General features: G+C 67.2%; 99 protein-coding genes, 2 pseudogenes and 3 riboswitches (1 of these 104 cut by a window edge). Of the genes and pseudogenes, 48 read left to right on the top strand and 53 right to left on the bottom strand.

What is annotated here, in order from left to right; translation table 11 throughout:
* From DBZ45_RS23360 to DBZ45_RS02285, 3 genes are all read right to left on the bottom strand, one after another.
* On the bottom strand, positions 1 to 1,204 hold the 5' portion of the coding sequence (locus tag DBZ45_RS23360; RefSeq protein ID WP_111902363.1) for a hypothetical protein. The gene continues 680 nt to the left of window position 1, outside the view; 1,204 of the gene's 1,884 nt are visible here — the first part of the coding sequence; it begins with the start codon at positions 1,202 to 1,204; the stop codon falls past the left edge of the window.
* 537 nt (positions 1,205 to 1,741) lie between these two features.
* Entirely contained in the window at positions 1,742 to 2,005 is a 264-nt protein-coding gene (locus DBZ45_RS02290) for a DUF4235 domain-containing protein (RefSeq protein WP_102973435.1), read from the bottom strand.
* Positions 2,006 to 2,041: 36 nt separating this feature from the next.
* Positions 2,042 to 2,593, bottom strand: coding sequence for a heme-degrading domain-containing protein (locus DBZ45_RS02285; protein ID WP_111902362.1), 552 nt, complete (start codon positions 2,591 to 2,593; stop codon positions 2,042 to 2,044).
* A gap of 119 nt (positions 2,594 to 2,712) precedes the next feature.
* Positions 2,713 to 2,856, top strand: a riboswitch (TPP riboswitch).
* 72 nt (positions 2,857 to 2,928) lie between these two features.
* On the opposite strand from DBZ45_RS02285, the gene DBZ45_RS02280 reads away from it, so the two are divergent.
* From DBZ45_RS02280 to DBZ45_RS02270, 3 genes are read left to right on the top strand one after another with little or no spacing between them, the layout of a single operon-like run.
* Complete coding sequence (locus DBZ45_RS02280) at positions 2,929 to 3,549, top strand: ECF transporter S component (RefSeq protein WP_111902361.1); 621 nt, start codon at positions 2,929 to 2,931, stop codon at positions 3,547 to 3,549.
* Complete coding sequence (locus DBZ45_RS02275) at positions 3,549 to 5,156, top strand: ABC transporter ATP-binding protein (protein ID WP_111902360.1); 1,608 nt, start codon at positions 3,549 to 3,551, stop codon at positions 5,154 to 5,156. The genes DBZ45_RS02280 and DBZ45_RS02275 overlap by 1 nt, the downstream gene beginning before the upstream one ends.
* Positions 5,153 to 5,956 (top strand): energy-coupling factor transporter transmembrane component T family protein, encoded by an 804-nt coding sequence (locus DBZ45_RS02270; protein WP_111902359.1) that lies wholly within the window; start codon positions 5,153 to 5,155, stop codon positions 5,954 to 5,956. Before DBZ45_RS02275 ends, DBZ45_RS02270 begins: the two co-directional genes overlap by 4 nt.
* Here DBZ45_RS02270 and DBZ45_RS02265 read toward each other — a convergent pair.
* The gene (locus DBZ45_RS02265) at positions 5,953 to 6,447 is read right to left on the bottom strand and encodes a GNAT family N-acetyltransferase (protein WP_111902358.1); all 495 of its coding nucleotides are present in this window, start codon (positions 6,445 to 6,447) and stop codon (positions 5,953 to 5,955) included. The genes DBZ45_RS02270 and DBZ45_RS02265 overlap by 4 nt on opposite strands.
* 29 nt (positions 6,448 to 6,476) lie before the next feature.
* Positions 6,477 to 7,448, bottom strand: a complete 972-nt coding sequence (locus tag DBZ45_RS02260; RefSeq protein ID WP_111902357.1) for a hypothetical protein — start codon at positions 7,446 to 7,448, stop codon at positions 6,477 to 6,479.
* A 238-nt stretch (positions 7,449 to 7,686) separates the two neighbouring features.
* On the opposite strand from DBZ45_RS02260, the gene DBZ45_RS02255 reads away from it, so the two are divergent.
* The 3 genes from DBZ45_RS02255 to DBZ45_RS02245 all read left to right on the top strand — a co-directional run bounded on the left by DBZ45_RS02255 (position 7,687) and on the right by DBZ45_RS02245 (position 11,362).
* Positions 7,687 to 9,210 (top strand): UDP-N-acetylglucosamine 1-carboxyvinyltransferase, encoded by a 1,524-nt coding sequence (locus DBZ45_RS02255; RefSeq protein WP_111902356.1) that lies wholly within the window; start codon positions 7,687 to 7,689, stop codon positions 9,208 to 9,210.
* A gap of 128 nt (positions 9,211 to 9,338) precedes the next feature.
* Complete coding sequence (locus DBZ45_RS02250; RefSeq protein ID WP_111902355.1) at positions 9,339 to 10,574, top strand: glutamate--cysteine ligase 2; 1,236 nt, start codon at positions 9,339 to 9,341, stop codon at positions 10,572 to 10,574.
* A gap of 134 nt (positions 10,575 to 10,708) precedes the next feature.
* Positions 10,709 to 11,362 carry an aspartate/glutamate racemase family protein gene (locus DBZ45_RS02245; RefSeq protein ID WP_111902354.1) on the top strand — a complete coding sequence of 218 codons (654 nt, stop codon included), beginning with the start codon at positions 10,709 to 10,711 and terminating at the stop codon, positions 11,360 to 11,362.
* A 2-nt stretch (positions 11,363 to 11,364) separates the two neighbouring features.
* Here DBZ45_RS02245 and DBZ45_RS02240 read toward each other — a convergent pair whose 3' ends face one another.
* From DBZ45_RS02240 to DBZ45_RS02220, 5 genes are all read right to left on the bottom strand, one after another.
* On the bottom strand, positions 11,365 to 13,923 hold the full coding sequence (locus DBZ45_RS02240; protein WP_111902353.1) for an AMP-binding protein: 2,559 nt from the start codon (positions 13,921 to 13,923) through the stop codon (positions 11,365 to 11,367).
* Positions 13,924 to 14,105: 182 nt separating this feature from the next.
* Positions 14,106 to 14,489 carry a YegP family protein gene (locus DBZ45_RS02235; RefSeq protein WP_111902352.1) on the bottom strand — a complete coding sequence of 128 codons (384 nt, stop codon included), beginning with the start codon at positions 14,487 to 14,489 and terminating at the stop codon, positions 14,106 to 14,108.
* Between the two features lie 323 nt (positions 14,490 to 14,812).
* Positions 14,813 to 16,021: an O-succinylhomoserine sulfhydrylase gene (locus DBZ45_RS02230; RefSeq protein ID WP_111902351.1), complete on the bottom strand. Its 1,209-nt coding sequence runs from the start codon at positions 16,019 to 16,021 to the stop codon at positions 14,813 to 14,815.
* A gap of 1 nt (position 16,022) precedes the next feature.
* Complete coding sequence (locus DBZ45_RS02225) at positions 16,023 to 16,442, bottom strand: rhodanese-like domain-containing protein (RefSeq protein ID WP_111902350.1); 420 nt, start codon at positions 16,440 to 16,442, stop codon at positions 16,023 to 16,025.
* A complete protein-coding gene (locus DBZ45_RS02220) occupies positions 16,439 to 16,747 on the bottom strand; it encodes a DUF1737 domain-containing protein (RefSeq protein ID WP_190242969.1) in 309 nt (102 codons plus the stop codon). Before DBZ45_RS02220 ends, DBZ45_RS02225 begins: the two co-directional genes overlap by 4 nt.
* 13 nt (positions 16,748 to 16,760) lie before the next feature.
* A riboswitch (SAM riboswitch) is annotated at positions 16,761 to 16,875 on the bottom strand.
* 197 nt (positions 16,876 to 17,072) lie between these two features.
* Here DBZ45_RS02220 and DBZ45_RS02215 point away from each other — a divergent pair.
* The 3 genes from DBZ45_RS02215 to DBZ45_RS02205 all read left to right on the top strand — a co-directional run bounded on the left by DBZ45_RS02215 (position 17,073) and on the right by DBZ45_RS02205 (position 21,140).
* Positions 17,073 to 18,368, top strand: coding sequence for an NtaA/DmoA family FMN-dependent monooxygenase (locus DBZ45_RS02215; protein ID WP_111902349.1), 1,296 nt, complete (start codon positions 17,073 to 17,075; stop codon positions 18,366 to 18,368).
* A gap of 70 nt (positions 18,369 to 18,438) precedes the next feature.
* Positions 18,439 to 20,094, top strand: coding sequence for an aromatic amino acid ammonia-lyase (locus DBZ45_RS02210; protein WP_111902348.1), 1,656 nt, complete (start codon positions 18,439 to 18,441; stop codon positions 20,092 to 20,094).
* The gene (locus DBZ45_RS02205) at positions 20,091 to 21,140 is read left to right on the top strand and encodes a PLP-dependent cysteine synthase family protein (protein ID WP_111902347.1); all 1,050 of its coding nucleotides are present in this window, start codon (positions 20,091 to 20,093) and stop codon (positions 21,138 to 21,140) included. Before DBZ45_RS02210 ends, DBZ45_RS02205 begins: the two co-directional genes overlap by 4 nt.
* Position 21,141: 1 nt before the next feature.
* Here the strand turns inward: DBZ45_RS02205 and DBZ45_RS02200 are convergent, their stop codons facing one another.
* Both DBZ45_RS02200 and DBZ45_RS02195 read right to left on the bottom strand, forming a co-directional pair.
* Positions 21,142 to 22,239 (bottom strand): EAL domain-containing protein, encoded by a 1,098-nt coding sequence (locus DBZ45_RS02200; protein ID WP_111902346.1) that lies wholly within the window; start codon positions 22,237 to 22,239, stop codon positions 21,142 to 21,144.
* Positions 22,240 to 22,405: 166 nt separating this feature from the next.
* Positions 22,406 to 23,338, bottom strand: coding sequence for an aminodeoxychorismate lyase (locus DBZ45_RS02195; protein WP_111902345.1), 933 nt, complete (start codon positions 23,336 to 23,338; stop codon positions 22,406 to 22,408).
* Positions 23,339 to 23,434: 96 nt separating this feature from the next.
* Here DBZ45_RS02195 and cls point away from each other — a divergent pair, with 96 nt between their 5' ends.
* Positions 23,435 to 24,907, top strand: a complete 1,473-nt coding sequence (cls, locus tag DBZ45_RS02190; RefSeq protein ID WP_111902344.1) for a cardiolipin synthase — start codon at positions 23,435 to 23,437, stop codon at positions 24,905 to 24,907.
* 18 nt (positions 24,908 to 24,925) lie between these two features.
* On the opposite strand, the gene pabB is transcribed toward cls, so the two are convergent.
* The 5 genes and pseudogenes from pabB to DBZ45_RS02165 form a co-directional block, all read right to left on the bottom strand.
* Positions 24,926 to 26,995: an aminodeoxychorismate synthase component I gene (gene pabB / locus DBZ45_RS02185; protein WP_111902343.1), complete on the bottom strand. Its 2,070-nt coding sequence runs from the start codon at positions 26,993 to 26,995 to the stop codon at positions 24,926 to 24,928.
* Between the two features lie 116 nt (positions 26,996 to 27,111).
* A pseudogene (locus DBZ45_RS02180) lies at positions 27,112 to 27,636 on the bottom strand (low molecular weight protein-tyrosine-phosphatase); the annotation flags it as partial.
* Between the two features lie 116 nt (positions 27,637 to 27,752).
* Positions 27,753 to 28,376: a LysE family transporter gene (locus tag DBZ45_RS02175; RefSeq protein WP_111902342.1), complete on the bottom strand. Its 624-nt coding sequence runs from the start codon at positions 28,374 to 28,376 to the stop codon at positions 27,753 to 27,755.
* Between the two features lie 63 nt (positions 28,377 to 28,439).
* Complete coding sequence (locus DBZ45_RS02170; RefSeq protein WP_111902341.1) at positions 28,440 to 29,252, bottom strand: methyltransferase domain-containing protein; 813 nt, start codon at positions 29,250 to 29,252, stop codon at positions 28,440 to 28,442.
* Positions 29,253 to 29,304: 52 nt separating this feature from the next.
* A complete protein-coding gene (locus tag DBZ45_RS02165) occupies positions 29,305 to 29,823 on the bottom strand; it encodes a MarR family winged helix-turn-helix transcriptional regulator (protein WP_111902396.1) in 519 nt (172 codons plus the stop codon).
* A 154-nt stretch (positions 29,824 to 29,977) separates the two neighbouring features.
* Here DBZ45_RS02165 and DBZ45_RS02160 point away from each other — a divergent pair, with 154 nt between their 5' ends.
* A complete protein-coding gene (locus DBZ45_RS02160; protein WP_111902340.1) occupies positions 29,978 to 32,158 on the top strand; it encodes an MMPL family transporter in 2,181 nt (726 codons plus the stop codon).
* A gap of 27 nt (positions 32,159 to 32,185) precedes the next feature.
* On the opposite strand, the gene DBZ45_RS02155 is transcribed toward DBZ45_RS02160, so the two are convergent.
* Complete coding sequence (locus DBZ45_RS02155) at positions 32,186 to 33,124, bottom strand: NAD-dependent epimerase/dehydratase family protein (RefSeq protein WP_111902339.1); 939 nt, start codon at positions 33,122 to 33,124, stop codon at positions 32,186 to 32,188.
* A 151-nt stretch (positions 33,125 to 33,275) separates the two neighbouring features.
* On the opposite strand from DBZ45_RS02155, the gene DBZ45_RS02150 reads away from it, so the two are divergent.
* The 7 genes from DBZ45_RS02150 to DBZ45_RS02120 all read left to right on the top strand — a co-directional run bounded on the left by DBZ45_RS02150 (position 33,276) and on the right by DBZ45_RS02120 (position 41,680).
* Entirely contained in the window at positions 33,276 to 33,995 is a 720-nt protein-coding gene (locus tag DBZ45_RS02150) for a TetR/AcrR family transcriptional regulator (RefSeq protein ID WP_111902338.1), read from the top strand.
* A 137-nt stretch (positions 33,996 to 34,132) separates the two neighbouring features.
* Positions 34,133 to 34,519 (top strand): hypothetical protein, encoded by a 387-nt coding sequence (locus DBZ45_RS02145; protein ID WP_111902337.1) that lies wholly within the window; start codon positions 34,133 to 34,135, stop codon positions 34,517 to 34,519.
* Positions 34,520 to 34,756: 237 nt separating this feature from the next.
* On the top strand, positions 34,757 to 36,628 hold the full coding sequence (gene dnaK / locus DBZ45_RS02140) for a molecular chaperone DnaK (RefSeq protein ID WP_111902336.1): 1,872 nt from the start codon (positions 34,757 to 34,759) through the stop codon (positions 36,626 to 36,628).
* 2 nt (positions 36,629 to 36,630) lie between these two features.
* Positions 36,631 to 37,308, top strand: a complete 678-nt coding sequence (locus DBZ45_RS02135; RefSeq protein ID WP_111902335.1) for a nucleotide exchange factor GrpE — start codon at positions 36,631 to 36,633, stop codon at positions 37,306 to 37,308.
* A 95-nt stretch (positions 37,309 to 37,403) separates the two neighbouring features.
* On the top strand, positions 37,404 to 38,381 hold the full coding sequence (locus DBZ45_RS02130) for a DnaJ C-terminal domain-containing protein (protein ID WP_190242967.1): 978 nt from the start codon (positions 37,404 to 37,406) through the stop codon (positions 38,379 to 38,381).
* A 15-nt stretch (positions 38,382 to 38,396) separates the two neighbouring features.
* Positions 38,397 to 38,819, top strand: coding sequence for a heat shock protein transcriptional repressor HspR (locus DBZ45_RS02125; protein WP_111902394.1), 423 nt, complete (start codon positions 38,397 to 38,399; stop codon positions 38,817 to 38,819).
* 140 nt (positions 38,820 to 38,959) lie between these two features.
* The gene (locus tag DBZ45_RS02120; RefSeq protein WP_111902334.1) at positions 38,960 to 41,680 is read left to right on the top strand and encodes a PEP/pyruvate-binding domain-containing protein; all 2,721 of its coding nucleotides are present in this window, start codon (positions 38,960 to 38,962) and stop codon (positions 41,678 to 41,680) included.
* Positions 41,681 to 41,738: 58 nt separating this feature from the next.
* On the opposite strand, the gene DBZ45_RS02115 is transcribed toward DBZ45_RS02120, so the two are convergent.
* The 5 genes from DBZ45_RS02115 to DBZ45_RS02095 all read right to left on the bottom strand — a co-directional run bounded on the left by DBZ45_RS02115 (position 41,739) and on the right by DBZ45_RS02095 (position 46,413).
* Positions 41,739 to 42,698 (bottom strand): D-2-hydroxyacid dehydrogenase family protein, encoded by a 960-nt coding sequence (locus tag DBZ45_RS02115; protein ID WP_111902333.1) that lies wholly within the window; start codon positions 42,696 to 42,698, stop codon positions 41,739 to 41,741.
* 93 nt (positions 42,699 to 42,791) lie between these two features.
* Complete coding sequence (locus DBZ45_RS02110; protein WP_111902332.1) at positions 42,792 to 43,184, bottom strand: universal stress protein; 393 nt, start codon at positions 43,182 to 43,184, stop codon at positions 42,792 to 42,794.
* A complete protein-coding gene (locus DBZ45_RS02105) occupies positions 43,181 to 44,902 on the bottom strand; it encodes a tripartite tricarboxylate transporter permease (RefSeq protein ID WP_111902331.1) in 1,722 nt (573 codons plus the stop codon). Before DBZ45_RS02105 ends, DBZ45_RS02110 begins: the two co-directional genes overlap by 4 nt.
* A complete protein-coding gene (locus DBZ45_RS02100; protein ID WP_111902330.1) occupies positions 44,903 to 45,406 on the bottom strand; it encodes a tripartite tricarboxylate transporter TctB family protein in 504 nt (167 codons plus the stop codon).
* On the bottom strand, positions 45,403 to 46,413 hold the full coding sequence (locus DBZ45_RS02095; RefSeq protein WP_111902329.1) for a Bug family tripartite tricarboxylate transporter substrate binding protein: 1,011 nt from the start codon (positions 46,411 to 46,413) through the stop codon (positions 45,403 to 45,405). The genes DBZ45_RS02100 and DBZ45_RS02095 overlap by 4 nt, the downstream gene beginning before the upstream one ends.
* A gap of 280 nt (positions 46,414 to 46,693) precedes the next feature.
* On the opposite strand from DBZ45_RS02095, the gene DBZ45_RS02090 reads away from it, so the two are divergent.
* Positions 46,694 to 48,268 carry a sensor histidine kinase gene (locus DBZ45_RS02090; protein ID WP_111902328.1) on the top strand — a complete coding sequence of 525 codons (1,575 nt, stop codon included), beginning with the start codon at positions 46,694 to 46,696 and terminating at the stop codon, positions 48,266 to 48,268.
* Positions 48,269 to 48,280: 12 nt separating this feature from the next.
* Positions 48,281 to 48,949, top strand: a complete 669-nt coding sequence (locus DBZ45_RS02085) for a response regulator (RefSeq protein ID WP_111902327.1) — start codon at positions 48,281 to 48,283, stop codon at positions 48,947 to 48,949.
* A 30-nt stretch (positions 48,950 to 48,979) separates the two neighbouring features.
* Here the strand turns inward: DBZ45_RS02085 and DBZ45_RS02080 are convergent, their stop codons facing one another.
* Positions 48,980 to 49,561 carry an adenylate kinase gene (locus tag DBZ45_RS02080; RefSeq protein WP_111902326.1) on the bottom strand — a complete coding sequence of 194 codons (582 nt, stop codon included), beginning with the start codon at positions 49,559 to 49,561 and terminating at the stop codon, positions 48,980 to 48,982.
* Between the two features lie 192 nt (positions 49,562 to 49,753).
* On the opposite strand from DBZ45_RS02080, the gene DBZ45_RS02075 reads away from it, so the two are divergent.
* Entirely contained in the window at positions 49,754 to 50,308 is a 555-nt protein-coding gene (locus DBZ45_RS02075; RefSeq protein WP_111902325.1) for a cysteine hydrolase family protein, read from the top strand.
* Between the two features lie 44 nt (positions 50,309 to 50,352).
* Here DBZ45_RS02075 and DBZ45_RS02070 read toward each other — a convergent pair whose 3' ends face one another.
* The 3 genes from DBZ45_RS02070 to DBZ45_RS02060 all read right to left on the bottom strand — a co-directional run bounded on the left by DBZ45_RS02070 (position 50,353) and on the right by DBZ45_RS02060 (position 53,075).
* Entirely contained in the window at positions 50,353 to 51,666 is a 1,314-nt protein-coding gene (locus DBZ45_RS02070; protein ID WP_223256879.1) for an RNA polymerase sigma factor, read from the bottom strand.
* On the bottom strand, positions 51,639 to 52,067 hold the full coding sequence (locus DBZ45_RS02065) for a YciI family protein (RefSeq protein WP_111902324.1): 429 nt from the start codon (positions 52,065 to 52,067) through the stop codon (positions 51,639 to 51,641). The genes DBZ45_RS02070 and DBZ45_RS02065 overlap by 28 nt, the downstream gene beginning before the upstream one ends.
* 156 nt (positions 52,068 to 52,223) lie before the next feature.
* A complete protein-coding gene (locus DBZ45_RS02060; protein WP_111902323.1) occupies positions 52,224 to 53,075 on the bottom strand; it encodes a Rieske 2Fe-2S domain-containing protein in 852 nt (283 codons plus the stop codon).
* Between the two features lie 107 nt (positions 53,076 to 53,182).
* On the opposite strand from DBZ45_RS02060, the gene DBZ45_RS02055 reads away from it, so the two are divergent.
* The gene (locus DBZ45_RS02055; RefSeq protein WP_223256878.1) at positions 53,183 to 54,415 is read left to right on the top strand and encodes a benzoate/H(+) symporter BenE family transporter; all 1,233 of its coding nucleotides are present in this window, start codon (positions 53,183 to 53,185) and stop codon (positions 54,413 to 54,415) included.
* On the opposite strand, the gene DBZ45_RS02050 is transcribed toward DBZ45_RS02055, so the two are convergent.
* A complete protein-coding gene (locus tag DBZ45_RS02050; RefSeq protein WP_111902322.1) occupies positions 54,412 to 55,269 on the bottom strand; it encodes a prephenate dehydratase in 858 nt (285 codons plus the stop codon). The two genes, DBZ45_RS02055 and DBZ45_RS02050, sit on opposite strands and share 4 nt — an antisense overlap.
* 68 nt (positions 55,270 to 55,337) lie before the next feature.
* The gene (locus DBZ45_RS02045; RefSeq protein ID WP_111902321.1) at positions 55,338 to 55,700 is read right to left on the bottom strand and encodes a cupin domain-containing protein; all 363 of its coding nucleotides are present in this window, start codon (positions 55,698 to 55,700) and stop codon (positions 55,338 to 55,340) included.
* A gap of 176 nt (positions 55,701 to 55,876) precedes the next feature.
* Between DBZ45_RS02045 and DBZ45_RS02040 the strand changes: the two genes are divergently transcribed.
* Positions 55,877 to 56,419 (top strand): flavodoxin domain-containing protein, encoded by a 543-nt coding sequence (locus tag DBZ45_RS02040; RefSeq protein WP_111902320.1) that lies wholly within the window; start codon positions 55,877 to 55,879, stop codon positions 56,417 to 56,419.
* A 26-nt stretch (positions 56,420 to 56,445) separates the two neighbouring features.
* Here DBZ45_RS02040 and DBZ45_RS02035 read toward each other — a convergent pair whose 3' ends face one another.
* On the bottom strand, positions 56,446 to 56,661 hold the full coding sequence (locus tag DBZ45_RS02035) for a sigma factor-like helix-turn-helix DNA-binding protein (RefSeq protein WP_190242966.1): 216 nt from the start codon (positions 56,659 to 56,661) through the stop codon (positions 56,446 to 56,448).
* Positions 56,662 to 56,735: 74 nt separating this feature from the next.
* Positions 56,736 to 57,479, bottom strand: coding sequence for a FadR/GntR family transcriptional regulator (locus DBZ45_RS02030; RefSeq protein ID WP_111902318.1), 744 nt, complete (start codon positions 57,477 to 57,479; stop codon positions 56,736 to 56,738).
* Positions 57,480 to 57,690: 211 nt separating this feature from the next.
* Here DBZ45_RS02030 and DBZ45_RS02025 point away from each other — a divergent pair, with 211 nt between their 5' ends.
* The 7 genes from DBZ45_RS02025 (at position 57,691) to DBZ45_RS01995 (ending at position 66,691) form a co-directional block, all read left to right on the top strand.
* Positions 57,691 to 59,055, top strand: a complete 1,365-nt coding sequence (locus DBZ45_RS02025; protein WP_111902317.1) for an MFS transporter — start codon at positions 57,691 to 57,693, stop codon at positions 59,053 to 59,055.
* 149 nt (positions 59,056 to 59,204) lie between these two features.
* Positions 59,205 to 60,968: a dihydroxyacetone kinase family protein gene (locus DBZ45_RS02020; RefSeq protein WP_111902316.1), complete on the top strand. Its 1,764-nt coding sequence runs from the start codon at positions 59,205 to 59,207 to the stop codon at positions 60,966 to 60,968.
* Positions 60,965 to 61,435, top strand: coding sequence for a ribose-5-phosphate isomerase (locus tag DBZ45_RS02015; RefSeq protein ID WP_111902315.1), 471 nt, complete (start codon positions 60,965 to 60,967; stop codon positions 61,433 to 61,435). The genes DBZ45_RS02020 and DBZ45_RS02015 overlap by 4 nt, the downstream gene beginning before the upstream one ends.
* Positions 61,419 to 62,261 carry a triose-phosphate isomerase family protein gene (locus tag DBZ45_RS02010; protein ID WP_111902314.1) on the top strand — a complete coding sequence of 281 codons (843 nt, stop codon included), beginning with the start codon at positions 61,419 to 61,421 and terminating at the stop codon, positions 62,259 to 62,261. Before DBZ45_RS02015 ends, DBZ45_RS02010 begins: the two co-directional genes overlap by 17 nt.
* Positions 62,258 to 63,073 (top strand): sugar phosphate isomerase/epimerase family protein, encoded by an 816-nt coding sequence (locus DBZ45_RS02005; protein WP_111902313.1) that lies wholly within the window; start codon positions 62,258 to 62,260, stop codon positions 63,071 to 63,073. Before DBZ45_RS02010 ends, DBZ45_RS02005 begins: the two co-directional genes overlap by 4 nt.
* A gap of 1 nt (position 63,074) precedes the next feature.
* Positions 63,075 to 63,935 carry a phosphogluconate dehydrogenase C-terminal domain-containing protein gene (locus tag DBZ45_RS02000; RefSeq protein ID WP_111902312.1) on the top strand — a complete coding sequence of 287 codons (861 nt, stop codon included), beginning with the start codon at positions 63,075 to 63,077 and terminating at the stop codon, positions 63,933 to 63,935.
* Positions 63,936 to 64,303: 368 nt separating this feature from the next.
* The gene (locus DBZ45_RS01995; protein ID WP_111902311.1) at positions 64,304 to 66,691 is read left to right on the top strand and encodes a SulP family inorganic anion transporter; all 2,388 of its coding nucleotides are present in this window, start codon (positions 64,304 to 64,306) and stop codon (positions 66,689 to 66,691) included.
* A 134-nt stretch (positions 66,692 to 66,825) separates the two neighbouring features.
* Here DBZ45_RS01995 and DBZ45_RS01990 read toward each other — a convergent pair whose 3' ends face one another.
* From DBZ45_RS01990 to DBZ45_RS01975, 4 genes are all read right to left on the bottom strand, one after another.
* Positions 66,826 to 68,205, bottom strand: coding sequence for an MFS transporter (locus DBZ45_RS01990; RefSeq protein ID WP_111902310.1), 1,380 nt, complete (start codon positions 68,203 to 68,205; stop codon positions 66,826 to 66,828).
* Between the two features lie 61 nt (positions 68,206 to 68,266).
* A complete protein-coding gene (locus DBZ45_RS01985; RefSeq protein WP_111902309.1) occupies positions 68,267 to 69,742 on the bottom strand; it encodes an NAD-dependent succinate-semialdehyde dehydrogenase in 1,476 nt (491 codons plus the stop codon).
* Between the two features lie 48 nt (positions 69,743 to 69,790).
* A complete protein-coding gene (locus DBZ45_RS01980; RefSeq protein ID WP_111902308.1) occupies positions 69,791 to 71,041 on the bottom strand; it encodes an iron-containing alcohol dehydrogenase in 1,251 nt (416 codons plus the stop codon).
* A gap of 157 nt (positions 71,042 to 71,198) precedes the next feature.
* Positions 71,199 to 73,157, bottom strand: coding sequence for a helix-turn-helix domain-containing protein (locus DBZ45_RS01975; protein ID WP_190242965.1), 1,959 nt, complete (start codon positions 73,155 to 73,157; stop codon positions 71,199 to 71,201).
* A 220-nt stretch (positions 73,158 to 73,377) separates the two neighbouring features.
* Between DBZ45_RS01975 and DBZ45_RS01970 the strand changes: the two genes are divergently transcribed.
* Positions 73,378 to 73,770: a hypothetical protein gene (locus DBZ45_RS01970; RefSeq protein ID WP_111902306.1), complete on the top strand. Its 393-nt coding sequence runs from the start codon at positions 73,378 to 73,380 to the stop codon at positions 73,768 to 73,770.
* A 12-nt stretch (positions 73,771 to 73,782) separates the two neighbouring features.
* On the opposite strand, the gene DBZ45_RS01965 is transcribed toward DBZ45_RS01970, so the two are convergent.
* A complete protein-coding gene (locus tag DBZ45_RS01965) occupies positions 73,783 to 77,220 on the bottom strand; it encodes a DEAD/DEAH box helicase (protein WP_111902305.1) in 3,438 nt (1,145 codons plus the stop codon).
* A 187-nt stretch (positions 77,221 to 77,407) separates the two neighbouring features.
* Here DBZ45_RS01965 and DBZ45_RS01960 point away from each other — a divergent pair, with 187 nt between their 5' ends.
* The 7 genes from DBZ45_RS01960 (at position 77,408) to DBZ45_RS01930 (ending at position 86,388) form a co-directional block, all read left to right on the top strand.
* Positions 77,408 to 78,298, top strand: coding sequence for a DMP19 family protein (locus DBZ45_RS01960; RefSeq protein ID WP_111902304.1), 891 nt, complete (start codon positions 77,408 to 77,410; stop codon positions 78,296 to 78,298).
* Positions 78,299 to 78,499: 201 nt separating this feature from the next.
* The gene (locus DBZ45_RS01955) at positions 78,500 to 80,224 is read left to right on the top strand and encodes an Ig-like domain-containing protein (RefSeq protein WP_111902303.1); all 1,725 of its coding nucleotides are present in this window, start codon (positions 78,500 to 78,502) and stop codon (positions 80,222 to 80,224) included.
* Positions 80,225 to 80,437: 213 nt separating this feature from the next.
* Positions 80,438 to 81,460 carry a LacI family DNA-binding transcriptional regulator gene (locus DBZ45_RS01950; protein ID WP_190242964.1) on the top strand — a complete coding sequence of 341 codons (1,023 nt, stop codon included), beginning with the start codon at positions 80,438 to 80,440 and terminating at the stop codon, positions 81,458 to 81,460.
* Between the two features lie 137 nt (positions 81,461 to 81,597).
* The gene (locus DBZ45_RS01945; RefSeq protein ID WP_111902301.1) at positions 81,598 to 82,893 is read left to right on the top strand and encodes a sugar ABC transporter substrate-binding protein; all 1,296 of its coding nucleotides are present in this window, start codon (positions 81,598 to 81,600) and stop codon (positions 82,891 to 82,893) included.
* An 84-nt stretch (positions 82,894 to 82,977) separates the two neighbouring features.
* The gene (locus DBZ45_RS01940; protein WP_111902300.1) at positions 82,978 to 83,937 is read left to right on the top strand and encodes a carbohydrate ABC transporter permease; all 960 of its coding nucleotides are present in this window, start codon (positions 82,978 to 82,980) and stop codon (positions 83,935 to 83,937) included.
* A gap of 1 nt (position 83,938) precedes the next feature.
* On the top strand, positions 83,939 to 84,817 hold the full coding sequence (locus tag DBZ45_RS01935; RefSeq protein WP_111902299.1) for a carbohydrate ABC transporter permease: 879 nt from the start codon (positions 83,939 to 83,941) through the stop codon (positions 84,815 to 84,817).
* Between the two features lie 32 nt (positions 84,818 to 84,849).
* On the top strand, positions 84,850 to 86,388 hold the full coding sequence (locus DBZ45_RS01930; RefSeq protein ID WP_111902298.1) for a glycoside hydrolase family 32 protein: 1,539 nt from the start codon (positions 84,850 to 84,852) through the stop codon (positions 86,386 to 86,388).
* Positions 86,389 to 86,469: 81 nt separating this feature from the next.
* Here DBZ45_RS01930 and DBZ45_RS01925 read toward each other — a convergent pair whose 3' ends face one another.
* Together DBZ45_RS01925 and DBZ45_RS01920 are read right to left on the bottom strand one after the other, a co-directional pair.
* Positions 86,470 to 86,826, bottom strand: a complete 357-nt coding sequence (locus DBZ45_RS01925; RefSeq protein WP_223256877.1) for a DUF5655 domain-containing protein — start codon at positions 86,824 to 86,826, stop codon at positions 86,470 to 86,472.
* A gap of 109 nt (positions 86,827 to 86,935) precedes the next feature.
* A complete protein-coding gene (locus tag DBZ45_RS01920) occupies positions 86,936 to 87,457 on the bottom strand; it encodes a COG4315 family predicted lipoprotein (protein WP_111902297.1) in 522 nt (173 codons plus the stop codon).
* A gap of 191 nt (positions 87,458 to 87,648) precedes the next feature.
* Between DBZ45_RS01920 and DBZ45_RS01915 the strand changes: the two genes are divergently transcribed.
* Together DBZ45_RS01915 and DBZ45_RS01910 are read left to right on the top strand one after the other, a co-directional pair.
* Positions 87,649 to 88,149: a sigma-70 family RNA polymerase sigma factor gene (locus tag DBZ45_RS01915; protein ID WP_111902296.1), complete on the top strand. Its 501-nt coding sequence runs from the start codon at positions 87,649 to 87,651 to the stop codon at positions 88,147 to 88,149.
* Positions 88,146 to 88,829 carry an anti-sigma factor gene (locus tag DBZ45_RS01910; RefSeq protein WP_111902295.1) on the top strand — a complete coding sequence of 228 codons (684 nt, stop codon included), beginning with the start codon at positions 88,146 to 88,148 and terminating at the stop codon, positions 88,827 to 88,829. Before DBZ45_RS01915 ends, DBZ45_RS01910 begins: the two co-directional genes overlap by 4 nt.
* A 46-nt stretch (positions 88,830 to 88,875) precedes the next feature.
* Here DBZ45_RS01910 and DBZ45_RS01905 read toward each other — a convergent pair whose 3' ends face one another.
* Both DBZ45_RS01905 and trmB read right to left on the bottom strand, forming a co-directional pair.
* Positions 88,876 to 89,682, bottom strand: a complete 807-nt coding sequence (locus DBZ45_RS01905) for a DUF1206 domain-containing protein (protein WP_223256881.1) — start codon at positions 89,680 to 89,682, stop codon at positions 88,876 to 88,878.
* Between the two features lie 105 nt (positions 89,683 to 89,787).
* Positions 89,788 to 90,720 carry a tRNA (guanosine(46)-N7)-methyltransferase TrmB gene (gene trmB / locus DBZ45_RS01900; protein ID WP_111902293.1) on the bottom strand — a complete coding sequence of 311 codons (933 nt, stop codon included), beginning with the start codon at positions 90,718 to 90,720 and terminating at the stop codon, positions 89,788 to 89,790.
* A gap of 184 nt (positions 90,721 to 90,904) precedes the next feature.
* On the opposite strand from trmB, the gene DBZ45_RS01895 reads away from it, so the two are divergent.
* Positions 90,905 to 92,152 carry an FAD-dependent oxidoreductase gene (locus tag DBZ45_RS01895; RefSeq protein ID WP_190242963.1) on the top strand — a complete coding sequence of 416 codons (1,248 nt, stop codon included), beginning with the start codon at positions 90,905 to 90,907 and terminating at the stop codon, positions 92,150 to 92,152.
* 182 nt (positions 92,153 to 92,334) lie between these two features.
* On the opposite strand, the gene DBZ45_RS01890 is transcribed toward DBZ45_RS01895, so the two are convergent.
* Together DBZ45_RS01890 and DBZ45_RS01885 are read right to left on the bottom strand one after the other, a co-directional pair.
* Positions 92,335 to 93,624, bottom strand: coding sequence for an MFS transporter (locus tag DBZ45_RS01890; RefSeq protein ID WP_111902291.1), 1,290 nt, complete (start codon positions 93,622 to 93,624; stop codon positions 92,335 to 92,337).
* A gap of 25 nt (positions 93,625 to 93,649) precedes the next feature.
* Positions 93,650 to 94,948, bottom strand: coding sequence for a M20 metallopeptidase family protein (locus DBZ45_RS01885; protein WP_111902290.1), 1,299 nt, complete (start codon positions 94,946 to 94,948; stop codon positions 93,650 to 93,652).
* Between the two features lie 100 nt (positions 94,949 to 95,048).
* Between DBZ45_RS01885 and DBZ45_RS01880 the strand changes: the two are divergent.
* Together DBZ45_RS01880 and DBZ45_RS01875 are read left to right on the top strand one after the other, a co-directional pair.
* Positions 95,049 to 96,121: pseudogene (locus DBZ45_RS01880) on the top strand (Lrp/AsnC family transcriptional regulator).
* A gap of 2 nt (positions 96,122 to 96,123) precedes the next feature.
* On the top strand, positions 96,124 to 97,521 hold the full coding sequence (locus DBZ45_RS01875; protein WP_111902289.1) for an MFS transporter: 1,398 nt from the start codon (positions 96,124 to 96,126) through the stop codon (positions 97,519 to 97,521).
* Positions 97,522 to 97,610: 89 nt separating this feature from the next.
* On the opposite strand, the gene DBZ45_RS01870 is transcribed toward DBZ45_RS01875, so the two are convergent.
* The 5 genes from DBZ45_RS01870 to cycA form a co-directional block, all read right to left on the bottom strand.
* The gene (locus tag DBZ45_RS01870) at positions 97,611 to 98,315 is read right to left on the bottom strand and encodes an SAM-dependent methyltransferase (RefSeq protein WP_111902288.1); all 705 of its coding nucleotides are present in this window, start codon (positions 98,313 to 98,315) and stop codon (positions 97,611 to 97,613) included.
* Between the two features lie 42 nt (positions 98,316 to 98,357).
* The gene (locus DBZ45_RS01865; protein WP_111902287.1) at positions 98,358 to 98,687 is read right to left on the bottom strand and encodes a Rieske (2Fe-2S) protein; all 330 of its coding nucleotides are present in this window, start codon (positions 98,685 to 98,687) and stop codon (positions 98,358 to 98,360) included.
* Positions 98,684 to 101,194 (bottom strand): nitrite reductase large subunit NirB, encoded by a 2,511-nt coding sequence (gene nirB, locus DBZ45_RS01860; RefSeq protein ID WP_111902286.1) that lies wholly within the window; start codon positions 101,192 to 101,194, stop codon positions 98,684 to 98,686. The genes DBZ45_RS01865 and nirB overlap by 4 nt, the downstream gene beginning before the upstream one ends.
* Entirely contained in the window at positions 101,194 to 101,541 is a 348-nt protein-coding gene (locus DBZ45_RS01855) for a molybdopterin oxidoreductase (protein ID WP_111902391.1), read from the bottom strand. Before DBZ45_RS01855 ends, nirB begins: the two co-directional genes overlap by 1 nt.
* Positions 101,542 to 101,742: 201 nt before the next feature.
* On the bottom strand, positions 101,743 to 103,233 hold the full coding sequence (gene cycA, locus DBZ45_RS01850; RefSeq protein WP_111902285.1) for a D-serine/D-alanine/glycine transporter: 1,491 nt from the start codon (positions 103,231 to 103,233) through the stop codon (positions 101,743 to 101,745).
* Between the two features lie 666 nt (positions 103,234 to 103,899).
* On the opposite strand from cycA, the gene DBZ45_RS01845 reads away from it, so the two are divergent.
* Positions 103,900 to 105,753: a DEAD/DEAH box helicase gene (locus DBZ45_RS01845; RefSeq protein WP_111902284.1), complete on the top strand. Its 1,854-nt coding sequence runs from the start codon at positions 103,900 to 103,902 to the stop codon at positions 105,751 to 105,753.
* Between the two features lie 81 nt (positions 105,754 to 105,834).
* Here the strand turns inward: DBZ45_RS01845 and DBZ45_RS01840 are convergent, their stop codons facing one another.
* The 5 genes from DBZ45_RS01840 to DBZ45_RS01820 form a co-directional block, all read right to left on the bottom strand.
* Entirely contained in the window at positions 105,835 to 106,485 is a 651-nt protein-coding gene (locus tag DBZ45_RS01840) for an MBL fold metallo-hydrolase (protein WP_111902283.1), read from the bottom strand.
* A gap of 27 nt (positions 106,486 to 106,512) precedes the next feature.
* Positions 106,513 to 106,896: a DMT family transporter gene (locus tag DBZ45_RS01835; protein ID WP_111902282.1), complete on the bottom strand. Its 384-nt coding sequence runs from the start codon at positions 106,894 to 106,896 to the stop codon at positions 106,513 to 106,515.
* Positions 106,896 to 107,219: a DMT family transporter gene (locus DBZ45_RS01830; protein ID WP_111902281.1), complete on the bottom strand. Its 324-nt coding sequence runs from the start codon at positions 107,217 to 107,219 to the stop codon at positions 106,896 to 106,898. The genes DBZ45_RS01835 and DBZ45_RS01830 overlap by 1 nt, the downstream gene beginning before the upstream one ends.
* Positions 107,220 to 107,228: 9 nt before the next feature.
* A riboswitch (guanidine-III (ykkC-III) riboswitch) is annotated at positions 107,229 to 107,295 on the bottom strand.
* Positions 107,296 to 107,365: 70 nt separating this feature from the next.
* On the bottom strand, positions 107,366 to 107,896 hold the full coding sequence (locus DBZ45_RS01825) for a ferritin (protein WP_111902280.1): 531 nt from the start codon (positions 107,894 to 107,896) through the stop codon (positions 107,366 to 107,368).
* 44 nt (positions 107,897 to 107,940) lie between these two features.
* Positions 107,941 to 108,573 carry a HutD/Ves family protein gene (locus DBZ45_RS01820; RefSeq protein ID WP_111902279.1) on the bottom strand — a complete coding sequence of 211 codons (633 nt, stop codon included), beginning with the start codon at positions 108,571 to 108,573 and terminating at the stop codon, positions 107,941 to 107,943.
* 106 nt (positions 108,574 to 108,679) lie between these two features.
* Between DBZ45_RS01820 and DBZ45_RS01815 the strand changes: the two genes are divergently transcribed.
* The 3 genes from DBZ45_RS01815 to DBZ45_RS01805 are packed head-to-tail and all read left to right on the top strand — an operon-like array spanning position 108,680 to position 110,923.
* Positions 108,680 to 109,276, top strand: a complete 597-nt coding sequence (locus tag DBZ45_RS01815) for a phosphoribosylanthranilate isomerase (protein ID WP_111902278.1) — start codon at positions 108,680 to 108,682, stop codon at positions 109,274 to 109,276.
* Positions 109,277 to 109,300: 24 nt separating this feature from the next.
* Positions 109,301 to 110,470 carry an MFS transporter gene (locus tag DBZ45_RS01810; protein WP_111902277.1) on the top strand — a complete coding sequence of 390 codons (1,170 nt, stop codon included), beginning with the start codon at positions 109,301 to 109,303 and terminating at the stop codon, positions 110,468 to 110,470.
* A gap of 51 nt (positions 110,471 to 110,521) precedes the next feature.
* On the top strand, positions 110,522 to 110,923 hold the full coding sequence (locus tag DBZ45_RS01805) for a YccF domain-containing protein (RefSeq protein ID WP_111902276.1): 402 nt from the start codon (positions 110,522 to 110,524) through the stop codon (positions 110,921 to 110,923).
* A gap of 24 nt (positions 110,924 to 110,947) precedes the next feature.
* Here the strand turns inward: DBZ45_RS01805 and DBZ45_RS01800 are convergent, their stop codons facing one another.
* Entirely contained in the window at positions 110,948 to 111,817 is an 870-nt protein-coding gene (locus DBZ45_RS01800) for a DUF4031 domain-containing protein (RefSeq protein ID WP_111902275.1), read from the bottom strand.
* Between the two features lie 267 nt (positions 111,818 to 112,084).
* On the opposite strand from DBZ45_RS01800, the gene DBZ45_RS01795 reads away from it, so the two are divergent.
* A partial coding sequence (locus tag DBZ45_RS01795; protein WP_223256876.1) for a hypothetical protein occupies positions 112,085 to 113,602 on the top strand: 1,518 nt, incomplete at its 3' end.

The following is a 113,602-nucleotide window of genomic DNA, read 5'->3' as shown; positions in this document are numbered from 1 at the left end:
CGGGAGTGACCGGGTCCAGCCCAATCGGGGTCGCTGCGCCGCCCGAGATGGTGACGGGCAGGGTGGCGCTGCCGCCTGCTGCCGTTTTCACGGTGACGGTTGCCGGTGGGGCTTTCACTGGCCATGATTTCTCGGCGCCGGTTCCGGTGGTCGATGCTTCCATGGTTCCGAGACCGGTGACGGTGAGCGGGTAGCCAACTGTGGAGGTGGCACCCACGGTCAGGTTGGTGCCGTCGTAGATGGCTTTGGTGATCATGACGCCGCTGGGTTTGGTGACGTTGATCTGGCTGCTGCTGGCGGGTTTGTCGCCAATGTTGGTGACCTTGACCGACGTCGGTGCGGTGCCGGTGACCTGGACCCGGGCGTAGTACCGTCCGGTGTCGGGGTCGCTGAGCATGGGGGTGGTTTTGAAGGCGCCGGCCTGTCCATCGATTTGGAGTTGGGCACCGTTGCCGCTGCTGGCGAACACGTCGATCATGTTGCCGTTCAGGACGGCGCTGTCAGTGTTGACGCCCTGGTTGGTGGAGATCTTGCCCTGCACGGTGAACTGGTCCGTTTCCAGCGCCAGGCCACCGCCGTTGACCGAGAACTTGTTGTAGCCCGTGGGGCTTCCGGTGACGGTGTGGTCCTGGCCCGGGTCTCCGAGGTACCCGTTGGGCGCTGCCGGGGCGGTGGCCGGATCCCATTTCAGGAACGGGCCGATGTTGCTCTTCAGCGCTGTGGTGAAGTTGCCTGCTGCGGGTGAGACGTCCTCGACGAGCTTGCCGTCACCGGCGCCGTCGGTGTCGATGGTGATGGTGCCGTAGGGGTGCTGGAAGGTCAGGGTGGCGTTGGCCGGACCACCCTTGACGACGATACGCTGCCGGCCGAACACCACCTGGTCGCCTTCGGTGACCGTGTTGGCGAACGCCGCCTCCAGGCCAAGGACCAGGACGGCGCGGCCGCCGTTGGGAAAGGTCAGCTCGGAGCCGGCCAGCATGTAGAACGCCTCTTCCGGGAAGTTTCCCGGGAACGAAATGGGCGCAGTCTCGTCCGGGATGTCCCCGGGCAGGAAACCGCAAAGCGGGTTCTCCGCGTCCAGGCACAGCTCGAGGCGCGTCTTGTTGCTGTCCTCGTACCAGGACGGGAAGCCGTACTCGGTGTTGACGGGTCCGACGGCGGTCAGCTTGGTCGGGTTCGTCTGGGTTACCTGGGTTGCCGCCAAGGACGCTCCTGCCCCAGTCGCCGCAAGCAGGACGGCAGTTGCGGCAGCAATGCCGCGGCGGCGGGACGCAGGGCTGGGGCCGCGATGCAGGGAGGTCAGGCGTTGGGCTGACAGGAAATGTGGTGTGGGTACCATTTTTGTCTCCTCGTAAGACGCTGATGGCATCCACTAAAAATCGTGGGGGTTGGAAAAACGTTCGGTTTCCAGGTTGGAAAAACCTTGGCATTCAAGGCTTCTTCCCGTGCCGTGGGGGGACCCGCGCTGCTCTTGCAGAGACCGTGCTCACGGCCTTCCAGGGGCACGCGGTGGGCCGCCGGGGCAGGACGCGAACGGACCCGGCACCGCGGGCTGCGGTGCCGGGTCCGGCTGTTGTGAGCCCGGCCGAGGTCATCAGCACTGCCAGGTCCACAACGGAAACAGTATGGCCTGCCGTGCTTGGAGAAACCCGGTCTCGGCCCGGAATGGGCTGCGGGCAAACCACCCCCGTGTGGGGGGCCGCAACGGGTCGGTCGCGACAGACGCGACGAACGGGGAGGCCTAGACGATGTCCTGGGTCTTGGCGAAGCGGGTGATGGCCCGCTGGGTGCCCCGGTTGGCCAGCACCTGGATGACCGCGCTCACGGAGGCGGAGACGAGGGCGAACGTGAGGGCGGTGCGCAGCGTGGTGGGTACGTCGTCCTTGTCACCCTTGGGGGGCTTCCGGCCCGTGATTTTTTCCCAGATGGTGTCGACGGCCTTGGTGCCGGCGAACCCTGCCAGCAGGCTGATGCCCGTGCCAAGCAGTTTGATGAAGAAACTCATTGCGGAACTCCTCGCGTGATGAACACTGGTCTTTCCTTAGCCTAGCCGCATGGACCGGTGGATCTCCCGCAACGCCTGTACCACGAGGTCGTGGTCCGCCTTCTGCGGCAGCCCGGATACGGTGACCACAGCCACCGCCCCCACATCCCGCACATAGACGGGGAAGGCTCCGCCGTGGGCAGCGTAGGTCGACTGGTCAAACCAGGCGTTGTCCTCGATCCGTCCGCCGCCGGCCCTGCCGCGCAGGCCCACCAGCAGCGACGGTTCCTCGTAGCGCACCGCAGTCCGCTGCTTGGCCCGCACCCAGCCTTCGTTGTCCGGGGTGGCACCCTCGAGTGCCACATGGAAGAGCACCTGCTCCCCCTTGGTGATGTCGATGGCGATGGGCAGGTTGTCCTCCTTGCCCCGTTCCACGAGTTCCAGGCCCAGTGCCAGTGCATCGTCCTTGCTGAATCTTGGGAACTGCAGTTCAGCGACCTCCCCTTCGATCTGCCCAATCAGGGCTTCCAAGGCTCCCGTCGGCTGTTCCGCGGAGGAATCGGGGTCAAAGGCGGGCAGGGCAGCGCTGCCGGAGTCCTGTTGCGTCATGGCCCCAATCTACTCCGGACCGCTGTCGCGACGCCGCATGAAAACTCCCGCATTGTGACAGCGGTCCCCGGTTTCCGGGCCGGGCGAGGTGTAAACTGGATCAGCCCACAAGGGCAGATTTATCACGACAGGGGAGCGCCGCCGTCGGGATGCAAAGGCAACTGCCAGCGCAACCGCGGAAGGGCGCTGAGAGTGCGGACAGCCGCAGACCCTCGAACCTGATCCGGCTAGTACCGGCGCAAGGGAGTCGAGTTCTCAGAGTGCCCGGCAGCGCGAGGCCCAGCCACCCGCAGCCGGGGGAACGCTTTCCCCTCCTGTTCCTCAGGAGGACCATCATGACAACTGCAGCAATCAAGAAGACCAGCCACAGCTGGCGCGTGGCGGACATCGTCGTGGCGGCGCTCATCGCCGTTGCCGGCGGCGTCATCTTCTGGGCCTGGTCCCAGGGCGCGAACCTCATCTCCACCCCAGTCAACGCCGTCTACCCTCCGCTGACCGGCCTTTACGCCGGCGGCTGGATGATTCCGGCGGTCCTGGGGATGCTCATCATCCGCAAGCCCGGCGCGGCCCTGTTCTGCGAGGGTGTGGCTGCCACCGGCGAGCTGCTCATGGGCTCGCAGTACGGCACCACGGTGCTCATTTCCGGAGTTCTCCAAGGCCTGGGGGCGGAACTTGTGTTCGCCGCCTTCGCATACAAGAAGTTCAACCTGCCCACCTCACTGCTTGCGGGGGCCGGCGCCGGACTGTTCTGCGGGCTCAACGACTCCTTCGCCCCCTGGGGCTGGAACATCGCCTACGCCGCCGGCGACAAGCTCGCATACATCGTGTTCTGCGCCATTTCCGGTGCGGTCATCGCCGGCGCCCTGTCCTGGATCGCCGCCCGAGGCCTGGCCAGGACCGGCGTGCTGAGTTCCTTCGCGTCCCGCAAGGCAGCCACGGAGCCCGTCTTCTCCTAATGCCCGGACAAGACGACGCCGGCGTTCGCCCCGCCGCGGTCACCGCCCGCGGCTGGGGCTGGCGCCACGCCGGCCGCACCAAACCGGCCGTCCATGCCCTCGACCTGGACATCCGCCCCGGTGAGCGGGTCATGTTGCTGGGCCCTTCCGGAGCCGGCAAGTCCACGCTGCTTCACGCCCTGGCCGGCGTGCTGGGGGACAATGACGCGGACGACGCCGGGACTCCCGACCGGGACGACGCCGACGAGAGCGGAGAGCTGTTCATCGACGGCGCGCCGCCCCGTTCCCGGCGCGGCCGCGCCGGGCTCATGCAGCAGGACCCGGAAACGCAGGTGGTGCTCTCGCGCCTCGGCGACGACGTCGCCTTCGGCGCCGAGAATCTGTCGGTGCCCCGCGAGGAGATCTGGCGCCGCGTGCATGAGGCGCTGGACGACGTCGGACTCTCGCACCTTCCCCTGACCCACCCGACGTCGGCCCTGTCCGGCGGCCAGAAGCAGCGCCTGGCGCTCGCCGGCATCCTGGCGATGCGGCCGGGACTCATCCTGCTGGATGAGCCCACCGCGAACCTCGACCCGGACGGCGTCCTCGAAGTCCGGGATGCCGTGGGCCGCTGCCTCGACAAGACCGGGGCCACCCTGGTGGTGGTGGAGCACCGGGTAGCTGCCTGGAAAGACCTGGTGGACCGCATCGTGGTCCTGCAGCCGGGGTCCGCCTCGGATGGCGCGGTGCTGATCGACGGGACCCCGGACGAGGTTCTCGAGCAGGCGCGCGGGATGCTCATTGCCGCCGGCGTCTGGGTCCCCGGCTACGTTCCCGAGACCCGACGCCGATCGGCCACCGGCGCTCCGCCGTCCTCCGGACATAGCACCGGCCAGCTGCTGCTGGCGGCCGAAAAGCTTTCCGTGTCGCGGGAACGTCCACGCCGACGCGGCTTCCGCCCCGTACCCCCTGAGCCCGTTCTGCGTGACGTCACAGCGCAGGTCCGGGCGGGCGAGGCGCTGACCGTCACAGGTCCCAACGGTGCCGGTAAGTCGACCTTTGCGCTGACCCTGGCCGGGCTATTGCCGCCGGTGGACGGCAGGGTCTCCGCGACGGTTGAACTGAGCGGCGGGGCCGGTATTGACCCCTACAAGTGGAGGGCCGAGCAGCTGATCGCCCGGATCGGCACGGTGTTCCAGGAACCCGAACACCAGTTCGTCACCGGCCGCGTCCTGGACGAGCTGCAGTTCGGCCCCCGCCATCTGGGCCACGGGGAAGAGCGCGTCGACGAGTTGCTGGAGCGGCTGCGCCTCACGCATCTCGTGGACGCCAACCCGTACACCCTCTCCGGCGGGGAGAAACGCAGACTGTCCGTGGCCACCGTCCTGGCGGCACACCCGCAGGTACTGGTGCTGGACGAGCCCACCTTCGGCCAGGATGCCAACACCTGGGCGGAGCTTGCCTCATTCCTTTCGGAGCTGCTCGATGCCGGCACAGCCGTGGTGTCCGTGACCCACGACGAGGAGTTCACCCAGGTGCTCGGCGGCACTGAGCTGCGGCTGGGGTCCGGGCTGGGCAACAACGCGCCAGGTCCTGCCGAACCGACGCCAGAGCAGGCTGCAACATGAGGGACGCACTGACACTTGCCGGAAACCGGGCGGTACTGACGCGCGCCAATCCGCTGGCCAAATTCGCAGCAGTCTTCCTGATCACCCTGGTTTTGGCGCTGTCCATCGACTGGATGTCGGCGTCGGTGGCTCTCGCGTGCGAGCTGCTGGTCTTCCCGCTGGCAGGGCTGACGTTTTCGCTGCTGTGGCAGCGCGGCTGGCCGCTGATCCTTGCGGCCGCCGTGGGCGGCTGGAGCACCTCCATCCTGTCGCCGGACAGCGGGAGGATACTGCTCGACGTCGGCATCTGGTCCGTGAGTGAAGGTTCCCTTCAGCTGGGGCTGGGTTTTCTGCTGCGGGGGCTGGCCATTGCCCTGCCTGCGGTGCTGCTGATGAGCTGCACCGATCCCACCGACCTCGCGGACGCCCTGGCGCAAAAGGCGCGGCTGCCGCACCGCTTTGTGCTGGGTACCCTGGCGGCCTTGCGGCTGGTCGGACTGATGGCCGAGGAATGGCAGACCATCGGCATGGCCCGGCGCGCCCGCGGCGTCGGATCGCGCGGCAACCCGTGGCAACGGATGCGGGCCACCCTGGGGCAGAGCTTCGGCCTCCTGGTCCAGGCCATCCGCCGCGCCACCCGGCTTGCCGTGACGATGGAGGCCCGTGGGTTCGGCGGGGCCAGCCGGACCTGGGCCCGCGTGTCCACCTTCAGCGTGCTGGACGTCTGGGTGGTGCTCGGCGGAGTGCTGATCGCTGCCGGTGCCGTGGCTGCGGCGCTGTGGGCCGGCACCTGGAACATGGTGTGGCTGGAGGGCACCTAACCCGCCGGGCGCGCCATCCGGACCTCGGCCAGCCCCTCCCAGTCTTTGATCGTGTCCCTGGCGCCGGTGAAGACAAAGCCGTGCCGCTGGTAGAAGGCCTGGGCGCGCGGGTTGTCCTCGGCGACCCACAGCGCAGCCGCCTCGCTCCCGATTGCAGCCTCGAGCAGGGCCCGGCCGAGCCCCCTGCCATGGTGGGACGCGAGGACATAGATGCCCCAGAGCTCGGTCTGCTCCCGCAGCCCCTCCGCGGGCGGAAGGGAACCGGCAAACCCCACCAGTTTCCCGGCGTCGTCCGCTACGAACTGCCGGCCCACATGCGGGCCAGCCAATAGCTGCCGCCACATGGCCAGCCGCTCTTCCACGCCTTGCCTGGCCATGAAGCCGGGTGACAGCAGGTGGGTGTACGTTTCGCGCCAGCATTCCAAGTGGAGCCGGGCCAGGGCCTCGGCGTCCTCGGGGGCGGCCGGGCGGACGCTGCAGGTGTGATCCATGGGCAGAGTCTAAATGTTCGCGGCGTGCGTCAAGTGCAGGAGTGGTTGTAGTCGAAGCCGCCGGCCACGAACTGGGTGAGGACTACTTGGCCGCCCGCCGTAAGGGGCGGTGCGGAACACATGCCCCTGGCGTCGGCGGCAGTGCGGGCCCCGGCCAGCCAGCTTGGCAGGGAGTAGAGGCTGCTGGCAGAACCGACCTCGCCCACGATCTGTCCCCACTGCCGCGCCGCGGAGTAGATGCCCACCCTGGCCCCGATGCTGTGGAAAAAATCGGTCATGCCCTCGAGGTCCGCCCGATTGGCGTTCCTGTCGCCTGACCAGCTGTTGCCGGTCTCGACATCCAGCCACCAGAGGTATGTCTCTGGGACGGAGATGGTCCGAAGGTAGGCGTCGTCGAAGGCCTTTGCGTACCCGTACATGTAAGCGCAGGCCGCGTCCTCCTTGCCCTGGCAGGTGCCGTAGGGGTTGGCCACGGCCTTGCCGCCGTACTCGTTGCTTACCGGCCACCAGGAGCCCCGCAGCCCGGGATTCGCAGTGTTCACATAGAGCGCAAGGCGGGGCTGGCCGGTCCCGCCAACTGCGTCGTCCCCCCAGTCAAGCTGCTGGTGGAGGCAGGGGTTGGTGGTGTTGGCGCGCCCGTTGTTGACTCCGACAATCGCGAACGCAGGGTCGTCGGGCAGCTCGCCGCTGCACTGCGGCCAGGAGACATCGTTGCCCAAGGGGACCCTGCCGGACTCTGGCGGCTCTGTGGGCTGACGGGCCGCCGGCCCGGGGGATTGCGGGGACGCGGGCGGCTGCGCCTGCGCGGCGCTGCTGGAAGTGGCTGAAGCCCGGGGCGAGGCCTGGGTGACGGTTGATTCGGGTGCCGGCGACGCGCCGTCGTCGAGCCTCGGTCCCGGGATGAAGCCTATGGCTGTAGCCACCACGAAGGACAGCAGCGCTGAAGCCGGACGCCCGGAGGGGCGGAGCCTGCCGAGCGCGGCGGACCTGAAAATGGACACGGCGGCCTCCCATCCCCTTATGGCCGCAACACGTACCGCTAGCTTGCTCCCGGATGCAGGGCCCGGTCAAGGCCGGACACCGTCCTTGGCCGGGGCTACGGAGGCCGTCACAGGTAGTGTCCCACTGCCGCAGACAGTTATTGAATGCTTATGCGCGTAACGGGTACACCGCGGGCTTGGGTGCCCTGTCGCAGCCCCACGAGGCGACGAAATAACTCATATCTGATATATTTTTCGCATGACACAACAGACTGTTGAACATGTTGGTCTTCTGCTCCGCGACGCCCGCGGTCAGAAGGGGTGGACCCAGGGCCAGTTGGCCGCGGAACTCGGCACCAGCCAAAGCGCCGTGGCCCGCATGGAACAAGGCAAGCAAAACATGAGCCTGAAAATGATCCAGCGCCTGGAGGCCATCTTCGGCCGCAGCTTTGTCCAGCTCGGCAAATCGCAGATGACCCACCTCCGCGTCGAGGGCGGCAGGACGCTGTCGGGGTCCGTCGACGTCAACACCAGCAAGAACGCCGGGGTCGCTCTTCTGTGTGCCAGCCTCATCAACCGCGGCACCACGACGCTGCGCCGGCTGGCCCGCATCGAGGAAGTCAACCGAATCGTCGAGGTTCTTAGCAGCATCGGCGTCGAATGCACCTGGCTCAACGACAACGACCTCCGCCTCCGCCGGCCCGCGAATCTCGACCTGGCCTCCATGGACGCCGAGGCTGCGCGCCGGACCCGCAGCGTCATCATGCTGCTGGGTCCGCTGCTTGATGTGACCGATGAATACCGGCTGCCCTACGCCGGCGGCTGCGATCTGGGTATCCGGACCGTTGAGCCGCACATGCAGGCACTGCGGCAGTTCGGTCTGTCCGTTGAGGCCAGCTCGGGCTTCTACAGCGTGCAGGCACCTCCCACGGACCAACTTGACAGGTCCTTCGTGCTGACCGAGCGCGGCGACACCGTTACGGAGAACGCCATCATGGCCGCCGCCCACCGCTGCGGCACCACGGTCATCCGCAACGCCAGCCCCAACTACATGGTCCAGGACCTCTGCTTCTACCTGCAGCGGCTGGGCGTGGAGATCGAGGGCGTCGGAACCACCACGCTGAAGATCACCGGCAAAACGACCATCGACGTCGACATCGAGTACTTCCCCTCGGAAGACCCCATCGAGGCGATGAGCCTCATCACCGCCGGCATTGTCACCAACTCAGAGGTGACCATCCGCCGGGTGCCCATCGAATTCATGGAGATCGAGCTGGCCACCCTGGAGCAGATGGGCCAGCGGCTGGAGGTCTCCGGCGAGTACATGGCCCGCAACGGGCGCACCCGGCTGGTGGACGTGACCACGAAGCCCTCCGAGCTGCGCGCGCCGGAGGACAAGATCCACCCGATGCCGTTCCCCGGGCTGAACATCGACAACCTGCCGTTCTTCGCGGTGATCGCGGGCAACGCCGAGGGCCAGACCATGATCCACGACTGGGTCTACGAGAACCGTGCGATCTACCTGACGGAGCTGAACAAGCTGGGTGCCCGGGTCCAGCTGCTGGACCCACACCGCATCTATGTCAACGGCCCCACGCGCTGGCGTGCCGCTGAGGTTGGCTGCCCGCCCGCGCTGCGTCCCGCCGCCTGCCTCCTCCTGGCGATGCTGGCGGCCCGCGGAGTTTCCGAGCTGCGCAACATCTACGTCATTGAGCGCGGCTACGAGGACCTCGCGGAGCGGCTCAACACCATCGGCGCCAAGATCGAGTACTTCCAGGACTGACGTTCTCCCGAAACCGCTGCGCGAACTGGCAGATAACGACCCCTCCGAGCGATTTTGAGGGCGTTACCTGCCAGTTCGCGCTTCGTCATGTCGGGGACGTTTCCGCTGGTCTGGCGCACAATGTAGGCATGCGGACTTTTGGCGTTGAGGAAGAGCTCCTGATCGTTGATCCGGACAGCGGCGAGCCGCTGGCGCTCGCCGATGCCTTGCTGGCGCGACGCAAACTCGCTGCCGACGACGCCCCGGGCAGGCCCCGGTTGCTGAAGAAAAAGACCGAACCCAAGTGCGACGACGACGAGATGGGCCTGAGCGCAGAACTCAAGCTCGAACAGATCGAGACGCAGACCCGTCCGTGCCTGGACCATGCGGAACTGCTGCGCCAGATCCGCGCCGGCAGGGCACTGGCGGACGAAGCCGCGCAAGGCCACGGTGCCCGGATTGCCGCCCTGGCCACCTCGCCGCTGGCCCTCTCCAGCCACACCACGCCGGATCCGCGCTACGCCAGGATGCTCGAACGGTTCGGCCTGACCGCCCAGGAGCAGCTCACCTGCGGCTTCCATGTGCACACCTACATCGAATCCCCGGACGAAGGCGTGGCCGTGCTGGACAGGATCCGGGACAAGCTGGCCGTCCTGATCGCGCTCAGTGCCAACTCCCCGTTCTGGAACGGCGTTGCAACCGGATTCGAGAGCTACCGGACGCAGGCGTGGAACCGCTGGCCGTCGTCGGGCCCGTCCGCCATCTACGGCAACCTGTCCACTTACCGCCGCGTGGTGGGCCGGCTGCTGGATACCGGAGTGGTGCTGGACGAGGGGATGATCTACTTCGACGCACGTCTCTCCCGGAACCATCCCACCGTGGAGGTGCGGGTGGCGGACGTCTGCCTCCGCGCCGAGGATGCGGCGCTGATCGCCGTCCTGGTCCGTGCGCTCGTGGAATCGGCATGCCGGGAATGGCGTGAGGGTGTGGAGCCGGCACCCGTGCCAACGGTGCTGCTGCGGATGGCCGCCTGGCAGGCCAGCAACTTTGGGCTGCGCGGCGAGCTCCTGGATTTCGGCAGCTTCCGGCCCGTGCCTGCCCGGGACGTGGTGAACTCGCTGGTCGATTTCCTGGAGCCCGTGCTGACCGAGAACGGCGAAATTGAACTGGCCCGGCACGGCGTCGAGGCCATCTTCGCACGCGGCACCGGCGCTGCTGAACAGCGCGGCATCCGCCAGGTGGTGCTGGCCAAGGCAGAGCCCGACGACGGTGGGCTGGGCGCCGTCGTCGCGCACGCCGTGCGCGCCACCCACAAGGGAACCGAGGAGTACGTCGGCCCGGATGCCGCGGACGCCCCGGAACTCCTGCGCGTCCGGCAGCTCTGACTCCGCGCAGTGACCGCGCGCAGTCCTCGCTCGTTGGGCCGGGATGTTTCCGATGGTCATTTTCCGGTAAACCACGTGAAACGTCGGCTGGCTAGTGTGGCATGACAAGCACCGCGCGGCGGAAGGAACAGACCATGCGCGTAGGAATCATCAGGGCCTTAACCACCACAGACCGGCGACTGCTCAACTCGCACGGAAAGCTGCTCCGCGACACCTTCGGCTTCGATGTCACCACCCGGTGCATTCCGGACCAGCCCTCGGGAGTCCATGACGCTGACTCGCTTCAGCGTGCGGTGCCCAAGGTTGTGGAGCTCGCCCTGGATATGGCGCCGGACGTCGACGCACTGGTCATCAGCTGCGCCGCCGATCCCGGTTTGCCGGAGGTGCGCGCCCTGCTGGACATTCCCGTGATCGGTGCCGGCTCCGCGGCGGCTGCCGCAGCCCTCGCCCTCGGCGGCCGGGTGGGAGTGCTTGGCCTCAAGCACTCAGTGCCCGGCCCCATTTCCGACGCCCTTGGCGACCGCATGCTCCTGATCGACGGCCCCGACAGTGTGGAGACGCCGGACGGCTTCCTCCTGCCAACAGGCATCTTCGACGCGCTTGCGGCGGCTCAGATGCTGGTGGATGCCGGCGCGGCTGTCATTCTCGAGGCCAGCACCGGGCTGACGAGCATCGGCATGACGGACGTCCTGCGGCGCAGGCTGGGGATTCCCGTCATTGACCCCGTCACGGCTGCCGGCTCCGTACTCATCTCCGCCGTGGCAGCCCGCGAGCTTCAGGCCGTTTGAGCTTACGGCTGCTTGAGCCTTCCGCGGAACGGCCGCCAGCCACTCCGGCTCAACAGGCCCATGACCCGAGTGCATAGCGCCCAGTAGGACACGCCGGCCGCCAGGGACGCCGCCACGGCAAGGACCGGGCTGGTTGCGGCCAGCAGCGGGTAGACCAGCCAGTGCACCAGGTACGCGTAGAGGGAGGCGCTGGCCAGGAGCACTGTCAGGCGCTGCAGCCCCCTGGGCACGGGAAGGGTGGGCAGCCAGGTGAGCAGCAGGATTCCGGCAACAAGAGTCAGCTCACGGTTCGTATCCCCGAAGAAGCACCCGGGCACCGTGAGGATCGCGAGGACTGACACCGCGCACCGCTGAACCACCGTCCGGGTCCGGGCAACGGCCCAACCCAGGACGAACAGCCACAGGGTCGGCGACGGGTGGGGTACACCCGGATCCACGATGTCGTAGCGCGCGAGCAGCGCGAGGCCCGTAAGGGCAAGCGGAAAGAGCAGCGGGAACCGCCGCTCCGCCCGTTCCGCCCAGGGTATGGCCAGCAGGGCCGTCATGCCCAGGAGGATGTAGACCAGCACCTCGATGAACCAGAAGTGCCACTCCGTGGTCACAGCTTCCGGCCCGACGATGGAGTTCAGGAGCAGGACATTGGCCAGCGTATACCGGTCGGTGATCAGGTAGGCCACTCCGATGAACGCCATGCTGGGCAGCGCCACCCTGGCGACGCTGGTGAGCTGCCGCCTGAACCGGGGACGCCGTTCCCCGCTGAGCTGGAACCGGGCAAAGTTGTAGCCGGCCACCGCCATGAGCACATGGGCCATGCCCGGCCATTTCATCAGCCCCACGTGGGTACCGACGATGAGCACAATCGCCACCGCCCTCAGCACGATGCTGGTCTCGACCGGGGCAAAGAACCGCCGCATCGTTCCGCCAGTTTTCCGGTCCGTGCGCTGTTCCAGGTCGCGGACCGGCGTCACATGCCAGTTCGGCGGGAGGTGCCCCAGCAGCTGCTCCAGGCGTACGGAAGTGGCCACGTATGACAGCGAGTCGCCGCCGAGCGAAACGAACGTGTCGCTGTCTCCGATGTCGGTGCGCTCCAGGGTGTCCCGGAAGATCCGCCGCACGTTGTCCGGTCCTGAGCGGTCCGTCCCGGAGCCGTCCGCCCCGGCACCGGCCGGCGCCGTCTCAGAGAGCGCTGGTGTTGAGAGCGCCAGGACCGCCGGGTAGTCCACCTTTCCGGTGGCCAGGCGGGGGAGATGCTCGACGGCGTGCAGCTCCAGGGCCGCACGCGGCAGCCCGATGCCCTGGGCAAGGACCTTGGACAGCAGCTGGGTGTCGTGGCTGCCCTCGACGGCGACCACGAGTCCCTGGTCGGTTCCGGCACTCGCCGCTTCGACGCCGAGATCGCCCAGGATGCGCTCCACCTGGCCGAGGTCGACCCGGAGGCCAACGATCTTGACGAACCGGCTGCGCCGCCCGACCACTTCATAGACGCCCGCGGGGTGTTTCCGGGCCAGATCGCCGGTGCGGAGTTCGTGGACCGTGCGGCCGGCGCCGAGATCTTCCGGTGTCTCGGCGTAGCCGAGCATGACATTGGGCCCGGTGTAGACGAGTTCGCCGTCCTCGAGGCCGTCAACCGGCTCGATGCGGAAGGCGCCACCCGGCACCGGGATGCCGACGGCGCCGGGGTGCTCGGCGGCCAGCGCGGGCGGAAGGTAGGCCATCCGGGCGGTGGCCTCAGTCTGGCCGTACATCACGAACAGCTCCCAGCCCTTCCGCCGGCCGAGTTCGGCGTAGCTCTGCACTCGTTCGGGGGCAAGCCGGCCTCCCGCCTGCGTGACATAGCGCAGGCTGGGGAGGTCCATATCGGCAAAGCCCACCCGCTCCAGCAGTTCGAAGGTGTACGGCACCGCCGCGAACGACGTCGCCCCGCCGGTACGGAAAAGCTCCCAGAAGCACGGGTCAACAACGGACAGGTCCGTGAGCACCAGGCCTGCACCGCGCAGCAGGTGGCTGTTGATTACGGATAGCCCGTAGCAGTAGGACACCGGCAGAGTGGTTGCGGCGCGGTCTGCCGGGCCGATGTCCAGGTACTCGGCAATCGACTCCGCATTGGCCTGCAGGTTGGCGGAGGACAGGCGCACCAGCTTGGGCGAACCCGTGGAACCGGACGTGCTGAGCAGCAGTGCGAGGTCCGGATGGAGTTCGTGCCTGGTTCCGGGCCTGCGCTCCTCAAACACGGTCTCCCCGTTGGCGGAGCGCAGCACGACATCCGGGTCGTACGCGGCCACCAGGGACTCGAGTGCCGCCGGCTTGTCCTCCGGCAGCAGGATCAGCGGGTGGCCGCCGACCAGGGCGGCGAGATAGGCGACCAGCGAGTCGACGTCGTTCGCTGCAGCCAGTGCCACGAGGCGCCGCTGCGTGCCCAGCCGGAGGGCGAGCGCATCAACCCTGCGCACCAGGTCCCGGTAGGTGAGAGTGAAATTGTCGGAAATAACGGCGGGCCTGTCCCCGTGGCCGGCCAGATCGGCGGCGAAGGGCACCCGCGCGAAATCAAGCTGCGTGGTCACCGGAAGAGGATATTAGTTAAGGCTTGCCTAAGTAAAACCGTCCAGGCGCCTGTTACGTCGTGCGGTACTCAAGCTGTGACGGCGTCGCACGAGGTCAGGGCGGCCCTGCGGCTCTATCCGGCGGAGTCCCGCTGGCTCTTCATGACGTCCGGCAGTTGCTGAGGAGCAGGTTGCAACGGCGGCTAAGCGGCCCCGGTCCACCGGGCCGGCTCTGCCGGGGCCGCCGGCCGGCACAGCGGCGAACCGGAAGCCTCCGACGGGGTGCGCTTTTTGCCGAAACCCTGCCTGCGGTGGTCCGGCCACCCCGGGAGGGCCTGGGCGGGAACCGGCGCGGGGGTCGAAACGGCCGGCTGAACCGGAGCGGACTCTGTCACCGGAGCTGCAGCCGGGGAGAGGTCCGTGATGAGCCCAGTCCCGGCGCATTCGCGGACGTCAGCGATGCCGGCCGCAGCCGCGCGCTTGTCCTCGAAGGGTGCGGAGATGGCCAGCACGGATCCGTCGGGGGCCTTCAGCCGGAACCGGAACTGGGACTCTGCGTCAACAAAAACTTCGAATATTCCGGCCATGGCGGTCCTTCCGGTCAGGGAGGCTGCACGCAGCGTCTTCGCGGCCGCGGCCCCGAACGCATCGGTGCGTCTGTCCTTGGGTGGGGTGCTGAACCGACAGGGCTTGGTCGGTTCATCGGTGTTATTAGAGTCTGCCCAGCGTTTGTGAAGCCGAAAGACCGGCTGTGTAAACCCTGGGTAAACCCTGCTGGTCCACCCACTCAACCGTGCCGCACCTGCGATTTCAAGGACGCCGGAAACGAAGGGACGTGCAGCGCAACCCAAGTTCACGGCCCGCCACCATAAGTAAGAAACCGCCGGCCCGGAAGAGCCAGATCAAGAAGTCAGATCTGCTTGAGTGCCTGCTCCAGATCGGCGACGAGGTCATCCGCGTCCTCCAGGCCGACGGACAGCCGCACCACTCCATCGCTGAGCCCGATCGCGGCACGTCCTTCCGGTCCCATGGCCCGGTGCGTCGTGGTGGCGGGGTGGGTGATCAGCGACTTGGCGTCACCCAGGTTGTTGGAGATGTCGATGATCTTCAGGGCGTCCAGCAGCGCAAAGGCGGCCTCCTTGCCCGACTGGCCGGCCATCGTCGCAAGCTCCAGCGTGAGGACGGTGCCGCCGGCCTTCATCTGCTTGGCGGCCAGTTCGTACTGCGGGTGCGACTTGAGCAGCGGGTACTTCACCCAGTTGACGGCGGGCTGTGCCTCCAGCCATTCGGCCAGGCGCAGGGCCGTGGCGGACGAGTGGTTCACCCGCAGCGCCATGGTCTCCAGGCCCTTGGTGAGGACCCAGGCATTGAATGAGGAGAGCGCCGGACCAGTGTGGCGCATGAGCTGCTTGACCGGGCCGTCGATGAATTCCTTGGTGCCCAGGATGGCTCCGCCCATCACCCGGCCCTGGCCGTCGATGTGCTTGGTGCCGGAGTAGACCACCACGTCCGCGCCGAGGTCTCCGCAGCGCTGCAGCAGTGGGGTGGCGAAGACGTTATCCGCAACAACCTTGGCGCCGGCAGCGTGGGCGAGTTCGCTAACGGCCGCAATGTCCACGATTTCCTGCATTGGATTGGACGGGGATTCAAAGAAGACGGCCGTGGTGGGCACCGAGAGGGCTGCACGCCACTGCTCAAGGTCCGGACCGTCGACGAACACCGTCTCCACACCCCAGCGCGGCAGGATTTCGTTGAGGATCACGAAGCAGGAGCCGAAGAGGGAACGGCTGGCGACCACGCGGTCCCCGGCCCCGAGCAGGGCGCCCAGGGCGGTGAATACTGCGGACATTCCGGACGCCGTCGCAAAGCACGCCTCGGTGCCCTCGAGCAGGCGGAGCCGTTCCTGAAAGGTGGCCACCGACGGGTTGCCGTAGCGCGAGTAGACGAAGCGTTCGTCCTCGCCGGTGAAGGCGCGCTCCGCGGCTGCGGCGGACTCGTAGACAAACCCGGAGTTCAGGAAAACGGGCTCGGTGGTCTCTTGGAAATTGGTACGGTCAAGCCCGCCGCGCACGGCCTGGGTATCGGGGCCCCAGCCAGCGGCGTCGTGATTAAAGGTCAACTTAGTTCTTTCCCAGATTCGTCGGCAGGCCGCGGTTCTTCCAGCCGTTCACGGTGCGCTCACCGTAGCGGTCGGGTTCGCCCTCGAAGCCTTCGAGGACGTTGTAGGCGGTGAAACCCGCCTGGGTGGCGGCGATTGCCGCCGCGATGGAGCGCTGCCCGGAGCGGCACAGGAAAACCAGCTCCACGCCCGTGTCCTCCGGCGCCTGCTGCTTCAGCTGCTCGACGAAGTTCGGGTTGGGAATGCCGCCGGGGAAGGTCCACTGGATGAACAGGGGATCGTTGCGCTGGCTGTTCGCGGACGCAGTTTCCGGGACGCCGATGTGCGCCCATTCGCCCTCGGTGCGGACGTCCACCAGGACGGCGCCCTGTTCGAGCTTTGCCCACGCGTCCTGCGGGGTGAGGTCTCCGGCGTAGCTCATGCGTGGCCCTCGTAAGCTTCTTCGGCGAGGTCCTCGTCAGAGTCCAGCCGGTCCACGGCGGTGGCGACGGCGGCATCTGCGGTGGCGATGGCGGCGGGCAGGATGAGGGCCTGGGCCACGATGACGCCGGTGCCGTTGAAGGTGGCGGCAGGGCTGCCGTGCAGCACGTATCCCTCGGCCAGGGCCGCCGAGATGCGCTCACAAAACGCGCGGTCGTCCGGCCCCGTGATCAGGCGATAGGACAGCTTTTCCTCGGGTTTATCCTGCTGGGACGGCAGCGTTGCAACGGCGGGGGCGTCTGACACGACGGATCTCCTTTTCTCACGCTTGCAGCTCGAAGTGGTCGATATGCCGAGTATTCACCTGAGGCACCCCGCCGTGGAAGGAGGGTTGCCGACCGGCCAGTCAGGGCTTAATGCCGGTACTCATTACTCCCCAAAAACGTAACACTGACGACGGCGGCGCGCACCGCCGCCGTCGTCATCTTCCGTAACGGATACGGTCACAGCAGTCGCCGCGTTGCGGTTACAAAGCCGGTGGCCGGGAGGATAATGACGGGAGATGAACCGCCGTAACGCCGGATGAAACCAGGCCGCAGTGAATGATTCGACCCCGAATACAGTGACTCCCATGCTGCACTTTGGATGGTTTGTGGGCCATGGCTTCGGGGTTCAGGGCTGGGGAACGCCCGGCTATGGAATCGGCTACGACTGGAGGAAGCCCGCCCCCTACCAGCATGCGGTCCGCGAGTTTGAGCGGGCCGGGCTGGACCTGTTCATCATCGAGGACTCCCTCACCGTCCCCGACACCTACGGCGGCAGCGCGGAGGTCTCGCTGGCGCAGGCGTCCTTCGCGCCGAAGCACGATCCGCTGGCACTGGTGCCGTACCTGCTCTCCGCCACGGAACACCTGGGCATTGTGCCCACCATCAGCGCCTCCTTCTACCCGCCGTTCACCGCCGCCCGGCTGCTGGCCACGCTGCAGCACTTCTCCAACGGGCAGCTGGGCTGGAACGTGGTGACCTCCGGCAGTGATCTTGCCGCGCAGAACTACGGACTGGACCAGCAGATCGAGCACGACCTCCGCTACGAGAAGGCCGAGGAGTTCGTGAACGTCGTTCGGAAGCTCTGGCGCAGCTGGGAACCGGATGCCATCCGGGAGGACACCCGTGCAGGGGTCTTCGCGGACCATACCAAGGTCCGGCCGATCCACCACGAGGGAGAGTTCTTTAAGGTCCGGGGACCGCTGAACACGGCACCGCTGCCGGAGGAGCCTGTGCTGGTGCAGGCCGGGGCATCCCCCCGGGGCAAAGCCTTCGCCGGCGCGAACGCGGATGTTGCGATCGCGCTGGCCCGCGGCACCGAAGGCATGAAGGGGTACCGGGACTCCATCCGCGCCGAGGCGGCCGAGGCCGGCCGGAACCCCGACGACGTCAAGGTGCTGTTCGTCCTCAAACCCACCGTGACCGGCTCCAGGGCCGAGGCTGAGGAGCTGCGGGCTGCGCGCCGGGAGCTCACCCAGCGGGACATCGACAGCCAACTCAACTCGATCTCCTACCTGTCCGTCATCGACTTCAAGCAGTTCGACCTCGACGCGCCCCTCCCCGAGCTCAGCACCAACAGCAACCAGGGCACCCTGGAGCACTTCTCCAAGGCTGCGCCTCCGGGTTCCACGCTGCGGCAGATCCTGCAGGCCAGAAGCGGTGGCGCGGGCGACAGCATCATCGGCACGGCCGAGGAAATTGCTGACCACCTCGAGGAAACCGGGGCTGCAGTGGGCGGCGACGGGTTCCTCTTCTCCGGCTTCGTGGACCCGGCCACCATTCACGGCGTGCTGGACAGGCTGGCGCCGGTGCTCCGCCGTCGGGGTCTGCTGCGGACAAGCTACGGCGACGGCGGCTTCCGCCGGAACCTGCTGGACTTCTAACGCCATGGCCGGGGCTGGTGCAGTGGCAGGGCTTGGTTCCATGGATGGGCCCGGGGGATACGACGGACTGATGCCCGGTGTCCGGCGCGGCACCTTCCTGATCGGGACGGCCCACATCCGTGCCGATGACGTGGCTGAGGCGGCGGACGATCCCGCAGTGGAGGTGGTCCTCAGCGCCGACGCCCTCGAGCTAGTTGGCCTGTCCCGGGAGGTGGTGCAGGCGGCCATCGATTCCGGCCACCGGGTCTACGGACTGAACACCCTCCTCGGCTCCGGCCGGGACACGGCCGTGGAGCAGGAATCCATCCTCGACTTCCAGCTGCAGGTGGTGCGTTACCACCACAGCGGCGTCGGCGCGCTGCTGGACCGGGGCGAAGTCCGGGCCCTGATCCTGGCCAGGCTCATCGGATTCACACGGGGAGGCTCGGGGGTCCGCCCGGAAACTGCCCGGTTTTATGCCGAACTGCTCAACAGAGGCGTGCTGCCCGCCGTTCCGCGCGACGGGTCCGTCGGCTCGTCGGACCTTACCCAGCTGGCAGCGGTTGCCGCCGTCGCCATCGGGGAGGGACAGGCGCTTGCTCCTGACGGCGGCCTGCAGGACGGCGCGGCGGCGCTCGCCGCTGCCGGGCTGGACCCGCTGGTCCTGGCCCCGGGCGAGGCACTGGCGCTGGTCAGCGCCAACTCCTATTCGGTCGGTGCAGGCGCGCTGGAGCTCCGCCGCATCAGGTGGCTCGGCGATTTGGCGGACACCGCGCTGGCACTCTCGCTTGAGGCGACCGCCAGGTACGACGGCGGCGGGAACCTCAGTCCGTTTTCGCCGGCCGTGCAGTCGGCCAAGGCGGTGGGCGGCCAGCGCGTCTCGGCGGCCAATGTCCGGAGCATGGTGCGCGGCGGCTGGCTGGAGGACCCGCGTCGGCGGGTGTCGGTCCAGGACGCCTTGTCCTTCCGGGCCGCGCCGCAGACGCACGGTGCGTTCCGGGCCCAGGTAACTGCCCTGGCCGACGCGCTCGAGGTGGAACTCAACGGCCGCGGCGACAACCCGCTGACGGATGTGGCCTCGGGCCGGATGGTGTCCGGCGGAAACTTCCAGCCCATGCAGCTGGCACTGGCGTTTGAGGCGCTGCGGCTGGGACTGGCCCATGTCGGCATCAGCAGCGAGCGGCGGATCGCCAAGCTCTATCCGCCGCAGCGCCTCATCCGGCAGCTCAACCTCGAGGCAGCCCGGGCCGGCACACCGCTCGCGTCCGAGGACCTGCCGGGGCTGCTTTGGTACTCGGCCGCCGGCCTGCTGGCGGAGTTGAAGTTCCTGGCGGCACCCGCCACGCTGGGCGCACCCACCCTGTCCGCCGACGTGGAGGACCACTCCACGCTGGCCCCGCTGGCCCTCCAGCAGCTGCAGCGCTCGGTGGAGGCTGCCGCCAAACTCCTCACCATCGAGGCATTGACGGCATCCTACCTTTTGGCGGAGGCGCAGGACACGGATCTGCGGGAGGCCGAAATCCGGAAGCTTGGAGCAGGCACTGGCGCCGTCGTGGCGCGGCTGTCGGAACTGCTGGCCGGTCAACTGCCGGCGGCGGTGCTGGTGGACAGTGCGCGTACTGCGCTGGGGGATTTGCTCGCAGGACTGCCGGAACTAAGGACAGCGGATCCGGGCGCTCCGGATGACGGCGGCCTGAATGCCGCTGCTCCGGATGGCGGCCCGGGCCATGGGGGAGGAGAATCATGACCACCGTGACGGGAAGCAGCCGTCAGCCAAGGCATGTGGCGCCGATCGTGGATTCGGGCGTGGACGCCGACGTTGTGCTGGCACGGGTGGGGAACACTCCGCTGGTGCCCCTGAATGTGCTGAGCCGCGGGCTGGGGAGCACCGTGTTCGTCAAGCTTGAATCGGAGAACCCCGGCGGTTCCATCAAGGACCGGACAGCGCTGAGCATGGTCCGCGCGGCCGAGCGGAGCGGCGAGCTGCAGCCCGGTGGGACCATCGTGGAAAGCACCTCCGGAAACACGGGAATTGGGCTCGCCCTGATCGGGGCGCTGACCGGACATCCGGTGGTGGTGGTCACCGGTGATTCCATCTCCTCCGAAAAGCTGGACGCCCTGAACAGGTACGGGGCGCGGGTCGTGTTTACGGACTGGAGCGCGCCCTCGGACTCGCCGGACAATGCGCGGGCGGTCGCGGCCCGGATCACGGCCGAAATTCCGGGCGCGTGGCGTCCGTTGCAGTTCGACAACCCGGCCAATCCGCGGGCGCACTACGAGGGGACGGCGCCGGAAATCTGGGGGCAGACGGCCGGCCGGGTGACGCACTTCGTCGCAGGCGTGGGCACCGGCGGCACCATCACCGGGAACGGACGGTACCTCAAGGAGAAGTCCGGCGGGCACGTGGAAGTGATCGGGGCGGACCCCTACGGTTCGGTTTACAGCGGCGGGCATCCGGGCCAGATCCTGGTGGACGGTGTGGGCAACTCCTGGCCCAAGCCCGACTGGCCGAAGGTCTTCGACCGCGGACTGCTGGACCGGTTCCTGCGGATTCCGAATGACGAGGTCTACACCACGCTGCACCGTCTGCTCAACGACGAAGGACTGTCCCTCGGGCCGTCGTCGGGGCTGACGGTGGCGGCAGCAATCCGGGTGGCCAGGGCGGCACCGCAGGGGTCAGTGGTGGTGGCGATCGCCCCGGACACCGGCAGCAACTACCAGAGCAAGGCCTTCAATCCGGTGTGGCTGGCGGATAACCACATCCGTCTGGCCGCCGACCTGGCGGAGGACTAGCTCAGGAGGCAGGGCCGCTGGCGGCCGTCTCGCTCTCCGAACGGATCCAGGCATTCCAGTCCAGCGGGTGGACGGAGGGCCGGCCCAGCAGGTAGCCCTGCGCTGAGGTCATCCCAAGCTCGGTCAGGGCAGCAAGTTCCTCCGGTGTTTCAACTCCGTGGGCGCCGATCACTGCGTTGACGTCGCCCGCGAGCTCGACCATGGCCGCAGCACGCAGCCGCTGGCCCGGCGAGCTTTCGATGCCCGCAACGAAGGACCGGTCCACCTTGATGATGTCCGGGTTGAGCTCAAGGATCTGGTCCATCGACGTGAAGCGGTGCCCGGCGCCATCAACGGCAACCCGTAGCCCGGAGCGCCGCAACGGAGCAAGGGCTGCCGTCAGTGACGGGTACTGGTCGAGGGGGATGGGGCCGTTCAACTCAATGATGATCCGGCCCATGGCCAGCTGGGAATGTTCCAGCATTCCTTGGATCCGAGGATCGGTGCAGGTGGCCGGCGTCAGGTTCACTGCGACGAACATGTGGTCGGGCACGGCCTGCGCCGCAGTGAGGGCCCGGTGCAGCGCCGCCACTTCTAGCTCGGTGCCCAGCCCCACGGATTCGGCCTCGTTGAACCAGTGGTCCGCGCTGGCGCCGTCGTCGCTGACGAACCGGGTCAGGGCCTCGACCCCGATCACGTGCCCCTCCGGAAGCCGGCGGATCGGCTGGAACGCGGTCATCAGCATCTTGTCCGCGAGGATGGCTTCAATCCGGTTCCTGCTGCGCCGGGTGAAGGGCACCGGCTCGGGAACGGTCACGTTCTGGGAGGAGGAGACTACCGGGATGGCGCCGTTTTCGGCGTTGGCCAGTTCTGTGGTGGCGGTGAGGTGCTCGAGCAGCACGTGTTCGGGATTGTCCGGATAGGCCTCGAACAGGGCACGCAACTGGGCGCGGGGCCGTGCGCTGGCCGGATCTGTTTCGGCGAGCAGTTCGGTAATGATCTGCTGGGCTTGCCAGCGCACACTAAGTTCCCCCATGTCCCCCGGCAGCGCTGCCTGGGCCCCCCAGCCCGTGGGTAGTGAGTTTGTCAATGCGTGCAGGGAGTTGTCATCCCAAGACATCGGCTATTCCTTTATACGTACTCATTCCGGCTGAGCCCGGAACCAGGCCACATGCCATCACCGCCGCGGGACGCGGGCAGTGGCCGTGGAAGAAGACTACAACGCAGGGCACCGGCTTGTCCCTGCTTTTTTCGAACGGTGCCTTTTCGTTATACGGGACGTCCGGCTACTCGATTCCGGCGAACAGTTCGTTCAGCTCGGCGGTCAGCTGCTTGCGGAGTGCCGGCGTGCTGATTTCGCGGCCGTCGATGTGATTGACCGGCGCCAGGAGGCGGATGCTGGAAATCAGCCAGACGGCGTCGGCGTCGGCCAGGTCCTGGGGCTTCAGCGGGCCGTAGCCAAGTTCCCAGCCGGCGGCCTTGGCGGCGGCGAAGAGGGCGCCCTGCGACGTTCCGGGGAGAATGCCGCTGTCCAGCTGCGGCGTGACGAGGCGCTTGACTGTTGTTCCGGCGTCGTTCTTCTCCACATTCGCCAGCAGCACGGTGGAGGTGGGGCCCTCCAGCACGCGGCCGTCCGAGGACGTGAAGATGACATCATCCGCCCCTTGCTTGTGGGCATGGCGCAGCGCAGCCATGTTCACCGCATATGACAGGGTCTTGGCGCCAAGCAGCAGCCACGGGGCGCGCTCGGCCGCATCACTGTCATAGCCGCGGTCAAGGAGGATCACATCGATGCCCGTCTCGCGCTGGCGCCGTCCGGCGACGGCGACCGGGGAGACCTGAACCCAGCAGGTGGGGGCGGAGGCGCCCTCGACACCGCGGGTGACAATGAGCTTGACCACGGCCTCGTCCAGCTCCGGGGAGGGCGCCGGGTTGTCGGAGCGGAACGCCGCGACGCCCGTCTCGACTGCACGGCGCCAGCGGTCCGGCCCCGGAATTTCAAGGTCCAACGCCTGCGCCGAGCGGGCCAGCCGGTCCAGGTGGGCCTGGATCTTCCGCGTGTGGCCGGCGACGGCGAGCATGGACTCGAACACGCCGTCACCGCGGGTGGCACCCAAATCAGTGGCCATCAGCTGCGGCCTTTCGGGGTCGGCAATCCGTCCGTTCTCATAGTCCGGATCCAGGAACACCAGCACTGTGTGGGAGGTACGAGACGTCATGCCTCAAGCTTAGTGCGGCCGGTGCCCGATAGGCTGGCATCACCGCTCCATAACGAATGGCTGCGAAGGTAAGAAATAACGGGGGTTTCAACTGTGTTGTGGCCATTTCCGCTGGCGGAAACACTGCCGGCATGGCTGATCCTGCTGCTCAGCGGCGTGGATCTGGTCATCAGGGTCCTGGCCGTGGGCATCATCCCGGGCAACCGGCGGCCCACCACGGCCATGGCCTGGCTGCTGGGCATCTTCTTTGTGCCGGCGCTGGGGCTGATCCTCTTCCTGCTCTTCGGCAACTTCAAGCTGTCCAGACGCCGCATCGAGCAGCAGCAGCTGGTCAACGAGCGGGTCCGTGCCGGCAGCGCGGCGCTTTCCGACGTCGCCAGTGAGTATTCCGGCCCCGAATGGGTCCGGTCCGCGGCCGAACTCAACCGCCGGCTCGGGTCGATCCCGCTGGTGGACGGCAACCAGGTGGAGCTGATACCCGGCTATCCGGACTCCATCCGCGCCATGACAGAGGCCGTGCGGAAAGCCAAGCGGTTCGTCAACGCCGAGTTTTACATCATGAGCACGGACCACGTCACGGACGACCTCCTCACGGCCCTCGAGGAGGCGGCGGACCGCGGCGTCCAGGTGCGAGTGCTGTTCGACCACATCGGAACCCTGCGCGTGAAGGGGTACAAGAAGCTTCTGAAACGGCTCAAGGCGAGCCGCATCCAGTGGCGGCGGATGCTGCCGCTGCTGCCCATCCACGGCCAGTGGCGCCGGCCGGACCTGCGGAACCACCGCAAGATCATGGTGATCGACGGCGAAGTCGCGTTCACGGGATCGCAGAACCTGATCGAGCCCTCCTACAACAATCCCAAGCACCGCAAGGCAGGCCGGGAGTGGATCGAGCTGATGGCCTGCCTGCGGGGCCCGATCGTTCCTACGCTCAATGTTGTCTTTGCCACGGACTGGCTCAGCGAAACGGACGAGTCACTCGAGGACCAGCTGCAGGTGACTGCCGAGCCCTTGGCGGGCGGCGTCACGGCCCAGGTGGTGCCCAGCGGGCCCGGCTTCACTACCGAGAACAACCTCCGGCTCTTCAACACACTGATCTACTCGGCGCAGCACCGGATTTCCGTCTGCAGCCCCTACTTCGTGCCGGACGATTCCCTGCTCTACGCCATCACCACGGCGGCCCAGCGCGGGGTTGACGTGGAACTGTTCGTCTCCGAGAAGGGCGACCAGTTCCTGGTCCACCACGCCCAGCAGTCCTACTACGAGGCCCTGCTGCGGGCCGGCGTCCGGATCTACCTCTACAAGGCGCCGTTCGTGCTCCATGCCAAGCACTTCACCATCGACGACGAAGTGGCGGTCCTGGGCTCCAGCAACATGGACATGCGGTCCTTCTCGCTCAACCTGGAGGTGTCGGTGATGCTGCTGGGTGCAGACGCCGTCAACAGCATGCGCGCGGTAGAGGACACCTACCGTGACATCTCACACGAGCTCAGGCTTGAGGACTGGATGCGCCGACCCCTCGCAGCAAGGTACGTGGACAACGTCGCCCGCCTCACGGCCACGGTCCAATAGCGCCCGGCCACTGAAAACTCACTCCGGGAAGGTGGAACCCAGGGTGGAGAGTACGCCGTAGGCCTTGGTTCGAATTTCCTCGTACTCGTCCTGCGGCACGGAGTCAGCCGTGATGGCGCCGCCGACGCCGAGACTGAGCCGGATCTTTTCGCCTTCGCCGCCGTTCTGCACCACCAGGGTGCGGATGGCCACCGCCAGATCCGTGGCCCCATTCAGCGAGAAGTACCCGATGGCCCCCGAATAGACTCCGCGCGGACCCTCCTCCAGCCGGTCCAGGATGGCCATGGTGCTGACCTTCGGCGCCCCGGTCATGGAGCCGGCCGGGAAGCAGGCAGCCACCGCCTCGGCCCGCGGCGACCCCGGCAGGAGAACGGCGTCGATGGTGCTCACCAGCTGGTGAACCGTGGCGTAGCTTTCGATCTCGCACAGCCGGCTGACCGTGACCGACCCCGGTTCGGCGAAGTGGCTGAGATCGTTCCGGAGCAGATCCACGATCATGATGTTCTCCGCCCGGTCCTTGAGGGACGTGGCCAGGTCATGACGGAGGGCAGCATCGGTGTCCGGGTCAGCAGCCCGGCGGCGGGTGCCCTTGATCGGCTCGGCGCGCATGCCGCCGTCGGACGCTATCCGCAGGAAGCGCTCCGGTGAGGTGCTGGCCACCGTGAGGCCGCCGAACCGCAGGTAGCTCGCGAACGGTGCCGGGTTCCGCCGGCGCAGGGCAAGGTACGCCGCCCACGGGTCGAGCGCCGGCACCTCTGCCGCGAGGGTGGTGGTGAGGCAGACCTCGTAGGTGTTCCCCTCGGCGATCTGGTGCTGGGCCTCGGTGATCTTGCGCTTGTAGCTCGCCTCGCTGTCGCGGCCGGCAAATGCCGGCGCCTTGCCATGGGCCGCTGGAAGTACGACGCCGTTGCTGCCGCCGCCTACAGGGGCGCTAGCCACAGCGTCAGTGACCGCATCTCGGGCGCGGTCGAGCCAGCCGGCGGCGTCCGGCGCGTCGAGGGCAAGCAGCCACACCGTGTTGTCCGTGTGGTCCAGGACCACGCCCCGGCCGGCGAAGATCAGCCCAGCATCAGGCGTGTCCGCGGGGATGTCCTGGCCGCCGGTTTCACGCTTCAGCTCATAGCCGAGGTAGCCCAGCCAGCCCAGTGCGAAGTCGCACGGGTAATCTTCCGGGGCGCGCACCGCCTTCCGTCCCCACACCGTCTCCAGCCAGCGGAAGAACGGTCCGGACACGTGGGCCGTGGCGCACCCGGCGGTGACCCGGGTGACGCCGGAATTGTGCAGGACGGACTGGCCGAACGTGCCGCCGTCGTCCGCCAGAATACTGAAGCGGCTGCGTTCCGCGGCGGGAGTTTCCCTGCCGGGACCGTCCGTGCCGGCCGTGCGCAGGGAGGAGTCCAGCCAGACCGCGTTGTCGGACGTTCCGTACAGCGCCCGGAAGAGCGCGGCGGGATCGGGGCTGGCGTCGATCCGTTCGGACAGCAGGCGCAGGCCGCGCCGCGCGGACAGTTCGGGAACCAACGCTGTGGTGAGCGCCGGGAGGTAGGTCAGCGCCTGCAGGGCGTCCGCGGGGGCGGTGCCGTCGGCGCGGTTGAGGACCCGGACATGGGCACGCTGCGGGATGTCGTCGGCGGCCAGGAGCTCCGCCTCCTGGCTGGCCCACTGGTCCCAGAACGGCCCGTACGTCTCGCCGTCACGTGCCAGCGCGCGGGTGCGGCGCTCGCCGTCGGAGGCGTCCGCCCAGATGACGGCGTCCAGATGCGGCCTGGCGGCGGCTGCAGCTGCGCCAACGCCCTCGACGATCACGATCTCGGCGGGAAGGGTGACCCGCGGGTCGCCGTCGTTATTGTTTTTCCAGTCCCAGCTAACCCACGACGCCGCTTCGCCGCGGCTCAGGGGAGCCAGCACCGTGGTGACGTAGCGTTCGATGCCGGCGGACAGCCCGTCCCAGCCGGGATAGATGTCCTCCAGATGGAACAGTGAGACCTTGTGGTGGTTCCGCAGCGTGGCTGCGAGTTCGATGGCCAATGTGGTTTTACCTGCGCCGGACCGCCCGTCAATGGCGATGATCACAGGTGCGGGGGTCATGAAATAGAGCGTACCTGCTGGCTGTCCTGAACCTGGACGTTGTGAAGCGGGCGGCTGCCGGCAGGGTGGCTGTGGCGCTTGCCGTTGCGTGCCCGGCGGTCATCGATCCGGACCGGCGCCGCGTTGCCGTCATTCGCGATCGCGTCCTGCACGTAGCGGACGATGCCCGGGACCGCCGCCTGGACCTGGTCCCACACGGCCTCGAAGTCAGCGTGGCCGCCGTACCAGGGGTCCTCGATGCCCTGCTCCAGGGGATCACCGTCCGCCAGGGCGGGGTCGAAGCTGCGGAGCATGCGGATCCGGGAGAGTGCCTGGTCATCCGGGGCGGAGGCCCGGAGCCAACCGTAGTGGTCCACGTCCAGCGCCAGTATCAGGTGCCGCTCGGTGTACCACTCGGGGCGCCATTCCCGTGCAACGTGCCGGTCCGACAAAAGGTTGTGGGTGGTGAGTTTCCGTGCCGCCCGTGGGTCGATGGGACGTCCGGCCTCGTAGGCGGTGGTGCCTGCGGAATCGACGGTCACGAGGTCGCCGAGCCCGGCTTCTGCGAAGGCGGCACTCAGCATCAGCTCGGCCATGGGCGAGCGGCAGATGTTGCCGGTACAGACGGCGATGACGCGGTATGGGCTCGTCGTTGAGTTCATGGGCTAAGCATGGAGGATGCCGGCCCCGCTTGGCTAGTAAGTGAGCTTATTATCGACAACCCGCGTAAAGTTTGCTGGTTTTCCTGTCACAAGATTGCGCGGGAGGCGCTCCGGGGCTAGTGGATGAACGCCAGCAGCACGCCTACCGCGACGAACAGGACGCCGAAAATCCTGTTGAGCAGGGTTTGGCCGCGAGGGTTGTGGGTAAAGCGCTGGAACGATTTTGCCGCCGCTGCGAAGAAGAACCACATGACGAGGACGTCGATGAGGACCACGGTTGCCGCAAGCACCGCGTACTGGGGCAGGAGCGGGCTGGCGGGCCGGATGAACTGCGGCATGAAGGCCAGGAAGAACACGATGGCCTTGGGGTTGAGCAGGTTGACCCACAGGCCCCGGCGGAACATGGACCAGGCGGGCTCGTTCCGGAGTGCGGCAACCTTCTCCTGGTCCAGGTCCGGCTTGCGCAGGAACTGCCGGATGCCGAGGTACACCAGGTACGCGGCGCCGGCGTAGCGGATGGCATTGAAGGCTACGGGGGAGCCGGCAACCAGGACGCCGACGCCCAGGGCCACTACGATGACATGCAGAATCAGGGCGGCCTGCTGCCCGAGGATGCCCCAGATGGAGCGCTTGAACCCCGCGGTCAGCGAGTTGCTCATGGTGTTGATGGCGCCTGCGCCCGGAGTGAAGCTGATGAGGGCGCCGGCGCCCGCAAGGGCCAGCCACAAGGAGAATTGCACCCATCAAGTTTAGTCGGTCCGCGAGGTGGGCTGTGCCGCAAGGCGATTACGCCGGAGTGGGCCTCAGGCCCGGGCGATGACCTCTCCGTTGGGAATGAGGAACCAGCCGTCGTCGGTGGAGCCCCAGCGGTGCCAGCCGGCCGAGATGCGCGTGAGGTCTGCCTCCTGGGCGAAGCCGTACTCGAGGGCCTGCTCCGCGAAGGCCGAATGCAGCACGCGTTGGCCCCACACCCTGGCCTGCCAGCGGCGCTGCTGCCCGGTGGCGTAGAGCCAGTTGCTGCTGGTGGGCGCAACGTCCGTGAAGCCGGCGGCCTGGGCCCACGAGACCAGCCGGCGGCCGGCGTCGGGCTCGGCACCGTTCCGGCGCGCGATCCGCTGGTAGAGGTCCATCCACTCGTCGAGTTCGGGGATGGCGGGATACCAGCTCATGCCGTGGAAATCGGCATCGCGTACCGCCACGATGCCGCCGGGCCTTGCCACCCGCCGCATTTCCCGCAACGCCTCTACCGGATCCGTCAGGTGCTGCAGGACCTGGTGGGCGTGGACCACATCGAAGGTGTCGTCCTCGAAGTCAAGGTCGTAGATGTTGCCTGCCACAAACTCAACGTTCTCAATGCCGCGGTCGGCCGCCAGTTCGCGGGCGTGGGTGATCACATCGGGGGAGCGATCCAGCCCTGTCACTTTTCCGGGTGCGACCAGAATCGCGAAGTCGCACGTGATGCTGCCGGGCCCGCACCCGACGTCGAGCACTGATACGCCCCGAGTGAGGTGCGGGAGGACGAACGCGGCCGAATTTTCCGCCGTCCGCGAGGCATGGGCCCGGACCACGGACTCGTGGTGGCCGTGAGTATAGACATCTTCCGGCTGCGTGCTCATAGGGAAACGCTACTCCTTCTCAACATTTCGGGCAGGTAGCAGGAGGGGGCCGTTATGGCGCGCCGGAGGCCTCCTGGCTGGCTTGGACCGTGGCCGCGATCATCGCGTCCATGAACCGGGCGGCCGTCTCCAATTCCTGCTCCGTGAATCCGGCCATGGCCCTGCCCATGTGGCGGGCAAGGGGCAGGAACATGGCTGAGCCGTCGCGGTACGCCTTCTCCGTCATCCGGAGCTGCACCTGCCGCCGGTCCTGGCCTTCGCGGACGCGGACCAGGTGCCCGGAGCCGCACAGCCGGTCAATCAGCGCCGTGGTGGCCGGGGAGCTGAGGTTCAGCTCCTTCCGCAGGGTTCCCGGAGTTGCGACGTCGCCATTCGCTGCGTGCCGCATGACGGCGGCGAGGGCGTTGAGGTCCGTCCTGTGCATGTCGTTCCGGCCGCCGGCAGAGTCGACGTAGCGGTTGGCCTCCAGGGTGAACTCCTGAAGCAGCCGTACCAGGGGGTGCTGCGCGCCCCCTGGGGCGGAGGCGGCCGGCCCGTCGGGCTGCCGCGGGGTGCCAGGCTTTTCGGCCACGTCCACCTCCTCTCCTCAATGTTGCCTTCCGGAGTTTACCGCCCGGGAGCGCGCCTTCAGGGGGAAAGTAGCCATATCTCCATGGTAGAGATAGTTTATGATGGAACAATATCGACGACGGCCCGGATGGCTGTCGCGCCAGGAGGTCTTCCACATGAAGCAGGTAGCCCGCGCCTCGAGCATCCCGTTCTGGCTTCGGTGGCTCATTCCCGTAGTCCTCGTCGTCGGCTGGGTTGCCATTGCCGGTGTTGGCGGGCCCACGTTCGGCAGGCTGGATGAGGTCTCGTCCAATGACCAGGCATCCTTCCTGCCTTCCGGGGCGGAGGCCACCGAGGCCCGCGAGTGGCAGCAAAAGTTCCAGGACTCCGGCGAGGTGCCCGCCGTCGTCGTGATTGAAAGCGGCAGTGCCCTCATCCCTGCCCAGCTGGCAGCGGCCGCCGGCCTGAAAAGCAGGCTGGAGGACCTTCGGGTGGGCAGCACGGTGGTGGGCCCGGTGCCGTCGCAGGACCAGAAGGCCGTGCAGTACATCGTGTCCGTTGCGGCCGCTGAGCCGGCGGACGCCGTCGAAGAGTTGCGCAGCGAGATCCGCGCGTACGCGCCGGACGGGACGCAGACGTTCGTCACCGGTCCTGCCGGGCTCGCGGCCGACCTCACGGGGGCCTTCGCCGGCATCGACGGAATCCTGCTCCTCGTCGCGCTGGCTGCGGTGTTTGTCATCCTGCTTGTCGTCTACCGGTCCCTGCTCCTGCCGTTCGCCGTGCTGCTGACCTCGGTGTTCGCCCTGTGTGCCGCCATCCTGCTCGTGTTCGGCATGGCGAAGGCGGGCTGGATCCAGCTCAACGGCCAGAGCCAGGGCATCCTCTCCATCCTGGTGATCGGCGCGGCCACTGACTACGCCCTGCTCTATGTGGCCCGGTTCCGTGAGGCACTCGAGCACACGGCCAACCGCACCGACGCCGCGCTCACCGCCTGGCGCGCCTCCTTCGCGCCAATCCTGGCATCCGGGGCCACGGTAGCCGTCGCCCTGCTGTGCCTGCTGTTTTCCGACCTCAACTCCAACAAGGCGCTCGGCCCTGTGGCGGCCGCGGGCATCGTCTGTTCCCTTTTCGCGTCGCTCACCCTGCTTCCTGCCTTCGCAGCACTCCTGGGGCGTGCCGCATTCTGGCCGTTCCGGCCCAGGCTGCTGCCCGAAGAGGCGCGTGGGCCGCAACTGACCACCGGGCTGGAGGGCCAGCAGGGGCTCTGGCGTGCCATCGGAACGCTGGTGTCGCGGCGTCCCCGCATGGTGTGGGTGGCCTCTGTGCTCCTGCTGCTTGTGGCCTCGGCCGGAGTCCTGCAGCTGAAAGCCAACGGCGTGCCGCAGACGGCCGTCATCCTTAGCGCCTCAAATGCCGTCGACGGGCAGGATGCGCTGGCGCGCCATTTCGACGCCGGCAGCGGCAGTCCCGTCGTCATTGTGTCCAGCCAGGGGAACACCGCCGAAGTCCTGGAAAAGGTTGAGGCCACCGACGGTGTGGGGACCGCCTACCTGCTGGCCGAAGGCAACGTGCCCATCACGGGAGCCCCGGGAGCGCCCGCCCACCCGGCCCTGCGCGACGGCAGGGTGCTCCTCAACGCCACCCTCGACTTCGCCGCCGATTCTGACGCTGCGGAGAACGCCGTGGCAGCGATGCGGGCCAGCGTGAAAAGCGTTGACCCCGACGCCCTTGTCGGCGGCGTGACGGCCACGGCGCTGGACACCAACACCACGGCCCAGCGTGACCTGGCCACCATCATCCCCGTGGTTCTGGCGGTGATTCTGCTCATCCTCATGCTGCTGCTGCGGTCTGTCGTGGCGCCCGTCCTCCTCGTCGCCTCGGTGGTCCTTTCCTATGCGGCTGCGATGGGCGTTTCCGCCCTCGTGTTCAACAACATCCTGGCCTTTCCCGGAGCCGACGCGACGGTGCCGCTGTTCGGCTTCGTGTTCCTCGTGGCTTTGGGCGTGGACTACAACATCTTCCTGATGAGCCGGGTCCGGGAGGAGTCGCTGAAGCACGGGACCCGCCCCGGGATTCTGCGCGGGCTCGGCGTGACCGGCGGCGTGATCACGTCCGCCGGGGTGGTCCTGGCTGCTACATTTGCGGCCCTGGGCGTCATTCCCATCATGTTCCTCGTGCAGCTGGCCTTCATCGTGGCCTTCGGGGTGCTGCTGGACACCGTTCTTGTGCGCTCGCTCCTGGTACCGGCCCTGGCCTACGACCTGGGCCGGCTCATCTGGTGGCCGGGCAAACTCGGCCGGCATGATGTGCGGGAAATAAGCAAGGTGGAAGGCGCGGCGGAAGTTGCCGTCCGCTAATTTCCCGCCTGCGTCCCCACGGCTCGCTCAGCCAGCGGCGAGCTCGGAACGCCACCATTCCACAGTCGTCTTGGCTGCCACTGGCAGGGGAGTCGGATAAAGTCCAAACTGCTCCTCGCTGGCCGTTGAATCCATCACGAACGGCCGCTGGAACTGGTAGAGAGTCTCGCTGAGTTCCCGCATGTCAGCCGAGAAGAGCCCCAGGGTTCGCAGGACCCAGCCCGGCACCGCGCGGACCTTCGGGAGCGGCACGCCGGCCGCGGCAGCGAAGGTTTGCGCGATCTGACGCTGCGTGAGCGGCGGGTTGGTGGGTGCGTGCAGCACCCGGTTCCACAGCTCGGGCTTCCCCGCGGCCCTGATCATTGCCGCGGCCAGATCGGGAACGTAGGTGAAAGAATGCGGCTGGTCCGCGCTTCCCACCACCTGCAGCGGGCGACGGGCGAGGACGGCGGGCACCATGCGCTCGCCGGCGTGTGCCATCCGGACGCGGGGACCGAAGAAGTCGCCCGCCACCACGGACACGGTGTTCGCGGCGCTCTCCTGCCGCGCACGCAGCAGCGCCACGCGGATGCCGCGTTTGCCGCCCGTTGCCGCCCGCGGGCTGTCTTCGGTCATCACCTGTTCCGGAGTGCTGTAGGAGTAAAGGCTTTCGGGAAATACGACGACGGCGCCCGCCTCGCCTGCCGCTGCCATGACCGCCTGCTCCGCGGCCGGAAGCTCCCGTTCCCAGGCCGCGGCGCTGTAGGAAGAGCCATGGATGCAGTGGAAGACGGCGCCCGCACCCTTGAAAGCGTCAGCCAGCAGACCGCGGCGGGAGACATCCGCCTTCAGCTTCTCGACGTGCGGGTGGTCGGGCCCGCCGCCGGAGCGGGTGAGAACCCGGACGCGCTCGCCCCGCTGTGCCAGTTGCTCCGCCACCGTCCAGCCCACAGGGCCGGCGCCGGTGACCACATAAAGACCGGACATTGAAAGTTCTCCTTCACGGATGGACCCGGCGGGACCAAGTCTGGTTATGCGAGCACTGCTCTCGAAATAAGGATGCGACCACCGGCATGTCAAAGTCAAGAGCACTGCTCTCAATTGTTGACACTGCTCTGATTCGTGCCATGCTGGGCTGATGCCAGCCACCTCTCACGCCGGCGGGGAAATCCGCACACCGCGCGAACGGGCCCGGGCGCAGACCATCGCCGACATCATCGGGCTGGGCCGGCGGCATCTGGCGGAACGCGGGGCCGCCGCCCTCTCGCTGCGCGCCGTCGCCCGTGACCTGGGCGTGGTCTCCTCTGCCGTCTACCGCTACGTCGGGAGCCGCGATGAGCTGCTGACCCTCCTGCTCGTGGACGCCTACAACGATCTTGGGGATGCGGTGGATGCGGCCGTCAAGGCCGTCCCGGCCGAAGAGTTCAGGGGCCGATTCGCCGCGCTTGCCCGCGCTGTCCGCGGGTGGGCCCTCCGGGAGCCGGCGCGCTACGGCCTGCTGTTCGGCAGCCCCGTGCCGGGCTATCAGGCCCCTGCGGAGCGCACTACGGCGCCCGGCACGCGGGTGGTCATCAGCCTGGTGCAGATACTGGACGCCGCCCACCGGGCCGCCCGGCTTGCCGGGCGCGGGCCTTCCGCGGTTCCGGCGCCCCTGGCCGCCGACCTCGAGGCAATCCGGCGTGAGCTGGGCGTGGAGGTCCCGGATGCTCTGCTGGCCCGCGGCACCCTTGTTTGGGCGTCACTCTTTGGCGCTGTGAGTTTTGAAGTGTTCGGGCAGTATGGCGCCGGCACCTTCTCCGCGCCCGATGAACTGTTCGAGCACCATATCGCCGTGCTGGCCGATCTCGCCGGGCTGTAGCTCGTCCGCATTGCCGCTGCCGGCACGACGCGCAGGGCGCGGCTGCTCCGGCCCCTGTTGCTGCCCGCGCCAGCTGAGTAGACTGCCACTGCGCCCGGACCGGGTGCGCGCAGTCCTTTCGAAGGAGTGATCAACCGATGACCGAAAACAGTGAGTCCGGCGCCGCGGGAAAGGCCCACACCGGTTCCAAAAATCCGGCGCTCGAGGGGGACAGCGGCCAGTACGTTGAGGGCGACTACGGCGATGCCGGGGTGGCGGGGGATAAGGCAGCCACCGAGCCCCAGGGCGAGTATCCGGTGGGTGATTACGGTGACGCGGGTGCGGTCGGAGCCCCCGCGGAGCAAGACGAAGGCGAATACCCCGAGGGCGACTATGGCCGCGCCGGCACCGTCGGCCAGGAGCTGCCCGGGGATGAAGAAGGCGAATATCCGGAGGGTGACTACGGTGCTGCCGGAGCCACCCCCGAAAACGGTGCTGCGGAAGAACCGAAGAAGGAAGACGGCGCCACGTCCTCGCGAGGTTAAGCGCACGTTCACGCTGGGCGAAATCGGACTCCCCTAGCTTATTAAGCCCCCGGTACTCCGCGGGTTTCCGCCGAGTATCGGGGGTTTCCTGCGCCCGAAGAGCTTCGGGCCGAAGCAAAGTTGAGCGTACATGACTCAAGTTTCGATTGACTTAAATTCCGTGCGGAGTAAAGTTGAGTGCAGATCGCTCAAGGAGTGGGCGAGCCCAAAGTTTCCACGGAAAGAAGGAAGCAACACATGTCACGTGCAGTAGGTATCGACCTCGGAACCACCAACTCCGTCGTCTCCGTTCTCGAAGGTGGCGAGCCCACCGTTATTGCCAACGCCGAGGGTGGCCGCACCACGCCGTCCGTCGTTGCGTTCTCCAAGTCCGGCGAGGTCCTGGTCGGCGAAATCGCCAAGCGCCAGGCCGTCAACAACATCGACCGCACCATCGCCTCCGTCAAGCGCCACATGGGCACCGACTGGTCCGTAGCTATCGATGACAAGAAGTACACCGCGCAGGAAATCTCCGCCCGTGTCCTTATGAAGCTGAAGAACGACGCCGAGTCCTACCTCGGCGAAAAGGTCACCGACGCTGTGATCACCGTTCCGGCCTACTTCAACGATGCCGAGCGCCAGGCCACCAAGGAAGCCGGCGAGATCGCCGGCCTGAACGTCCTCCGCATTGTCAACGAGCCCACCGCGGCCGCACTGGCCTACGGCCTGGACAAGGGCAAGGAAGACGAACTCATCCTGGTCTTCGACCTCGGCGGCGGAACGTTCGACGTCTCCCTGCTGGAAGTCGGCAAGGACGAGGACGACTTCTCCACCATCCAGGTGCGCGCCACCGCCGGTGACAACCGCCTCGGCGGCGACGACTGGGACAACCGCGTCGTTGAGTACCTGCTGAACCAGCTGAAGGTCAAGGGCATCGACCTGTCCAAGGACAAGATCGCCCTGCAGCGCCTCCGCGAAGCTGCCGAGCAGGCGAAGAAGGAGCTTTCCTCCTCTTCCAGCACCAACGTCTCGCTCCAGTACCTCTCCGTCACCCCGGACGGCCCGGTTCACCTGGACGAGCAGCTGACCCGCGCCAAGTTCCAGGACCTCACCAAGGACCTGCTCGAGCGGACCAAGAAGCCGTTCCACGACGTCATCAAGGAAGCCGGCATCAAGCTGTCCGAGATCGACCACATCGTGCTCGTCGGCGGTTCCACCCGCATGCCCGCCGTCTCCGAGCTGGTCAAGGAACTGGCTGGCGGCAAGGAGCCCAACAAGGGCGTCAACCCGGATGAGGTCGTCGCCGTGGGCGCCGCACTGCAGGCCGGCGTGCTGAAGGGTGAGCGCAAGGACGTCCTCCTGATCGACGTCACCCCGCTGTCCCTCGGCATCGAGACCAAGGGCGGCGTCATGACGCACCTGATCGAGCGCAACACGGCCATCCCCACCAAGCGGTCCGAGACCTTCACCACGGCTGACGACAACCAGCCGTCCGTGGCCATCCAGGTCTTCCAGGGTGAGCGTGAGTTCACCCGCGACAACAAGCCGCTGGGCACGTTCGAGCTGACCGGCATCGCACCGGCTCCGCGCGGCGTCCCGCAGGTCGAGGTCACCTTCGACATCGACGCCAACGGCATCGTTCACGTTTCGGCGAAGGACAAGGGCACCGGCAAGGAACAGTCCATGACCATCACCGGCGGCACCGCGCTCTCCAAGGAAGACATTGACCGCATGGTCAAGGACGCCGAGGAGCACGCAGCCGAGGACAAGGCGCGCCGCGAGGCCACCGACACCCGCAACACCGCGGAGCAGCTCGCCTACTCCGTGGATAAGCTGATCGCCGACAACAGCGACAAGCTGCCGGAAGAGGTCAAGACCGAGGTCCAGGCCGACGTCGACGCCCTCAAGAAGGCCCTCGAGGGGACCGACGACGCCGCCGTCAAGACCGCGTTTGAGAAGCTGCAGGCTTCCCAGACCAAGCTTGGCGAGGCCATCTACGCCCAGGCAGGTTCCCCGGACGGCGCCACCGGCGCTGCGGGTGCCGAAGGTGCCCCGGCCGGCGACAAGACGGGTTCTTCAGATGAAGATATCGTCGACGCCGAGATCGTCGACGAAGAAGAGAAGAAGTAACCATGCCGCATCACGGTAACGAAGAAGAGCACAACTCTTCCCGAGACCAGAGCGGCAGCCGCGACGAGCCGGTCATCCGGGACCACCGCAAGGTGGACCCCGTGACCGGGGAGGCCCGGCACCCGGAGGGCGGGCAGTCCTCGGACACCAGCCCGTCGGATTCCGACGGCGACGCCCTCGCCCAGGCTGAGGAAATCCTCAACCAGGTCGAGGTGCCCGCCGACGAGTCCGTGGCGCAGGGGGTTCCGGCAGGCGCAACCACCGGCGCCGAGGCGGCGGAGCTGAAGAACGACCTGCTCCGCCTGCAGGCCGAGTACGTCAACTACCGCAAGCGGGTTGAACGCGACCGTGCCGTGGCAGGGGAGATGGCCGTCGTCGGCGTCCTGAACTCCCTGCTGCCGGTGCTGGACGACGTCGACGCTGCCCGCCAGCACGGTGACCTCGCGGACGGCCCGTTCGCCGCGATCGCCACCAAGCTGGAGAACGCGCTGAAGACGTACGGACTGACCCGCATCGACGAGACCGGCGTGGAGTTCGATCCGACCATCCACGAGGCCCTCATCCAGCAGCCCGGCGATGACATCGAGGTTGACACCGTCAGCCAGGTGCTCCGATCCGGCTACAAGTCGGGTGAGCGGGTCCTCCGGGCGGCACAGGTAATCGTCGCGGTCCCGGCGTAGCATTACCCCCATCGAGATGGCAGTTCGCAGTAGTGCTGGGCAACCACATTGCTGTGAACTGCCATTTCGGCACAGATTTTTGAAAGGAAACGCCATTGGCTAGCCAGGACTGGGTGGACAAGGACTTTTACAAGATCCTTGGTGTTGCCAAGGACGCTTCCGACGCTGACATCAAGAAGGCTTACCGGAAGCTCGCTCGGCAGCACCACCCTGATACGAACTCCGGGGATGCTGCTGCGGAGAAGAAGTTCAAGGACATTTCCGAGGCGTACTCCGTGCTGTCCGATCCTGATGAGCGGCAGCAGTACGACGCCATCCGTGCCATGGGCGGCGGTGCACGCTTTGCCCCGCACGGCGCGGGCAGCACCGCGAACGGCGGCTTCGAGGACCTCTTCGGCGGCCTGTTCACCGGCGGCGGCGGCCGCCAGCCCGGCGGATTCAGTTCTGCTGGCGGCATCCCGCCCGAGTTCGCCGACCTGTTTGGCGGCGGCTTCGGGGGCGGCCCGGCCGGCTACCAGCGCGCCCCGCAGAAGGGTGCCGACCGGACGGCCAGCACCAGCATCTCCTTCTCCGGATCCATCCGCGGCACCACCATCGGGCTGCGTGAACCGGACGGTGAGGTCATCGACGTCCGGGTACCTGCGGGCATCAAGGACGGCCAGAAGGTGCGCGTCCGCGGCAAGGGCCAGTACGGTCCTGCGGGCAACGGCGACCTGCTGGTCACGGTAAACGTCAAGAACCATGACTTTTACACCCGCGACGGCGACAACCTCCGGATCCACGTGCCCGTCAGCTTCCCCGAAGCTGCTTTGGGCGCCGACATCGAGGTTCCCACGATCGACGGTGAACACGTCCGGGTCCGCGTTCCCGCCGGTACTCCGTCGGGGCGCACACTCAGGGTGAAAGGCCGCGGCGTAAAGACGTCGAAGGGTACCGGTGACCTGCTGGTGACCATCGACGTCGCCGTACCGCAAAACCTGAGCAAGGAAGCGGAGGAGGCCGTGAAAGCATTTGCGGCCGCCACCACCGGTGCGGACGTCCGCCAGGGCCTGGCAGCCAAGGCCCGGCTTTAGCGACGGGTGCCGGCCGTGGAAATCAACTTTGATCAGCCGATCTTCGTCATCTCGGTGGCCGCCGAGCTCGCCGACATGCACCCGCAGACACTCCGCCAGTACGACCGGCTGGGCATCGTCTCGCCCAGCCGGGCGCCGGGCAAGTCCCGCCGCTACTCCCAGCGGGACGTGAACCGGCTCCGTGAGGTGCAGCGTCTGTCCCACGAGGGCGTCTCGCTCGAGGGGATCAAACGCATCCTGGAACTCGAAAACCAGGTTGCTGCCCTGCAGCACCGGGTGGCCGAACTGACCGACGAACTGGCCCGCCGTCGTCAGCCGCTGGATTCCCGGATCTTCGCCGCCGGCACCGCCGGCGACGTGGTGAGCCTGGCGCGCGGCCAGCGCCCTAGGCCCCGTTCGCAGGCCGTGGTGGTGTGGCGTCCGCGCGGCGACGTCTAGCCAGCCCCTCGGTAGCCGTTCCCGCTGGCCTTCCCCATTGCCAGAAAAACGTGCGGTGCCAAAATAGGGTGCAGCGCTAGAACGGGGTCACCAGCCGCAATGCCGCGGTCCCGGTTCCCGGGCAGAAGGGACGCAGGGTCATGACCTACATAAAGGACTTTGACCAGCTGGGACGCGGCGATGTGGACGAGGCAGGCGGCAAGGGTGCAAACCTCGGCGAGTTGGCCCGGGCCGGTTTCCCGGTGCCGCCGGGCTTTGTTCTCACCACGCCGGCCTACCAGGACTTCGTCAACGCCAACGGGATCGCCGGCCGCATCCTCGAGCTCGCCGCGCTTCCCGCCGGCGCTTCGAACGACGACTACGAGACCGCCGCGCGGCAGATCCGCTCCCTGTTCGCCGAAAGCACGATGCCCGAGGAGATTGGTGCCGAAGTCCGCGCTGCTTACAGGCGGCTGAGCCACCAGGCGGCGGACCTGGGCGAAGAGGACGGCGCGGAGTCCAGCGGCGACTACGCCGCGCGGGTTGCGGTTCGCTCGTCGGCCACCGCGGAGGACCTCGCCTCGGCCAGCTTCGCCGGCCAGCAGGACACATATCTGAACGTCTCCGGGCCAGACGCCGTCGTCGCCGCCGTCATCAACTGCTGGGCGTCGCTGTGGAATGCCCGCGCCATGGCGTACCGCGTACGGAACGGCTTTGATCCGACCACGGTGCGCCTCGCGGTGGTGGTCCAGGAGATGGTCGACGCCGGGGCCGCCGGCGTGCTGTTCACCGCCAACCCCGCCACCGGCCGCCGCGACGAGGTAGTGATCAGTGCCGCCTGGGGGCTGGGTGAATCGGTGGTCAGCGGGGCCGTCACCACGGACGACGTCATAGTGGATGCCGCGACGGGCCGGGTAAGGCAGCGCCGGACGGCCGACAAGGACGTCATGACGGTTTACGGCGGAATAGGCACCAGGGAGCAGCCGGTCCCCGAAGAGAAGCGCCGGGAGCCGGTGCTCGGCGACGATGCGGCGGCCGCGCTGGCCCGGCAGGGAACGGCCATTGCGCAGCACTTCGGGGTGCCCCAGGATATCGAGTGGGCGCAGGCGGCAGGGGATTTCTTCATCCTGCAGGCCCGTCCCATCACCGCGTTGCCGGAGCCCTCGGCCGATGCTCCGACGGAGTGGCCGCTGCCCTATCCGAACGGGATGTACTTCCGGGCCAGCATCGTCGAGCAGTTGCCGGACCCGTTGTCGCCCCTGTTCGCCGACCTCATCGACGGCGCCGTGGTGCGGTCGCTGAACGCCCTGCTCAACGAGGCTTTCGGCAAGAGCGTGGTGCGGCCCGGGGACATCTCGCTGCCCACCGTCAACGGCTACGCGTACTACTACTACAACAACGCGGGGATGCGGCGGGTCATGGGCAAGTCGCTGACGGCGATGCGGGCGCTGGCCCAGGGCAAGGCCAACATGGGCATCAAGGGATGGCGCGACCACTCGCACCCGAAGTACCGCGGGCTGGTGAAGTATTGGGCGGCCAAACCGCCGTCGGACCGTCCTGCTTCAGAACTGCTGAAAGGCATTTCCGCGCTGCTGGACGCGGGCGCTGCTTATTACACCGCCGTGCAGTCCATCATCCCGATCGCGGCCACCAGCGAGATCATGTTCCGGGGCTACTACGACAAGCTCGTCCGGCGGCCCGGGGACCCGTCCGCGGAAGTCTTCCTCGTCGGTTATGACAGCGAACCCATCCGCGCGGAGAAATCCCTGTATGACCTGGCCGTGTGGACCCGCGAAAGGCCGCGACTCGCCTCGGCCATCACGGAGGGACCAGCGGCCGGCATCGCCGAAGCTCTCCGCAGCGGCACGCCCCCGGCGGGTAGGGGCGCGGGCGTGGACGGGATTGCGGCGGTGGACCAGGACGAGTGGGACGAGTGGAGTTCCCGCCTCCAGCGGCACCTGGACCGCTACGGGCACGCCGTCTACAACCTGGACTTCGTCAACCCCGTGCCGGCCGATGACCCCTCCGCCCTGCTCGAGACCCTGAGGTACTTCGTGCGCGGGCAGGGGAAGGATCCGCACGAGCGCCAGCAGCGGTCTGCCGACCGGCGGGAGGAGCAGGGCCGGCTGATCAGCGCCAGGCTGGGGCCGCGCCGTCGTGCAGTCTTCCGCAGGTTGCTGCGCTGGGCGCAGAAAGCGGCGCCCGTCCGTGAAGACGCTCTGGCCGACGTCGGACTGGCCTGGCCGCTGATGCGCCGGATGCTGCTGGAACTGGGGGCGCGGCTCACGGCCTCGGGCGTCATCGCCGCACCGTCCGACATCTTCTGGCTCCGTCTCGACGAACTCCGCAACGCCGTCGACTTCGGGCTGGCTAAGCCCGGCGCGGCCATCACGGGCACGGACCGGCCGGTGCGGGCCGAGGCCGTTGAACAGCGCAAGATGCTGTGGCGGGGCCAGCGGAAAGCCGCGGCCCCGCAGCTGCTGCCCGAAAGCCGCTGGATGGAACGGGCCTTCGGGAGCATGATGCCCGCACGAACCCAGCAAAAGGCGGGCGCCGTCATCACCGGCGTCGGCGCCAGCTCCGGACATGTCAGCGCGCCGGCCCGGCTGCTGCAGGGTCCCGACGACTTCGCCAGCATGCAACCGGGCGAGGTGCTGGTGGCACGCATGACCACCCCCGCCTGGACACCGCTGTTTGCGATGGCGTCCGGCGTGGTCACGGATGTTGGCGGCCCGCTGAGCCACAGCTCGATCGTCGCCCGGGAGTACGGCATCCCCGCCGTTTTGGGTACGGGCGTGGCTACCCAGCGCGTGACCAGCGGACAGCAGGTAAAGGTCGACGGCGACGCCGGAACCGTCACGCTCGACAGTTCCGGTAGCTGACCCCAACTGGGTAGCAGCACAGGGCGTTCTCAGAGCTGGGAACGCCCTGATGTGCTACCTAGTTGGGCGTCAGCGTCCGGATCGGGGAGCCGTCCAGCCACGCCGTGACGTCCTCGAGCGCGCCGCCGAAGAAGGCCCGGTAGCTGGCATCGGTCACATACCCCAGATGCGGAGCCAGCAGGGTCCGGGGCGCCCCGAGGAGGGGATGGCCGGCGGGCAGCGGTTCCTGGTCGAACACGTCGAGCGCTGCTCCGCGGATCCACCCCTCATGCAGTGCCGTGACCAGCGCCCGCTGATCCACCAGGGGGCCGCGGGCAGTGTTCACCAGCACGCCGTCCGGGCCGAGCAGGCGCAGTTCACGTTCACCGACTATCCCCTCCGAACGCGGCGACAGCCGCAGATGCAGGGACACGACGTCGGACTCCCGGAACAGCTCGTCTTTGCCGACCTTGCGGGCGCCCGCCGCCGCAGCGGTTTCCTCGGTCAGGTTCTGGCTCCAGGCCAGCACCTCCATCCCGAAGGCGCGGCCGTAGCCGGCGATCCGCTTCCCGATTTTGCCCAGCCCCACAATTCCGAGGGTCTTGCCGGACAGCTCGAAGCCGACGCCCGTCTGCCAGCGCCCGCTGCGTAGGCAGGCCTCCTCCTGGGTCAGGTTCCGGGCGAACGCCAGCAGCAGCGCCCACGTCAGTTCGGGCGCGGCCGTGGGGGAGCCGCCCGTTCCGCAGACGGTGATCCCCAGCCGCGAGGCTGCCTCCACGTCGATCGAGGCATTGGCGGCGCCGGTGGTGACCAGCAGTTTCAGCCGGGGCAGCTTTTCGAGGACCCGGCCCGGAAAGGGCGTTCGCTCCCGCATGGCAATAATGACGCTGGCGTCCTGCAGCGTTTCCACAACCTCCGCTTCAGTGGCGAGGTGCTGGTTGAACACGGTGACGTCGACGCCACGCTGTTCGAGGGAGCTCCAGTCGGCAAAGCTGTGGGCCACGCGCTGGTAGTCGTCGAGAATCGCGAGCTGGTGCATGCTGTCCTTCTGCCTTAAGACCAAAAGAGGCAGGAACCCGCCGGTGCGGGCCCCTACCTCTTGAGGCTAGTCGAGTGGTGCCTGGTTACGGGGCTAGCTGGCCTTGACTGCCAGCACCGGGCAGGATGCCTCCAGCAGGATCTGCTGCGCAGCACTGCCCATGATCAGCTTGCCCACGGGAGTGCGGCGCCGGAGGCCGATCACAATGAGTTCGGCCCGGTACTTCTCCGCCGCCTCCAGCACCTCATTGGCCGCATCGTTGCCGCGCACCGGCTGCAGGACCAGATGCTCAATCCCTTCCCGGTCCAGCCGCTCCGTCAATGCGGAGATGTCCTCCGCCTGGGCGTAGCGCTTGTCAACGATGGCGTCTCCCCTGGAGGAGTTGATGATGACCAGCCGGCTCTGGCTCTTCTGCGCCTCGGTGATGGCCCGGTCCAGGGCTGCGGTGCCCTCGGCCGTGGGGATATAGCCGACAATGATGCTCACGATTTCTCCTGTCCGTGGTTGGCATGGGTAGCATCGGCGCGGCGGCGGCCTGCATCAGGCCCCCGATCAGCGGGCGCCTCAGCACCGGATCCGTCAACAGGGCCTCCCTCCACATGGCGTCCCTCAACAGCAGGCGCCTCGGCGAAGGGTGCGGCAGCGGGTCCGGCGGCGGGTCCGTCAACAGCAGGTCCGTCAACAGCAGGTCCGCCGGCCACGACGAGTCCGCCCGTCCGGGGACGCCGGGCGCGCCAGAGCCGTGCCGCCAGCGGCCACAGGAGTACCAGTGCCACGATGATGTAGACCACGACGGCGATCGGTTCGTTCCAGAGGCCGGACACGTCGCCGGCGCTCAGCTGCAGCGCCTGGCGGAGCTGCTTTTCGAGGCGAGGCCCCAGGATTACGCCGAGGATGAGCGGCAGGACGGGCAGCCCGTAGCGGCGCATCATGAAGCCGAGGGCGCCCAGGACCAGCAGGAGCATCAGGTCGAACGCCTGCAGGTTCACCGAGTAGGCGCCCAGCGTGGCGAAGAAGAGGATGCCGGCGTACAGGTAGGGGCGCGGCAGTCGGAGCAGTTTCGCCCAGACCGGGGCCAGGGGGAGGTTGACCAACAGCAGCAGGAAGTTGCCAATGAACAGGCTGGCGATCAGCGCCCACACCAGCGGACCCTCGTTTTGGAACAGCAGCGGTCCCGGCTGGATGCCGAACTGGGTGAATGCGGCCAGCATGACGGCGGCGGTGGCGTTGGTCGGCAGCCCGAGGGCCAGCATCGGGGTCAGGGTGCCGGCTGCGGCCGCGTTGTTGGCTGCTTCGGGCCCGGCGACGCCTTCGATGGCGCCCTTGCCGAACTCCTCGGGGTGCTTGGAGAGCCGTTTCTCGGTCACGTAGGAGAGGAAGGTGGGGATCTCGGCGCCGCCGGCCGGCAGCGCGCCGAAGGGGAAACCGAGGGCAGTACCGCGCAGCCACGGCTTCCAGGACCGCTTCCAGTCCTGCTTGCCCATCCACGGCCTGCCGACCGGGATGATCTGCAGCGGGGTGCGGCGCAGGTGCGCCGCCACCCACAGGGCTTCACCGACGGCGAAGATCGCCACGGCGATCACGACGACGTCGAGGCCGTCGGAGAGCAGCGGCAGGCCGAAGGTGAGGCGGGCCTGGCCGGAGACGAAGTCGAGGCCGACGAGGCCGATTGCCAGCCCGAGTCCGAGGGACGCGAAGCCGCGCAGCTTGGACGAGCCCAGGACGGCGGTGACGGCGAGCAGGGACAGGACCATGATGGCGAAGTAGCTTGGGGCGCCAAGGCTCACGGCGAACTGCACCACGATCGGCGCGAAGACCACAAGGAGCGAGGTGCCGATGGCGCCGGCGACGAACGAGCCGATGGCGGCCGTGGCCAATGCCTGGGCCGCCTTGCCGGCCTTTGCCATCAGGTTGCCCTCGATGGCGGTGATCACCGAGGACGATTCACCGGGGGTGTTGAGCAGGATCGAGGTGGTGGAACCGCCGAACATGCCGCCGTAGTAGATGCCGGCAAACATAATGAAAGCGCTGGTCGGTTCAAGGACGGTGGCTACCGGGAGCAGCAGTGCCACGGTCATGGCCGGGCCGATCCCGGGCAGGACGCCGACGGCGGTGCCCAGGATGACGCCGATCAGGGCGTACAGGAGGTTCATGGGGGTCAGCGCGGTCGCGAACCCGTCCATGAGTGAGGACAGGACGTCCATCTAGAGAATCCCTTCAAGGAGCCCGGCGGGAAGGGCAATGCCCAGGCCGAGGTAGAAGCCGTAGAAGGTCAGGAGCGCCAGAGCCAGGGAGATCAGTCCGTCGCGGACATAGTGGCGGCTTCCGAGCGCCCAAACGCTGCCCCAGAAGAGCACCGTTCCGGAGATGACCCAGCCGGCCCAGTCGATCAGCAGGATGTTGGCGATGAAGGCGCCGGCCAGAGGCAGGACGGTCTTCCAGTCGGCCGGGTGGGTCAGGTCGACGTCCTCGCCGGCCTCGGCCTCACCGCGTCCGCCCCGGAGAACGTTCACTGCCAGCAGCACGGCGCAGATGAGCAGGAGTCCTCCCACGATCATCGGCAGGGCCTTGGGGCCCACCGGATCCGACTGGGAGTACGGCACAACCAGGCGCGCTGCGTCAAAGAGGACCAGGGCGCCGACCGCCCCGAGCAGGGCTGCGACGCCCAGCTCGGAGCGGCCTTTGAGGCGGGAGGCCAAGGAGGTCACGCCAGGCCGAGCTTCGTCAGGACGTCGGCAACGCGCTTGTCCTGGTCGGTGAGGAAGGACTTGAATTCGTCACCCGTGATGAAGGCGTCGGTCCAGCCGCGCGTCTTCAGCGTCTCCTTCCAGGATGCCGATTCATGCATCTTCTCCAGGGTTGCGATCAGGGCGTCGCGGTCGGCGTCGCTAATGCCGGGAGGGGCCACGATGCCGCGCCAGTTGGTGAAGACCAGGTCGATCTTGGATTCCTTGAGCGTTGGGGCGTCCACTCCCTCAAGCCGGTTCTCGCCACTGGTTGCCAGGACCCGGATATCGCCGGCCTTGATCTGCTGGATGTATTCACCGGCGCCGGAAGCCGCGAAGCCCAGCTTGTTGCCGATGATTGCCGGAAGAAGGTCGCCACCGCCATCGTAGGAAACGAAGTTAACCTTCTTGGCATCGATGCCCACGGCACCGGCGAGCTGCATCGGCAGGAGGTGGTCCGGGCCGCCGGCTGAGGAACCGCCGCCGACGCTGATCTTGGACGGGTCCTTCTTCCACGCCGTCACCAGGTCGTCGATGGTCTTGTACGGCGAGTCCTTGGACACCATGATGGCGCCGGGCTCTTCGATGAGCCGGGCCACGGGGGTGGTGTCGGTCAGCTTCGACTGGGACTTGTTGGTGTAGCTGGCGCCGACGACGCCAAGGCCCATGAGCATGGCGAGGTCGCCGTTGCCCTTTTCGTTGACGATGCGGGCCAGGCCAACGGTGCCGCCGGCGCCGGCCAGGTTGAAGACCTCGGGGTTGGTGGCAAGCTTCTCGTCCTCGAGAACCTTCGCCGCGGCGCGCGCCGTGGTGTCGTAGCCGCCGCCGGGCGTGTTCGGCACCATGATGCGGAGCCCGGCAAGGGGTGCGGTGCTTGCTCCGCTCGTGGAGGGGCCGGCGGCAGTCTTGCCGGTAGCTCCGCAGCCGGACGCCATCAGGGCGATGCCTGCGGCTACTGCGGCCACGCGCAGTGCGCTCATTCCGCGCATGTTGTTCCTCTTCTCGTTTTTGATCCGTTTGATCGGGTGCTTCCGATGCTAGGCCCGAACGTGACGGGGCTCACGCTTGTGTAAGCAGAGAAAGTTAAGTTCATTTCGTTCACGTTTCCGGCTCCCAACGAGGTTGCCGGCCGAGGCGTCCTGTAGGGGGTTTCAGGCGCTGCGGACTCCGCGGAACGCAGCGCCCAAAGTCCGGTAGCGTGTCCCGTATAGCTCACCCTCACCCGCAGACCCACAGGAAGAACAGCAGCACATGACTCGACGGCGAGGAATGTCCCTTGCGGGACAGTATCTTCGGCTGCAGCTCCTGATTGTGCTGGCCGTGCTGGTGGCAGTGGTGGCGATTTCGCTGGCCCAGTCGGCGGCAGCTTTTGAACGGGTCGAGGGCCGGCGCGCGCTCTCTGCCGCGGAGACGCTGGCTGCCACCCCCGCGGTGCGAAGCCTCCTGCCGGATGCCCAGCCGCAAAGCGGATCGGTGCTTCCCTCAGTGTCCGAGGCGGTGCGCACGATTTCGGGGTCCTCCCAGGTTGCGCTGGCCCGGTCCGACCGGACGATGGTGACGTCGTCGGACCCGTCTCTGGTGGGCCACCAGCTGGAACTCGGCGACAGTGCGGTGATGTCCGGGCGGGCGTGGACCGGGGTGGTCGGAACCGGGGCAGAGGAGGCCGTAGTGGCCCACGTGCCGGTGCTGGACGATGCCGGCAAAATGGTGGGGATCGCCGTCGTCGGCAGGAGCTACCCCTCGGTGCTGGAGCGGCTGGGCGACGCCGTCCCCAACCTGCTGACCTATCTGGGCGTGGCCAGTGTCCTGGGCGTGGCCGGCTCGTTCCTGCTGGCGCGCCGCGTCAAACGGCAGACGCTGGGCATGGAGCCGGACGAGATCACCGGCCTCGTGGAGAACCGGGAGGCGATGCTGCACGGGCTCAAGGAAGGCGTGGTGGCGCTGGACCCCCAGCAGCGGATCACAGTGGTCAACGACAGCGCGCGGAGCCTGCTGAATCTGCCGCACGACTGTGTCGGGAAGAACCTGGCCGCCCTGGAGGTGCCGCCTGCTCTGCGCGAGGTCCTCACCCAGGACCAGCCCGGCCCGGACCGGCTGGTCCTCGTGGGGGAGAAGCTGGTGGTCTTGAACCGGATGCCCATGCGCTCGCACGGGCGCGTGATCGGCTCCGTCACCACCCTCCGCGACCGGACCGAGCTGGCTTCGCTGGAACGCGAGCTGGGCACGACGCGAACGGCCACCGACACCCTCCGGGCACAGGCGCACGAGTTCGCCAACCAGCTGCACACCATCTCCGGCCTGATCCAGATCGGCGAGTATGACGCCGTCGTCCAGTTCGTCAACGGCACGACGTCGAACCGGACGCGCCTGAACGACGACGTGACCAGCAGGATCGAGGACCCGGCCCTCGCCGCGCTGTTCATCGCCAAGTCCAGCCTTGCCGCGGAGCGCGGCGTTTCCCTGCAGCTCGCCGAGGAGTCCCGGCTGGGCAAGGTGGATGAGGAAATGTCCCGCGACCTGACCACAGTGGTGGGCAACCTGGTGGACAACGCGCTCGACGCCGTCACCAACACCTCCGAAGCAAAGGTCGAGGTACATATCGAAGAGAACGACGGCGGCGTGCGGGTTGAGGTGCGGGACTCGGGTCCGGGGGTCCCGGTGGAGGTCATGGACGACATTTTCCGGCAGGGGTTCAGTACCAAAAATTCACCCGACGGCGGCCGCGGCTACGGCCTGGCGCTCGCCAGGGTGGTCTGCCAGCGGCGCGGCGGCCGGCTCGCGGTGCGGAACGACCACGGCGCGGTGTTCACGGCACTGCTGATGCGCAAAACTGCTGATGCTTAGGGAGGAGCGGCCTTGATCAAGGTACTTATCGTCGACGACGACTTCATGGTGGCCAAAGTCCACGCCGGCTTTATCCAGCGTACACCGGGGTACGCCGTCGTCGGCGTCGCGCACACGGGCGCGCAGGCGGTGCTGGAGACCGCACGGCTGCAGCCGGACCTGGTGCTGCTGGACATCCATTTGCCCGACGTCAACGGCCTGGACCTGATGCACCAGCTGCGTGACGTGGCGCCCGAGCTGGACGTGCTGGTGATCAGCGCTGCACGCGAGGTGGAGACGGTGCGGAAGGCGCTCCGCGGCGGGATCGTGCACTATTTGATCAAGCCGTTTTCGCAGACCGACCTGCAGGAGCGGCTGCAGCACTACCGCACCACGTACCAGAGCCTCGACTCGTCCAAGGACGTGGCAGAACAGTCGGACGTCAACCGCGTGTTTGGGCTGGAACGCGCGGACCGGCCGCTGCCGAAGGGTTGCAGCGCCGAGACGCTCCAGGTGGTCGAGAAGGCGCTGCGCGCCGGCGGCGCCGACGTGTCGGCCGCCGAACTGGCTGTGCAGGTGGGGACGTCGCGCGTCAGCGCTCGCCGCTATCTGGAGTACCTCAACGACGAGGGGCTGGTGGACGTGACACTCAAATACGGCGTCGGACGCCCCGAGCGGAGGTATGTGTGGAAAACGGGGTGAACACCGCGGTGTTCAGGATGGCCGTGGTGTTCAGGGCTGCGCCCTGACGGCTTCGATGCCCTGCAGTGCGCTCACAGTGACCGCGTCGATGTCCGCCGTGCCGTCGACGCTGACCAGCAGGTTACGACGGCCGTAGCGGGCGATGACGGGTTCCGTTTCCTGCCGGTACAGCTCCAGCCGGTGGCGGATGACGTCTTCGGTGTCATCGCTCCGCCCCTCGGCATCGGAGCGGAGCAGCAGCCGCCGGACGATCTCGTCGTCGTCGGCGGTAATTTCCACCACGGCATCGAGCCTGTTCCCGGTGGCGTCCAGGATGCCGTCGAGGTCGTCCATCTGGCTCACGGTGCGGGGGTAGCCGTCCAGGAGGAATCCGTTCCTCGCGTCCCGTTCCTGCAGCCGGTCCCGCAGCATGGCAGTGGTGAGATTGTCCGGGACGAGGTTGCCGGCGTCGAGGAATTCCTTGATTTCCCGGCCCAGCGGCGACCCGTCGGCCAAGCGGCTGCGGAACATGTCCCCCGTGGATATCTCCGGGATGTGCAGCTGTCCGCTGAGCCGGTGCGCCTGGGTGCCCTTGCCCGAGCCGGGCGGGCCGATGAGCAGGATGCGGGTCATGATTTTGGTCCGATCTGCCGAGAAAGCACGCTAGGGCCATTCTTCCGCCCGCCCGCTCGGCCTGCAATGGGTGGGTGCTCATGTGCCGGGGTGTTCACAACGGCCGGGTGTTTCCAACGGTGGCGGCGGCTCCTAGGCTGGGACCCACCAGCCACCGGGCAAGGAGACCCTCATGACCACGTTGAGACCCTCATGACCACACTGCCGGACCGGCCAAACACCGCCCTGGTGGTGCTGGATATGCAGAAAGGGGTGGTGGCCGAAGCGCACCAGCGTGACGCCGTGGTCTCCAACATCGCCGCACTGGTGGACAGGGCGCGCGAAGCCGGGGTCCCGGTGGTCTGGGTCCAGCATTCCGATGACCGGCTGGAGAAGGGCAGCGAGGCCTGGGAGTATGTGCCCGAACTTGGGCGCCGCGACCAGGAACCGGTGGTGCACAAGTCATTCAGCGACGCCTTCGATGACACCGATCTGGAACAGATGCTGGCCGCAGCGGCCGTGGGGCGGCTGATGATCGCCGGAGCCCAGACGGACGAATGCATCAGGTCCACCATCCACGGGGCGTTCGTCCGCGGCTACGACGTGACGCTGGTCAGCGACGCCCACACCACGGAGGACCTGACCGAATGGGGCGCCCCGCCGCCGGACCAGGTCATTGCCTTCACGAACCTCTACTGGAAATACCACCAAGGGCCGGGGCGGACCGCCGCCGTCGAAGAGACCAAGGACATCACCTTCACCGGCTGAACCGGACTGAGCCGGATGGGTGCCAGATGGCTGCCCGGTGCCGGTCAGCTGTCGGGCGCCGGCAATATGCCGCCAGCGCGCTCCTCCAGAAGCTCCCGCGTGCGCTGGTTCCTGGCCAGGCCGGCCGCCGCAATGAACTCGGAACGCGCCTCTTCGCTCCGCCCGAGCCGGACCAGCAGTTCCCCGCGGACACTGGGCAGCAGGTGCGTTCCCCGCAGCGCGCCTCCGGAGGCAAGGGCGTCCACGATAGCCAGCGCGGCCGCCGGTCCGGTGGCCATGGAAACCGCCACGGCCCTGTTCAGTTCCACCACGGGGCTGGGCGCGATCCTGCCCAGCGCCTCATAAAGCAGCACGATGCGCTGCCAGTCAGTGTCGTCCACGCTGGGCGCCATCGAGTGGCATTCGGCAATGGCGGCCTGCAGCGCATAGTTGCCGCGGCCCCGGCCTAGCGCGTCGCAGCGGCGCAGGGCGGCACGGCCCCGGCCGATCTGCGCCCGGTCCCACCGCGTCCGGTCCTGGTCCGCCAGCAGGACCGGAGACCCGTCGGGAGTGGTGCGGGCAGGGAAGCGGGACGCCTGGAACTCCATCAATGCCACGAGCCCGTGGGCCTCGGGTTCGCGGGGAACCAGCCCGGCCAGGATGCGCCCGATCCGCAGGGCCTCGTGGGCCAGGCCGGGCCTGATCCACGCATCCCCCGAGGTGGCGGCGTAGCCTTCCGTGAACATCAGATAGACGACGCCGAGGACCGCTCCCAACCTGGCGCCCCACTCGTTCGGCTCGGGAACCTCGAAAGGCACCCGGGCCGCCGCCAGCGTTTTCTTGGCCCGCACTATGCGCTGCTGCACGGTGGCGACGGGAACCAGGAACAGCCGGGCAATCTCCTCTGTGGTGAGGCCGCCCACCACCCGCAGCGTCAGGGCCATCTGGGCCTCCCGGGAGAGGACAGGGTGGCACGCGGTGAAGACGAGCCTGAGCACGTCGTCCTCCAGCGGAACCCAGGCCACGCCGTCGTCGTCTTCCAGGTCCCGGGCTATGGCCCGGTACCGCTCCTCCAGCCGCTCGGAGCGGCGCCACGCGTCGATGGCCTTGCGCTTGGCGACGGCGGTGAGCCACGCGGCGGCGTTGTCCGGCGTCCCGGATACCGGCCATTGGGTCAGGGCCTCGGCCAGGGCTTCCTGGGCAAGGTCCTCGGCGAAACCGACGTCGCGGGTGGCGCGGGCGAGGGCCGCGACGATGCGTGCCCCCTCGATGCGCCAGAGGGCATCAATCCGGCGCCGTACCGCGGCTCCCGCCTGTTCGTTCACGGGGTCTTCACCCACCGTCAGCCGGCTCAGGGCTGGTTCAGCTCCTGGCGCCATACGGCTTCCTTCTGGATGTACTCGTTGTCCTTGAAGTCGGCGAAGTCGTCGGCTTCAGCTATCCGGCGGACCTCAAGTTTCGATCCGGGACCAAGCGGGCAGCGGCTGGCCCACTCCTTCGCCTCTTCCTTGGAGGCCACCTGGACAATCCAGAAGCCGTTGAACAGTTCATGGGTTTCGCCGTAGGGGCCATCCGTCACCACCGGCGGGTCCTCGTCGAAGTTGACCACGAAGGCCGAGCCTTCGGACAGGTCGGTCAGGCCCTCACCGGCGAGCATGACGCCGGCCTTGATGAGTTGTTCGTTGTAGGCGCCCATCTGGTTGAGGATCTCCTCGAAAGGAACCCGCTTCGACGCTTCGATGGCTTCGTCCGTGGCCCGCATGATGAACATGTACTTCATGGTTCTCTCCTTGCGTTGACGTGGACGCCCTGTGCGTCCGTCTACTATCCCGTCGAACGGGTCTTGCAGAAATCGACAAGAGGCCGGGAATTTTTTGGCCGGCTGGTTTCTGACGGCGCTAACGGACGGGAACCGCGCGCTCCTGGACGGCGACTGCTAGCCGCGCCGGCGGACCTCAATCTGGCCGTCGTTCACCCTGGCTTCATAGCTCGGCTGGGGCGTGGTCGCCGGCCCGCGGACTATGTGGCCGTCCTCCAGCCGGAACGTGCTGCCGTGCCAGGGGCAGGTGACGCAGCCGTCGGCGATGGTTCCCTCCTCGAGCGGACCGCCCATGTGGCTGCACACGCTGTCCAGGGCCAGGACCTGGGAGCCGGAGCGGTACAGCAGAACGGAGATCTTGCCCGCATCCACTTTCCGGTGCTCACGGTCTGCAAGTTCGGACTCCGCCAGAACGGGCTTCCAGTCCCGGGGGCCCGTCCTGCCTGCCGTCTTGTTGACGTTGACCGCGTTGCCGTAGCTGAGGTGGCCGCCGAGGAAGCCGCCAAACATCAGGACGCCGAAACCGGCCAGTCCCAGAGTTTTTCCGACGGTCCGGCTTCCGGACGCCCGGGACACGGCCGAGGACGAGAACAGGCAGAGCGCCGTTCCGTTGGCGACCGCGTGGACCAGACCCACCCGCCGTGACTTTCCCTGCGTGTCGGACCAGTCATTGAGGCCGGCGGCTGCGGTTGGAACTGCCGTTGCGATTCCGACGGCGACCAGGATGTCGGCGGCCGGCTCGGATGCCGGCCCTCCCACGGTGTCCAGGATGGTTGCCATGGTCCAGGCCCCGATGGGGAAATCGGTCAGGACGGGGTGCAGCGGATGGCCCAGTGACGTGCCGCTGAGGGTGTTGCGGACGGGTCGCGGCTGGACGGCTTTTCCAACGGCCTTGGAGATGGCGGACGCCACCCCGTCCAGCCGATCGAAGTGTTCGATGGCATCAACTAACGCGTGCAGCGGGTTCATGGTGCACTCCTTCGGCCCGGCAGTCAGGACAGGTGGTGCACCAGTCTGCATCGCCCGGCGCACGATGACAAGGTGCCGGCAGACAGTCTCCGGTAACGTACTTTCACATGCCGCCGCCCTCGCCCCAAATATCCCGCGACCCCGCTGCCCCTGTTTCCGAGGGGCTGGCAAGGCCGGTCACGGCGGGCATCGTGACGGCGCTTGTCGGCTTCACCTCGACCTTCGCCGTGGTGCTCTCCGGCCTCCGTGCCGTGGGGGCAAACCCGCAGCAGGCGTCGAGCGGCCTCCTGGCCCTCTGCCTGGCGGTGGGCGCGGGCGTCGTGTTCCTCGCCTGGCGGAGCAGGCTTCCGGTGACCCTCGCCTGGTCAACGCCGGGCGCCGCTTTGCTGGCTGTCGGGGGAGTTCCCGACGGCGGGTGGCCGGCCGCCGTCGGCGCCTTTCTGGTGACGGGGGTTCTGATCGCTGTGACCGGGCTCGTCCGCCCTTTGGGGCGGTTCATCAGCAGCATCCCGACAGCACTGGCACAGGCAATGCTGGCCGGAGTTCTCCTGCCGTTGTGCCTTGCCCCGGTGGAGGGCCTGCAGAGCGCTCCGCTGCTGGTGGTTCCGGTATTGCTCTGCTGGCTGCTGTTGTCGCGGTTCGCGCCGCGCTGGTCGGTTCCCGGTGCGCTGGCCGTGGCGCTCGCCGGCATTCTGGTCCAGCTGGCTATTGAAGGACGGGCAGTGCCAACGGCGGGCCTGCTGCCGGCGATGGAGTGGACAACGCCCTCCTGGTCGCTGGGTGCGGTGGCGGGCATCGCACTGCCGCTGTACATCGTCACCATGGCGTCCCAGAATGTGCCCGGGGTGGCGGTGCTGGGGTCCTTCGGTTACCAGGCGCCGTGGCGGCCCTCCATGCTGGTGACCGGTACCGGCACACTGCTGGCCGCGCCGTTCGGCGGCCACGCCATCAACCTTGCCGCGCTCAGCGCCGCGCTGGCCGCCGGGGAGGAAGCGGGCGCGGACCGCAGCTGGCGCTGGGTGGCAGGTTTCGTGTCGGGTCTGGCCTACCTGCTCCTTGGAGCCTTCTCCGCGGGGCTCGCCGCCCTGGTGGCTGCCGCTCCTCCGGGGGTACTGGAAGCCGTTGCCGGACTGGCACTGCTGGGCACACTCGCCGGGTCTGCCGCCTCGGCGCTGGGAGAACCGGGCGAGCGGACCGGCGCGGTGGTGACCTTCCTGGTGGCCGCCTCAGGGCTGAGCTTCCTGGGCATCGGGGCGGCGTTCTGGGCCCTGCTGGCGGGGCTCCTGGTCAGCGCAGTCCTCAAGGACCGGAACCGGCCGCAGGGCAAAACTGCTGGTTAGTTGCTGGCCGCCCGCTGCGTTCTGTGGTCAGCTGCCGGGTAGACCCCGAGGATCCACAGCTCGGTGGTGAAGAAGCCCAGTTCCTCCAAAGCCAGGCGGAGCGGAAGGTCCTCGGGGTGGCCTTCGACATCTGCCATGAACATGGTCGCGGCAAACTCGTTGCCCACCATGTAGCTTTCAAGCCGGGTCATGTTCACACCGTTCGTGGCGAAGCCGCCCAGGGCCTTGTAGAGCGCGGACGGAACGTTCCGGACACGGAAGACGAAGCTGGTGACTGCCGGTCCGGGCAGGGCTTCCCGGGCCGGCAGTTCCGTCTCCCGGGCCAGGACCACAAAGCGGGTGGTGTTGGAGGGGTCGTCCTCGACCGCTGACGCCAGGACCTCAAGTCCGTAGAGTTCGGCAGCGAGCGGCGGCGCGAGGGACAGCTTGGCGGGATCGTTCCACTCGCGCACCTCGCGGGCTGACCCTGCGGTATCGCCGGCGATCACGGGTTTGAGCCCGGCCTCGCGGATCAGCTTCCGGCACTGGCCCAGGGCGTGAATGTGGCTGTGGACCTCCGTGGCCCCCTCGATGGTGCTGCCCGGGATGCCGAGCAGATCGAAGTGGATGGGCAGGAAGAACTCTCCCACGATCTGCAGGCCCGAGTGCGGCAGCAGCAGGTGGATGTCGGCCACCCGGCCGGCGATGGAGTTCTCGATCGGAATCATGGCCAGATCCGTCTCGCCGCTGGACACCAGCTCGAACGCGTCCTCGAAGCTGGCGCAGGGAACGCTCTCCAGGTCGGGGAACATCTGCTTGCAGGCTATGTCTGAGTTGGCGCCGGGCTCACCCTGGAACGCAATTTTCTGGGCCATGCTCCGTATGATGTCACGCCCGGCGCCGCCTTACCCAAACGCGGGTTGGTGCGGCACCGGCGTGCTGCTCACCTCTTCGCGTAGTCGGAGAACCCCTGCCAGTCGATTACTACGCAGGCTTCATCGCCAACGGTCCAGGCATCATGTCCAGGCTGGATGATGCCGAAATCGCCCGGCCCGAACTCCATTTCCTCGCCGTCATCCATGACGACCTTCATCCGGCCGGAGATGAAGTAGCCCATGTGGGCAGCCTGGCAGCTGTCGGTCCCTGCGATCGGTTTTACGTGCTCGGACCACCGCCATCCCGGCTCGAACGTGGCACGGCCGACGCCGCCGCCCTCCATGTTGACCAGTTGGAGTTGACCCTTGCCGCCCTCAAACGGCCGCGTCTCCTCGGGGGAGTCAAAACTCTTGCGGATTAAACCTGGCATCTGGACCTCCTGTTGTGGATATTTCTGTACGGGGGATGAAGGCTTGAATCGCAGCTGCGGCTGCTTGTTACGCCACGTTGTAGGCCTGCCCGGACGGCATGTCAAGGACCGGAAACATCGGCCCCTTCCGCTCGCCGGAATTTCTGCCACGCTTGAGAACGGAAGGGAGTTTCCCCATGTCCGTCCTGGTTGCCTATGCAAGCGCGTTCGGGTCCACCGCCGAGATCGCGGAACGCATTGCCTCGGGTGTGCGGAATGCCGTGAACGATGTTGAGTGCCGGCCGGTGGACGATGTCGAGGCTGCTTCCGGGTACGACGCCGTCATCCTGGGCAGCGCCATTCATAACCAGGAATGGTTGCCCGCAGCCGTGTCCTTTGTCAGCCGTTTCTCCGCCGAGCTGGACGGGATGCCGGTGTGGTGTTTCAGCGTGGGGATGTCGGATGGGCTGCCCAAGTTTCTTCGGGCGCGCGGTGCAGCCCTGCAGCAGGAACGCCTGGCACAGTATTTGCGGCCACAGGTCCCGCTTCGAGACCACAAACTGTTCTCCGGCGTCTACCAGGCCGCCCAGATGCCGGCCATGCTCCGGGGCTTGTTCCGTCTTACCGGCGGGAGGTTCGGTGACCTCCGTGACTGGGACGCCATCGATTCGTGGGCCGGTGAGGTCAGTGCGCAGCTGGCCGCCCCTTCTTCGCCCGGACCTTCTTCGCCCGGCTCATAGACGCCGCAACCACTGGGCGTGCGGCGCTACGGAAGGTTCTGGCCGGCGCTACGTTGGTCAAGGAGCCGGCGCAGGGTACGCAGCGCGGCAAGCGCCCGGTGGGTTACCGAGTCGGCGGGAATGCCCAGCTGCACTGCCGCTTCGGCCACCGTGAGCCGGCAGTAGTGAAGTGCCACCAGGACGTCCCGCTGCTCGCTCTCAAGCTCCGTCAGGGCTTCCCGGATTCCGTGGTCATTGAGCATGGAAATCAGACTCGCGTCGCGGCCTTCGAGATTTCCTAGGGACGAACCCCCATAGTTGGGCAGCATCGCGCGCCCTACTGGGCGGCGTCGAACCCCGCGAGCAGCCGCCGGGTGGCAGTCTGCATGTGTGAACGCATGGTGGCGGTGACGGCAGCGGGATCATGGGCCTCGAGGGCTGTGAGGATTTCGCGGTGTTCCTTCAGCGCCGCGGCCGCATGGCCTTCGTCGGTCAGTGCCCGGTCCACCCAGATGCGGAGCAGCGAGCGGATGCTTTGCAGCAGCTCGCGGAGCACCTGGTTGCCCGAGCTGACGGCGATCTCCCGGTGGAACGCGGCGTCCGCCTCGACGAACGCGGCCAGGTCCTCGAGGTTATCTTCCATGGTCTGCAGGTTGGCGCGCATGCGGTCCAGCGCCGCATCGTCGATGCGTTCAGCCGCCAGCTGCGCAGCCTGCACTTCGAGCCCGCTCCTCAGCTCCACCAGCTCGCGGGTGCGGGGGGCGCCCAGCATAAGGCCCCAGCTCAGGGTCCGGGGCAGCAGCTCCGAGACTCCGTCCCGCAGATAAGTGCCGGAGCCCGGCCGCACGATCACGATGCCCAGGATCTCCAGGGCCGCCAACGCTTCGCGGACTGCGGACCGGCCAACGCCGAGGGAGGCTGCAAGCGTCCGTTCGGCAGGAAGCCTGGTGCCGGCCGCTATATCCCCGCTGGTGAAGTAGGCCAGCAGGCGTTCCGCGACCTCGGACACCACCGACCCTTGTTCCATGGGGCCTAGCGCGGCGCTGATCTTGGCCGTGGCGGCGGCGGAGTTTGCGGACATCTTTTAAGGGTAGCAACCGGCTGACCAATTTCCGGGGCAAACGGCTGCGCAGGGGAAACCCGTCAACCGGTTGACCAATTTGCCGTTCCGGTCGTATGGTTGATCTCACAACGCGTAGCCAATGCCGGTCTCCTGCCGGCGGAGGGCATGAGACAACCCCTAAGCATCCAGAGCAGGACGCGGCCGGGGATACCAACATCTAGGAGTCAATGTGGACACCACACAATCGGTGGTCGAAAGATCTGCAATCAGGAAAGTGGCTATCCGGCTGGTGCCGTTCGTCGCTTTGATGTTCTTCATCAACTACCTGGACCGCACGGCCATCTCCTTTGCCGGCCCCAACGGCATGAACACAGACCTCGCCCTCTCCGCGGCGCAGTTTGGCTTCGCTTCCGGTGTCTTCTTCATCGGCTACATCCTGCTCGAGGTCCCCAGCAACCTGGCCCTGCACAAGTTCGGCGCCCGGCGCTGGCTGGCCCGCATCATGGTCAGCTGGGGCATCGTTTCGCTCCTGTTCACGTGGGTCGGAAACGTTGAGCAGCTCTACATCCTGCGCTTCATCCTCGGTGTGGCCGAAGCCGGCTTCTTCCCGGGCGCCATCCTCTTCCTGAGCCTTTGGGTTCCGGCCCGGCACCGCAGCAAGATCCTTGCCCTCTTCTACCTGGCCCAGCCGCTGACCACCGTCATCGGTGCCCCGCTCGCCGGCCTCCTCATCCAGCAGCACGGACTCTTCGGCCTCGCAGGCTGGCGGGTCATGTTCTTCGGCGTTGCCGTCCCCGCGATCATCATCGGCGTCATTGCCTGGTTCTACCTGGCGGACTCCCCGGCGAAGGCCAAGTGGCTCACGGCCGAAGAAAAGACCTGGCTGACCGGTGCACTGGAGAAGGAAAAGAAGGAAACCGCCGCCAGCAACAAGCACGTCAGCGTCCGCACCGTCTTCGGCAACGGCCGCGTCTGGATGCTCGCCGCAATCTACTTCGGCTTTATCTACGGCCTCTACGCCCTCGGCTTCTTCCTCCCCACCATCATCGCCGGCTTCGAAGGCATCTACGGCGCCAAGTTCGATGTCTTCCAGAAGGGCCTGATCACCGCGATCCCGTACCTGCCGGCAGCCATCGCCCTGTACTTCTGGTCCAAGGACGCCACCAAGCGGGGCGTCAAGACCTGGCACATTGCCATTCCTGCCCTGGTCGGCGGACTCAGCATCCCGCTGGCACTGTTCGCCGGTTCCCCGGCAGCCACCATCGCCGTCATCACCATCACGGCCATGTCCATCTTCGCCGCGCTGCCCAACTTCTGGACCGTTCCCACCCAGTTCCTCACCGGCGCAGCCGCCGCGGCGGGCATCGCCCTGATCAACACGGTCGGCAACCTGGCGGGCTTCAGCGCCGGCTACATCACCGGCTGGCTCAAGGACTGGACCGGCGGCTACACGGTCCCGATGTTCGTCGTCGGCGGCTTCATGCTCCTGTCGTGCATCCTGATGGTGGCGCTGAGCCGCTCCGGCAAGGTCAGCGAGGGCATCGCCGCCGAGGCGCTGGATCCCGCCGGCGCCGGACACCACTCCGAGCCGTAGGCGCGGCCCGCCCAACCAACTCGCAGTTGTTGTCGTTTTGGACGGCCATAACGACAACAACTGCCGGTCAGTTGGGTCACCACCACCCCGAGGCGGCTTCAACCGCAGCTTCCCCACGATTTCCACTGATAGGCCCAGGAGAAACCGCAATGACCCGCTTGTTCAATGAACCCGCAGCGTTCGCTGATGAGATGATCGAGGGCTTTGTTGCCTCGCACGGACGCTGGGTCCGTCGCGTGAATGGCGGCGTGGCCCGCAGCACGAAGAGCACCGCGGACACGGTGGCTTTGGTGATCGGCGGCGGTTCCGGGCATTATCCGGCGTTCGCCGGGCTGGTGGGCCAGGGCCTGGCGCATGGTGCCGCGATGGGCAACCTCTTCGCGTCCCCTTCGGCGCAGCAGGTTTACAGCGTGGCCAAGGCTGCGAACAACGGCGCCGGCGTCCTGCTGGGTTACGGCAACTACGCCGGTGACGTCCTGCATTTCACCCAGGCGCAGGAGCGTCTCCGCCGTGAGGGCATCGACTGCCGCAGCATCGCCGTCACCGACGACGTTTCCTCCGCCCCGCTCGAGGAGCGCGCCAAGCGGCGCGGCATCGCCGGGGACCTGACGGTCTTCAAGGTCGCGGCCGCCGCTGCCGAGGCCGGCTACAGCATGGACGCCACGGTCGACATCGCCGAACGCGCCAATGACCGCACCCGGTCCTTCGGCGTCGCGTTCACCGGTTGCACCCTTCCCGGGGCCGAAAACCCGCTGTTCACCGTCCCCGGGGGGCGGATGGCCGTGGGCATGGGCATTCACGGTGAGCCCGGCATCGATGAAACGGACATCCCGACGGCGGATGAGCTCGCCGAGCTGCTCGTGGCCAAGCTCCTCACCGAAGTCCCCGACGGGCTCTCTGTTGCCGGTGCCCGCGTGGTCCCGATCCTCAACGGCCTGGGCAGCGTGAAGTACGAGGAGCTGTTCGTGGTTTACCGCCGCGTCGCCCAGCTCCTGGCCGAGGCCGGTCTCGAAGCCGTTGACCCGCAGGTCGGCGAGCTGGTCACCAGCTTCGACATGGCCGGCACCTCGCTGACCCTCTTCTGGCTCGACGAGGAACTGGAGACCCTCTGGAACGCACCCGCCGACGCGCCGGCCTTCCGCCGCGGCGCCGTCACGGCCGCAGCCCTCGACACTGCTGCCCTGAACGCCGACGAACTGTCCGCCGAGGCCACGGCCATTCCGGAAGCCACGGACGAGTCGCGTGCCGCCGCAGTCCGTGTCCTGGCCGCCCTCGCCGCCGCCAAGGACGTTGTTGACGCCAACGTCGAGGAACTGGGCCGCATCGATGCGGTCGCCGGCGACGGCGACCACGGCATCGGCATGGAGCGCGGAGTCCGGGCCGCAGTCGAGGCCGCAACGGACGCCGTCGAACGCGGTGCCGGTGCGGCCAGCACCCTGCACCTTGCCGCCGACGCCTGGGCCGACCGTGCCGGCGGCACGTCCGGTGCACTGTGGGGCATGGCCCTGCGGGCCGTCGGGGACGCGGTCGGGAACAGCAACACGCCCGACGGCGGCGCTGTCGCCGCCGGAGTGGCCGAGGCCGCCGCCTCGATCATGGGCTTTGGCAAGGCCAAGGTGGGCGACAAGACCCTGGTGGACGTGCTGGTTCCGTTCCGCGACGCCCTGTCCGCCGCCGTCGGCTCGGGGCAGTCCCTCACCGACGCCTGGGGCACGGCAGCCACCGTGGCCCAGGAGGCCGCGGAGGAAACCGCGAACCTGCTGCCCCTGATGGGCCGGGCCCGCCCGCACGCCGAGAAGAGCCTGGGCACCCCGGACGCCGGCGCTGTATCCATGGCACTGATCGTCCGCGCCATCCACAACACCTTCGCCGAGGCGAAATCTGCAGCAACCACCACTAAGGAGAACGCATGAGCGCCAAACTGCGCCTGGTCATCGGTTCCGACGACGCCGGATTCGAGTACAAGGAAGCCCTGAAGGCAGACCTGGAAGCGTCCGAACTGGTCGCGTCCGTGACCGACGTCGGGGTGGACGCCACCAGCCACACCCCGTACCCGTCCGTGGCCATCGCCGCCGCCGAACTCATCGCCGCCGGCAAGGCCGACCGCGCCCTGCTGGTCTGCGGCACGGGCCTGGGCGTGGCGATCGCCGCTAACAAGGTCCCCGGCGTCCGTGCCGTCACCGCGCACGACAGCTTCTCCGTTGAACGCTCCATCCTGAGCAACAACGCCCAGGTCCTGACCTTCGGTCAGCGCGTCGTGGGCCTGGAACTCGCCCGCCGCCTGGCCAAGGAATGGCTGACGTACACCTTTGACGAGTCCTCGGCCTCCGCCGAGAAGGTCACCCTGATTAAGGACTACGAGGGTGTCACTTCCTGCTAATTCCTCCGCTGGAGCGGCCGCCGGTTCATCCGGCTCCACCCGCCCGAAGGCGATCATCGGCGTCAGCCTGAAGATGTACTTCGGCTACGAGCGCACCCTGGACTGGTGCCGGGACGTGGCTGAAATCGCCTCGGCCCATCCGGCCGTCCGCAGCGGCGACATTGAACTGTTCGCCCTGCCGGCCCACCCGGTCCTGCCCGAGTGCGCGCGGATCCTGTCCGCCGCCGGTGCGGCGGCCGGTGCCCAGGACATTTTCTGGGAGGACGAGGGCGCCTTCACCGGCGAGGTCAGCGGAAAGATGGTGGCCGAAACCGGCGGCCGGTACGCCGAGGTGGGCCATGCCGAACGGCGCCGCATCTTCGGCGAGGACGACGACGTGATCGGGCTGAAGACCGCTGCGGCCTACCGCAATGGCCTCACCCCGGTGCTGTGCGTGGGCGAACCCGGCCGCGGCACCGCGGCGGACGCCATCAAGCACTGCATCCGCGAAATCGACGGCGTCCTGAACCGTGCCGGAAGCCTCGGAGGCACCGGGCGCACCATCGTGGCCTACGAGCCGCAGTGGGCAATCGGGGCACCCGAACCGGCCACGCCGGAGTTCATCAGCGAAGTCATCACCGGACTGGACGCCCACCTGCACAGCCGCGCAGGCCAGGAAGCCAGCCGGGTCATCTACGGCGGCAGCGCCGGCCCCGGCCTCATCAGCCAGCTCGGCCCCGCCGTCGCCGGCCTGTTCCTCGGCCGCTTCGCCCACAACCCGGCAGCCGTCCGCGACATCCTCGACGAAGCCGCAGCGCGCCTTGGGCTCCTGGAGGTGGCAGCATGAGCCGGGTTGGACCGGGTTCACGGATCGGCCTGAGCAGCTACGCGTTCTTCTGGCAGCTCTCCGACAAGGTGAGCAAGCCGCTGAGCATCCACGAGGCGCTCGAGCGGACCGCGGCGCTGGGTGTGGACCTGTTCCAGATCTGCGACTATGCACCGCTGGAAACCATGGCCGACGACGACCTGCGGGCCGTGCGGGCCACCGCGGACTCGCTCGGGATCAGCCTGGAACTGGGCACCAAGGGCATCCGGCCCGAGCACTTGCGCCGGTTCCTGCACATCGCCAAGATCCTGGGTGCGCCGCTGCTGCGGACCATGTTCAACGTCCCGGGCCACACCCCGACGGCGGACGAGGCGGTGGAGATCTTCACCGAGATCCTGCCCGAGTTCAAGGCCGCTGGGGTGCGGATCGCGCTGGAGACCTACGAGCAGGTTCCCACGTCCCGGATCCTGGAGGTCGTGGAGCGCGTCGGCAGCCTGTACCTGGGCGTGTGCAGCGACCCGGCCAACACCGTGGCGGCCCTGGAGTCGCCGCGTGAGGTGATTGACGCCGTCGCGCCCCACGTCCTGAACATGCACATCAAAGACTTTGCGTTCAGCCGCAAGGAGGGGTGGGTCGGCTTTACATACTCCGGCGCGCCGCTCGGCGAAGGCCTTCTGGACTACGACTACATGGCCCGGAAGCTTCAGCCCAAAGAAAGAAACATCAACCAGATCGTCGAACACTGGCTGCCGTGGCAGGACTCCGAGGACGAAACCATCCGCCTCGAAAACCAGTGGACCCAGCAAAGCCTCGATTTCCTAAGGAGCAAATGAAATGTCTGCAGAACAGTTGACCGTTGCCGTGATCGGAGCCGGAGGCAAGATGGGGATGCGCGTTTCCCGCAACCTCCAGAAGTCCAGCCACACCGTCTTCTACTCCGAGAACTCACCCGCCGGCCAGGACCGCGTCCGTGCCGAAGGCCGTGAAATCACCGCCACCGACGACGCCGTCAAGGGCGCCGACGTCGTGATCCTCGCCGTTCCGGACACCGTCCTGGGCGTCGTGTCCGAAGGCGTCGTCCCGCAGATGAAGTCCGGCGCCATCCTGCTCACCCTGGACCCGGCCGCCGCCTACGCAGGCCTGCTCGCCCAGCGCGAGGACGTCGTCCAGGCCGTGGCGCACCCCTGCCACCCGTCCGTGTTCCTGGAGCGCACCACCAAGGAGGAATGGGCCGATACCTTCGGCGGCGAGGGCGCCCCGCAGAACGTCGTCGCCGCGATCGACGAGGACGCTTCCGAGGACACAAAGGCTGCAGCCGAGGCCACCATCAAGGTCATCTATGCCCCCGTGATCGACGTCCACTGGGTCACTGTGAAGCAGCTCGCCATCCTCGAGCCCACCCTCGTGGAGACCGTGGCGTGCATGATCGGCACCCTGCTCAACGAAGCCCTTCACGAGACCGTCCACACCGCCGGCGTGCCCGAGGAAGCTGCCAAGGCCATGCTGTTCGGCCATGTGCAGATCGCCCTCACCAACGCCCTGCGCGGCTCCAACCCGTTCTCCGAGGCCTGCGAAATCGCCATCCAGTACGGCAAGGACACCATCATCAAGGATGACTGGAAGAAGATCTTCGACGACTCCGAGCTGGACCACGTCATCGCCAAGATGCTGAAGCTGGACGCCGTCAAGCGCTAAAACCGCCCGCCGACAAGCCGGCTTTAGGCAATGGATCCGTCCCCGGATGGATCCATTGCCATTTAAGCGCTGCTGCCAAAGATTTCCGGCACGTTAAATCTTTGCCGGCTGATCCGGCGTCGGACGGGTCCGGCCTCAATGTGACTTGAACGGCGGCCGGTCTTCCTTCGCGCCGGGGACCCCTTGCGGCATGGGGAACTGCCCCTGGTGAAGCAATGCGGCTTTTATGCAAACGAATGGATTAGTGCCGAGTTTTCGCATTATGACCGCTCTGACCTCGTGTTTCTTCTCACGGGCCGTCTCCTTGCGGCCTCTGCGGGGGCGTCAATAGCGTGGATAAGGACCCTTCGAACGAGCTAAGGACTTATATGCCCTCGCCAGCCGCCACGGATCCACAACCCATCCACCCCGGCAGGAGCCGGATACCAGTCCTGGCACGCCTGACCACGGGCCTCCGCTGGGACCTGCCGGCGTCCCTCGTGGTGTTCCTCGTTGCCGTTCCGCTGTCGCTCGGCATCGCCGCGGCGTCGGGTGCGCCGGTTATGGCGGGACTGATCGCGGCCGCAGTGGGAGGCATCGTTGCCGGCACCCTCGGCGGCTCGCCGCTGCAGGTCAGCGGCCCGGCAGCAGGCCTGACGGTCATCGTCGCCGGCCTCATCGAGCAGTTCGGCTGGCCCGTCACCTGCGCCATCACCGTGGCCGCCGGCGTCCTCCAGGTACTGCTGGGTATGGCCAAGGTGGGGCGGGTGGCGCTTGCCATTGCGCCGGTGGTGGTGCACGCGATGCTTGCCGGGATCGGCATCATCATTGTCCTGCAGCAGCTGCATGTGATGCTCGGCAGCGAAGCCGGTGAAGCGGCGCTCCACAATATCGTGGCACTGCCGGACAGCCTGGCCGCCGTGGATCCGCAGGCCGCGTTCCTGGGGGCTGTGGTGATCGCACTGCTCGTCGCGTGGAAGCACATGCCGGCCGCCGTCCGCCGCGTGCCCGGCCCGCTGGTGGCCGTGGTGGCCGCGACGCTGCTGTCCCTCCCGTTCAATTCCGACGTCGACCGGATCACCTTCGATGGTTCGCTGCTGGACGCCCTTGCCCTTCCGCACCTGCCGCAGGGGGAGTGGACCGCCATCGCCGTCGGCGTCGTCACCATCGCCCTGGTGGCGAGCGTGGAGTCGCTGCTGTCCGCCGTCGCCGTCGACAAGATGCACCACGGCGAGCGTACAAATTTCAACCGTGAACTGCTCGGCCAGGGCGCTGCCAACGTGACGTCAGGCATGCTGGGCGGCCTCCCGGTCACCGGTGTGATCGTCCGCAGTGCCACCAACGTCGAGGCCGGGGCGCGCACCCGCAAGTCCGCGGTCCTCCACGGCATCTGGGTTCTGGTCTTTTCCCTGCTGCTGGCGGGTGTCATCCAGCTGGTGCCCCAGGCCGTGCTGGCCGGGCTGCTCATCATGATCGGCATCCGCCTCGTGAAGGTGGCCGATTTCCAGACGGCACGCGTCACCGGTGACCTGGCCGTCTATGCCGCCACGCTGCTCACGGTGGTGTTCGTCAACCTGCTTGCCGGCGTGCTGATCGGGCTCGCGCTGGCAGTGCTGCTGGTCCTGTGGCGTGTAGTCCGGGCCAGCATCCACGCGGAGCCCCTCGGCGGAACCGCCGAAGGCCGCTGGCGCGTGGTCATCGACGGCTCCTGCACGTTCCTGTCGCTTCCCCGCCTGAGCAAGGTGCTGGCCGCGGTGCCGCCGGCGGCGCATGTCACGGTGGAGCTCGACGTCGACTACCTCGACCACCCGGTGCACGACACCCTGGAGGCCTGGCGCGTGCGGCACGTGAACAACGGCGGCAGTGTGGAGATCGAGGAAACCGGCACCGCCACGCTCCACGCCGCCGTGGCGGGAACCCCCGCACGCGGCTCGTCGCGCTCCGCACTGCGCGGCGGCTTCGCGCCGTGGCGGAGCTGGCAGCGGGACGCTGCGCCGCTGGCCGCTGAGGCAGCCGGGCATGTCCCGGCCCCGGTACGGTCGGTGCTTAACGGCGTGGACAGCTACCACCGCCGCCACGCCCACCTGCTGCGTCCGCACGTCCAGGAGCTGTCCACGTTCCAGGACCCCGACACGCTGTTCATCACCTGCGCCGATTCCCGGCTGGTGCCCAACCTGATCACCAGCAGCGGCCCGGGGGACCTGTTCACGGTCCGGAACGTGGGCAACGTGGTGGGGAGTGACCGCCTCGAACCGTCCGTTGAGGCGTCGCTGAAGTTCGCCCTCGACGAGCTGTCGGTCACGTCGGTGGTGGTATGCGGCCACTCCGGCTGCGGCGCCATGACAGCCCTGCTCGCCGGACCTGCCGGGGCGGAGTCGGACCAGAAGGCCCCCGGCCAGCAGCTCTCAGGCCAGAGCCCCGAAGGGCAGGAGGAACGTTGCCCCGTCGAGTCCTGGCTGGACCACGGCCGGCCGAGCCTCGAGTCGTTCCATGCGGGCCACCCCGTCCAGGTTGCAGCCGAGCAGGCCGGGTACGGCGCGGTGGACCAGCTGGCCATGGTCAACGTTGCCGTCCAGCTCGAACGGCTGGAGCAGCACGCCAGCCTGAAGGACACCGTCCGGAGCGGCGATGTCCATGTAACGGGCCTGTTCTATGACATCGCCACTGCCCGGGTCCTGCAGATCACGCCCACGGGCATCAGCCACCTGGATCCGCTGCCGCGGGCCGAAGAGCTGGCCGGGGAAGCCAGCTGGCCCACGGTTCCGGCCCCCGTCTGACAGGAGTCCGCCCGCCGGACGGGATCGGCTGGGGGGCGAATGTTGAGTGTCGGCGAAGAGGGACCACCGGCGGCATTGAAAGTCCACACTGCCAATGCCGCCGGTTTTTCTAGCCGAGGTGTGCTAAATATCCCCTAGCGGCCGCCGGTCTGGGCGGTTGCATCCTCCGAGACCTGCGAACCCTGCTGCTGCGCCGCCTCAAGGCTGCCGCGTACCCGCTTCACCGTTTCCGGCGCCAGGATGGCCGAGCCGACGGTAATGACGCCGATGATGCTGAAGTACAGGATCACCCAGCCGGGTTCGCCGTTGCCTGCATTGAGCAGGGCCACCGCGACCAGCGGCGCGATGCCTCCGGCCAGGACGGAGCCGAACTGGTAACCCATGGAGGCGCCGCTGTAGCGGAGCTTTGTGGAGAAGAGTTCGGCGAAGAAGGCAGCCTGCGGGCCGTACATGGAGTTGTGGAAGACCGCGAGGCCGATGATGATGGCCAGGGTTGCCAGCAGGGCGCTGCCGGTGTCCGTCATGACGAAGTAGAGCGGGAAGAACAGCAGGCCGCCGATGGAGCCGAACAGGTAAAGCGGCTTCCGGCCGATCCGGTCCGACAGCGCTGCCCAGAGCGGCACGGCGATGACGCCGATGGCGGAAGCGATCAGAACGGACATGGAGCCTTGGTTGGCGCGTTCGGGCCCGAACGTCCGCATGATGTAGACAACCGAGAAGGTGGTGTACAGGTAGAAGGCCGAGTTCTCTGCGAGGCGCATGCCGACGACCAGCCAGACGCCCTTGGTTTCCTTCTTGAGGGCCTCACCAAGCGGGTTGTGAGCGGTCTGCTTCTTGGCCACGAGCTCCTTGAAGTCCTCGGAGTCCTCGAGCTTCGCCCGGACCACCAGGCCCACGACGATCAGCAGCACGCTCAGCAGGAAGGGAATACGCCAGGCCCAGGCATCGAAGACATCCGCAGGGACGCTGGCCTTCACGGCCAGGACGGACGAGTTGGCAAGCAGCATCCCGGCCGGGACGCCCATCTGGGTGAAGCTGCCGAAGAATCCGCGGCGGCCTTCCGGGGCGTGTTCGGTGGAGATGATGGCGGCCCCGGCCCACTCAGCGCCCGCACCGAACCCCTGCACGAGCCGCAGGACGGTCAGCAGGATCGGAGCCCAAACGCCGATCTGAGCGTAGGCGGGCAACAGGCCCATCGCCAGGGTGGCGAAGCCCATCAGGAGGAGCGACAGCACCAGCATCGGTTTGCGGCCGATCTTGTCGCCGTAGTGGCCGGCGAACATGCCGCCGAAGGGACGGGCAACGAAACCGACAGCGTACGTGAGGAAGGCAAGCAAGAGACCTGTAGCGGGGTCCTGCTCGGGGAAGTAGAGCCTGCTGAAAACGCCGGTGGCCGCAAGGAGGCCGAAGATGTAGTAGTCATACCACTCGATGGTGGTTCCGGCGAAGCTGGCGAGGGATACCCGCCAGGGCACCCGGCGTGCGTTGCCGGCAGTTGCTGCGGAGAGCGTCATTGGTCTTCTCTTTCGAAGGTCAAATAGGAATGTGGGGAATGATCAGGGGAGTGAACCCGGTTCACCAGTCGACGGCGATGTACTTGGTTTCAGTGAAGTCCAACAGGCCCTGATGGGCGCCTTCGCGTCCCAGGCCGCTTTGCTTGACGCCGCCGAACGGTGCGGCCGGGTCAGAGACGAGCCCCCGGTTGAGGGCCACCATTCCGCTTTCGATGCGTTCGGATATCCGCAGCCCCCGGCGCAGGTCCTCGGTGAACACATACGCCGCAAGGCCGTACTCGGAGTCGTTGGCGGCCGCGATGACTTCGTCCTCGGTGTCGAAGCAGATAACAGATGCTACGGGCCCGAAGATTTCCTCACTTACCATGCGTGCATGGAGCGGCACGTTGGTTACCACAGTGGGCGGGTAGTAGTAGCCTTCCCCTTGCGGCATCTGCCCGCCGGTGAGCAGGCGCGCACCCTGGTCGAGGGCATCGCGGACCAAGGCGTCCACCTTCAGGACACTTGCCTGATCCACCAGCGGACCCACTTCGGTGGACGGATCCGTGCCCGGCCCGACTGTCAGGGCGGCCATGCGGCCCGCCAGGCGACTTGCGAACTCCGCCTGGATTCCGCGCTGTACGTAGATCCTGTTGGCTGCGGTGCAGGCCTGGCCGCCGTTGCGCATCTTGGCGATCATGACGCCGTCGATTGCCTTGTCCAGGTCGGCGTCCTCGAACACAAGGAAAGGGGCGTTGCCGCCCAGTTCCATGGAGCACTTGAGGACGTTGTCCGCCGCCTGCCGCAACAGGTGGCGCCCGACTCCGGTGGAACCGGTGAACGAGAGCTTACGAACGCGGGGGTCAGCCAGGATCGGCGTCATGACGTCGCCCGTCTTGCTCGTGGTGATCACGTTGACGACGCCGGCCGGGACGCCCGCGTCGACCATCAGCTGGGCGATGGCGAGGGAGGTCAATGGGGTCAGCGTGGCTGGCTTGAGTACGGCAGTGCAGCCGGCGGCAAGCGCTGGTGCGAGCTTGCGGGTGGCCATCGCGGCGGGGAAGTTCCAGGGCGTTATGAGGACGCAGACACCGATCGGCTGGTGCTGGACCAGGATGCGGTTCGCACCTGATGGCGATGTGGACACCTCGCCTATGATCCGGACGGCCTCCTCGGCGTACCAGCGGAAGAACTCTGCGGCGTAGGCCACCTCTCCCCGGGCATCGGGAAGCGCCTTGCCGTTCTCGAGAGAGATGAGATGGGCCAGTTGTTCGCTGCGCTCGGTCATCAGTTCGAAGCAGCGGCTGAGGATCTCAGCGCGGCGCCGGGGCGGCGTGGCTGCCCATCCGGGGAATGCCGCGGCGGCGGCATCGACGGCGGCGAGGCCGTCCTCGACGCTGGCGTCCGCGATGGCGGTGATTATGGTTCCATCGGAAGGATTGACGACGTCGACGGTGTGGCCGGCCGTGGCGTCCTGCCAGCCTCCGGCGATGAGCAGCTGGCGGGGGACCACAAGCTCATCGACGTCGAGCGGTTCCTGGGCGGAGAGAAGTGTCATTGGGGATCCTCGGGTTTTGATCAGGTGCTGATATGACAGCGAAGCGTTTTAGCGGATGGTACGGTCGCCGTCGTAAGCGGCCCGGACGATGGACGTAACTGACTCCAGGTCGAGCGGCACCGGGTTGTTGTCGATGAGCCGCTTCGAGTTCAGGGACAGCCTGGCGATCTCGCCAAGGTCGGCCTCCTGGACGCCGAGGTCCTGTAGCGTGGCAGGCAGTTCAATGGCGGCGATGATTTCGTCGATGGCCTCCACTCCGGCAACTGCCGCGCTCCGGCAGTCCAGGCCTTTGATGTCGCGTCCGAGCGCCTCGGCAATCTGCCCTAGCTGCGGTTCGATGGCGCTGAAGTTGTGACGGACAACGTAGGGGAGCAGCAGGCCGACGCCCACGCCGTGCGGAGTGTGAGTCAGCGCGCCAACGGGGTACTGGATGGCGTGCGCCGCCGCCGTTCCGGCGTTGCTGAGGACTATGCCGCCGTAGAGTGCGGCGAGCATCATGTCGGCTCGGGCATCGGTGTTGCCCGGATCCTTGTAGGCGGTGGCCAAACTCCTGCCGAGGAGCCGGATCCCGTCCAGTGCCAGGGAGTCGGTCAGGACATTCTTGCCCACGAACACGCGCTCGCTTGCGAGCGTGCGGGTCGGTTCCCGGGTGATGGCCGTGAATGATTCGACCAAGTGGACGAAGGTGTCCGCGCCGGTGGCTGCCGTCAGGGACGGCGGGCAGGTGTAAGTCAGTTCGGGGTCGCACACCGAGGCGAAGGGGATGATGTGGGGGCTTGAGATGCCCATCTTCATGCCGAGTTCGGGATCGGAAACCACGGCAATGGCGGTCGCTTCGGACCCGGTGCCTGCCGTGGTGGGCAAGGCGATGACGGGCTTGACGGGACCGGGAACGGCGAATTCGCCGTAGTAGTCGCTGGGCTGGCCGCCGTGCGTCAGCAGCACCGAGACCACTTTTGCCATGTCCATGCAGCTGCCGCCGCCGAAGCCGATGACGACGTCGACGTCCTGACCCTTAAGCTCTTCGATGCAGGCCATGATGCCCGGGGTGGGCAGTTCGGCCTGGGTTTCTCCGTAGACCCGGACGGACAGCTGCCGGCTCTCAAGGCTCGTAACGAGGCTCTGCAGTTCGTCCGAAGCCGCGAGCCGGGGGTCCGTGCAGATGAGGACGCTGTCACCGAGCTCTGCTGCGATATCGGCGATGGCAAAACGCTGCTGGGCGCCGACGACGATGTTCCGCGGCAACCGCAGGACGCCGAAGGTTGCGGGACGGATGCCCGCTGCATGCGCACACGACATTGTTACTGACTCCTAAAAATGGGGATCGCTGGCTACCTGACAGGTGCCGCAGATTTCATCGTTCCAGAGTGGTGTGACGTGGCCTATGTAAGTTTTTGCCACATTGGCGGCGGAAGCATGTGCTTGAAAACCACATGCACTGTGAACCGGGCCAGTGTTAGTGGCCTCGGCTCCCGGCGGACTGCAGACGCCAGAGCCGCAGTGCCACGTGGATGTCCAGGGACCGGCCGCCCCTGCGCCAGCTGGCCCCGAGGACACTGTCGATGCGTTCCAGCCGTTGGCGAAGCGTGTTGGGATGAATGTGCAGGGCCTCCGCCGCTGCGGTGCCGGAGGCGTCGTTCTCAAGAAAGGTCCAGGCGGTCAGAACCAGCTGTGTTCCCCGGCGGCCGTCGTAGTCCAGCAGGGGTCCGAGCTGAGCCGCCAGCAGCTGGGCGGCAAAGGGGCTGTCCATGGCGCCCAGCAGCATGCCTGCTGTGCCGAGGGCAGCCCGGTCGGCCGCCTCGCCGTTTCGCGCCAGCGCCTGCAGCGCACGTAGTACGGCATCAGCCTCGGCGTGAGCGTCGGCCAGCCGGGAGAATCCCGCCACCGACTGGGACGATCCAACGCTGGCCTCGATCCGCTGGTGCTTCAGGGCATCAACGAGTGACTGTCCGTTGTCCAAGGGCATATCAACACCGGAAGTACCTCGGCGCGCACGCGGCTCGATGACGCACAGATGGGATTCGTGAAGGGCAGTGATCCCGGGACGGTCCTGCGCATGCCGCTTCAGTACTGCCAGAGCCCTCTGCCGCTGGTCCTCCCGGACGCCCACCACCCGGACCACCAGCGGGATGTTGTCGGCCAAACCGAATCTTCCGGCCCGCCGTTTCAGCGCTTCGGTATCCTCGGACCGTGGATTCAGGAGTTCGTCTATGAGCTCGAGCTGCAGCCGGTACTGCGCGTCCTGGAAGGTCCTTTCAGAGAGCAACGCCGCACTGAGGACCAGGGCGCTTCGCTCCAGCACTGCAAGCCGGTCCTGGCTGACGTGGCCGGCAACGATGAGCGAGCCCAGGTGCTGGTCGCCGGCCACCGCGGACATCACGGTGTAGTGCCGGCCCCTGACTGTAAAAGGCACAGGCAGCGTCCGCGCGGCGGAGAGTTCCGCGGCGCTCAGGGCGGCGGGACTGCCAAAGTCGGGGTTGGCGCCGAGTCCTGCCAGGGTCTCGCCCATGGGTGAAACGACGGACACCTCGCTGTCCATCGATTCGGCGAGAAGCATCATGAGGTTGGGCAGGCTGTTGGCGGACGCCAGGGTCTCCATCAGCCGCTGGTCAAGGGAGGATAGCTCCTCCAGGGCCTTCAGATGGGCAAGATTCTGCCGCTGTGCCTGATCCAGACGGGCCAGGGCATCGGCCATTTCGGTGAAGTGACGCGCGTTCTCGAGGGCCACAGCAGCGTGGGTGCCGATGGATTCCATGAGTGCGACGTCGTCGCTGCTGAACGTGTGCGCGTGCCGGTCCGCCACGAGGAGCGCGCCGATGACCTTGCCCTCGGCCCGCAAGGGAACGCCCATGATGGCCCGTACGCCTTCTGCCGCGACCGCCGCGTCGCTCGACTCAAGGTGCGACTTGGTCTGGTCCACCAAGTAGTCCGCGGATTGTGAAGGGGCTTCGCCGGTGGCCACAGCACCGAGGACACCCTCGCCCAGGGGCATGCGGATGTTCCGGAACAGGGCTGTGGCGGCGCCGTCCGTCACCCGGATGTAGGATTCCCCGGAGTTGTAGTCGTTCAGGCTCAGATAGGCGATGTCGCTGCCGATGAGCGAGCGGGTTCTGCGGACGATGGCCTTCAGAACGGCCTCCACGTCGCGGATGCCGGTGAGGTCCGTGGCGGTGTCGTACAGGACGCGGAGCAGGCCCTCCCTTCGGCTGGCCTCCCGAAGCCGTGCGTTGAGGCTGCGGGCCGCCGCTGCCGTCGACGGGTCGAGGAGGTGCTCCGCCTGCATAGCCGCCAGTTGTGTCTCCAGAGCTTCGGCAGAGATGCCTTCGCCCAGAAGAGCCAGAAGTCGCCCCAGCGTCATCGCCTCCTGCGGGGGAGCGTCGCCCGCACGCACTGGCGGGCTGTCTTGGGCACCCATAGGCCAATGGTAGTGTCTGCCGCCAGTTGCTCGAATGGAATCGTCGCCAGCTGCGTACCGCTGTTCGAATCCGGGTACTTCAACCACGAAAGACGGGTAGCGGTTGCCCGTGACAGGGGCCGTACGGGGCACTTGAATGGTCGGACACGCGAACCGCCCAGAGCGACGGAGGAGACGACATGCACTTTGCAGGAAAGCCGGCCGAGCCCGGTTACAGGCCATGAGCGCCGGACTGGCATCAGCCGTACAGTTCGCCGGGTCCCTGCCGGGGTCGATCCTGTTGACGCTGGGGCAGGCCCTCGTACTCGTCTGCGCCTGTGCCGACATGCTCCGGCTGCTCTCCGTGCCCCGCTCCCGCGGGCGCTACGTGGCCAACACCGTCTTCAGGACACTGGCTCCGCCAGCGATTCTGGTCATGGCAATTACCGTCCTGATTGATGCGGCCTCCGGCGTCTGGGGGGACGTTATGCTCGGGATGTTTGTGCTGGTGGTGGTGACGTACCGGTGGCGGACGGACACGGACGAGGAGAACTGGTGGAAGGGAAAGGGCAAAGCGCTGGGGCGCTGGCTGCGGAAGCAGACCGCGCCGCGGATCCTGACGGCGCCGGCCTGACGGCGGGACCTGTCAGTCGCTGAAGAGCCCCGCCAGGTCCTCTGCGGTGAGTGCACCGCCGGACAGCGCGTCGCCCTCCATCACGTCGGCGAACAGCTGCGATTTCTTGGCCTTGAGTGCCATGACCTTCTCCTCGATGGTGTCCTTGGCCACGAGCCGGTAGACCATGACGTTCCTGGCCTGGCCAATGCGGTGCGTGCGGTCCACCGCCTGCGCCTCTGACGCGGGATTCCACCACGGATCGAGCAGGAATACGTAGTCGGCCTCGGTCAGGTTGAGGCCGAACCCGCCGGCCTTGAGGCTGATCAGGAACACGGGCGCCGTGCCGTTCTTGAACTCGTTGACGACGTCGGTACGGTTCCGGGTGCCGCCGTCGAGGTAGCAGAACTCGATGTTCTCCTCGGTGAGGCGCTCGCGGACCTTGCCCAGGAAACCGGTGAACTGGCTGAAAATCAGGGCGCGGTGGCCTTCGGCCACGAGGTCCTCCAGCTGCTCGAACAGCACATCCAGCTTGCTGGACCGCACGCCGGACAGCGACTCGTCCACCAGGGAGGCGTCGAGGCTGAGCTGGCGCAGCAGCGTCAGCGACTGGAAGATGGTGAAGCGGTTCTTGTTCGCGTCCTCGATGAGGCCCAGGATCTTCTGCCGCTCGCGCTGCAGGTGCGTCTGGTAAACCTTCTGGTGCCGCGGGTTGAGCACCACCTCAAGGATTTGCTCCTGCTTGGGCGGCAGGTCCTTGATGACCTGCTCCTTGGTCCGGCGCATCATGAGCGGACGGACCCGACGGCGGAGCTTGTCCAGCTGCCCCTTGTCACCGTTTTTCTCCACCGGCTTCTGGTAGTACTCGGCGAACCGCGAAGGGCTCGCGAACAACCCCGGCGCCACGATGGAGGTCAGGGCCCAGAACTCCATCAGGTTGTTCTCCAGCGGCGTGCCGGTGATGGCCAGCTTGAACGCCGCCGGAAGCTTGCGGGCGCACTGGTAGGCCTTGGACTGGTGGTTCTTGACGAACTGCGCCTCGTCCAGCACAAGCCCGGCCCAGCGCCGTCCCGCGTAGGACTCGTAGTCGATCCGGAACAGCGCGTAGGACGTGATGACGATGTCCGCCCCGGCCAGGGCCTCGGCGGGGTCGGCGCCGCTCTTGGCGAACGTCTCGCCGACGGCGCGGACCGTAAGGCCGGGCGCGAAGCGGGCTGCCTCGGCCTCCCAGTTGCCCACGACGCTGGTGGGCGCCACCACCAAAAACGGCGCGCCGCCGTCGTCCGCAGTTTTGGGATCCGCTGTTGCGGCGTCCGCTGGCTGAACGTCCGCGGCAGACGCGGCGTGTTCCTTGGCCGCGCACATCAGGGCCAGCGCCTGGACCGTCTTTCCCAGGCCCATGTCGTCGGCGAGCACGCCGCCGAGGCTGTGGCGGTACAGGAAGCTGAGCCAGTTGTAGCCCTCCAGCTGGTACGGGCGCAGTTCGGCGTTAAGGGTGGCCGGCAGCGGCAGGCCCTGGACGCCGTCCGCCAGCAGCCCGCCCACGGCTGCGCGCCAGGCGGACGCCTGCTCGTCCACGATCCCCAGTTGGGCGAGTTCGTCCCACAGTCCGGCCTGGAAACGGCTGATCTGCAGCGGCGCGTCTTTATCGCCCGAGTTATCCTGCAGCGCGCGGGCCTCGTCGATCAGGGCCCGGAGCTGGTGCAGCTCCGGAAGGTCAAGGGAGAAATAGGCGCCGCTGGGCAGCAGCATGCGCGTCTGCCCCGCGGCGAGGGCGGAGAAGAGCGCCGCGAAGGACACCGGCTGGCCCTCGAGGGTGATCACGATGCCAAGGTCGAACCAGTCGCGCTGGTCAGTGGCCTTGGTGGAAATCGCCACCACCGGCGCCTCTTCTGCCTCCCGGTAGTCGGCGATGTCGCCCGAGGTGTCCACGTCGACGCCGGGAGTGTTCAGCAGCCGGGGGAGCACCTCCTCCGTGAAGGCGAGCGTGTCCAGCCCGCTCAGCTCCGCGGTGGCCGCGAGGCGCGGCGTGCCCCAGCCGCCGGTGGCTGATTCGCCCAGCTTGGGCACCACGTCCCACGGCTGGCCCACTGCCTCGAGGATCCGGGCTTCGGCCGGATCGTCACGGTAGCCGTGGTCGCCGGGATGGCGCCAGAGCGGCTGTGCCGTGACGATGGAGCCCGACTTGTAGTGCCATTCCCAGTGCAGGCGCACGCGGTGGTCGGCGCCGTAATTGGCCAGCAGCGAGAGCGTCGGGAGGGCGAGCTCGGGCAGCTCGACGGACTCGTCGGCCGCCGTCACGCGCGCCGTTTGCTTCAGCTTGGGGTAGAAGCCCGTGAGAAAGCGTCCCTCATCGCGTGCCGGGATGTGCAGCGTGCTGCCCGCCGTGACGAAGGCCAGCAGCTCCTCGCTCAGTCCGCTCTCCAGCGGGGCGAGGGTGATGGTCTCGTCCGCGGCGACCCCCGGCAGCGCGTCCCCGCTGGAGGTGAGGAAGATGCCGTGCGCCGGACGCCCGATGGTGCCCACCGACGCCGGATCAACCTCGGTGCCGTCAACCGTGATGGTGGACGCCAGCTCCAGGCCGCCTTCCTGCCCGTCGCTTCCGTAGCGGCCCAGGTTAAGGCCGACCGCCGCCGGCTCCGCCGCCACCTTCACCGGCTCCTGGCCGCGGCTGTGCACCAGCGCGACGCCGAGCTGCCTGGCTTCCTCCAGCAGGCTCCACAGGTTCCTTCCGGCGAAGGTGTTCAGCCCCAGCCAGAGGGACGACGACGAGTAAGAGCGGTTTGCGCCGCCGGTGTGCGCCGCGAGGAAGGCCTGCAGCCACTCCACATGGGCCTGGTTGCACTCGCGCTTGAAGTTCAGGTAGCTCAGGGTGTTCCAGGAGACGTCGCCGCGGATCCATTTGCCCTTTGCCCCCAGGATCACCGGGCGGGCCTTGAGCTGGCGGACGCTGCGGAGCGGGTCCCGGCGGCCGGTGTAGGAGAAGTGCGGGGCCGGTTCCTCCACCTCGAACTGCAGGGCCAGGGGAGTGCCGCCGCTTTGCTGCACGGGACCGGCCTGCGAGATCAGGGGGCTGAGCGCCTGCTCCCAGTCCGAGAGTGCCGGCACGGACTTTTCCCGCGACATCCGCGAGACGTCGGCGGGGGACAGGAGCTGCACCCTCACGGCCGGGTTGTCTTCGGCCGCGAACAGCAGCGCGGCCACGTGCTTGCAGTCCTTGCGGACCGGGCAGCTGCAGACACCCACCGTGCAGCTCCAGCCGCCGCCCTTCCGGACCAGCTTGGCCGTGGTGGAGTACGGCACGTCGGAGCCGCCGCGGACCTTGCCGAGCATCAGGCCGGTGGCGGAGTCGAACGAGATCCCGGAGACGCGGCCGCCCATGGCATAGGCGAGCCCGGCCGCGAGGGAGCGGTCGTTGATCGCGGGGGTCTGGATTGCCAGTGCCGCACTGTCGTCCGGTTGGGAAGGCATGGGTGCGCGCTACTTTCGGCAACTCGAAAATCTGCAGGTTATCTGATCCATCTTAGTCGGGCGGGAGAGGCCCTCAAATTGCAGAAACTTCGCCTGGCGTTCACTTCGCCCTCAACCTGCGGGCGCAGGCGGCGCGTACGTTGAAAGGGTCCTGAGCACCACCGGCTTTCTGCAGTGAGGATTTCCCATGACTTCCAGCGAATACCCCGTTGTCCTGACCGTCGAAGGCGCCGCAGGCGGCAGCAGTGCCAGTGACGCGGAGATTGTTGATTCCAACGTCGCCGTGGTGAACAGCATGTACCAGGAGCTGCTCGGCCCGGAGGAGATCGCACCCAACGCGCTGCGCAGCTACTTCGTGGACTTCTACCTGACGCAGTCCCTGGGTGGCGGCTTTGCGCAGTATGTTTTCACAGCCCCGGACCGTGAGGAGCTTGACGCCTACATCCGCGAGGGCCTGGAGGGCATGGGCGCCGCCGGGCACGTCGACCTCTTTGACCGCACCGCGGAGGCATTCGACGCCCTGTCCGAGGAGGAAGCCGACATCTACCTGGACGGCGAGGCCGACGCCAGTGAAGTCGATGAAGCCGGCGAGCTTCCGGAACGTGTGCAGGCCTTGGAGGACCTCGACGCCGAATTCGAATCGCTCCTCGAAACCGAGGACATCGTGGCCCTCAATGCGGCGTGGCTGCGCGGACAGGAAGGCCTGCTGGTCCTGAACGACGATGAGCTCACCGCACACATCGCCAAGCGCGTGGCGGCGCTGCCGGACCTCGAAGAGCGTCGCGCCGAAGCAGAGGAAGAGGCCCTCGGGAACGCCCCCGAATTCGAGGTCATCATCCGCGAGCTGTGCGACATCGCCGGGTACGGGCTGCAGAAAATCACCATGGGCGACCCGAACTACAACCACAACGGCGAGACCGTGCTGGCCTGGCGCTTCAGCACCGACCACGGCGACTTCCTGATGATCGAGGACGACGACGAGGCCTTCATGCTCAACCCCGAGACCAGGGAAATCGTGGCCGCCGTCGAGTTCGAAGAACTGGACGCCGACGTGGACGAGGACCTCGTGGAGGCGTAGCGCGCGGGCAAACCGGGCGTGTGGCCTTGTCGGGCCGCGGTTCTGCGGGACCCCTCGATGAGGGGTCCCGCAGCTTTTGGTTAAAGGTTTCCCCAGCGTGGCGTCCGGATACTGGCATCCTCTTCAGATCATGGACCTGAAGAGGATCACCTCGCTGGGTCTCGGCCGGGTGAAGTCTGGGGCCTTTGAGGGGAGCTTTCCATGAAACCTGCAAGAATTCGTCCGCGCCTGGCAGCCGCCGTCACAGCCGGCGCGCTGATTGCGCTGGCCGTTCCGACCACGGTTGTTCCGGCTTTCGCCGTCATTAGCGACCCGGGTACACACATCATCACCGTTTTCCCGGAACGGGATATGGTCTCGGCCGAAGGGTACGCAGCCGGCGACCGCCCCACGATCCAGGTGCTTCGCGGCGGCGCAGTCATCGGCACGTCGTCGGTCCTGACGCCTGTGGCTGGCATCGTGGAAGTCAACCACCCCGGCGGAGGATGCTGGGAAGGCACCACCCCGGACATCCGCCCGGGTGATGTGGTCCGTGTTCTGACGGCCCCCGACGTCGGTGACCAGACATTCGTGGGGAACGTCACCGTCACGCAGCGGGCCACGAAGATCAACGCCAACACCGTGGTGATGAAGGGTACCGCTGTTGCCGCCGGCGGCGGGCAGCTTCCGGCGGACCAGCTGGAGGCCAGGGTCGTGGCATCCAACCAGTCGTTCGCACTGAACGGGCGGCGCACGCTGCGTGCCGGTGCCCCGGGTTCCGGCGAGGACGGCGTCGTTGTTTACGACGGGCCGGGCCTCACCACGTGGACGGCCACTTGGAATGGCCTCGCCGGTGTTGGTGCCGACGGCCTGTCGGATGCAGACCGCGCGGCATCACCCACCAGCGCCGAGAGCCGGGGCATGTGGCTGGGACGCGACGCCGCGGTCGGCAACGAAGTCACCATTTTCGAGTACGCGGCCATCGGCGGTCCGGCCGGCCCGGAATGCACGGCACCTCTGGCCAAGGGACCGAGCACACCCGACCTGACCGCAGCAAGCGACACCGGTCGTTTGAACACGGACAACATCACCCGCAGCACCACCCCCAGCTTCACGGGTGCCGTTGCCTTGCCGGACGCCGCCAGCGTCAACCTCTACATTGACGGGGTGGCCAGCGGTTCGGCATCGGTCGCCGCTAACGGCAGCTACTCGATCACGTCCAGCCGGGCGCTGGCCAACGGGCGGCACACCGTGACCGCCGGGGAGGTCAGCCCGGGCGGAATCGAAACGCGCTCCGTCGGGTCACTGGCTTTCACCGTTGACACTGTGGCTCCCGTTGTCACCGCCAAGGCTCCGGCCATCAACTCGCTGATGGTCAGCCAGACGGCCAACGTCACGGCAACCTTCAGTGAGCCGATTGCCGGCATAGGATTCGCGTCCTTCAACTTGAAGAACTCCGAAGGGGCGGTGATCGCGGCTCCCGTCACCTGGAACGCCACGACCCGTGCGGCCACTCTCAACCCGAACGTAACGCTCAACCCTGACCGGAAGCACACGGTAGCCGTGACTGCAGGCATTACGGACATCGCCGGCAATCCGATTGTCGCGAACTCCTGGGTGTTCACGACGGGCCCACGCCCGGTGGTGACCGCTAAGTCGCCGGCAGCGAACGCGACCGGGGTCAGCCGCACGGCCAACGTCACGGCGACGATTAGTGAAAGGGTCACCGGCGTGGCCAACGGCACCTTCGCCCTCCGCAACGCCGCAACGGGGGCGCTTGTGAGCTACGCCGTCAGCTACAACGCCACCACCCGGGTAGCAACGCTGAACCCGAACGTGACGCTGGCGGCCAACACGAGGTACACGGCCACTATTTCCGCGAGCATCAAGGATGCCGGCGGGAACCCGCTCAGCGGCCTTTCCTGGAGCTTCACCACAGGAAGGTAGCCACGCAGCTTCACAGGACCTCCGGCCCGGCGCCGCCACCCGAAAGGGCAGCGCCGGGCCGGACCCATGCCCGAGGGTGCCGGGGCCACGCCCGCAGGTTTTGCTGGCCGAGGTCCCGAAGTTAGGGCGTGGTAGAGGGTGACGCTTGACACATGCAAAACGTTTTGTGTACTCTCATTCACACCGAACCAAAACGTTTTGCAAAGGAAGTCGATGACGACGCGAGTAGGGATACGCGAAGTGGCCAAGGCCGCCGGAGTCTCAGTGACCACTGTGTCCCACGCCCTCAACGACGCCACCAGCTCCCGGGTCAAAGCGGAAACCCAGCAGCACGTCCGGGACGTGGCCAGGAACCTTGGCTACGCCCCCAACCGGCTCGCCAGCGGGCTGCGCAACCAGCGCTCCCAGATCCTCGGCCTGGTCAGCGACGAGATCACCACCACACCGTTCGCCGGGGCCATGATCCGCGGAGCGCAGGACGCAGCCTACGAGCGGGGCTACGTGGTCATGGTGGTGAACTCGGGCCTGGACAGCGAGCTCGAACACCGCGAAATCACCATGCTTCAGCAGCACCAGGTGGACGGCGTGGTGTATGCCCGGCTGTACCACCAGGGAGTCGAACTGCCGCCGGCGCTCTCCGGGATCCCCACCGTGCTGCTGGACGCCGTCACCGGGGACCCGTCGGTCTCCTCCATCGTGCCGGACGAGGTCGAGGCCGCCGAAACCGCCGTCGAAGCCCTCATCAGGGCCGGCCACACCCGGATCGGCATGATCAACAACGTGGACGACATTCCCGCAACGCACGGCCGGCTGGAGGGATTCCACAATGCGCTGCGCCGCCACGGCATCCAGCACGATCCGAGACACCTTGTGATCGGCGTGCCCGAGACCACCGGAGGCCGTGAGGCCGCACTGGGCCTGCTCAGCCAGCCGGACCGGCCAACGGCACTGTTCTGCTTCAGTGACAGGGTTGCCATGGGCGCCTACCAGGCGGCAACAGCGCTGGGGCTGAACATCCCGGACGACGTTTCGATCGTGGGCATCGACAATCTCGAGCTCATTGCGGACTCGCTGTGGCCGGGGCTGACCACCGTGGCCCTGCCGCATTACGGCATGGGGCGGTGGGCTGTTAACCGCGTTCTTGACGACATCGAGAACCCGGGCGCGCCGCCGGAACAGGTGCGGCTCGCATGTCCCCTCATCGAACGGGGATCCGTAGGGCCGCCCCGGACCTGACCGCACTTCAAAAGAACACTACCCAGCAGTCCACCCGGCGTCCGCCAAAAAGGGACGCAGCCGTTGCAGCGGCCGCGCCCCTTCCGGACCCCCGGGCCAATCATCCACGCGCAAAACAGCAGAAAGACTGGACCTTCATGAACAAGCGATTCACACGGATCCTGGCCACCAGCATAGCCGCGGCTGCGCTCATGGGCAGCCTCGCTGCCTGCGGCAAAGGCAGCGCGTCCGCCACGTCCGAGGGCGGCAATGAGATCACCATGTGGACCCACAACGCGGGAAACCCTGACGAGCTCGCGGCCATCAATTCCATCGTCGACAAGTACAACAAGAGCGGCGCCGCCAAGGCCCAAATCAAGGTGCAGGCCTTCCCGCAGGACTCCTACAACGACTCCGTGGTCTCGGCCGCCGCTGCCGGGAAGCTCCCGTGCATCGTGGACATCGACGGACCCAACGTCCCCAACTGGGCGTGGGCCAAGTACCTGACCCCGCTCAAGCTCTCAACCGACTTGTCCAAGAACCTCCCCAGCACGGTCGCCAAGTGGGAGGGCGAAACGTACGCGGTGGGCTACTACGACGTCGCACTCGCTCTGTTTGCCCGTGCCTCTGACCTCAAGGCTGCCGGCATCCGCACAGCTACCGTGGAGAAGCCGTGGACCAAGGAGGAGTTCCAGGACGCACTGACCAAGCTCAAGGCCCTGGGCAAATGGCAGTACCCCCTCGACATGGGTACCGCCGGCACCGGCGAGTGGCTGCCTTACGCGTACTCCCCGCTGCTGCAGTCCTTCGGCGGAGACCTCGTCAACCGCGACGGCTTCCAGTCGGCGGACGGTGCCCTCAACGGCGACAAGGCCGTTGAATGGGCGGCGTGGTTCCGGGGACTCGCGGACCAGGGCTTCATGGCCAAGAAGAGCGGCAAGGACTCCACCCAGGACTTCCTGAACAACAAGAGCGGCCTCGTTTACACCGGCTCGTGGGCCGCGGACAAGGCGCGCACGGCGCTCGGCAAGGACCTGGCGATCATGCCGTCGGTGGACCTCGGCAACGGACCGAAGATCGGCGGCGCCTCGTGGCAGTGGGGCGTGACCAGCGGCTGCAAGAACTCCGAGGCCGCCATGGACTACCTCTCCTACTCCCTGAAGCCGGAAAACATCGCCGCCGTAGCCAAGGCCACCGGGACCATCCCGGCCACGGATGAAGCCGCGGCCCTGCTCCCGGCCTTCGCAGAGGGCGGCGAAAACCGGATCTTCATGGAGCTCTCCCGCCAGCAGGCCGTCATGCGTCCGGAAACGCCGGCGTACCCGTTCATCGCCACGGAGTACGCCAAGGCCGTCCAGGACATCCTCGCCGGCGCCGAGCCCAAAACTGTCCTGGACAAGGCGGTCAAGGCGATCGACGCCAATATCAAGTCCAACGGCGGCTACAAGAACTAGCCAGCCGCCGGACGGGAGGACGACGGCGGGCGGCACCTGCCGCCGTCGTCCTCCACCCGGCACTGACTGTCAACGGAGACTCCCATGACAACCACCCAGCTTCCCTCCCGCCGCCCCGCCGCTCCGGCGCCGGGCGGAACCACCCCGGCGGCAGCCCGCCGCAAGCGCCCCGGCCGCCTGCGTGAACAGCTCAGCGGCTGGGGGATGATCGCGCCGGCCGCGGTCCTCCTCCTCGCCTTCGTGTTCCTGCCCGCGATCCTCGGCTTCGGGCTGGCCTTCACGAACGCCCGCCTCATCTCGCCGCGGCCGGTGGAGTTCGTCGGAATGGACAACTTTGCCCGGCTCTTCACCGACCCCACCTTCTGGCGGGCGCTCCTGAACGTCAGCTACTTCGCCGTGGTGGTGGTGCCGGTGCAGTCAGGCCTCGCCCTGGCCATGGCCCTGCTGATCAACAAGAAGTTCCGCGGCGTGAACTTCTTCCGCACCGTCTACTTCCTGCCCGTGGTCACGTCCATGGTGGTGGTGTCGCTGCTCTGGCTCTTCATGTACCGCAAGGACGGTTTGATCAACGAGCTGCTGTCCACCTTCAGCTTCGGCCTGATCCAGGGCGCGGACTGGCTGAACGACCCCGCCACCGCCATGCCGGCCATCATCGCCCTGTCCATCTGGCAGGCAGCCGGCTTCCACATGATCATCTGGCTGGCAGGGCTGCAGAGTATCTCCGGCGAGCTGTACGAGGCCGCCCAGCTGGACGGCGCAAGCCGGTGGCACCAGTTCCGGTACGTGACATGGCCGGGCCTGAAGCACACGCGGAGCCTCGTCCTGGTGACCATCACCATCCAGGCCCTCGGGCTCTTCGACCAGGTGAGCGTCATGACGCAGGGCGGCCCGCTCGACTCAACCACCACCATCATCTATGAGGCGGTCCGCTCCGGCTTCAAGCAGCAGGAGACCTCCTACGCTTCCGCCATCTCGCTCGTATTCTTCGTCCTGGTACTGCTGATCTCCGCGGTCCAGCGCTACCTGACCCGAGAGAAGGACTGACGTGAAAAACGTGCTCCGCCTCAATTCGATCGGCGCCATGGCCGTGCGCATCCTGTTTGCCGCCGTCGCCGCCTTCCCCATCGTGTTCATGCTCGTGTCCTCGCTCAAGCCGGACCAGCAGATCTTCGGTGACATGTCCTCGGTGGCGGCCTTCCTGCCCATCGGCAACATCTCGCTGGACAACTACGCCGCTGTCTTTGACCGGGTTCCGGCCGCCCGCTTCCTCATCAACTCCGTCGGTATCTCCGCCGTGACAGTGGTGCTGGGAATCTTCATCAACAGCCTGTGCGCCTTCGCGCTGTCCCGCATGCAGGTCCGCGGCAAGCGGGTCGTGTTCACGGCGATCCTGGCCACCCTCATCGTGCCGTTCCAGACGCTCGCCCTGCCGCTGGTGTGGTGGGTGAACCAACTGCCCTACTTCGAACTCAACGGCTTCAGCCTGGAGATTTCAAAGGGCTGGCTGGACACGTACCAGGTGCAGATCATCCCGTTCATCGCCAACGCGTTCTCCATTTACCTGTACCACCAGTACTTCGAGTCCATCCCCAAGGAACTGGACGAGGCAGCCCGGATCGACGGCGCCGGCTGGTTCAAGATCTACCGCCAGGTGGTGATGCCGCTCGCCGGTCCCGCCACGGCCACGGTGGCCATCCTGACCTTCCTGCCTGCCTGGAACTCCTACCTGTGGCCGCTCATGGTGGTCCAGTCCGAGGAGCTCCGCCCGGTGATGATCGGCATCCAGTACTTCTTCCAGCTGAACGTCTCCTGGGGTGAGGTCATGGCCTACGCCTCGCTGATCACGGTTCCCGTGGTGGTCCTCTTCATCGCGTTCCAGCGCTCCTTCATCAACAGCATCGCCTCCAGCGGTGTCAAGGGCTGATCCGGCCCCTCTTCCTAGTTCGAAAGCGAACCATGACTTCCCTGAATGCAACGCCCGCACTCGACTGCCGTTACCGGCCCACATGGCACTACGCCGCCGAGCGCAACTGGCTGAATGACCCCAACGGGCTGGTGTACACCAACGGGGTGTACCACCTCTTCTACCAGCACAACCCGCTCGGCGACGTGTGGGGCAACATGTCCTGGGGCCACGCCACCTCGGCGGACCTGCTGACCTGGGACGAACAGCCCGTGGCCATCCCGTGCGACGAGCAGGAGGCCATCTTCTCCGGATCAGCCGTGGTGGACACCCTGAACACCAGCGGTTTCGGCGTCGGGGGAGTGCCGCCGCTGGTGGCGGTCTACACCAGTGCCTACTCCCCGGCGTCGCCTCTTACTGGCCGGCAGGCACAGTCCCTCGCGTACAGCACGGACGACGGCGCCACCTGGACCAAGTACGCGGGGAACCCGGTGCTGGACCGGGCATCCGCTGACTTCCGCGACCCCAAGGTGTTCTGGTACGACGGCGAAGCCGGCAGCTACTGGGTGATGGCCGCCGTGGAGGCCGTCCGGCACGAGGTGGTGCTCTATAAGTCCGCCGACCTCAAGTCGTGGGAGCATCTGAGCACCTTCGGTCCGGCCAACGCGACGGGCGGGGTCTGGGAATGCCCTGACCTGTTCGAACTGCCCGTGGACGGCGATCCTGGCAACACCCGTTGGGTCCTCGTGGTGAACCTGAGCCCCGGCGGGATCGCCGGCGGCTCGGCGGGCCAGTACTTCCTGGGAACGTTCGACGGCGTGACGTTCCGTTCCGAAACCACCGTCACCGAGGGCATGCAGACCGACGACAGCCGGATGCCCGACTACGGCTGGCTCGACTGGGGACGGGACTACTACGCCGCCGTCTCGTTCAGCAACGCTCCCGACGGCCGCCGCCTCATGATCGGCTGGATGAACAACTGGCAGTACGCGGCGTCGACGCCGTCGCAGGGCTGGCGCAGCGCCATGTCCCTGGTCCGCGAGGTACGGCTGGAAACCCGCGCCGGGCGCCCTGTGCTGGTGCAGGCTGCGGTGGACCCGTTCGCGGCTTCCGGGACGGAGCTGTTCGCCGCCGGACCGGCGCCGCTTGCGGACGGGGTGCAGTGGCTGCCCGCGGAGGCATCGGGGGATGTGCTGCGCATTGACGCCGAAATCCGGCCCGGTTCCGCAGCCAAGGTGGGGCTGGTACTGCGTGCCGGCGAGGCTGACGGCCTGCAGGAGCGGACGGTGCTGGCCTACTCCGCCGGTTCCGGGGGGTCGCTGTCCGGGGAGCTCAGCCTGGACCGGACGGCCTCCGGGAACGTCGGGTTCCATGCCGACTTCCCGTCCGTGGAGCGCGTGCCGGTTTCGCTGGACAGCAGCGGCTTGCTGCGGCTGACGATCTTCCTGGACCGGTGCTCCGTGGAGGTTTTCGCCCAGGACGGGCTGGTGACCCTCACGGACCAGATCTTCCCCGCGGAGTCCAGCACCGCCGTCGGGCTCCTGGCCGAAGGCAACGGCGCCACCCTGGTGAGCCTCACCGTCACGGGCTAAGCCTGCAAACTAAAGCAACGCGGGGTCACTTACAGCCGGATAACCGCTCCGGAATGGGCCGTAAGTGACCCCGCGTTGCCCTTAGCTGTTCTGCTCGAGGGCCGCCTCGAGGGTGTCCAGTAACTCCTGGTCCACATCTTCCTCCGACGTGAGCCGGACCTTGCGGTCGAAGAAATCGCCCGCACGGACCTTGACCGCCTTGAGGCGCTCCCCAATTGGCGCCTCAAGGCGGAGAGTAACGTCCACTGCTGTGCTGTTCGCCCGGGTCACCTGCGCGAACTTCCGGCGGGTGGTGTGCAGCGATACGTAGCCTTTGCGCATCTGGATCTCCACGCCCGGGTGGGCTGCGGCCCATGCCAGGAGGGTGTTGGCAATGGGCCGCAGGTTCGGATGGTCCCTGTACTGGCCATCAAAGAGTTCGTCGGCGTCCCGCAGCATGAACTCGGGATAGCCTTCTTGCCGCTGATTTCGAATTGTGTGGATCCGCCATGCTCCGATGGTAGTGCCGGCACCTCCGTCAGAGGTGCCGGCCCCAAATCTGCGGGCTTTACTTGATCATCGTCCCGTCGGGTGCCACGAGGTACCAAACGTTGCCGACGCCCTGGCCAGTAATGTCGCCGGGGGCCTTGTCCTTCTCCCACAGGTAGACGGGCATGCCATTGACTGTCACCTGCTTCTTGCCGTCCGGCGTATCAATGGTGCCGACCGTTCCCGTTACACCCTCCACCTTGGGGGTGTCCGTGGCAGCAATTACCGGAGGCCACTTCACGAGGCAGTCGCCGGTGCAGTTGCTCTTGCCGGAGTCCTTGACGTCCTTCGTGAAGTAGTAGACGCTCATGCCTTTGCCGTCCACCACGATGTCACCCTTGCTGGACGACGCGGTCTTGAGGTCCACCGAGGCCATCTCGCTGGCGGACGCCGAGGCCGACTCGCTGGCGGTCGTCGCCGGTGACTCGCTGGCCGGGGCGGGCGCGGAGGTGGTGGTGGTTGTGCCGGATCCGCCGCCACAGGCCGTCAGTGAGGCGGCAAGGGCCATAACTGCGAGGCCAACGCTCAGTTGCTTCTTCATGTGCTGCTCCTTGGCTCGGGCCGGCAGACTGAGAGACCGGCGCTATCTGGAATGACGCACAAAGGTGAAGAATGGTTCAAAGAATTTGACGCTGGCCGGAATTGAACCTATCGCCCGCTGCCGGCGTCGTATTTGCCAGGAAGGCCGGCCCGCTCGGAACGGCTTTATAGGTCATTGCAGGGAGGCCGAAGGTGCCGCTGGATGAGGATTTGGTTGCAGCGATATACCGTGAGCATGGAACGGCCCTGCGCCGGTTTGTGCTCAGCGCCTCCCGCGACCCGCATCTTGCCGACGACATCGTGCAGGAAACAGTGCTTCGCGTCTGGCAACAGGCGCCCACAGTTACGGGCAGCATGCGCAGTTACCTTTTCCGGACTGCCCGGAACATCATGATCGATAACTACCGGAAAGCCCAGCGCCGGCCGGTGGAAGCCGAGGACCGTGACCTTGCGGATCCGGAGGAAGCCACGGGGCGGGTTGACGACCTGCTGAACAAGGTGCTGATGGAGGAAGCGCTGCTCCGGCTGAGCGCGGAGCACCGTGATGTATTGGTGGCGCTGCACTACCGGCGGTTCACGGTGGGCGAGGCTGCAGTCCAGTTGAACATTCCGAGCGGAACGGTGAAATCCAGGGCTTTCTACGCGGTGAAGGCCCTGCGGACAATACTCGATGAAATGGGTGTGGAACGGTGAACGGCAAGGAAGTCCATGAGCTGCTGGGGGCATACCTGCTGGGAGGGCTCGACGACGCAGAGAGGCTGCGCTTCGAAGAGCACCTTAAGCAGTGCAACACCTGCCGCAGTGAACTGTCGGACCTGGAATCCCTGCCCGGACTGCTGGATGCCGTGCCGGTCCCGGACGCAGTGGCGCTCGCCGTCCCGGCGGCAAGCCGGCACGGCTCCGATGCCGCGTTACCGGCCCCGTCCCCCGTCCCCCAGCCGATACTGGACCAACTGGTGGCCCGCCGTCGTAATTCCCGACGGCGGCTGACGGCCCTCGTTGGGGTGGTGGCCGCGGCCTGCCTCGCCCTGGGTTTTGCGGCGGCGCCTCTCTTTGACCCCGCCGCGAAGCCCGATGCCAGCTATTCGGTCAAAGCCGATACGGGCATGCAGGTAACGGTGGGAATGGTCAAGAAAACCTGGGGAACCGAACTGGCCGTCGACGGACGGAGCCTGCCCCAGAACGGCCGGCTTTCACTGTGGGTGAAGGACCGTGCCGGGGTTGCGGACCGTGCCTGCGCGTGGATGGCGACACCGAGCGGAAGGGTCCGGGTCACCAGCGCGACGCCGCTGCAGTACACGAGCATCGCCAGCGTCGAAGTGCGGAACGACCGGCAGCAGACCATTGCCGTCATCGCTGTACCGGGCACGTGAACCGTCTCACCTGAGCTGGCCCGGCGGACTCACATTTTTGGCGAGCTCACATCTTGGCGAGCCGCGCCCGCACCACCGTGAAGGCCCCGTAGCAAATAAGTCCGGCGCCCACCGCGGCCAGCACGTACACACCGTAGGGCTGTTCCCGGAGTGCGCGGAGCCCGCCGTCGAGACCTGTCGACTGCTCGGGGTGGACAGTGATGGTGGCGATGACTATCAGCAGGCCTGTCACAAACAGGGCGACGCCCTTGGCCACATAGCCCGCCATCCCGAGGGCGGTGATGGCTTTGCGTCCGCCCGGGCTAGACGGCGGATTGATGTGCTTCTCAAAGGACTTTTTGAACCCGCGGACCGCGTAGATGATCCCAACGACGGCAACCCCGGCACCGATCAGCACCAAAAGCAGGATGCCGCCCGGTGCCTTCATCAGATTGACCGTGAAGTCGCTGGTTGATTCCCGGTTGTCCTTGCCGGCGCCGCGGGCGAAGGCGGCCAGCGTGAATGCCAGCCCGGCATACACGACAGCCTGTGCTGCGGCCTGCAGTTTCTTGCCGGCCTTGTGCTTAGTGGGCAACCGCTCGAAATCGAAAATCGCATCACCGGCCTGCCACAGGGCCAGCGCCACACATCCGGCAAAGCTGCACCACAGAAGCACCGGCCCGGCGGGCTGGCTGGCAAGTTCGGCGACGGCGCCGCTCACATCCGCGCGGCCGCCACGGCCCCGGGCGAGCCCTAAGGTAATGAGGCCGACCAGGATGTGGAGCACACCGCTCACTGCAAATCCACCGCGTGCCAGCATTTCGAGAGGCTTCGAGTTCGTGACGTCCTCTGCTTTGCCGGCTGCGCTTCTCAGTTCTCGTTTGATGATCGTTCCTCCGCGCCGGCAACTGCTGTGACACTCCGCCACAGGCTTATCGTGCCACGGCGGGGCGCCCGGGAACAGAGGTCCCGGACGGGGTTAAACCCGCCGGTAGCAGAGGTCGAAAATCATGCGGCCGGCTTCGTGCGCCTTGCTCTCGAAGCTGGTGCGGATACGGCCCTCGAAGCGGGGCGCCCAGCCGCCTCTTTCGTCGATGCCCTCGTTGGGCCCCGTGTGTTCCGTGCTCACGGGCGCCCGTCCTTCCTTGACCGGCGCGCCGCCCACCAGCGACTCGACGCCGGTCTGCCACACGTGGGTGAGGGGGCTTTCGGGACCACTGCGCTCGCCGTTGTGAAGGTTTTCGAACGCCTCCGATCCGGCGAGGACGTCGCGCACGTGCACCGCATAGTTGGACCAGTCTGTGGCGATGCGCCAGAGGCCGCCCGGCTTCAGTGCCTTCGCGGCGAGCTCGGCGAATTCGGGCTGGATCAGGCGGCGCTTGTGGTGCCGGGACTTGTGCCAGGGGTCCGGGAAGAAAACCCACAGCTCGCTGACCGAGCCGGCCGGGAGCATGGTGGCCAGGACCTCGGGAGCGTTCGCCTCGACGACCCGTACGTTGGTCAAGCCACGGCTGTTGATCTTGATCATGGTGTTGGCCAGGCCGGGGGTATAGACCTCCACGGCGAGGAAGTCCGTGTCCGGGTTTTCCTCCGCGGCATGGCAGACGGCATCGCCCAGGCCTGAGCCGATCTCCACGATCAGCGGTGCCTTGCGCCCGAACTCGGCTTCGGCATCAAACGTGTAGTCGGGGTGGACCGAGGTGTTGGCAATATGGCGGGGCACGTCGATGGCCCAGCGGCCGGAGTGCTCCTCCCAGGCCGCCTGGCGGCGCCCCTGCAGCCGGGTTCCGCGGCGAACAAAGCTGACCGGCCGTCCGCCGTAGGTTCCGTAGGAGGCCTGGCTTCCCGGCGTGACCGGCCTCGGCTGGTTCGGACTTGCCGGCGGCTGCGGGGATTCGGGAGATTCGCTCATCCCCTCCAGAATACCGGCGGTTTTCGGCGGCCTAAGCCAGTTACGCCGTGCAGCAGGGCGGCGTACAGTGTTGCTATTCCGCCGGCTTTCCACGGAAACGCTCATGAGCCGCCGCCCGTCCCTGGGGACGTTTTCCCGCCGTGACGGCGGATGAATGCATTACAACGCAGCTTCAGGAAACTCCATGGAACCATCTGCATTCCTCTCTGAACCAGCGACTTCCCCGGGCACCATAGCCATCCTCGGGGCGGGACCGGCAGGGCTGGTACTCGCAATTTCCCTTGCCCGGCGCGGACTGTCGGCCACCGTCATCGAACGCGACGTCCCTCCCGACGTTGCGCCGCGGTTCAATCCGGACCGTTCCTACACCATCGACATCTCGGGCCATGGGCTCAAGGCACTCCGCCACATCGAGGCCGTGGAGGAGTTCGACCGCCGCATATTCCGTTTTAAGGGCCTCAAAATCCCGGGTCGAGGAACGGAGGAGTGGACATTGCCCGGGTGGACCGGGTCACGGGGCGACATCCTCCGGGCGCTCATGTCGGTCCTCGACCAATATAAGGACAGGGTGGCAATGGAGTTTGAAACCAACGTGGAAGGCGTCGACCCAGTCACAGGTTCACTGAGATCCCGCCAACGATCCGGGGAATTGGACATCAGGACATTCGGCCTGCTTGTTGGGGCCGACGGGGCCGGATCCACAGTTCGGTCGGCGCTTCGGGCCCGCATTCCCGGGTTTACAGTCACCTCCAAGTCCTTTCCCAACTACTGCACGATGATAGAGCTCGATAACGTCGGGGACCGGCTGGACAAGAACTATCTCCACGGACTTTCGACCCGGCCCTTCTGCGTGGCGGGCGCCATAAAGGGTGATGCCGGGCAGGAGTCGGCCCGGTGGTTTTGTGCCATCGGAACGAAGGAGAAGATCCGGTTCTCCGGACCGGAGGAGGCACGCAGATTTCTGCAGACGCGGTGTCCCCGGGTTCTTGAATTCGCTGGCGACGAACAGGTATCGGCCTTCGCCAACCGGACGTGCTACCACATCGGACGCAGCCTGACCTGTTCCCAGTTCCATGGCGGCAAAGCAGTCCTGATCGGGGACGCAGCCGCGCCTTACCCGCCGATAGGACAGGGAGTGAACGGGGCAATGGAATCAGCCATGGTCTTGGACCAGTGCATCCGGGACACCGGCAGTTCGCCGGACCGGTTGCCGCAGGCGGCCGAAACGTACACGGAACGGTGGAAGCCGGAAGCCGACGCGGTGTCCTGGATCAGTGAACGAAGCCTCTTCGAAAACCGGTTCCACACGGTTCGTGCGCTTGCCACGTCAATGCTGGGGTTGAGCATCTTCGAGCAGGCCAAAAGTGCGGATGTGCCTTACTCCCAGGTCCGCCGCCGGGCCGAGCGCCTGTGGCCGCTCTGGGCGCGCTGACCGGTGAAGCCCCGGAATTCAGGGGCGGTAGTGGCTGCTCAGTAGAAGACATCAAACTGGCCGCGCTGAATTGACGGTAAAAATGTGATGACGGCCTGTGAGCACCCAACTGACTAGCAGTTGTTGTCGTTATGAGGGCTCAAAACGACAACAACTGCGAGTCAGTTGGGAAGGGGGAAGGGCTAGTGCGCCAGGTCCTTGCCCCTGGTCTCGGGGATGGTGAAGATGAACGCGATGCTGACGGCCAGCAGCACCACCGCGTAGACGTTGAACAGGTCCGGCATGTGGACGGTGGTGCCCAGCCACTGCTGCAGGTAGGGCGCCGTGCCGCCGAACACCGCCACGCAGATGGAGTACGGCACGCCCACGCCCACGGTGCGGATGCTGGTGGGGAACAGCTCGGCGTACACGGCCGGAACGATGGCGGCGCTCGCGGCGATGAAGATGAGCATCACGGACATGCCCACGGCCAGCTGCCAGGCGGAATCCTTCAGCAGCCACGTCATCGGGAAGTGCATGACCGCGGAACCGATTGCGCCGGCCCACAGCACCTTCTTGCGGCCGATCCGGTCCGATAGCTTGCCCCAGACCGGAAGCGCGGCAATGAAGACGATGTTGCCGATGACGCCGGCCCAGAGTGCCTCGCCGCGGTCGATCTTCAGGGCGGTGGTGGCGTAGCTGGGAGCCACCACGCCCCAGATGTAGTAGATGACGGTGAGTCCCACGGTCAGGCCGATCACCTGCACCGCCTGCTTGCGGTACCGGACAATCTGCGGCCAGAGCGGGGCGCGCTTCTCTGTGGCGGACTCGCCCTCGAACACGTCCGTCTCGTGCAGCCGGGACCGCATGATCAGTGCGTACAGGCCCATCGCGGCCCCGATCAGGAACGGGATACGCCAGCCCCAGGCGTTCATGACCTCAGTGGTCAGTGCCATGTTCAGGACGGCGCCCAGCAGCGTGCCGAACAGGATCCCCACCGTCCCGGAGGTGTAGATCAGGGTGGCCCAGAAGCCGCGGTGCTCCCGGGGCGCCATTTCAGACAGATAGGTCTGCGACGACGGCAGCTCGCCGCCGTGGGCCAGGCCCTGGACCAGCCGGGCCACCAGCAGCATCAGCGACGCGAAGGCCCCGACGCTGGCGAAGGTGGGGGCGACGCCGATCATGAGGCTGCCCAGCGACGCCAGGCCGACGGCGAGCGTCATGGACGCCTTGCGGCCCACCCGGTCACCGATCCAACCGAACAGGAAACCTCCGAAAGGACGGGCAACGAAGCCGACGGCGAAGATCGCCAGCGTGGACAGCACGGCTGAAGCGGGGTCGGACTTGCTGAACAGCTGGCTGGCGATGAAGGGCGTGAAAGTGGCGTAGATGGCCCAGTCGTACCATTCGACGGCGTTTCCGATGCCGGTGCCGATGATGGTCTTGCGGGTCGTGATCCGGCCCTCGCGCTGGGTGTTGATGATGGCGGTCATGGGTTGTCTCCCTGGAGTGGGCGGGCTAGAGGGCCGGAACGGAAGCGGGGACCCGGGCGGCGGCGGCCAGGGCGTCCAGGCGGTGGATTGCGAGTTCCGCGTAGAGCGCGGCCCCGTCGGCCAGCACGCCGTCGTCGAACGTTGCGTACGGCGAGTGGTTGAACGGGGAAGTGGCATGGTCCGCGTCCCGGGGGACGGCGCTCAGCCCGACAAACGTGCCGGGCACCTCGGCCAGGACTCTGGAGAAGTCCTCGGAGCCGCTGAGCGGCGTGGCCCACCGCGAGAGCCTCGAGTCGCCGAACAGTTCGGTGATGACCTTTTCCGCGGTGTGCGTCTCGTCCTGGTCGGTGATGGTGAGCGGGTATTCCTGCTGGTAGTCGACGTCGACGTCGAGGCCGTGTGCAGAGGCGATGCCCTTGAGCAGCCGCGGGACGGCATCCATCATCCGTTGCCGGTTCTCCTCGGAGAACGTGCGGATGGTGGCCTCGATCCGGGCCGTTTCCGGGATGACGTTGCGCTTGGTGCCCGCGTGGAGGACGCCGACGGAGAGAACCACGGGATCGAACATGTTGAACTGGCGCGTGACCATGACCTGCAGGGCCGTGACCATCTCGGCCGCGGCCGTCACGGGATCCTTGGCCGAATGCGGGGCGGAGCCGTGGCCGCCGGCGCCGAGCACGGTGACCACCAGGCCGTCGGAGGCACTGAGCATCACGCCGGGCTTGGTGCAGAACGTTCCGTGCGGTTCAAGGGAGGAGAACACGTGCATGCCGTAGGCGGCGTCAACGCGCCGGCCGGCTGCGTCCAGGACGCCTTCGCGGATCATGTAGCTGGCGCCGTCGAAGCCTTCCTCGCCGGGCTGGAACATCAGGACGACGTCGCCCGCCAGCCGGTGCCGGCGCTCGGCGAGGAGGGTGGCTGCGCCGGTGAGCATGGAGGTGTGGAGGTCATGGCCGCAGGCGTGCATGGCGCCGTCGATGGTGGAGCTGTAACCGACGCCGGTCTTCTCCTGCACGGGAAGCCCGTCCATATCCGCCCTAAGGAGCACGGCAGGCGGGAGCACGGCAGGCGGCAGCACCGCGGGCGGCAGCACGGCGGGTGCGGTGTCTTTAGTTCCGCCGGCGGAAGCCCCGCCGCGCAGCACTGCGGTGACCGACGTCGTCTCTTTGCCCAGAGTGATTTCGTACGGCAGGCCCTCCAGGGCCTTCAGCACCTTCTCCTGCGTCCGCGGCAGCTGCAGTCCGATTTCGGGTTCCCGGTGCAGGCTGTGGCGGAACCGGGCAAGGTCTTCCTGCATGTGGCAGGCGTCTGCGGCAATCGGCACGTGTTCTCCTCGTTGGTGGTCCGGTGCTGTGGGTCTATTCTGGAGTGGCCTGCTTCACATCCGTCCGAAGTGCTGGAAAGATGCAAAAGCCCTAACCAAAATGCAGGATTCGTGCATTACCCAACCGGGGAGAGAACCGCTGGACGTCACCGAAGAAGACCTCGCGCTGATCAACGCCCTACAGATCGCACCGCGGCTGAGCTGGGCCGACGCCGCGGAGGTCCTGGGCGTGCACGCCACCACCCTGGCCGCGCGGTGGGAGCGCCTCACCGCCGCCGGTGCCGCCTGGGTCACGGCTCATCCGATGGGGGATCCGAAGAAAATGTGCCTCGCCTTCGTTGATGTCGAGTGCGAGTCCACCGCCGGGCGGAGGTCACCCGGGCGCTGGCGGCGGTGCCCGAGATCGTCACCGTGGAGGAGGCAGCGAGCAACCGGGACCTGATGCTGACGGTCATCACGGGCTCCCTGCAGCACTTCACCGCTGTGGCGTCGAAGCTGCACGCCATCGAGGGGCTGGTCAAGTACCAGACCTCACTGGCCACACGGCTGCACACCGGCGCCTACGCCTGGCGCATCAACGTCCTCAACCGGAGCCAACTCCAGGCGCTCCGGGCGCTCGCCGGTCCCGAGGCCGCAGGGTCGGCACCCTCGGGGGCGGTGGGGGAGCCGCTGCCCGCCAGCCACCTGGCGATCCTGCCTTTCCTGTCGACGGACGGCCGGGCGACGGCGGCCGAAATCGCCCGGGCTCTGGACCGGCATCCGGCCACGGTGCAGCGCCAGCTGAACAGGGTGCTTGCCAGCGGCGTACTCTCCTTCCGCTGCGAGATTGCGCAGCGGTATTCGGGCTTCCCGGTGACCTGCCACTGGTTCGCCAACGTCCCGCCGGGCCAGCATGAGGCGGCGGCCGAGGAGCTCCGCAGTTTCCGGAACGTGCGGCTGAGCGCCTCCACCACCGGGCGCACCAACTTCGTCATCATTATGTGGCTGCAGTCGCTGGCGGATGTCATGACCGCGGAGCTGGCCCTTCAGCAGCGCATCCCGGGCATCGAGCTGGTGGAGAGCGTGGTCATGCTGAGGACGGTCAAACGGGTGGGCTGGATGCTCAACCCCGATTCGACGGCCAGCGGTGACGTTGTCGCCGTGACCACCGGCGCCCCCGAGCTGGTGGGCTGACCATGCACGAATCTGCCGTGTCCGCTCCACCCGGCGCCGGAATCCTCCAGCGGCCCTACGTGCTGGTGACCGTGGGGGCCTGCGCCCTCGTGTTTCTCGCCGCGTTCGAGTCCCTCGCCGTCACCACCGTCATGCCCGTGGTGAGCCGGGAGCTTGGCGGGGCCGGCCTGTACGCGCTCGCCTTCGCCGGCCCGCTGGCCACCGGTGTGATCGGCATGGTGGGCGCCGGAAACTGGTCCGACAGGCGCGGGCCCGTCGGCCCGCTACTCGCCTCCGTGGCGGTCTTCGCGCTGGGACTGCTCGTGGCGGGGACGGCCGGCACGATGTGGGCCGTGGTGGCCGGCAGGCTGGTGCAGGGGCTGGGCGGCGGCGCCATGACGGTGGCCCTGTACGTGGTGGTGGCCAGGGTCTATCCGCCGGTCCTGCATCCCAAGATCTTCGCCGCCTTCTCCGCCGCGTGGGTCATCCCGTCCCTTGTGGGGCCGTTCGCCGCCGGGCTTGTGGCCCAGCTGGCGAGCTGGCACTGGGTGTTCCTCGGAGTCGTCGTGCTGGTGCTCCCCGCCGTGGCGATGCTCCTTCCCGCGCTGCGCGGCGTCCGGTCCGGCAACGCGAACGGGAACGGCGCAGCGAAGGGGAACGGTTCAGATGCAGTGGGCGGGCAGGTGCCCTGGGCGCTGGGGCGGCTCGCCTGGGCGGCCCTGGCCGCGCTGGCGGTGCTGGGCCTGAACCTGTCCGCCGGGCTTCCGGTGGCCGGACCGCTCGCGGCGGGGGCCGCCGTCGTGATTGCCCTGCTGGCCGTCAGGCCGCTGGTGCCGCGCGGAACCCTCACCGCCCGGCGGGGCCTGCCCAGCGTGATCCTGATCCGCGGGCTGGTGGCGGCCGGTTTCTTCGGTGCCGAGGTGTACCTGCCGTACCTGCTTGTGGAGCGTTACGCCTTCTCGCCAACGTTCGCCGGTCTGACCTTGACCGGCGGAGCCCTCGCCTGGGCAGCGGCGTCGGGCGTCCAGAGCCGTCTGGGCGGGCGGCTGGCCAGCCCGGCCGCCGTGCGGATCGGCTCCGTGATGGTGCTGCTGGCGATTGCCCTGGCGCTGGTGACGACGGCGCTTGGCTGGCCGGCCGCCATCGCCATTGCCGGCTGGGTGCTTGCCGGCGGCGGGATGGGGCTGGCGTATCCAAGGCTGAGCGTGATGACGCTGGCCCTTTCCACGCCGGACACGGAAGGCTTCAACAGCTCCGCGATGTCCATTTCCGATTCCCTGGGCGGTGCCCTCGCGCTCGCCGCCACGGGAATCGTGTTCACGGCATTTACGACGACGGCGGCCTCCTTCGCCGGCGTCTTCGTGCTGACCGCGGTGATCGCCGTAGCCGCGGTCGCCATAGCGCCCCGCGTCGCCCACTAGCTTGCATCCAATGGAATAGGTCAGATGCGGGGGAGGACCCTGTAGTAGAGGTGGGACACGGCGTCGCCCTGGAGCACGACGATGGGGTGCTAGCCGTCCAGGGTCTGCAGGCGGGTGGCGCGCAGGACGGCGTCGGCGAGCGTGGCCGACTGCCCGTCCGGGCCCGTGGCCGCCCGTTCCCGGCTGGTCGCGACGTCCACGTGCCACCCAGGCGGGGCGATGCCGAGTTCGGCCGCGGCCTGCTCCGCAGTGAAGAACATCGCTGAACCCGCGTGGCCGCCGCCCCCGTGCGAGTGGCTGTGTCCCTCGGCGTGGCTGTCCTCATCCGAAGTGCTCCGCCAGGGCGGCAGGCCGTCGGGATGGTGGCCGACGATCAGCAGTGTCCCGCCCGGTCGCACCGCATCCGCTGCCACACGGTGCGGCCGCTGCCATGGGGCCTCGGTGGAGTGCAGGAACTGGGCCGACACGAGGTCGAACTGCTCCTCCGGCGCCCACGCGTCAAGGTCGCGCTGCAGCCACGTGATGCGGCTCCCGGCCGCCGAATCCGCGGCGTGCTGCTCGGCCCGTTCAAGTGCGACGGCGGAGACGTCCACCGCTGTCACCGTCCAGCCCTGCTCGGCGAGCCACAGGGCGTCGGCGCCCTCTCCGCAACCCAGGTCAAGGGCAGTGCCGGGCTCCAGCCCGGATGCTTCGGCCACCAGCTGCGGGTTGGGCCGGCCGCTCCAGACGCGCGGCCTGCTGCGGTACATTTCGTCCCAATGGCGCGCGGCGCCGTCGTGCCCTTCGTGGTCCATGGGATCACCCTGCCACAGAATCGGGGGCCCAACTAGGGCAAGTCAGGGGAGCCGGACCACCACGTTTTGCGAGCCGTCGGCGAACACCGGGTAGCTCCGCAGGGGGCCGGCACCGGTGGTGGAGCAGCCCGTCTCCAGGTCAAACGCGTGCTGGTGCAGCGGGCACATCACCACGTCCCGGTCGATGGTGCCGTCGGCGATGGGTCCGCCTTTGTGCGGGCACACAGCGGACACCGCGCGCAGGGAACCGTCCCGGAGGCGGAACACGGCGATCTGTTCGCCGGCCACCCCGTACGCGCGCCCCTCGCCTACCGGGATCTGGTCCACGGGGCCGAGGACGTGCAGCCCACCGCCGGACAGTCCGGCGCTCATCGGACCGGCACCCGGGGGAGCACCTCGAGCGGGAGCGACGTGCGGAACTGGCCAGGGGTGAAGGGGTCGTTGCGCTCGGCCCAGGGGTCGGTATAGCTGTCGACGGACCGCTGCATCGCCTCGTCCAGCCCGGCGGCGATCCCCTCGGCGTCGTCCACGATCACGGCGCGGAGGTGCTCAATCCCGACGCGCGGCACGAAGGAATATGTGCGTTCAAGCCAGTTGGCGTGTTCCCGGTAGTACTGCATGAACCGACCGGCCAGCAGCGTCACGGTCCCGGGATCGTCCACGGTGGCCAGCAGGTCCCCCTTCCGGATGTGGGCACCCGCCGCGCCCCCGATGTAGATCTCCCAGCGTCCGCCGTCGACCGCCACAACCCCAACGTCCTTGACCAGGGATTCCGCGCAGTTCCGGGGGCAGCCGGACACCGCGAGTTTCAGTTTCGCGGGAGACTCGATGCCCTGGAACCGCGACTCGATCTCGATGCCCAGCTTCGTGGAATCCCCCGTGCCGAAGCGGCAGAACTCCTGGCCCACACAGGTCTTGACGGTGCGGAAGCTCTTGCCGTACGCGTAGCCCGAAGGCATGCCCAGGTCTGCCCACACCTTTGGCAGGTCCTCCTTGGGGACACCGAGCAGGTCGATCCGCTGCCCGCCCGTCAGCTTGACCATCGGGATGTTGTATTTGTCCGCGACGTCGGCGATCCGGCGGAGCTGCTCCGGGGAGGTCACCCCGCCCTTCATCTGCGGCACCACCGAGAAGGTGCCGTCGCGCTGGATGTTGGCGTGGACGCGGTCGTTGACGAACCGCGCGTCGCGCTCGTCGATGTACTCACCGGCCCACATCATTTTCAGCAGGGACGCCAGCCCCATCTTGGACTTTGCGTCCTCGGCGCCGGCCGGTGCCAGCGCCGCGAACACGGCAGACACGGACCGCAGGCCCTGGTCCCTGATCGCCGACATCAGCGCGGCCTTCTCCAGAGGCACACCGGGAACGTAGTAGGCGGCCGCAGGGTCCTCATCCACGGCGCCATCAGCGGCCCATTCCACCACCTGGCGGACCAGCAGCTTGCAGGATCCGCAGCCCTTGCCGGCGCGGGTGACGTCCATGACGCCGGACAGCGTGGTGCAGCCGCCCCTCACGGTGTCCGTGATCGCTCGCTTGCTGACGCCGTTGCAGTTGCAGACCTGGGCATCGCCGTCGAGTTCGGCCACCCCGGCTTCCTCGCCGGGTCCGCCCAGATCGAAGAGCAGGGACACCCGTTCCTCCGGCAGCGGCAGCCCGCGGTCGAATGCCTGCGTCAGGTAGGCCACCTTGCGGCTGTCCCCGAGCAGCGTTGCGCCCACGATCTTGCTGTCGCGGATCACGATGGACTTGAACACGCCCCTGCTGGGCTCGGAAAACACCACGTGCTCGTCGGTGTCGCGTTCCGGGGCCTGCAGCCCCATGGAGGCGACGTCGACGCCGGCCACCTTGAGCTTCGTGGCGGTGCGGGATCCCAGGTAGACAGAGGAAGGATCTGCCCCGGTGACGTGGTCGGCCAGCACGGCGGCCTGCTCCCACAGCGGTGCCACCAGCCCGTACACCTCTCCGCGGTGCTGGACGCACTCTCCGACGGCGTAGATCTCGTCCTCGTCGGGGACGCGCATGTGGTCGTCCACCACGATGGCCCGCTCCACCGGCAGGCCGCTGGTCACCGCCACCTCCACATTGGGGCGAATTCCGGCAGCCACCACCACCAGGTCGCAGTCGATGTCCGGCTGGTCCCGCAGCTGGACGCCGCGCACCTTGTCGCCGCCCAGGATGGCAGTTGTCCGGCTGCTCGTGTGCACCCTGATGCCGAGTGCCTCCACGCTGCGGCGCAGGACCGCGCCGCCGTCGGGGCCCATTTGCGCGTTCATCAGGTGCCCGCCGGAATGGACGACGTCGACGCCGACACCGTGGCTTTGCAGGCCCCGCGCGGCTTCCAGCCCCAGCAGTCCGCCACCGATCACGACGGCGCGGCGCTGGTGGTCCTGCTGGGCGTACGACACCATGCCCTGGGTGTCATCGATGGTCCGGAAAGCGAACACGCCGGGCAGCAGCCGGCCGCCCGGCGTGTACAGGCCCTCGACGGCGGGCATGGACGAGCGGCTGCCGGTGGCAATGATCAGGACGTTGTACGGCGTGGCCCGGCCGTCGTCGGAGAACACCAGCTTGGCGAAACGGTCGATTTTTTCGACCCGGACCCCCGCGTGCAGCGTGATGCCGTTCTCCCGGTACCAGTCAAGCGAATTCAGGAAAATGCCACCCGCGTCCTCCTCGCCGGAGAGGACATGGCTGAGCATGATCCGGTTGTAGTTGCCATAGGGCTCGTCGCCGAACATGGTGATTCTGTGCTGGACCGCGCCGCCGCGGGCCAGGATTTCCTCGACGGCGCGCGCACCGGCCATCCCGTTGCCGATCACCACGAGCCTGCGCCGCGTATCAGCTGGCGTGCTCCGCCCGCGGCTGGCGAGGGCGGTCATCAGTGTTCCACCATGCCCATGTCGACAACGACGGATCCGCTGACCCCCGTGTCCGCCAGCAGCCTCAGCTCGATCAGGGAGCCGCCGTCGATGTCTTCCACAACGCGGAGCGGGACGTGGACGTCGCCCCTGGCCGCAATCGGGAAGTAGCGCATGGGCACGCCGTCGCGCATCAGGACCACCGTGATCAGCTCCCCGGAGGAGTTGCCGCCCCGGAAATAGAGGGTCTGGTTGATGACTCCGTCCGGGACGAAATGGGACAGCTGGCTGTGGATGGGCACGGCCTTTTCGATCCCTGCACCGTCGAACGGGAAGATGCCCTGAAGGAAGATGTTCTTCAAGATCACGGTCAGATCCTTTCGGCGGAGGAACGCTGCGGCCGCTGGCATCAGCCCGGCATGAGTCCATCCTTCGCCGCACGTGTTACATCGCCCGGCTGCCTGTGTAATTTCTGCTTAACACCTTCCTCACCGTCCCTCGGCCAGGCGTGGAAAAGCCGCGCCGCGGGTCACTTGGGTGCCCCGCGGCGCGGCGTTTATCGTGCGGAATCAGGCCTTGCCGGAGCTGACCACGGGGACGCTGGCGCCCTCGGCCTTCCACTCCTCGATCCGGGCCTGCTGCAGCGGCGTCTGGCGGTTGAAGTACCAGGCAGCGCCCAGCAGCAGGAACCATACCGGGGCAACCACCAGCGCGAGGCGGGTGTCCTCGGCCTGGGCCAGGGCTACGAGCATGAACACGAAGAAGGCCAGGACCACGTAGGGCATGAAGGCTGAACCCGGCATCTTGAAGGCGGAGGCCTCATGGAGTTCCGGCCGGCGGCGGCGGAACGCGATGTAGCTGATCAGGATCATCGACCAGACGAACATGGTCAGCACCGAGGCCACGGAGGTGACGATGGTGAAGGCACCGATCACGGAGTCGCCCGCGTACAGCAGGACCAGGCCGGCCAGCAGGAAGATGCAGGAGAACAGGAGCGCGTTCTGCGGAACCTTGCGGACGCTGAGCTTGCCGAAGGCCTTCGGGGCGTTGCCGTCCTGGGCGAGGCCATAAACCATGCGCGAGGTGGAGTAGATGCCGGAGTTGGCGCTGGAGGCGGCCGAAGTGAGGACCACGAGGTTGATCACGACGGCGGCGATGCCCAAGCCGGCGAGGGTGAACATGCCGATGAACGGGCTGCTGGCGGCGTCAATGCTGCGCCACGGGTTGACGGCCATGATGACCACCAGGGCGCCCACGTAGAAGAGCAGGACACGGATCGGGATCGAGTTGATCGCCCGGGGAAGGTTCTTTTCCGGGTCCTTGGTTTCGGCGGCCGCCGTGCCCACGAGCTCGATGCCGGCAAAGGCGAAGATGGCGATCTGGAAGCCGAGGATGAAGCCGAACATGCCGTGCGGGAACATGCCGCCGTCGTTCCACATGTTGGCCAGGTTGGCCACCGCGCCGCTCGGCGAGGTGAAGTTGGTGGCGATCATGACCACACCTGTGGCGATCAGAGCGAGGATGGCCACCACCTTGATGATGGCGAACCAGAACTCCGCCTCGCCGAAGGCCTTGACCGTGGGAAGGTTCAGCAGGATGAGGACCACGGGTGTGATCAGTGCCGGGATCCAGAGGGGAGTGCCCGGGGCCAGCTTGTCCACGTAGCCTGCAATGGCCACGATGTCGGCCACGCCCGTCACTACCCAGAAGAACCAGTAGGACCAGCCGGTGAAGAACCCTGCCCACGGGCCAAGGATGTCGCCGGCGAAGTCGCTGAAGGACTTGTAGTTCAGGTTGGAGAGCAGGATTTCGCCCATGGCCCGCATGACGAAGAACAGCATGAAGCCGATGATCATGTACACGAAAATGACGGACGGGCCGGCGAGGGAGATGGTCTTGCCGGAGCCCATGAACAGGCCGGTGCCGATGGCGCCGCCGATGGCCAGGAGCTGGATGTGGCGGTTGCCAAGTCCGCGGGCGAGGTGCGGCTCCACGCTTTGGCCGGGTTCAGCACGCTCTGTGGACGGTTGATCGGAAATGCTGGTGGTGCGTTCAGACATCAAGTCTTCTTCCTTGTCACAGGTGCCGGCACGTACGGGAAGGTGCCGTGCCGGCCGCGTCGGTCCGCCGCAGATGTGACGGAACTAACAGTTGGGATGGTGTTAAGACTATGAGCGGCGGCGTGCGGCAAAGAGTGCGCCCGCCGCCCGCGCTGCTCGGTACCGGGCGGGCGGGCCGTCCGCGCGCCAGGTGGAGCGGCCCGCCGGAAAAGCGCATTGCTGCAGTCCAGCCGGGATTTGGTGCTGCTATTTGGAAATTCGCACGGAGCGCGAAACGCCGCAATAGTCTTCGACATATGTCCAGCATGCCAGTCCCAAATGTCGTCCATTGTTGTCCGTGAGCTGCATCACGCAAAACCTGGCCGTGCTGCGAAGGGGTAAAGCGGTGCAGCGAGGGGGTAAATAGGGCCCGGAACGCCCGGATGGTAGACTGATGGGACTTGATGTGCAGTGATGCCCGCTTTGCTCTGTAATTTGGAGAGCGGGCTTTTTTCATGTGAGAGGCACATCCTGCGTCGATGAACGCTATTGGTCCCGGCGGCCGCTGTTCGAACTCTGGCAGCAGCCCGGTTGACCACCTGACTTTTCTTCGGCGACCCCCTGCGCCAACCGGCGTCGGGGGCCGATATCCGCTGGATACCGCCTGAAAGACCCTGATAAACGCATATGACTACTTTTGCTGCCCTCGGCACACCCAAGGCACTCACCGAAATCCTGGCCGCCCAGGGCATCGAATCCCCGTTCCCCATCCAGGTCAAGACCCTGCCGGACACCCTGGCCGGCCGCGACGTCCTGGGCCGTGGCCGCACCGGCTCCGGTAAGACCATCGCCTTCGCCATCCCCCTGGTGGCCCGCCTCGCCGAGCGCGAAGCCGCATACTTCCGCAAGCCCGGCCGCCCGATGGGCCTGGTCCTGGCACCGACCCGTGAACTGGCCACCCAGATCAACGCGACGATCGAACCGCTGGCCAAGGCCATGGGCCTGAACACTACCGTGATCTACGGCGGCATCTCCCAGGCCCGCCAGGAGAAGGCGCTGCGCGCCGGCGTCGACATTGTCATCGCCTGCCCGGGCCGGCTGGAGGACCTGATCCGCCAGCGCATCCTGACTCTCGAAGCCGTCGAGGTGACGGTGCTGGATGAGGCCGACCACATGGCCGACCTCGGCTTCCTGCCCGTGGTCAAGAAGCTCATGGACATGACCCCGAGCCAGGGCCAGCGCCTGCTGTTCTCCGCCACTCTGGACAACGGCGTGGACAAGATCGTCCAGCGCTACCTGTCCAACCCGCTGACCCACTCCGTGGACGATCCGCAGGCAGCGGTGACCACCATGGAGCACCACGTGCTGGTGGTCAACGACCAGACCGTCAAGAAGCAGCTGATCGTTGAACTGGCGTCCGGCGCCGGCCGCCGCGTGCTGTTCATGCGCACCAAGCACCACGCCCGTAAGTTGGCCAAGACCCTGACCGACGCCGGGATTCCCGCCGTCGACCTGCACGGCAACCTGTCGCAGAACGCCCGCGACCGCAACCTTGCCGAGTTCTCCTCCGGCGACGTCCGCGTCCTGGTGGCCACCGACGTCGCCGCCCGCGGCGTCCACGTCGACGACGTCGAACTGGTCATCCACGTCGATCCGCCCACCGAGCACAAGGCTTACCTGCACCGCTCCGGCCGCACCGCCCGTGCCGGCTCCGACGGCACCGTGGTCACGCTGACCCTGCCGGAGCAGCAGACAGACGTCAAGAAGCTCATGAAGGCAGCCGGCGTCGAGGTCAGCTTCGAGCGCGTCACCGCAAGCTCGCCGATCGTTGCCGAGCTGGTGGGCGCGATAGCCGACAAGGTTGACCCGCGGACCCGCGCGGCACTCCTCGCAGCGAAAGCTCCGCAGCAGGGTGCCGGCAAGTCCACCGGCGCCAACGCCGAGCGCAAGCGCGCACGCCGCCAGGCATCACCCACGGCCGGCGGCCGGGGCGGTCGCGGCGGCCGCGGGCGGGTTTCCGCCGAGGCTCCGCGCACGGACCTGCCCCGCGCTGAACGCCGTGCCGCGACCTACGAGGGCCGCGCCGCTGCCCGTGACGCTGCAGACCGCATAGTCGAGCAGAACGAGGACCGCGCCACTGCGGCAGCTGCGGCCCGCCGCAACGCACGTGGCCGTGGCACGGCATCCACGCACCGCAACGATGTTCCCGCGGCCGGCGGCCGTTCATCTGCTGGCCGCGGTTCGGACGGTCGTTCCGAGTCCCGCTTCACCCGCAGCGATGCCCCCCGTGGCGGCACCGGCCGCCCGGCCAGCGGCGGCCAGCGGAGCGGACGTCCCGCCACCGGGCAGCGCGCGGCGGCCGGCAGCAAGGCCGGCGGCAACGCTCCGGTCTGGTCCTCCACCACAGGCGGCACCTCGGGCGGCTCGTACTCGGGCGGATCCTCTTCGGGCGGCAGCGGCCGCTCCGGTGACGGACGTCCGGCGCGGAAGGCCCCGCGCCGCGCGTCGGCCCCGGCGTCGAACGAGCGCCGCGGCCGCTAACTAGCTGTCGATACGCAAAATGCCGGTCGCTATGGGAATTCCCGTAGCGGCCGGCATTTTGCGTAGCGCAAAAGTACCCGCTCACCAGCCGCGGGCGCGCCACTCCTCGAGGTGCGGGCGCTCCGCGCCGAGGGTCGTGGGCTTGCCGTGGCCCGGGTGCACCACAGTGTCGTCCGGGTAGACCGCGAAGATCCGCTCGGTGACGTCCGTGAGCAGCTGGTTGAACCGCGCCGGGTCCTTCTGCGTGTTGCCCACGCCGCCAGGGAAAAGGGAGTCGCCGGAGAAGATGTGGGCCGGTCCCTCCGGGTCATGGTAGACCAGCGCCACCGAGCCGGGGGTGTGGCCGCGCAGGTGGACGGCGGTGACGTCGAACCCGTCGAAGTTCCCAAAGTCGCCGTGGTCCAGCAGCACGTCCACCTTCACAGGGAGTCCCGGGGCGTCGTCCGTGCCCGCTGCGGTCTTGGCTCCGGTGGCTTCAACGAGGCCCGGCAGTGCGCGCACATGGTCCCAGTGCTGGTGCGTGGTGGCGATGAGCGCCAGCTTGGGCTCGCCTGAGGTGTCCGCCGTGGCATCCGCCAGCAGGCTCTGGATGGCCGGCAGGTCATCAGCGGCGTCAATCAGCAGCTGCGCTCCGGACTCCTTTGCGGTCAGCAGATACACATTGTTGTCCATCTCGCTGACCGAGATCCGGCGGATGGTGATGTCCCGAAGTGAGTGCATGAGCGTGTCCATGAGCCCAGTCTAGGGATACGCCCCAGCCTAGGGAGCCGGATCAGCCCTGTGTTCGGTCCCGCGCTGACGGACAGAGCCGGCCGGCAGCATCTTGAGCCCGGCCGCGCATCCTACAATCCCCGCGATGAACAGCACCTTGAGCAGGCTAAAGGGTTCGACGCCGGTGGCCATGGCCCAGCCGACCGTCAGTGCCGCTCCGATCCCCACCCAGACGGCGTAGGCGGTGCCGAGCGGGATGTGCTTCACCGCCATGCCCAGCCCCTGCATGCTGAGCGCGGCCGTCACCACGAAAACAACGGTGGGCACTGGCCGGGTCAGGCCGTCGGACAGGCCCAGGGCCGTTGCCCAGACGGCTTCCAGGACAGCCGAGGCGAGCAGGATGATCCACGCCGTGGCAGGCTTCGCGAGCATCACGCCACCACCTTCAGGCCAACCACGCACGCGGCGATTCCGGCGAGCAGCAGGAGCCGCGCCGCCGTCGGCCGTTCTACTTTGGCGACGATCGCGTAGGCGGACGTCAGCACTACACCCACGCCGACCCACACCGCGTAGGCGGTGCCGGTGGGAATGGACTGCATGGCGATGCCGAGGCCGGCGGTGCTGGCCACGACCGCGACAAGGAAAAGGGCCCCGGCCGCGACCCGGCGCCGGCCGGAGGACTGGGACGCCCGGTGCAGCGCCGCCGCCCACACCGCCTCGAGGGCACCGGAAAAAATGAGTATGAACCACGACATGACAGATCCTTTGGCCAGTCTTGTCGCGCACCGGGTACTGAACCGTCGTCCGGAGGTCCGGGGAAGGGGACCCTGGTTTTCACCCTAGCAACGCCCGACGGCGGCGGCCACCGTTGGTGGCAAAGCTCACCGCCAGCGCGCCCGGGTCAGAGGGTGCCGCCGGCCGCTTCCGGCGCTGCGGCGTCGCGGCCGCCGTCGCCGATGGTTTCCCGGGCAACGAAGTTTTCGATGTCGAAGGTGTTGTCCGCCCGTTCGGCGATGTTCAGGAGGGTGGTCATCGAGGCGACTTCCTCCACCTGCTCCTTGAGGAACCAGAGCATGAACTGCTCGCCGAGGGCGTCGTCCTCGGCCCGGGCCGCGCGGAAGAGGCCTTCGATGCTTCGGGTGACTTCCTTTTCCTGCTGCAGCGCGAGTGCGAGCGGGTCGGTGACGGAGGCGAAGTCATTGCGGACGGCGGGCACGCCGGGGATGCTGACGGAAACGCCGCGGTCCACCATGTACTGCACCATCATCATGGCGTGGTTGCGTTCCTCCACCGACTGCCGGTAGAAGTACCTGGCCAGCTGGGGAAGGTCCTGGTTGGCGAACCAGACGGCCACGGCAATGTACTGCTGCGAGGCCGCGAATTCGTTGCCTATCTGCAGGAGCAGGAGGTCGCTGAATCTGGACTTGGTCATGGCACCGAGTCTAGGTTCCGGCACCTCATGCGCACCAGAGTTTGTTAGCCGGCCACGGGATCGATGGACACCACGGCCAGGAAGCCGCGGCCCAGGATCTCCGGCATCTGGCTGTCCGAACCCACCACTGAGTCGTAGCGGCCGAGCGCCACGGGCGCACTGTCCTGCCCGCCGCTCTCCTGCCCGGCATTCCCGGGACTGACCGCTGCCTGACCCTGCAGCAGGATGCCCAGCTGGCCCTCGAACACGGGATGGGCCCGCTTCTTGGACAGCTCCACGATGGAGGTGTACGCCTTGAAGGCGCCCTCCCGGGCGATGACGTTGAGGTTGCGGACATCCCCGGTGGGCAGAGCCGAGGAGGAGGCTGCACCGCCGGGAAACCGGAAGGGCCGGTACTTCTCGAGCGGGTGCTCGGTCCCGTCCACGGCGAGCAACAGCAGTTCGCCCTCGACGACGGTCAGCACGCGTTCCATCCCCGGAAAGGGGGAGTAGTCCCCGGCACTGGTGACGTCGGCGATGCTGACTCGCCAGTCCCACGCGCCATCGTCTGATGCCGTGGCCCCCGATGAGGCGGCCCCAGCTGAAGCGCCGCCGCGATGGCTGGCCAGCTCGCGGGTGACCCCGCCGCCGTTGCGCCATGGCTGGGGTTTGAGGTCGGCGAAGCGGATGATCTGCATCAGCCCAGCCTATCGGCGCGTTGCCCGCACCCTCCCTCCCCGCGTAAAGTCGGCGACGGATCGCTGCAGAAAGTGGTCGACGCTTTCAACAACGAGGAGCCGGTGAATGTTCGTCAAAGTCTGCGGCCTGAGCACGCCTGAATCGGTCCGGGAGGCCGTGGAAGCCGGAGCCGACGCCGTCGGCTTTGTCCTGACGGCCAGCCCCCGGGCGGTCTCACCGCACCAGGTTACCCAGCTCGTCAAGGCCGTGCCTGACGGTGTGGCCGCCGTCGGCGTCTTCCGTTCCGAACCGGCCGCCGACGCGGTGGCCATCGCGCGCGCCGCGGGGCTGAGCTGGATCCAGCTTCACGGTGATCGCACACCGGATGATGTCAAAACAGCGCACGACGCCGGCATGAAGGTCATCCGCGCCGTCACCATGGGTGCCGCACCGGATGCGTTTGCCGACTGGGGCGAGGAAATGCTGCTTATCGACGCCGCAGTTCCCGGGTCCGGCGAGGCCTGGGACTACGGTTCCGTGCGCGCCAAAGGCCTGGCGGGACGGCAGTGGCTCCTGGCCGGCGGCCTCGATCCCGCCAACGTGTCCGAAGCCGCCCGTGACGCCGCGGCATGGGGCGTTGACGTCTCCTCCGGCGTCGAACAAAGCAGGGGAGTAAAGGACCTGGCCAAGATCAGGGCCTTCGTGACGGCAGCCAAAGGCTGACCGCCCCGTGACCCTGACCGCCCCGTGACTCAGGCGACGCGCGCCCGGACGCCCGCGGCACCCCTCTACGCCGCCGGTTTCGTGACCGCGTTCGGCGCCCACAGCATTGCCGCAGGCATGGGCGCCCAGAGCGGCAACATCGGCCTGACCCTGCTGAACCTGGGAATCCTGCTGGCCGTCTACGACATCTCCGAGGTGTTCCTCAAGCCGGTCTTTGGCGCGCTGAGCGACCGGATCGGCGCCAAGCCGGTCATCGTCGGCGGACTCCTCGGCTTCGCCGCGCTGTCCCTGATCGGACTGGGAGCCGCGGATCCGCTGCTGCTGGGCCTTGCCCGCCTAGGCCAGGGGGCCGCCGCATCGGCCTTCTCCCCGGCGTCCTCAGCGATGGTGGCCCGGCTCTCGGCCGGGAAGAATGCCGGGACCTTCTTCGGCAGGTACGGGTCCTGGAAGAGCCTCGGTTATGTAATTGGCCCGCTGCTCGGTGCCGGGCTGATCGCCGTCGGCGGTTTTGCGCTCCTCTTTGGGGCTCTGTCCGCGCTTGCCGCGGCCACCGCTGTGTGGGTCCTTCTCGCCGTGCCGCACCTGCCGCCGCTTCCGCGCCAGCGGTACACCTTGCTGGACCTGGCCCGGCAGGTTGCCGAGCGCAGGTTCCTGGTGCCCACCATGGTGCTGGCGGCATCGATGGCGGCCATGGGGGCGGCTATCGGTTTCCTCCCGGCCCTCGCCGTGCAGCACGGCCTGGACCCGGTGGCCGGCACCGCCGCCGTCAGTGTGCTGGCCGTGGCCTCGCTGCTGGTCCAGCCGCGGATCGGGGCAATGCGCGACATGCACCGCATCGGTGACGCAGGCGGGATGCGCACCGGCCTGTTGCTCACCGCCGCCGGGGTCGCCCTGGTGGCTGTCGTCCCCGGGGCGGCCGCCATCTTCATTGCCGCGGCGTTCATTGGGGCCGGCGTCGGCGCGGCCACGCCGCTGGGCTTTGCGCATTTGGCCGACAGTACGCCGAAGGCCAGGATGGGCCGGACCATGGGCTCGGCCGAGCTGGGCCGCGAACTCGGCGATGCCGGCGGTCCGCTCCTGGTGGGAGCCGTCGCCACGGCCGCCTCGCTCCCGCTGGGCCTGGGGATCCTCGCGCTGCTGGTCGCGGCCGCCGGGATCCCGCGCCTCAGCCCCAGAGTCGAGGTTAAGGGTTAATTCAGGGCAGATCCCGAGGTGCTTCAGCCTCCGGCCCGGCAGAATGGACGAATGAAGACACTCCTGAACATCATCTGGCTGGTATTCGGCGGCTTCTGGTTGGCGCTGGGCTACTTCGCCGCCGGCATCATCTGCTGCCTGCTCATCGTGACCATCCCCTGGGGCATCGCCTCCTTCCGGATCGCGTCCTACACCCTGTGGCCCTTCGGACGGATGGTGGTGGACAAGCCGGGCGGAAACGGCGTGTTCTCGCTCCTCGGCAACGTGATCTGGCTGCTGGTGGCCGGCATCTGGATCGCCATTGGGCACGTGGTCACGGCGTTCGCCATGGCCGTCACCATCATCGGCATCCCACTGGCCATCGCCAACCTGAAGCTGATTCCGGTTTCCCTCATGCCACTGGGCAAGCAGATCGTGCCCACGGACAGGCCGTTCATCACGGCCTACCGTTAACCCAGAGACAGTTCGGCAGCGCCGTCAGGCCAGTTCGCCCTGCAGGTTCCGCCGGGCGGCCTCCAGCCACAGGCTGCGGGCCCGCTCGGTGTGGAAGAGCGGGTCCAGTGCCAGCAACTGGCGGACGACGGCGGCCCTGCCGGCCGCAAAGTCGGCGTCGCCGATGTGCGCATAGTCTTCCCGGACGGCGGCCACATACCGGGCGTAGGGCTCCGGTCCGCCGCCGAGAACTGACAGGTCCGCGTCGCACAGGAGGGCGCCGTCGTCGTCCCCGGCCTCCGGCCGGTGATCGGAAGTGAGCCGGACCAGCCGCGCTACCTCGTCGACGTCGGCTTCCGGCAGTCCGGCCTGGCTGAGCCTGAGTTCGGCGAGCCGGGCGGATTCCTCCTCGTCCTGGCCCGCCACTCCCCGGTAGACGGCGTCGTGGAACCATGCCGCCAGCAGCACGGTGCGCGGCGGCCGGGCGGGTGCGGTGAGCAGGTCCAGGGCCTCCAGCACGGCGAGCAGGTGGGTGCAGCCGTGGTACCTGCGGTGGCTCTCACTCCATCGGTCCAGCAGGTCCAGGAACAGGGCGTCATGGCCCGGCAGCACCATGTTCCAGCGGTTGAGCAGGGGAGTCTTGAGGGACTTCGTGCGGCTGCGCGCGGGGATCCGGAGCCCGCTGGCAATGAGTTTCCGCACGAGGACCCGTGCCTCAACCGGGATGGCACCGGCGGCCACCAGACCGTCATAGCGGCGCTGCGGCACGTCATAGTGGTCGCCGTCGAATGCCCGCTCAGGGATGCCCGCCGCAGCAGCGAAGGCGTGCAGTTCGGCCAGGGAAGTGTCCGAAATCAGATGCGAAAAAAGTGTTTCATGGGCAGGCCAAAGCGGCGGATCGAGGTAGACGGCCATGGGGGAGAGTCTAGTCCGGCGCCGGGTGGCCATGGAGCAATGTGGCAGTGAGCCTTGCCGGTTTCCAACGATCCTGAGCCCCCCGATAACTGGGGCTGGCTCAAGAATTCCCAAGCTTTTTACAAGTTGCCGAGTCGACCATGGTCCGAGGGGGAGTGCACGCAAGTTGCCAGGACCGTAGTAGCAGGCGCTTCGTTGTCTCCGATTCAGCCCGGAAGGTTGCTCGGAACTGGCATAGGCAGACAACTTCGATGAGTGGTGAGGCTAGTGAGCATCCCTATACAGGCCGACGTTCAACTCCGGGAAGCAACGTTACTGGGCAAGACAACTTTTCACAGGGGCGGGCCTGGCAGAGGCCGGCTCCCCGGGTCGCGGAATCTGGGCCTCACCGCCCTGCTGGCAGCGCTCCTGCTCGCGCTGGGTGTCCTGGTGGTGCCGGTTACGGCCGCTGCAGCTGATGTGGGGGTGCAGGATTTCTCGCATACGGGGACCGGGACGCCCACGGGTACAAAGCGGCAGACGAATGCGTTGTGGTTCAACGACGGGATCTGGTGGGGCAACCTGTGGGACACTGCCAGCTCGGATTTCCACATCTTCCGGTTCAATGCCTCGACCAACTCATGGGTCAATACGGGTGTGGCGACGGAGACGCAGGCGAACACTCACCATGACGTGTTGTGGGACGGGACTACGTTGTTCGTGGCGAGCTATCGGTTCGTCAATGACGGCCTGCCGTTTGAGCCGAACTTCCCGTCAACAATGCGGCGCTACAGCTACAACTCGAGCACGAAGACGTACACGCTACTGAGTTCTCAAAGGATCCACAACAACAAGGTTGAGACCATGTCTATCGACAAGGACTCGACTGGTCGGGTGTGGGCCACCTGGCAGCAGGGGAACCGGATTTTTCTGAACGTCACTGACGAGACTGGCACGTTCTGGGGGACGCCGTTCGCGCATCCTGCGTCGTTGAGCAACGTGTCTGTGGACGATACCTCGGCTGTGATCGCGTTCGGCGGAGCCGGCAACGGCAAGATGGGCGTGATGTGGAGCCGGCAGCTCGGTGACGCCAGCGACGGCATGTACTGGAGCTTCCACGTCGATGGTGCGTCCAACACCACCTGGACCACTCCTGTGGCGGCGGTGAAGGGGCTGCGCACCGGTGATGACCATATGAACCTGAAGTGGCTGGACTCATCGGGTGGCCGGGTCTTCGCCGCAACTAAGACCTCGAACACGTCGGCGTCTCTGCCGCTGATCCAGCTGTTGGTTCTGAATAACACGACATCAGCATGGTCGGCGCACACGATCGCGACCGTGTCGGAGTGCCCGAACCGGGTGATCGTCATGATCGACGAGTTTGCGCAGAAGCTGCGTACCTTCGCTACCTATCCGAAGCCGAGTGGCACCACGAACGCCGGTGTCTGCACCAGCTCGGGCGGCGCGGTTTACGAAAAGTCCACGCCGCTGAACAACATCAGCTTCACCACCACGAAGACGGCCCGTATCGTGGACGACGACCAGTATGTCCACAACGTAACGTCGACGAAGCAGAACCTCAACAGTAATGCATCGGGCACGGCCAACAGCGGGCTGCTGCTGCTCGCCGATGTGAACGCCACAAGCCGGTACTGGCACTACTACGACCCCACCGGTGGCGGTGGCGGCACCGACACCGCGGCTCCGGATACGACGATCACGTCGCCACCCCCTGGGACGTCGACCAGCGCCTCGTTCACGTTCACCTCGACTGAAACCAATTCGACGTTCCAGTGCAGCCTGGAT

The organism is Arthrobacter globiformis, assembly GCF_003261175.1.
Taxonomy (GTDB): Bacteria; Actinomycetota; Actinomycetes; order Actinomycetales; family Micrococcaceae; genus Arthrobacter; species Arthrobacter globiformis_A.
Note: the sequence above shows the minus strand (reverse complement) of the source record. Positions and strands in the feature narration are given on the sequence as shown.

Coding starts and splice junctions, on each gene's coding strand:
- DBZ45_RS02290 (WP_102973435.1), bottom strand. CDS start 2,005: ATGAGTTTCTTCATCAAACTGCTTGGCACGGGCATCAGCCTGCTGGCA.
- DBZ45_RS02285 (WP_111902362.1), bottom strand. CDS start 2,593: ATGACGCAACAGGACTCCGGCAGCGCTGCCCTGCCCGCCTTTGACCCC.
- DBZ45_RS02280 (WP_111902361.1), top strand. CDS start 2,929: ATGACAACTGCAGCAATCAAGAAGACCAGCCACAGCTGGCGCGTGGCG.
- DBZ45_RS02275 (WP_111902360.1), top strand. CDS start 3,549: ATGCCCGGACAAGACGACGCCGGCGTTCGCCCCGCCGCGGTCACCGCC.
- DBZ45_RS02270 (WP_111902359.1), top strand. CDS start 5,153: ATGAGGGACGCACTGACACTTGCCGGAAACCGGGCGGTACTGACGCGC.
- DBZ45_RS02265 (WP_111902358.1), bottom strand. CDS start 6,447: ATGGATCACACCTGCAGCGTCCGCCCGGCCGCCCCCGAGGACGCCGAG.
- DBZ45_RS02255 (WP_111902356.1), top strand. CDS start 7,687: ATGACACAACAGACTGTTGAACATGTTGGTCTTCTGCTCCGCGACGCC.
- DBZ45_RS02250 (WP_111902355.1), top strand. CDS start 9,339: ATGCGGACTTTTGGCGTTGAGGAAGAGCTCCTGATCGTTGATCCGGAC.
- DBZ45_RS02245 (WP_111902354.1), top strand. CDS start 10,709: ATGCGCGTAGGAATCATCAGGGCCTTAACCACCACAGACCGGCGACTG.
- DBZ45_RS02235 (WP_111902352.1), bottom strand. CDS start 14,489: ATGGCCGGAATATTCGAAGTTTTTGTTGACGCAGAGTCCCAGTTCCGG.
- DBZ45_RS02225 (WP_111902350.1), bottom strand. CDS start 16,442: ATGAGCTACGCCGGAGACCTCACCCCGCAGGACGCGTGGGCAAAGCTC.
- DBZ45_RS02215 (WP_111902349.1), top strand. CDS start 17,073: ATGCTGCACTTTGGATGGTTTGTGGGCCATGGCTTCGGGGTTCAGGGC.
- DBZ45_RS02210 (WP_111902348.1), top strand. CDS start 18,439: ATGCCCGGTGTCCGGCGCGGCACCTTCCTGATCGGGACGGCCCACATC.
- DBZ45_RS02205 (WP_111902347.1), top strand. CDS start 20,091: ATGACCACCGTGACGGGAAGCAGCCGTCAGCCAAGGCATGTGGCGCCG.
- DBZ45_RS02200 (WP_111902346.1), bottom strand. CDS start 22,239: ATGTCTTGGGATGACAACTCCCTGCACGCATTGACAAACTCACTACCC.
- DBZ45_RS02195 (WP_111902345.1), bottom strand. CDS start 23,338: ATGACGTCTCGTACCTCCCACACAGTGCTGGTGTTCCTGGATCCGGAC.
- pabB (WP_111902343.1), bottom strand. CDS start 26,995: ATGACCCCCGCACCTGTGATCATCGCCATTGACGGGCGGTCCGGCGCA.
- DBZ45_RS02170 (WP_111902341.1), bottom strand. CDS start 29,252: ATGAGCACGCAGCCGGAAGATGTCTATACTCACGGCCACCACGAGTCC.
- DBZ45_RS02160 (WP_111902340.1), top strand. CDS start 29,978: ATGAAGCAGGTAGCCCGCGCCTCGAGCATCCCGTTCTGGCTTCGGTGG.
- DBZ45_RS02155 (WP_111902339.1), bottom strand. CDS start 33,124: ATGTCCGGTCTTTATGTGGTCACCGGCGCCGGCCCTGTGGGCTGGACG.
- DBZ45_RS02150 (WP_111902338.1), top strand. CDS start 33,276: ATGCCAGCCACCTCTCACGCCGGCGGGGAAATCCGCACACCGCGCGAA.
- DBZ45_RS02145 (WP_111902337.1), top strand. CDS start 34,133: ATGACCGAAAACAGTGAGTCCGGCGCCGCGGGAAAGGCCCACACCGGT.
- dnaK (WP_111902336.1), top strand. CDS start 34,757: ATGTCACGTGCAGTAGGTATCGACCTCGGAACCACCAACTCCGTCGTC.
- DBZ45_RS02135 (WP_111902335.1), top strand. CDS start 36,631: ATGCCGCATCACGGTAACGAAGAAGAGCACAACTCTTCCCGAGACCAG.
- DBZ45_RS02120 (WP_111902334.1), top strand. CDS start 38,960: ATGACCTACATAAAGGACTTTGACCAGCTGGGACGCGGCGATGTGGAC.
- DBZ45_RS02115 (WP_111902333.1), bottom strand. CDS start 42,698: ATGCACCAGCTCGCGATTCTCGACGACTACCAGCGCGTGGCCCACAGC.
- DBZ45_RS02105 (WP_111902331.1), bottom strand. CDS start 44,902: ATGGACGTCCTGTCCTCACTCATGGACGGGTTCGCGACCGCGCTGACC.
- DBZ45_RS02095 (WP_111902329.1), bottom strand. CDS start 46,413: ATGCGCGGAATGAGCGCACTGCGCGTGGCCGCAGTAGCCGCAGGCATC.
- DBZ45_RS02090 (WP_111902328.1), top strand. CDS start 46,694: ATGTCCCTTGCGGGACAGTATCTTCGGCTGCAGCTCCTGATTGTGCTG.
- DBZ45_RS02080 (WP_111902326.1), bottom strand. CDS start 49,561: ATGACCCGCATCCTGCTCATCGGCCCGCCCGGCTCGGGCAAGGGCACC.
- DBZ45_RS02075 (WP_111902325.1), top strand. CDS start 49,754: ATGACCACACTGCCGGACCGGCCAAACACCGCCCTGGTGGTGCTGGAT.
- DBZ45_RS02070 (WP_223256879.1), bottom strand. CDS start 51,666: ATGGCGCCAGGAGCTGAACCAGCCCTGAGCCGGCTGACGGTGGGTGAA.
- DBZ45_RS02065 (WP_111902324.1), bottom strand. CDS start 52,067: ATGAAGTACATGTTCATCATGCGGGCCACGGACGAAGCCATCGAAGCG.
- DBZ45_RS02060 (WP_111902323.1), bottom strand. CDS start 53,075: ATGAACCCGCTGCACGCGTTAGTTGATGCCATCGAACACTTCGATCGG.
- DBZ45_RS02055 (WP_223256878.1), top strand. CDS start 53,183: ATGCCGCCGCCCTCGCCCCAAATATCCCGCGACCCCGCTGCCCCTGTT.
- DBZ45_RS02050 (WP_111902322.1), bottom strand. CDS start 55,269: ATGGCCCAGAAAATTGCGTTCCAGGGTGAGCCCGGCGCCAACTCAGAC.
- DBZ45_RS02045 (WP_111902321.1), bottom strand. CDS start 55,700: ATGCCAGGTTTAATCCGCAAGAGTTTTGACTCCCCCGAGGAGACGCGG.
- DBZ45_RS02040 (WP_111902320.1), top strand. CDS start 55,877: ATGTCCGTCCTGGTTGCCTATGCAAGCGCGTTCGGGTCCACCGCCGAG.
- DBZ45_RS02035 (WP_190242966.1), bottom strand. CDS start 56,661: ATGCTCAATGACCACGGAATCCGGGAAGCCCTGACGGAGCTTGAGAGC.
- DBZ45_RS02030 (WP_111902318.1), bottom strand. CDS start 57,479: ATGTCCGCAAACTCCGCCGCCGCCACGGCCAAGATCAGCGCCGCGCTA.
- DBZ45_RS02020 (WP_111902316.1), top strand. CDS start 59,205: ATGACCCGCTTGTTCAATGAACCCGCAGCGTTCGCTGATGAGATGATC.
- DBZ45_RS02015 (WP_111902315.1), top strand. CDS start 60,965: ATGAGCGCCAAACTGCGCCTGGTCATCGGTTCCGACGACGCCGGATTC.
- DBZ45_RS02005 (WP_111902313.1), top strand. CDS start 62,258: ATGAGCCGGGTTGGACCGGGTTCACGGATCGGCCTGAGCAGCTACGCG.
- DBZ45_RS02000 (WP_111902312.1), top strand. CDS start 63,075: ATGTCTGCAGAACAGTTGACCGTTGCCGTGATCGGAGCCGGAGGCAAG.
- DBZ45_RS01995 (WP_111902311.1), top strand. CDS start 64,304: ATGCCCTCGCCAGCCGCCACGGATCCACAACCCATCCACCCCGGCAGG.
- DBZ45_RS01990 (WP_111902310.1), bottom strand. CDS start 68,205: ATGACGCTCTCCGCAGCAACTGCCGGCAACGCACGCCGGGTGCCCTGG.
- DBZ45_RS01985 (WP_111902309.1), bottom strand. CDS start 69,742: ATGACACTTCTCTCCGCCCAGGAACCGCTCGACGTCGATGAGCTTGTG.
- DBZ45_RS01980 (WP_111902308.1), bottom strand. CDS start 71,041: ATGTCGTGTGCGCATGCAGCGGGCATCCGTCCCGCAACCTTCGGCGTC.
- DBZ45_RS01975 (WP_190242965.1), bottom strand. CDS start 73,157: ATGGGTGCCCAAGACAGCCCGCCAGTGCGTGCGGGCGACGCTCCCCCG.
- DBZ45_RS01970 (WP_111902306.1), top strand. CDS start 73,378: ATGAGCGCCGGACTGGCATCAGCCGTACAGTTCGCCGGGTCCCTGCCG.
- DBZ45_RS01965 (WP_111902305.1), bottom strand. CDS start 77,220: ATGCCTTCCCAACCGGACGACAGTGCGGCACTGGCAATCCAGACCCCC.
- DBZ45_RS01960 (WP_111902304.1), top strand. CDS start 77,408: ATGACTTCCAGCGAATACCCCGTTGTCCTGACCGTCGAAGGCGCCGCA.
- DBZ45_RS01955 (WP_111902303.1), top strand. CDS start 78,500: ATGAAACCTGCAAGAATTCGTCCGCGCCTGGCAGCCGCCGTCACAGCC.
- DBZ45_RS01950 (WP_190242964.1), top strand. CDS start 80,438: ATGACGACGCGAGTAGGGATACGCGAAGTGGCCAAGGCCGCCGGAGTC.
- DBZ45_RS01945 (WP_111902301.1), top strand. CDS start 81,598: ATGAACAAGCGATTCACACGGATCCTGGCCACCAGCATAGCCGCGGCT.
- DBZ45_RS01940 (WP_111902300.1), top strand. CDS start 82,978: ATGACAACCACCCAGCTTCCCTCCCGCCGCCCCGCCGCTCCGGCGCCG.
- DBZ45_RS01930 (WP_111902298.1), top strand. CDS start 84,850: ATGACTTCCCTGAATGCAACGCCCGCACTCGACTGCCGTTACCGGCCC.
- DBZ45_RS01925 (WP_223256877.1), bottom strand. CDS start 86,826: ATGCTGCGGGACGCCGACGAACTCTTTGATGGCCAGTACAGGGACCAT.
- DBZ45_RS01920 (WP_111902297.1), bottom strand. CDS start 87,457: ATGAAGAAGCAACTGAGCGTTGGCCTCGCAGTTATGGCCCTTGCCGCC.
- trmB (WP_111902293.1), bottom strand. CDS start 90,720: ATGAGCGAATCTCCCGAATCCCCGCAGCCGCCGGCAAGTCCGAACCAG.
- DBZ45_RS01895 (WP_190242963.1), top strand. CDS start 90,905: ATGGAACCATCTGCATTCCTCTCTGAACCAGCGACTTCCCCGGGCACC.
- DBZ45_RS01890 (WP_111902291.1), bottom strand. CDS start 93,624: ATGACCGCCATCATCAACACCCAGCGCGAGGGCCGGATCACGACCCGC.
- DBZ45_RS01875 (WP_111902289.1), top strand. CDS start 96,124: ATGCACGAATCTGCCGTGTCCGCTCCACCCGGCGCCGGAATCCTCCAG.
- DBZ45_RS01870 (WP_111902288.1), bottom strand. CDS start 98,315: ATGGACCACGAAGGGCACGACGGCGCCGCGCGCCATTGGGACGAAATG.
- DBZ45_RS01865 (WP_111902287.1), bottom strand. CDS start 98,687: ATGAGCGCCGGACTGTCCGGCGGTGGGCTGCACGTCCTCGGCCCCGTG.
- nirB (WP_111902286.1), bottom strand. CDS start 101,194: ATGACCGCCCTCGCCAGCCGCGGGCGGAGCACGCCAGCTGATACGCGG.
- cycA (WP_111902285.1), bottom strand. CDS start 103,233: ATGTCTGAACGCACCACCAGCATTTCCGATCAACCGTCCACAGAGCGT.
- DBZ45_RS01845 (WP_111902284.1), top strand. CDS start 103,900: ATGACTACTTTTGCTGCCCTCGGCACACCCAAGGCACTCACCGAAATC.
- DBZ45_RS01840 (WP_111902283.1), bottom strand. CDS start 106,485: ATGGACACGCTCATGCACTCACTTCGGGACATCACCATCCGCCGGATC.
- DBZ45_RS01835 (WP_111902282.1), bottom strand. CDS start 106,896: ATGCTCGCGAAGCCTGCCACGGCGTGGATCATCCTGCTCGCCTCGGCT.
- DBZ45_RS01830 (WP_111902281.1), bottom strand. CDS start 107,219: ATGTCGTGGTTCATACTCATTTTTTCCGGTGCCCTCGAGGCGGTGTGG.
- DBZ45_RS01825 (WP_111902280.1), bottom strand. CDS start 107,896: ATGACCAAGTCCAGATTCAGCGACCTCCTGCTCCTGCAGATAGGCAAC.
- DBZ45_RS01820 (WP_111902279.1), bottom strand. CDS start 108,573: ATGCAGATCATCCGCTTCGCCGACCTCAAACCCCAGCCATGGCGCAAC.
- DBZ45_RS01815 (WP_111902278.1), top strand. CDS start 108,680: ATGTTCGTCAAAGTCTGCGGCCTGAGCACGCCTGAATCGGTCCGGGAG.
- DBZ45_RS01805 (WP_111902276.1), top strand. CDS start 110,522: ATGAAGACACTCCTGAACATCATCTGGCTGGTATTCGGCGGCTTCTGG.
- DBZ45_RS01800 (WP_111902275.1), bottom strand. CDS start 111,817: ATGGCCGTCTACCTCGATCCGCCGCTTTGGCCTGCCCATGAAACACTT.